The sequence below is a fragment of the Janibacter cremeus genome (assembly GCF_029395675.1).
Taxonomy (GTDB): Bacteria; Actinomycetota; Actinomycetes; order Actinomycetales; family Dermatophilaceae; genus Janibacter; species Janibacter cremeus_A.
Window position 1 is genome coordinate 1,255,585 of sequence record NZ_CP115184.1, and the last position, 112,647, is coordinate 1,368,231.

Below are 112,647 nucleotides of genomic sequence, written 5' to 3' on the forward strand. Positions count from 1 at the left end.
ACAGGTGCGTGGCGCCGGTGATCCGGCCGAGGGCGGACTTGGAGACGTTGTACGCCGAGGCGACCTCGCCCGGCTTGGTGCCCGAGCCGGAGTTGATGTTGATGATCCGCCCTGCCCCGCGGTCGAGCATGTGCGGGAGCACGGCGCGGGTGAGCAGGTAGGGACCGCGGACGTTGACCTCGACCGTGCGCCACCAGTCGTCGGGGTCGGACTCCTCGAGCGCCACCTCGGCGTCCACGACACCGGCGTTGTTGACCAGCAGGTCGATCCGCTCGTGGCGGGCCAGCACGTCGTCGACCCAGCGCCGGACGGACGCGGCATCGGTGACGTCGGCGACGGCACTCGAGCCGCGCTCGACACGCCAGCCGGCCTCCTCGAGGGCGTCGGCGAGGAACCCGCCGATCCCCCGTGAGGCCCCCGTGACCACGGCGACCCCGGTCATCGCTGCTGCGCCCCCGTCGCCGAGGCGGCAGCCGCCACGGCCGTGTCCCGGAGCCTGCTGACCTCCTCGGTCTTCAGGGTGCGGTCGGCGCGGAAGGTCAGCCGGTAGGCGAGCGACTTGCGCCCCTCGCCCACCTGGTCACCGCGGTAGACGTCGAACAGCGTGAGCGTCTCCAGCGCCCCTCCGGCACCCGAGCGCAGGGCGGCCCCGACCGTGCCGGCCGGCACCGCCTCGTCGACGACGAGGGCGACATCGGTGTTGGCCACCGGGTAGGTCGAGAGCTGCTGCGGCCGCACCGGTTGCCCCGATGCCCCGATGAGCATGTCGAGGTCGATCTCCGCCGCGACCGTGCGCTCGGGCAGCTCCAGCCGGCCGACCACCTTGGGGTGCAGCTCGCCGGCGTGCCCGACGACGGTCCCGTCGGGCAGGGACAGTGCGACGCAGCGACCCGGGTGGAAGGGCGCCCGGGTGGTCGCCTCGACCTGGAGGTCCAGGCCGAGGGAGCTCCCGACGACGCGGGCCCAACCCACGACGTCACCGGCGTCGACCGCTCGCGCCGGGCCCCACGGCCCGGCCGGGACGGCGTGGCCGGCCGCGGCGATGGCGACGTGCCGGGGTTGGCGGGGAACCCCCTTCGTGATCCGCTCGAGGTCCTCCGCGGAGGGCAGCGCACCACCCGGGGGCAACGGCAGGGGCGTCACCCCGCTCGCCGTGACGAGGCCGAGCTCGTAGAGGGCGACGTCCCGGTGACCACGCGAGACGTTGCGCCGCAGGGTGTCCAGCAGCGTGTCGAGGATGGAGGTGCGCATCAACGGCGCCTCCTCCTGCAGCGGGTTGGCCAGCCGGACGGTCTCCCGGCGGGGATCCTCGGGCGAGTACCCGAGGTCGTCGTGGCGCTCGGCAGCCGTGAAGGGGTAGGAGAGCACCTCGACGAGGCCGCTGCCGGCGAGCGAGCGCGCGACGACCCGACGGGCACGCTGCTCGTGGGTCAGGCCGCGCCCGGCGCTCGCCCGCGGGACGACGGAGGGGATCTGGTCGTAGCCGCGCACGCGGGCGACCTCCTCGACGAGGTCCGGCCCGTCGACGAGGTCGGGGCGCCAGGTCGGCGGCCGGACGGTGAGAGCGTCCCCCGCATCGGTGATGGTGCAACCGATCGCGGTGAGGGTCGCGACCACCTCCTCGCGGGGGTAGTCCAGACCGATGTAGCGCGTGGGCAGCTGCGGGTCGATGGTGACGGTCGCCGGGACGAGCGGGGCACCGACGTCGGTCACGGTCGTGTCGGCGGTACCGCCGCCGTGCTCGACGAGCAGGTCGACGGCCAGCTGCGCCGCCGCCGCCGTCACCGCGGGGTCGACCCCTCTCTCGAAGCGCTTGGACGCCTCGGTGGCCAGGCGGTGGCGACGGGCCGAGCGCGCGACGGTGACGGGGTCGAAGTGCGCGGACTCGATCAGCACGTCGGTCGTGGCCGCGGAGACCTCGCTCGTCTCCCCACCCATGACCCCGGCGATGGCCAGCGGCGTGCTCCCCCCGTCGGTGATGAGCAGGTCCTCGGGAGTGAGGACGCGATCGACGTCGTCGAGGGTCGTCAGCCTCTCACCGGGCCGTGCCCGGCGGACCTCGATCGCCCCGGAGAGGGTGTCGAGGTCGAAGGCGTGCAGCGGCTGGCCGAGCAGCATCATCACGTAGTTGGTCACGTCGACGGCCAGGGAGATCGGGCGCATGCCGACCTCGATGAGCCGGCGGCGCATCCACTCCGGTGAGGCGGCGGTCGCATCGATGCCGCGGACGGTGCGCGCCACGTACCGGTCGCACCCGTCCCTGCCGTCGATCGGGGCGTCGTCGGCCAGGCGCACCTCGTACCCGGCGCCGCTCCCGTCGGCGACGGCGACGTCCGCCGGGTCGTGGAAGGCCACCCCGGCGGAGAGTGCGTACTCACGGGCGATCCCGCGCATGGAGAAGCAGTAGCCGCGGTCCGGGGTGACATTGACCTCGACGGTCTCGGCGTCCAGGCCCAGGACCGGGATGAGGTCGTCACCGGGGACCAGCCCTGCGACGACGTCCGGGCGGTCGGCCAGGTGCTCGGTGAGGACGATGATGCCGTCGTGGTCCTCCCCGAGACCGAGCTCGAGCAGGGAGCAGATCATGCCGGCACTGACGTGCCCGTAGGTCTTGCGCGCGGAGATCTCGAAGTTCCCGGGCAGGACACCACCGGGCAGGATCACCGCGACGAGGTCGCCGGCGTCGAAGTTGTGCGCGCCGCAGACGATGCCCTGCGGCTCGCCCGTGCCGTTGGCGGACCCCACGTCCACCTGGCACCAGTTGATCGTCTTGCCGTTCTTCTGCTCCTCGGGCACGCGCTCGAGGACGCGGCCGACCACGAGCGGTCCGGTGACCCCGCCGCCGTGGATCTCCTCCTCCTCGAGACCGACGCGCACGAGGGTGGCGGCGACGTCCGCCCCCTTCGCCGCCGGCTCGACCTCGGTCAGCTCACGCAGCCACTCGATGGGGGCCCGCATCAGATCTCCATCCCGAACGCGGCCGAGAAGCGCACGTCACCCTCGATGATGTCCCTCATGTCGGCGACGCCGTGGCGCAGCATGAGCGAGCGCTCGATGCCCAGGCCGAAGGCGAAGCCGGTGTACTCGTCCGGGTCGATGCCACCCGCCGCGAGGACGCGGCGGTTGACCATGCCGGAACCGCCCATCTCGATCCAGCCGGTGCCTCCGCAGGTGCGGCAGCCGGAGTCGCCACCCAGGCACACCCAGCAGCGGCAGTCGATCTCGGCGCTCGGCTCGGTGAAGGGGAAGAAGTTCGGCCGCAGACGGGTCTCGATCCCCTCACCGAAGAGGCCCCGGACGAAGGTGTCGAGCGCACCGCGCAGGTGCGCCATGGTGACGCCCCTGTCGACGACGAGGCCCTCGAACTGGTGGAAGACCGGCGTGTGCGTCGCGTCGAGGTCGTCGGTGCGGAAGACCTTGCCCGGGCACAGCACGTAGATCGGCGGCTCGCGGTCGAGCATGGTGCGGATCTGCACCGGCGAGGTGTGCGTGCGCAGGATGACCCCGGCGTCCGCGGGCTCGACGAAGAAGGTGTCCTGCTCACCGCGTGCCGGGTGGTCCGGGCCGATGTTCAGCGCATCGAAGGTCAGCCACTCGGACTCGACCTCGGGGCCCTCGGCGATCTCCCAGCCCATCCCGACGAAGATGTCCTCGACGCGCTCGGTCACCAGGCTGATCGGGTGCCGCGCGCCCAGTCGCGGGTGCGGCCGCAGGACGGTCAGGTCCTGCGTCTCCTCGACGAGGATCCGCTCCTCGCGCTCCTCCTCCAGCTCGGCCTGCCGTGCCGCGAAGGCCTGCTTGACCTTGCCTCGGGCCTGCCCGACGCGCTTGCCGGCGTCGGCCTTCGCGCTCGGCGGCAGTGCGCCGATCTCACGGTTGGCGAGCGCGAGCGGGGACTTGTCGCCCTGGTGCGCCGCGCGCATCCGCTTCAGCTCGTCGAGGGTCGCGGCGCCCGCAACGGCGTCGAGAGCGGCCTGAACGGCCTCCTCGATCACCTGCGGATCGAGCGCGGCGACCTCGACCGGGTCGTAGTTCGTGTTGGGTCCTGACACGAGGCCCGAGTCTACGGTGAGCCCTGCCCGTGGGGCCCGCGGGTTGGGGCTCGGCCCACGTCGTGGACGGTCAGGCGCTCACGCGGCACCAGCGGACCCTGCAGCAGGGACATGAGCAGGTGTGCTCGCCGGTGGCGCCGGTACGCCACGGCGCCCGACTCGTAGAGCTGGTGGAGGCGCCCGTCGACGACGACCGAGCCCTCCGCCATCGGGGGCAGGGGGGTGTCCCGGCCGTTCTGCGCCGTCCATCCCCGGTCCGCCTCGAGGTCCGCCGCCGCCACCCGCGTGAGGAGCGAGGGCCGCGTCCGCCCCCAGCTGCGGGAGAAGTACGCGCTCCCGTCCTCCGCGAAGGCGACCCCCTGGGTCCGCGGCGGCACCGTGAAGACCGCACCGGTCTCCACCGGCGTCCCGTCCGCGTCGAGGTCGTACCGGTACATCCGCTCGGGTCGCTCGCGCCGGAACGTCGCCACGAAGAGCCCGTCGTGGTGGGAGGTCACCGTGGAGCTGGCGCGGACCGGGACGGTCATCAGCGGCTCGGCGATCCCCCCACGCAGGCGGGCGGTGTCGTGCACCTGCACCTTGCCGGCCCCGCAGACGTAGGTCCGGCCCGCGTGGAGGGTGACCCCGCCGTAGTGGTCGAGACCCGAGAGCGGCGCCCGCGCGGTGACCCCTCCGTCGGCGTCCGCGAAGACGAGCGAGCCGACACCGGGGTCGTCGAGGTCGTAGAAGGTGTAGACGAACAGCTCGTGCTCGGTGTCGTAGCCGAGTCCCTGCGGCACGTCCGTGCTGCCCGGGCGAAGGGGGATGACCGCCCCGGGCTCGTGGGGGGACGTCCCGGGGCGTCGGAGCCCGGGGAGCCGACGGAGCAGGTGCATGGTCGACCAACCTACGTCCCGCCCCGTCACGGTGGCCGTTACGAGCACCTCCTTTTTCTTGACTCATTCAAGTATTGGTGGGATTCTTGTTGGTGATGAGTACCACCATGATCGACCCAGACGTCGCCGCGGACCTCCTCCGGGAGCGCTCCATGCGGGTCACGGCCCCGAGGGTGGCCGTGCTGCGCGAGCTGTCCGCGCACCCGCACGCCGACGTCGACACCATCACCCGGTGCACGCGCGAGCGCCTCGGGTCGGTGAGCACCCAGGCGGTCTACGACATCCTCGGCGCGCTCGCGGGCATCGGTCTGGTGCGCAAGTTCGAGCCGGCGGGTCACCCGGCGCGGTTCGAGATCGAACTCGGGGACAACCACCACCACCTCGTCTGCCGTTCCTGCGGCACGATGATCGATGTGGAGTGCGCCCCCGGTGAGGCCCCGTGCCTCGATGCCGCCGACGACCACGGCTTCGCCATCGACGAGGCCGAGGTCATCTACTGGGGCACCTGTCCCGCCTGCGCGACGGAGGCGGCCATCCGAGCCTGATCCACAACTGCACCCCACCCCACAGAGAAAGAGGAGCAGCACGATGTCATCCACCCCGTCCCACCCCGAGAGCCGCGCCGATGCCAGGGGTGAGCTCGACGCCTCCGGTCCCTCGACCCAGATCAACGGCGCCCCGACGGTCAGCGACCGAAACAGCCTGTCCCTGGGCAGCAACGGCCCGCTGCTCCTCCATGACGTCCACCTCATCGACACGCTGGCGCACTTCAACCGGGAGAACATCCCCGAGCGCAAGCCCCACGCGAAGGGGGCCGGGGCCTTCGGCAACTTCGAGGTCACGGGAGACGTCTCCCGGTACACCAAGGCCGCAGTCTTCCAGCCCGGGGCGACGACCCGGATGATGGCGCGCTTCTCCACGGTCGCCGGCGAGCTCGGTTCACCGGACACCTGGCGCGACGTTCGTGGTTTCGCCCTGCGCTTCTGGACCGAGGAGGGGAACTTCGACCTCGTCGGCAACAACACGCCGGTCTTCTTCCTGCGCGACCCGCTGAAGTTCCCGCACTTCATCCGCAGCCAGAAGCGCCTGCCCACGTCGGGCCTTCGCGACAACACGATGCAGTGGGACTTCTGGACGAACAACCCGGAGTCCGCCCACCAGGTCACCTACCTCATGGGTGACCGCGGTCTGCCGCGCACCTGGCGCAACATGAACGGCTACAGCAGCCACACCTACATGTGGGTCAACAGCGCCGGCGAGAAGTTCTGGGTGCAGTACCACTTCCACACCCAGCAGGGGGTCGAGGGGATCACCAACGACGCCGCGGAACGTATCGCCGGTGAGGACGCCGACTTCCACCGCCGCGACCTCTACGACGCCATCGAGCGCGGCGAGTACCCGCAGTGGAAGCTCTCGGTCCAGGTCATGCCCTACGAGGACGCGAAGACCTACCGCTTCAACCCCTTCGACCTGACGAAGACCTGGTCCCACAAGGACTACCCGCTCATCGAGGTCGGCACGATGACCCTCGACGAGAACCCGGTCAACTTCTTCGCCCAGATCGAGCAGGCCGCCTTCGCGCCGAGCAACACCGTGCCCGGCATCGGGTACTCGCCCGACAAGATGCTGCTCAGCCGCGTCTTCGCCTACGCGGACGCCCACCGTGCCCGCATCGGACCCAACTTCCACCAGCTGCCGGTCAACCGCCCGATCGGCGGGCAGAACCACTACACGTTCGACGGCCCGATGCGCTATGAGCACACCGGCGCCGCACCGACCTACCTCCCGAACAGCTTCGGGCGCCCGCACGCTGACGAGGAGGGCCCGGTCGAGGACGGCTGGGAGGCGGACGGCACGATGGTCCGCTCGGCGTACGAACTGCACGCCGAGGACGACGACTTCGGTCAGCCGGGGACACTGGTGCGCGAGGTCTTCTCCGACGACCAGCGCGACCGCCTCGTCGAGACGGTGGTCGGATCGCTTGACGGGGTCGAGGACCCGGTGCTCTCCCGGGTCTTCGAGTACTGGACGAACATCGACTCGGAGATCGGACGCCGCATCACCGAGGCGAAGAAGGCGGCCGACGACGGCGGCGACGTCGACACCGGTGAGGTGCTGAGGGAGTCCGACACCCACGCACGCACGTAGGGACCCTGCACCTCGACGGCCTCGTGTCGGAGGAGGCGTGCACCACCTTAGAAGGGGCGGGACCGACCGGTCCCGCCCCTTCGACTGCGTCAGGCGTGCATCGCCCGGGCCGAGGCGTAGAGGCAGATCGTCGTGGCCATCGCGAGGTTGAGCGACTCGGCGTGGCCGTGGATCGGGACGCGGACGACCTCGTCGCACGCGTCGCGGGTGCCTGCCTGCAGACCCCACGCCTCGTTGCCCATGACCCAGGCGTGCGGGCCGGACAGGTCGACCTCGTCGATGGTGCGCTCCCCCACCCCGTCGGCAGCCAGCCGGCGCACGCCGGCGTCGTCCAGGGCGGACAGGGTCGCACCGATGTCGAGGCCCGTGACGACCGGCAGGTGGAAGATCGACCCGGCGGTGGAGCGCACGACCTTGGGGCTGGTGACGTCGACCGACCCGTCACTGACGAGGACCGCGTCGGCACCGGCCGCATCCGCGCCACGGATGACGGTGCCGAGGTTGCCGGGGTCGCGCACGTGGCTGAGCAGGACGAGCAACCGCGGCCGAGCGGCGAGCACGGAGGCGAGCGTCGACGGCGCCCAGTCGACGACGGCCGCGGTGCCCTGGGGAGTGTCGGCGTCGCACATGGCGGCGAGGACCTCCTCGCTCGTCTCGTGGACCACGACGCCGTGCTCGCGGGCCGGTTCGACGAACTCGGCGTAGCGCTGCGCACCCTCCGCAGTGACGTAGAGATCGCGGATGCGGTCGGGCGCGAAGCGCACCGCCTCGCGCACCCCCTGCGGGCCCTCGACGAGGACACGGCCGGTGCGCCGACGCACAGAACGCCGGGAGAGCCCACGGACCTGCTTCACCCGCTCGGCGGCGGGGTTGGTCAGGGGTGGGCGCTCCCGGCGTTCGGAGTGGTCGCTCAGACCTGCGCCTTGGCGTCGGTGGCCGGGGTGTTGCTCTTGGCCACCTCGACGAGGGCGGCGAAGGCCGCCTCGTCGTTGACCGCGAGCTCGGCGAGCATCCGACGGTCGACCTCGACCTCGGCGGCGCGCAGACCCTGGATGAACCGGTTGTAGGTCATGCCGTTGGCGCGGGCGCCGGCGTTGATGCGCTGGATCCACAGGCGACGGAAGTCGCCCTTCTTGGCGCGACGGTCACGGTAGCTGTACTCCAGCGAGTGGGTGACCTGCTCCCGGGCCTTGCGGTAGAGGCGGGACCGCTGGCCCCGGTAGCCGCTGGCGCGCTCGAGAACGACCCGGCGCTTCTTGTGGGCGTTGACCGCCCGCTTCACGCGTGCCACGTGAGTACTCCTTCAGGTATGGGGGAAAAGAGGCTCAGGTCAGCGACCGAGCAGCTTCTTGATCTTCTTCTCGTCGGCCTTGGCGACCTGGACGTCGCTCGCGAGGCGCCGCGCGTGCTGCGGGGTCTTCTCGTGGAACTTGTGGACGTGGTTGGCCCGCTCGCGCATGATCTTGCCCGAGCCGGTGACCCGGAAGCGCTTCTTCGCACCGCTGTGCGTCTTGTTCTTCGGCATGTCGCCGATCTCCTTCGTGTTGCTGTGCTGGTCTCTGTGCCGGCTCAGGACTCGGCCGGGGCGTCGCTGTCCTTGCTCTCGGCTGCTGCCTTGGCGGCAGCCTGGTCGTCCTTCTTGCGGCGTGCCTCGGCGCGGGCCTCGGACTTCTTCTTCGTCGGGCCGAGCACCATGACCATGTTGCGTCCGTCCTGCTTCGGCGCGGACTCGACGGTGCCGAGCTCGACGACGTCCTCGGCCAGGCGCTGCAGCAGCCGGAAGCCCAGCTCGGGGCGGGACTGCTCGCGGCCGCGGAACATGATCGTCACCTTGACCTTGTCCCCGGCACTGAGGAAGCGCTCGACGTGGCCCTTCTTGGTGCCGTAGTCGTGGCTGTCGATCTTCGGCCGGAGCTTGATCTCCTTGATGACCGTGTTGACCTGGTTCTTGCGCGCTTCACGCGCCTTCATGGCGGCTTCGTACTTGTACTTGCCGAAGTCCATGAGCTTGGCGACGGGCGGCTTGGCCATCGGAGCGACCTCGACGAGGTCGAGGTCCGCCTCGGCAGCGAGCCGGAGGGCGTCCTCCACGCGGACGATGCCGACCTGCTCCCCGTTGGGGCCGACCAACCGCACCTCTGGGACGCGGATTCGGTCATTGATGCGAGGCTCGCTGATGTGCTGCTCCTTAACTCGGTGTGTCACTCCCGCCACCGACGAAGAAAGGCTCCTCGCCGATTGCGAGGAGCCTCACCAGAGCACGACGCCCACGAGCTGTCGACGGGGACCGCCGGCGGCTCGTACCGCACCGAGACCTGAGACCCGGCAACCATGTGGTCGTCGCGGGTGGGAAGCGAGGCTCCTCTTGCGTCACCGTCACGAGGACGATGACCGGTCACCGCCAACGATAGCAGCGACCTCGCCGGAGCAGGAAATCAGGTGATGGTGAAGCTCAGCCCGTCGACCCGGGCACGCAGCTCGCCATCGGTGGCCAGCTCCTCGGCGATCGACGTGACGAGCTGCTCGATCCCCTCCTGGGTGAGGCCCGGGACGAGCGACAGCTCGACCTGCAGCACGCCCTGGCCGTCCGGGGCCCCCGCGGACAGGGCGTGTCCGCTGACCTCCGCGCGGGTGCTGCACACCCGAGCGACGGCGTCCTCGACGAAGGGGTCCTCGTGGGCCGGCAACCACTCCCGCTGCTGGGCCAGCGCCCAGACCATCGAGGCACGCACCTCGAAGGCCTGCTCGCTCGCGCAGTCGAGCACGATGAGGTCGGCGCGCTCGCTCACCGCGGCCTGCGCCGCCCTGGGGGCCTCGACGGCCACGGGCCGCATCGAGGTGCTGAAGGCCGCGAGGGCCTCCATCGAGGTGAAGACGGGCAGCGCCCTGCGGCCGTCAGGGTGGTCCAGCAGGGCGACGGCCATGTCCGCCTCCTTGTCGGAGACGTGGCCGTCCGCGCCCTCGCCAAGCTCGCCGGCGACGGCGGTGACGGGGACGAGGAGGCGGGCCGTCGCCAACGCGCGCATCACGTCGTCCTCGCCCCCCGTGGTCAGGGCCCGCATCAGCCGGGGGTCGGCGGTACCGGTGTCGCCCGCGAAGCCGCCCGTGGGGAGCTCGCGGCCCTGCCACGGGACTCCGGCCGAGTCGCCGGGCGTCGTCATGGCCGGCCTGCCGCGTCGAGGGCCTCGGTGAGGGTCACCGTGCCCTTGTAGAGCGCCGAGCCGATGATGGCGCCCTCGACCCCGACGGGGACCAGCTCGCGCAGGGCCACGACGTCCTCCCGGGTGGTCACGCCACCGGAGGCGACGACCTTCGCCGACGTGGCCTCGCAGACGCTGCGCAGCAGCTCGAGGTTGGGCCCGGCGAGCATCCCGTCCTTCGCCACATCCGTGACGACGTAGCGGGAGCACCCCTCGGAGTCGAGGCGGGCGAGCGTCTCCCACAGGTCGCCGCCGTCGCGGGTCCAGCCCCGCGCGGCAAGAGTCGTGCCCCGCACGTCCAGACCGACGGCGATCCGGTCGCCGTGCTCGGCGATGGCCCGGGCCGTCCACTCGGGGTTCTCCAGCGCGGCGGTGCCGAGGTTGACCCGGGCGCACCCGGAGTCGAGCGCCGCCGTCAGCGAGTCCTGGTCACGGATGCCGCCGCTCAGCTCGACCTTCAGGTCCAGCCCACCCACGATCCCCGAGAGCAGGTCACGGTTGCTCCCTTCGCCGAAGGCCGCGTCGAGGTCGACGAGGTGGATCCACTCGGCCCCCTGCTCCTGCCAGGCCTGCGCGGCCTGCAGGGGGTCGCCGAAGTCCCAGCCGGAGCCGGAGATGCCCTGCTGCAGCTGCACGGCCCGCCCCCCACGCACGTCGACGGCAGGAAGCAGCTCCAGCCGCGGGGTCTCGGTCGTGGTCACAGTGACATCACCCAGTTCTTCAGAAGGTGCAGTCCCGCGTCCCCGGACTTCTCCGGGTGGAACTGCGTTGCGGACAACGGGCCGTTCTCGACGGCCGCGACGAAGGGGGACCCGTGCTCGCTCCACGTGACGCGGGGGGCGGCTGCGGCCAGCCCTCCGGGCGCGACGCGCAGGACCCAGTCGACCACCGCGTAGGAGTGGACGAAGTAGAAGCGCTCCTCCTCGATCCCCGAGAAGAGCACACTGCCCTCGGCCGCGGTGATCGTGGACCAGCCCATGTGGGGGACGACGGGGGCGCGGAGCCGGCTGACCGTGCCGGGCCACTGCGCCAGGCCGGGCCGGGGTGGCGCGCTCCCGCTCGGCTCGTCCGACCCGTCGAACATCACCTGCATCCCGACGCACACGCCGAGGACCGGTCGCCCGCCCGCGAGTCGGGCGTCGACGAGGGCCGCGCCGTCCACGGCCTCGAGCCCGGCCATGCAGGCATGGAAGTTGCCGACCCCGGGGACGAGGAGACCGTCCGCCGAGACGACGCGCTCGCGGTCGGCCGTCAGCTCGACGTCCGCCCCGACGTGGCCGAGGGCACGCACGACGGAGTGCACGTTGCCGGAGCCGTAGTCGAGCACGGCGACGCGAGGCATGGTCATTGGTGCACATCCTTGACGACGGATTCGAAGCCGGTCACCGATCGGGCGTGGGGCGCGATCACCGGACCGAGGTGGGTGTCGGTGCCGTCGAGGACGCGACCACCGGGCAGCCCCAGGACCGCGGTCACCTCGACGAGCCACTCATCGTGCGACAGATCGCCCCGCCGCCACAAGTCGCGGACCTCGCGCACGGGTACCCGACGGGCGGGGGCGCCGCTGGCCAGGGCGCGGTGCAGGTCGTCGGGCGAGAGCGGCGGCAGGTCCGGACCCCCGACGACCCTGCCGTCGGCATCGCGCAGGGCCCATCGCGTCTGTGCGCGACCGGCGGCGCGTGCGGTCACCACGGCGACGTCGTCGAAGCGGAAGAGGCCGATGGCCGGGCTCAGCCGGGGTCCGACGTGCCGGGAGGCCAACACGGTCAGGGCATCGTCGTACGGCGCCGCAGCGGCGGAGGCCGCCCTCGCCGGGACGACGACCGACCACGACGCGTGCTCGAGGACGTGGCACGGGACGACCCCGCGGCGCACCCAGTCGGCGGCGCTGGCCGCGGTCGCGGAGAGGCAGACCACTCCCCTGCCGGCGGTGCTCATGACGGGCCGATCCTAGAGCGCGCCCTTGGCGCTCGGGATGCCGCTGACGCGCGGGTCGTGGGCCACCGCCGTCCGCAGTGCCCGGGCGAGGGCCTTGAACTGCGCCTCGACGATGTGGTGCGGGTCGCGCCCGTCGAGGACACGCACGTGCAGGGCGATCCCCGCGTTGTACGCGAAGGACTCGAGGACGTGGCGGGTCAGCGACCCGACGAAGTTGCCACCGATGATCACGTGCTCCTGACCGGCGGGCTCTCCGGTGTGCACGACGTAGGGGCGACCGGCGACGTCGACGACGGCGTGGACGAGCGCCTCGTCGAGCGGGACGGTGGCGTCGCCGAACCGACTGATCCCCCTCTTGTCACCGAGGGCCTCACGGACCGCTTGGCCGAGGACGATCGCGACGTCCTCGACGGTGTGGTGCGCGTCGACGTCGACGTCACCGTCGGCGTGCACGGTGAGGTCGATGAGGCTGTGCTTGGCCAGCGACAGCAGCATGTGGTCGTAGAAGCGGACCCCGGTCGAGACGTCGCCCACGCCGGAGCCGTCCAGGTCCACGGTCACCTCGACGCGGGACTCGGACGTACCTCGGCGCACCGTGGCGGTGCGGGACTGGCTGCTCACGGGTTCTCCTTCGTCGACGTGTGGGCGGGGGCCAGCCTGGCCATCGCCGTCAGGAACCGGCTCGTCTCCTCCGGCGTGCCCGCCGTGACGCGCAGGTGGTTCGGGATGCCGACGTCGCGGACGAGGATCCCTTCGTCGAGCAGAGCCTGCCACGTGGCCGGGGCATCGGCGAGCCCACCGAAGAGGACGAAGTTGGCATCGCTCGGTACGGGCGTCAGGCCGAGCCCGGAGAGCTCGGTGACGATGCGGTCGCGCTGTGCCTTGATCGCCTCGACCGTCTCGAGGAGGAGGTCGGCGTGCTCGAGCGCGACGCGGGCGATCGTCTGGGTGGGTGTGGACAGGTGGTATGGCAGGCGCACCAGGCGGAGGGCGTCGACGACGTCGGGGTTCGCTGCGAGGTAGCCGAGACGGCCACCGGCGAGCGTGAAGGCCTTGCTCATGGTGCGGGTGACGACCAGCCGCGGGTGGCCGGCGAGCAGCGACAGCGCGGTCGGCGTGCCCGGGCGCGCGAACTCCGCATAGGCCTCGTCGACGATCACGAGGGCGCGCGGAGCGGCCTCGAGCATCGCCTCGATGACCTCGAAGGGCAGGGCCGTCCCGGTCGGGTTGTTGGGCGAGCAGAGGAAGACCAGGTGCGGGTCGACCTCCGTCGCCTGCTGCACCGCCGACTCGACGGTGAGGTCGAAGGTCTGCGCATCGCGCTGCCCGTCGACCCACCGGGTCCCGAGGGTCTCGGTGATGATCGGGTGCATCGAGTAGGCAGGGGTGAACCCCAGTGCGATGCGCCCGGAACCGCCGAAGGCCTGGACCAGGTGCTGCAGCACCTCGTTGCTGCCGTTACCGGCCCACAGCTGCTCGGGGCGGAAGGTGACGCCCGACTGCCGTGCCAGGTAGTCCCCGAGCGCCTTGCGCAGGGCCGTGAACTCACGGTCGGGGTACCGGTTGAGCCCCGACAGCTCCTCCGCCAGCTCGGCGACGACGGCCCGGACGACCTCGTCGGGGACGGGGTAGGAGGACTCGTTGGTGTTCAGCTGGACGTCGACGTCGAGCTGCGGCGCGCCGTAGGGGGTACGTCCCCTCAGCTCGGGCCGCAGCAGCTGCTCGATCTCGCTCACCGCTGCCCCTCCCTCGTCGTGCGTGCGGACACGGCCTCACCGTGGGCGGGCAGGTCCTCGGCGTCGGCGAGGGCGAGCACGTGCGGGCCGACGTCGGCGAGGGCCTCACGGGTGTACTCCACGACGTGGATGCCCTTGAGGAAGGACTGGACCGACAGGCCGCTGCTGTGCGCCGCGCTGCCCCCGGTCGGCAGGACGTGGTTGGACCCGGCGGCGTAGTCGCCGAGGCTGACCGGGGACCAGGGGCCGACGAAGATCGCACCGGCGTTGCGCACGCGGGCGGCGACCGCTGCGGCGTCGTCGGTGATGACCTCGAGGTGCTCTGCCGCGTACGCGTCGACGACGCGCAGCCCGGCATCGAGGTCGTCGACGAGGACGATGGCGGACTGGCGACCGCCCAGTGCCTCGGCGACCCGCTCGCTGTGCTTGGTCGCGGCAGCACGACGCTCCACGACCGCGGCGACGGCATCGGCGAGCTCGGTCGAGTCGGTGACGAGGACGGACCCGGCCAGCGGGTCGTGCTCGGCCTGGCTGATCAGGTCGGCGGCGACGTACTCGGGGTCGGCACCGGCATCGGCCAGGATCGCGATCTCGGTCGGTCCGGCCTCGGCGTCGATGCCGATGAGACCCTTGAGCAGCCGCTTGGCGGCGGCGACGTAGACGTTGCCGGGACCGGTGACGAGGCTGACCGGCTGGCACTCTCCCCCTTCGCCCTCGTCGACGAAGCCGTGCGCGAAGCCGGCCACGGCCTGCGCCCCGCCCATGGACCAGACCTCGTCGACGCCGAGGAGGGCGCACGCGGCGAGGATCGTCGGGTGCGGATAGCCCGCGAAGACGCCGACGTTCTCCTTCTGCGGCGGACTGGCGACGGCGACGGAGCCGACCTCCGCCAGCTGCGCGGGCACGACGTTCATCACGACCGAGGAGGGGTAGACCGCCCGGCCGCCGGGGACGTAGAGGCCGACCCGCTCGACGGGGACCCACCGCTCGGTGACGACGCCGCCGGGCACGACCTGGGTGGTCGTCTCGGACCGGCGCTGGGCCGCGTGCACGGTGCGGGCCCGGTCGATGGACACCTCGAGGGCGGCCCGCACGTCCGGGTCGAGCGCCTCGACCGCCGCCTCGAGGACGTCCTGCGGGACGCGAAGGGAGGTCGGGCGCACCCCGTCGAAGCGCTCGGCGAAGTCGTAGAGCGCGGCGGCGCCACGGTCATGCACCTCGTCGCAGATGGGCCGGACCGCACTGAGGGCGGCCTCGACGTCGTACTCGGCGCGCGGCAGGGCAGCACGCAGGTCCCGGGCGCCGAGGGGCTGGGAACGCAGGTCGATCGTGGCGAGCATGGGACCAGTCTAGATTCGCCGCGCGGACACTCAGTCCCGCGTCTCACCGGCACCCGGCCCGCGTGTGGCCGGGATCACTCCTCGCCGTAGAAGACGCGGTCGACCACGTGGCGTGCGTGCCGGGCGGTACGACGGTAGGACTCGGCGAGCGCCAGCCCGGACTGCGGCTCCATCCCGACGATCCGCCCGACCCCGTCCGCCTCGAGCAGGTTCGAGGGGACCGAGTCGACCGGACGCCCGCGGAAGAGCATCCCCGCGTTGCGCAGCAGCGAGGCCATCGACCAGGCCTCCCGGAGCACGAGCTCGTCCTCCTCCGAGAGCAGCCCTGCCTCGACCGCGGCGGTCATGGCCGGCAGCGTCCGGGGCGTGCGCAGTCCGGCGTGCTCGTAGGCGTGCTGCAGCTGGATCAGCTGGATCGACCACTCGACGTCCGAGAGGCCGCCCATCCCGAGCTTGAAGTGGGCCCGACGGTCGGCGCCGCGGGGCAGTCGCTCGGCCTCCATACGTGCCTTGAGACGCCGCACCTCGCGGACCTGGCGCTGGTCCAGACCACCCTCCGGCCACCGGATGGGGTCGACGAGGGTGATGAAGCGCTCCCCGAGGGCCACATCCCCGGCCACCACCCGGGCCCGCAGCAGCGCCTGGGCCTCCCACGTGTGCGACCAGCGCTCGTAGTACGCGGCGTACGAGGCCAGGGAGCGGATCATCGGGCCGTTCTTGCCCTCGGGCCGCAGGTCCGCATCCAGCCCGAGCGGCGGATCGGACCCCGCCGCGCCGAGGAGTCGCCGCAGCTCGGTGACGACGGCGAGCGCGGCCTCCTGGGCGGCCTGCTCGTCGACACCCGGGTGCGGCTCGTGGACGTAGAGCACGTCCGCGTCGGAGGAGTAGCCCAGCTCACGACCGCCGAGGCGTCCCATCCCGATGATGACGATGTCGGTCCCGAGGGCCTCGCCGCGCTGCGCGGCCACGTGGGCGGCGGTCACCTCGAGGGAGGCCTCGATCGTCGCCTCGCTGACCTCGGTCAGCGCCTCCCCCACGAGGTCGAGCGCGAGCCGGTCCTCGAGGTCGGCGACGGCGATGCGGAAGATCTCCGCGCGCCGGATCGCCCGGATCGCTGCGACCGCGGAGTCCGTGGAGTCCTTGCGTCCGGCGGCCGAGCGCATCCGCCGCAGCAGCTCCTCGCGGGTGCGGGGTCGCAGGCCGTCCCCCTCCCCGAGCATCTGCACCGCTTCCGGGCTGACGAGCAGCAGGTCCCCGGCGAAGCGGCTGGCGCCCAGCGCGTGGGCGAGGATCTGCGCGGCCTCCCCCTCGTCGCGGAGCAGGCGCAGGTACCAGTGGGTGGCGCCGAGCTCCTCGCTGACCTTGCGGAACGCGAGCAGGCCGGCGTCCGGGTCGGCCATCTCGGCGAACCACTCGAGCATCACCGGCAGCAGCTGGCGCTGGATGGCCGCCCGGCGGCTCATGCCCTCGGTGAGGACCTCGATGTGCCGCAGGGCACCGGCCGGGTCGCGGTAGCCGAGCGCGCTCAGACGCTCCCGGGCCGCGTCCGGGGTGAGCCGAGCCTCGGCCGCGCTCAGTCGCGCGACGGCCGAGAGCAGCGGGCGGTAGAAGAGGCGCTGGTGGAGGCGACGCACCTCGCGCGAGTGCCGCGCGCGCAGGGCCACGATCTTCGTCTGCGGCTCGTCCCACAGCAGGAGCGAGCGTCCGAGGCGGCGCAGGTCGGCCTCCGACGTCGGCATGAGGTGGGTGCGCCGCAGGTGGTGCAGCTGCACCCGGTGCTCGATGGTGCGCAGCACGCGGTAGGCCTCGTCGAGGACGACGGCGTCGTCGCGGCCGACGTACCCACCTGCGGACAGCGCCGCCAGGGCCTCCAGCGTGGTGCGCGAGCGGAGGCCCTCGTCGGTGCGGCCGTGGACGAGCTGGAGGAGCTGGACGGAGAACTCCACGTCGCGCAGCCCACCGGGGCCGAGCTTGAGCTGTCGCTTCGCCTCGGCACGGGGGATGTGCTCCTCGACGCGCCGGCGCATCGCCTGGACGTCGACGACGAAGTCCTCGCGCGATGCCGCCTGCCACACGAGCGGGCCGACCTCGGCGAGGTACTCGGCGCCCAGGCTCGCGTCGCCGGCGAGGTGGCGGGCCTTGAGCAGTGCCTGGAACTCCCACGTCTTGGCCCACCGCTCGTAGTACGTGCGGTGGCTGGCGACGGTCCGCACCAGCGGGCCCTGCTTGCCCTCGGGGCGCAGGGCCGCGTCGACCTGCCACAGCGTGCCGTAGGCGGTCACGTCGCTGCACACGTGCATCACCCGGGTGGCGATGCGAGTTGCGGTCTCCAGCGCGGCGGCCTCGTCGGCGCCGTCGACCGGCTCGGCGACGAAGATGACGTCGACGTCGGAGATGTAGTTCAGCTCCCGGCCCCCGGCCTTGCCCATGCCGATGACGGCGAAGCGGACCAGCTCGCCACGCTCCCCCTGCTCCTCGACGGCGATGCGCACGGCGGCCTCGAGCGCCGACCCGGCCAGGTCGGCGAGCGCGGCCGCCGTGTCCGGCAGGTCCGCGACGGGGTCCTCGCCCGTGACGTCGATCGCCGTGATCCCGAGCAGCTGGCGACGGTAGGCCACCCGCATCGCGTCCTGCGGCTCGAGCTCGCCCGGGTCGGCGATCTCCGCGAGCACGGCCTCGGTGCGTTCCTCCGGGGTCATCGGCTCGGCGTCGACCGCGTCGCGCCACTGCTCGGGATGGGCGACGAGATGGTCCACGAGTGCCGTGGACGCCCCCAGCACGCCGACGACCCGGTCGCGCACCCGCGCGTCCTCGCGCAGTGCCCTGCGCAGCTCCTCGGCCCCCTCGCCGGCGGACTCGAGCACCCGGACCAGCCCCAGCAGGGCACCGTCCGGATCGGCCGCTCGCGTCAGCGCCCGGATCAGCCGGTCCTGCTCGGCCCCCTCGGGGAGGTCGAGCGCGGGGTCGGCGAGCAGGCGCTCGGAGCGGCGGGTGTCGGTGAATCCGCGCCGGGCGAGCGTGGGTTCGGAACGTTGTGTCGGGGTCACGGGGTGCTCACAAACGCGGCAGCAGGCGTTCCAGCTCGAAGGGGGTCACCTGGTGGCGGTAGTCGGCCCACTCCTGGCGCTTGTTGCGCAGGAAGAAGTCGAAGACGTGCTCCCCGAGGGTCTCGGCGACCAGCTCGCTCTCCTCCATCGCCTCGATGGCCTCGGAGAGGCTCCCCGGCAGCGGTCGGATCCCCATCGCGCGGCGCTCGCGGTCGGTCAGCCCCCACACGTCGTCCTCGGTCTCGACGGGCAGCTCGTAGCCCTCCTCGATGCCCTTCAGCCCGGCGGCGAGCATCACGGCGAAGGCGAGGTAGGGGTTGCAGGCCGCGTCCAGGCTGCGCAGCTCGACCCGGCTGGAGTTGCCCTTGTCCGGCTTGTACATCGGCACCCGGACCATGGCCGAGCGGTTGTTGTGGCCCCAGGTCAGGTGGGCGGGTGCCTCGCCGCCGCCCCAGAGCCGCTTGTAGCTGTTGACCCACTGGTTGGTCACGGCGGTGAACTCCCGACCGTGGCGCAGCAGTCCGGCGATGAACTGCCGACCGACCTTGCTCAGCTGGTAGGGCGCTCCCGGCTCGTAGAAGGCATTCGTGTCCCCCTCGAAGAGCGACATGTGGGTGTGCATCCCGCTGCCGGGGTGCTCGGCGAAGACCTTGGGCATGAAGGTCGCGTAGACCCCCTGCTCGAGGGCGACCTCCTTGATGACGGTCCGGAAGGTCATGACGTTGTCCGCGGTGGAGAGCGCGTCGGCGTAGCGCAGGTCGATCTCGTTCTGCCCCGGTGCGCCCTCGTGGTGGCTGAACTCGACGGAGATCCCCACCGACTCGAGCATCGTGATGGCCCGGCGGCGGAAGTCGTGGGCCTCCCCCTTCGGCACGTGGTCGAAGTACCCGGCGTCGTCGACCGGCACCGGCCGGCCGGTGCGCACGCTGTCCAGCTGGAGCAGGAAGAACTCGATCTCGGGGTGGATGTAGAAGGTGAAGCCCATCTCCCCCGCCTTGTCGAGGGTGCGCCGCAGCACGTAGCGCGCATCCGACAGCGAGGGGGTGCCGTCCGGCAGGTGGATGTCGCAGAACATGCGGGCAGTCCCCGGCGACTCACCGCGCCACGGCAGCACCTGGAAGGTCGCCGGATCCGGCTGGGCGAGCATGTCCGCCTCGTAGACCCGCGTGAAGCCCTCGATGGCCGACCCGTCGAAGCCGATGCCCTCGGCGAAGGCCCCCTCGAGCTCCGCGGGCGCGATGGCCACTGACTTCAGGGTGCCGAGGACATCCGTGAACCAGAGCCGGACGAACCGGATGTCGCGTTCCTCGATGGTCCGGAGGACGAACTCCTGCTGACGATCCATGCGCCCATCCTGCCCCACGACGGGGGCGCCCTCACGCGGGACCGCCGGACGGGATTCGCTGCAGCACACGGACAGGCAGCGAGGGACCCCGCCGGGACGTGCTCCGGCGGGGCCCCTCGTGTGCCTGCTGGTCGATCAGTTGGCGGTGGTACCCGCCTTGACGTCGACGACCAGCTGGTCCTTGTGGGACAGCTCGGACATGACCTCGATCGTCGTGCCCGACCCGGCGACCTTCGTCGAGGCCAGCGGGCTGTCCTCGTCCCAGTAGCGCTCCGGGTCCGTGTCGTCGAAGAGCGGGATACCCGCCCTCGAGGAGACCGTCTCCGGGACGCCGTTGTTGTGGAAGGTCACCTCGTCCGTGCGCTGCGTGCCGAACGTCGCGTCGAAGGGCGCACGGCGGTTGCCGAGGGTCGCGCCGTTGTCGAAGACGATCGGTGCCGGACGGGCGTCCACCGGGAGCACCTGGCCGTATCCGGGGTGCTGGCTGGTGTTGTTGTCGCCGTAGGCGTTGTTGACGTACCAGACGAGCATGCCGTCTTGGTACGGGAAGCGCTCCACCCAGTTCGGTCGGGTCGAGCCCCAGCCGAAGTTGTACGGGCCCGTCTTCAGGTACTGGTCGTACCCGGAGTACGTGCGGTTCTCGGCGAGGTAGTAGTTCTGCACCTTCTCGTCGGTGGAGCCGCTCATCCGGGTGAACCCGTCCGCGGTCCAGCCGTTGTCCCCGGACTCCACGTCGTCGGCGAAGACCGTGGTCCCGTCGACCTCGACCTCGATGTCGTCGATGAAGGCACCGTCCATGACAAGGCCACCGTCGGACTGGTAGCGCCAGCGGAACTGCACCGGCTGCCCGACGAACTGGCTCAGGTCGTACTGCACCTGGTTCCAGGAGAGGTCACCGCCGTCGCGGACCGCGATCTCGGTCCAGGACTCACCGCCGTCGGTCGAGACCTCCGTGTAGAGGAAGTCGTAATCGACCTCGATCTCGGAGGCGATGTACGCGGAGACCGTGGCGCTCGAGGCGTCGGTCAGGTCGATCTCGCGGGTGAGCGTGTTGTTGAGGTTGTTGTCCGCACCGGACCACCACTCGTAGCTCCCGGAGCGCGGGGTGTTGTACTCCGTCGTCACGGTCTGCTCGGGCAGCAGCACCGCAAGGGCCTGCGACAGCTTGTTGTGGTCGCGGTCGGCGGGACCGAGCCGCGCGGTCTTCTGCTCGCCGGGCCGGACCACGTCGTAGTCGAGCCAGCCGAGCTGCAGCTTCTCCCAGGCACCCATGTAGCCGGGCTTGGACCCGATGTCGTCGGTGCCGTCGTTGAGCCACGAGCCGGAGGACATCAGCGACCAGAAGGCGACGCTGTTGTCCCCACCGGCGGTGTCGTAGAGGTCCGGCAGACCGAGGTCGTGCGAGAACTCGTGGGTGAAGACACCCAGGCCGCCGTTCTCCGGCTCGGTCGTGTAGTCACCGATCCAGATGCCCGAGTCACCGAGCTGCACACCGCCGAGCGGGTTGCCCTCCGGGCCGGACTTGCCGATCCCGTTGGAGAAGGCGTACCAGCGGTGGCTCCAGATGGCGTCCTCGCCCTGGGCGCCGCCGCCGGCCTCCTCGCCCTCACCGGCGTGGATGGCCTGGAAGTGGTCGATGTACCCGTCGGGCTCGTTGAAGTCGCCGTCACCGTCGTGGTCGTAGCGGTCCCAGACGTCGTACTGTCCCAGGTACTCCTGGATCTCGGCGTCGGTCCTGCCCTGCGCCTTCTGGTCCTCGTACCACGCGTCGGCCGTGTCCTGGATGAAGCTCCAGTAGCCGTCGGCCACGCTGGTGCCGTCGCCCTGCACCGGGTTGTGGCCGTACCTGGCCTCGTTGTACGGCACGGTGACCCAGTTGCTGACGTCCCCGTCGGTCATGAACCGGCCGTTGGACTGCTTGAGGAAGAAGTCGCGGAAGGACTCCTTGCCGTCCGCGAACATCAGGTCCATGTAGTGGTCCCGGTTGAAGTCCTCGGTCCAGATGGTCGAGTTGTCGTCCGTCGTGCCACCGTCCCAGTCGCGGTCCGGCTCGGCGATCTGGTTGTGCTCGGGACCGGCCTCGCCCCCGGTCGCCGGGAGGGTCTGGTCGCCGAACTCGGCGAGGATCGTGAAGACCGAGGCCTCTCGGTCGACGTCGTACTGGACGTACTTCGTGGGGGGCGGCTTGCCCCGGCCGTCCTTCGCGGCCGAGCTGTCGGAGGACTCGCCGGTCAGCGCGATGACGTTCGAGCCGTTCTTCGACACGACCTTCGCCTCGCCCTTGAGCAGCTGGGTGACGGCGTCCTTGCGCAGTGCGCGCTGGGCGTCACCGAGGGGGTTGGGCAGGTCGTCGGCACGGGCCGACGAGGGGTTGTCCTCCTGGGGTGGCACGCCCCCACCGGCCCCCTGCGCGCTCGCCGACAGGGGCATGAGCGCGAGCACGAGAGCGGATGCGGCGAGGCCGGACACGACATGGGTGTGGCGTCTCTTCACGGATCCTCCTGTTTTTGTGTGGCTGGTGGCCACAGCGGTGAGCGCACTCAACCAACATCTGTCGGCCCACGGGAGAGGTCGCCGGAAAATCTGAACAAACTCTTACTGATTCGTGTCGGAACGTCCACATACCGCCGCCAACACCGGACGGCCGCCACGCGGAGGCAGGCCCGCGGACGGGCGGCTTAGGGTGGGGCCATGAGCACGCCCTCGACGCCTTCGCCCGCCCCGACCGCCGAGACCCCCGCCCCGTACGGGGACGCCCCCACCGCCCCCGTCCAGCGCAAGCGCGTTCGCATCCCGCACCTGCAGGCCAAGAAGGAGCGCGGCGAGCGCTGGGCGATGCTCACCGCCTACGACGTGCAGACCGCGCAGATCTTCGACGAGGCCGGCATCCCGGTCCTGCTCGTCGGCGACTCGGCCGGCAACACCGTCTTCGGGTACGACACCACCGTCCCGGTCACGCTCGACGAGATGGTCGCGCTGACCCGGGCCGTCGCCACGGGCGCCTCCAGCGCGCTCGTCGTGGCCGACCTCCCCTTCGGCACCTATCAGGCCTCCCCCGAGCAGGCCTACCTCTCCGCGGCCCGCCTGATGAAGGAGGGGCTGGCCCACGCCGTCAAGCTCGAGGGCGGGGCCGAGATGGCCCCGACGATCGAGCGGCTGACGAAGGGGGGCATCCCCGTCATGGCGCACATCGGCTTCACCCCGCAGAGCGAGCACACGCTGGGCGGCTACCGGGTCCAGGGCCGGGGCAACGCCGCGGCCCGGCTCCTCGAGGACGCCCGCGCCGTCCAGGCGGCGGGCGCCTTCTCGGTGGTGATCGAGATGGTGACGTCGGACTCGGCCGCCGCGGTGACCGAGCAGGTCGACATCCCCACCATCGGCATCGGCGCCGGCGCCGACTGCGACGCGCAGGTCCTCGTCTGGCAGGACATGGCGGGACTGGGAGCCGGCCGCACGCCCCGCTTCGTCAAGCGCTACGCGGACGTGCGCTCCGTGCTCTCCGACGCGGCCCGGGCCTACGCCGCGGACGTCGCCGAGGGCACGTTCCCGGCGGCGGAGCACTCCTTCGAGAGCTGATCGTCCGCCGGGGGGAGAGAGCGGCCCTCAGGCCCTGCCCTCGCGCCACTCGCGCTCGCGACGCTCCTCCTCGTCCCACTTCTCCGTGTTCTCCCGGGCGGTCTGCAGTGCGGCCGCGGCCTCGGCCTCGGTGTCGTAGGGCCCCATGACGTCCGCGTTCTGCGAGCGGTTCTCGTCGGTCTCGACCTGTCGGGTCTCGATGTTGTACCAGTACGCCATCGTCGTGCCGTCCTCTCCCGCGGGTCGCGCACCCGCGCACCGGAGCGCATCCGATCAGCGCCCGTTGCCTAGACTCCACAGCATGTCCGCGTCCACCGCAACCGTCAGCCCCGGCGTGGTGTCCGCCCGCCGCGCCGTCCCCGCAGGCATCCCCCGGCCCGAGTACGTCGGCAGGGCCGCTCCGACCCCCTTCGCCGGGTCGGAGATCAAGGACGCCGAGACCATCGAGCGGATGCGCACCGCAGGCCGGGTCGCCGCGGACGCGCTCGCCGAGGCCGGGCGCGCCGTCGTCCCCGGCGCGACCACCGACGAGGTGGACCGCGTCGGTCACGAGTACCTCCTGGACCACGGCGCCTACCCCTCGACGCTCGGCTACCGGGGCTTCCCGAAGTCGCTGTGCACCTCGGTCAACGAGGTCATCTGCCACGGCATCCCCGACAGCCGGCGGATCGAGGACGGCGACATCGTCAACATCGACATCACCGGCTTCATCGGTGGCGTCCACGGCGACACCAACGCCACCTTCCTCGCCGGTGACGTCGACGAGGAGTCACGCCTGCTCGTCGAGCGCACGCACGAGGCGATGATGCGCGGGATCAAGGCGGCCCTGCCGGGGCGGCAGATCAACGTCATCGGGCGGGTCATCGAGAAGTACGCGAACCGCTTCGGCTACGGGGTGGTGCGCGACTACACCGGGCACGGCATCGGCACCTCCTTCCACTCCGGGCTGGTCATCCCGCACTACGACGCGGCTCCCTCGTACGACACCGTCATCGAGCCGGGGATGACCTTCACGATCGAGCCGATGCTCAACCTCGGGACCCCGGAGTGGACCCTGTGGGACGACGGGTGGACCGTGGTGACGAAGGACCTGTGCCGGTCCGCCCAGTTCGAGCACACCATCCTCATCACCGAGGACGGCAACGAGATCCTCACCCTCCCCGAGACGGTCGGAAGGTAGACATGGCCACGCACCACGCCCTGGGCATCGACATCGGCGGCTCCGGCATCAAGGGGGCCCCGGTCGACCTCGACAAGGGACGCTTCGCCGAGGACCGACTACGGATCGCCACCCCGGAGGAGGCGACCCCCGACGCGGTCTGCGAGGTGGTCGGCCAGATCGCGGAGCACTTCTCGGTCGGCACCGACGTGCCGCTGGGCATCACGCTCCCCGCCGTGGTCGCCCACGGCGTCGTGCGCAGCGCGGCGAACATCGACCGGGCCTGGATCGACCTGGACGCCGACCGGCTCTTCAGCGAGCGACTCGGCCGGCCGGTCCACCTCGTCAACGACGCGGACGCCGCGGGAGTCGCCGAGCTCCACTACGGCGCCGCCAAGGGCCACCGGGGTCTGGTCGTGCTCACCACCCTGGGCACCGGGATCGGCACGGCGCTGATCATGGACGGGGTGCTCGTGCCCAACACCGAGCTCGGGCACCTCGAGATCGACGGCCACGACGCCGAGTCCCGCGCCGCGGAGTCGGTCCGGGACCGCGAGGGGCTGGACTGGGAGCAGTGGGCCGAGCGCCTGCAGGTGTACTACAGCCACCTGGAGTCGCTCCTCCGACCGGACCTCATCGTCGTCGGCGGTGGGGTCAGCAAGCAGGCCGACCGCTTCCTGCCCCTGCTCGACCTGCGCACCGAGATCGTCCCGGCGAAGTTGCGCAACAAGGCCGGAATCATCGGCGCCGCACACCTGGCCACGCGAGGAAACTGACACCGGACCGTGTCCTCGATGTGTGCGGACGGGGCGGGCACCCGGTTCCCCGATGCGGCAGGGTTGGCTGCATGACGAACTCCTCGGGTGCTCCGACTCGGCCCCTGGATCGACGTCTGGGCCTGCGGGACGGCGTCGCCCTGGGCCTCGCGGCGATGATCGGCGCCGGCCTGTTCAGCGCCTTCGCCCCGGCGGCTGCCAGCGCGGGCCGGTGGCTGGTCCTCGCCGTCGTCGTCGCCGCGCTCGTCGCGGCCGCCAATGCCTCCTCCATGGCACGCCTGGCCGCGCGGTACCCCGACTCGGGCGGCGCGTACGTCTACGGCCGCGAGCGGCTGGGCCTGCCGTGGGGCCACCTGGCCGGGTGGGCCTTCGTCGTGGGCAAGGTCGCCTCGTGCGCCGCGATGGCCATGACCCTCGCCGTGCACGTCTGGCCCAACTTCGCCAAGCCGATCGCCGTCGTGGCCGTCCTGGCCGTGCTCGCCCTCAACCTGCAGGGGGTGCACCGCTCGGCCCGGGTGGCCCTCGGCATCGTCGCGTTCGCGGTGGCACTCGTGGTCACCTTCGGCGCCGTCATGCTCATCGCTCCCCCGGTCACGGTCGACACACCACCCCCGGCCGTCCCCGGCTCCGGGACTCCCCTCGGTGTCCTCCAGGGTGCCGGGTTCCTCTTCTTCGCATTCGCCGGCTACGCCCGGGTGGCGACACTCGGCGAGGAGATCACCGACCCGCGTCGCACGATCCCCCGCGCCATCGGCATCGCGCTGGCGATCGTGCTCGCGTTGTACGTGCTCGTCGCGGTGGCGCTGACCAGCTCACTCGGGTCCGGCTGGGTGGCGGCCCGCGAGGCTCCGCTGGCCGAGGCCGCGGAGATCTCGGCCTGGCCGTGGCTGGGCCCCGCCCTGCGCGTCGCGGCCATCCTCGCGGCGGGCGGTGCGCTGCTCGCGCTCGTCCTCGGGGCGTCCCGCACCCTCATGGCGATGGCCCGGGACCGCCACCTGCCACCGGTCCTGGCCACCGTCGACGGTCCGCACCGCACACCACGCCGGGCCGAGGCCGTCATCGCCGGGCTCGTGATCGTGCTCATCGTGCTCGTGGACCTGCGCGGGGCGATCGCCTTCTCCTCCTTCCTCGTCCTGACCTACTACGCGATCGCCAATGCCAGCGCGTGGACCCTCGAGGGTCGCGCGGCCACGAAGGTCGTCCCGACCCTCGGCCTCGTGGCCTGCATCGGCATCGCCTTCCTCCTGCCGTGGCAGCCCGTGGTCGCCGGCGTGGCCGTCCTCGCGTTCGGTGCGTTCATCGGATGGGCGCGCTACACCACGCGTGAGCACCCCGACGCGTAGACTGCTCGACGGATGAGTCGGCCGGACGGCCGCGTCACCGCTGCGGCGGTGTCGAGGAAAGTCCGGGCTCCACAGGGCGTGGTGGTGGCCAACAGCCACCCGGGGCGACCCGCGGGACAGTGCCACAGAAAGCAGACCGCCTCGTCCACCTCGGTGGACGAGGTGAGGGTGAAAGGGTGGTGTAAGAGACCACCAGCGATCCGGGTGACCGGATCGGCTCGGTAAACCCCACCAGGAGCAAGTCCGGACAGTGTGCGTCCGAGGGCGGCCCGCCCGAGCACACGGGTAGGACGCTGGAGGTCGTCGGCAACGGCGACCCGAGATGGATGGCCGTCGCCCCGGCAACCGGTAACGGTGCCGGGGAACAGAACCCGGCTTACAGGCCGACTCATCCACCCACTCCCCGAGGGGCCGCCTGAGCGCGCCGTGAGCACCAGCCCCCAACGGCCCGGGTGAGTGGTGCTCGAGGTGCTCGGTCTGGACCCGCGCGGTCGACTCCGCCAGCGGTACCCGCCGACGCGACCCGGGACGCTTCAACGGTCCCCACACGAGCCTGTCCCGCGTCGAACCCTCGGCCAGCTGCCGGTCCACGACGAGCCCACCGCCCTGGACGCGGTCGAGCGTCAGTGCCCGCAGTTCCCCCGGGCGCAGTCCGGACCCGCGCCGAGCCACACGATCGCCCGCAGCGGCGCCGGCACTGCGTCGGCGATCTGCGCGACCTCATCGACCATCAACGGCGTGACCGCGACGTCGTCGGCACGGGGCATCGCGATCCGCCGGCACGGGGTCACCGGAATCAGCCGGAGCCCGAGCCCTCCTGAAAGCGTGGTTATCGGCTCGTCGCCAATTCTGAGATGACGTGACGTAAATGCGTTGCGCGCGCCACTTCCTCCCCCTCATACGCGGCACCGCCAACCGACGGGTCGTCGGTAGCGACGTGTAGTTCCCCAACCAGAAGCCACAGGGCGAGCAGCGCAACGCGCAGGTCACCGTGCTGATGAGCGCGGATCAGCAGAGCCTCCAGACAAGGCGCAGTGGTGCAAACGATGGCTATGGGGTCGGACGGCGTTCGTTCGTCGCGCTGCTCGACGCGCTGGGCACGCGCTTGGCCAATCGCTCGGCCCAGCTCAGCCAACGGGAGAGCGCCGGCGCGCTCCTGCGACGTCAAGATGGACCACGCCGGCACTGCATACTCGGAGAAGCGGGCTGGCAACGGCAGGGATACGCCTGAGCAGTACTGGCAGGCCCGGTAGTCGTCCAGGATCACCTCTGGGGCTGAGTCGCCGGCACTGACATTCAGCCGGCGGCAGGACGAGCACCACCCGAGAAGCTTGTCGTTCCCCATGGCGGAAATTTACCGGGGACGCAAAGTTTTGCGCAGAGCCGGTTAGTTCCTGAGACAGTCGTTGAGCGTTCCTCTACTCGCCTTGATGCTCACACGACCCCGAGCCATTGTGATCCCAGGGCCGCGAGGCATGCGACAAGGGCGATCACCAGAGGCCAAGTTGAAGATTTGACGTCTTTCATAGCCAGCCACCTTGCACCACATCTCGCCTGCTCGCTCGACGAGGACGGCCAAGGCCTCGATCAGCGCCATCTCTCACGGCCCAGTCACGGCACGACGACGCCTCTATGGGCCTCTATCGGAGCGGGCCATCGGAGTACGGCTTACAGGCCGACTCATCCACCCCCCTTCGCCGCGCGTGTCGTCGGGACGGCCTCAGAGCCAGCCGAGGCCCTCGGCGACGAGGACGAGGCCGAAGAGGGCGAAGGCGGCCGCGGCGCCGTAGGTGATGACCTTCTCGGGGAGCTTGCGTCCGAGGACCGCACCGACCGCGATCGCCAGGGCGTCGGCGGCGACCATGCCGATCGTGGAGCCGATCCAGGTGCCGAACCAGTCCTCGCGCACGGCGAGCGTGATCGTGGCGAGCATCGTCTTGTCGCCGAGCTCGGCGAGGAAGAAGGCCGCGCCGACGGCGAGCAGCGCGGAGCCGGTGGCCTTCCTGGCCTTCTGCTCCTCCTCCTCGGTCAGCTCGTCGCCGCGCAGGGTCCACACCGCGAAGCCGAGGAAGGCGATGCCCGCGCCCACGGCGATCGGCCCCTGGTACTTCTCGAAGCTCGCGCCGATGAAGTACCCGATGCCCACCGACGCGAGGTGCACGAGCAGCGTCGCGACCGTGATGCCGAGGATGACGTCGCGGGCCCGGTACCGGGTGGCGAAGGTCATCGCCATCAGCTGGCTCTTGTCGCCGAGCTCGGCGACGAAGATGACCACGGTGCTGAGCACCAGTGCTTCGAACATGAAAAAACTCCTCGTCTGCCCGGACGAGGAGCCGTGTCACGACGAGCCTCGACCGGGTCGTCGCATGACTGACCGGTCGAAAGTCTCGTCCGCCAGCCGGGCTGGCCCGATGTGCCGGACCCATGACCTGTCGGTCCGGGGTCAGTGTGTCGACACACCTGTTGGGGACTACTCCCTTTCGAGCGCTCACCCTAACCCATGGCGAAGGGGGTGGGCTCACACGACCGCGAAGCTCGCCTTGCCCCGCGCGTGGTCGACCGCGGTCAGGCGCACCGTGACCTTGTCGCCGAGATCGGCCCTCCCGCTCGCCCTGCCCATGACGGGCGGGTCGATCACCTGGATCTCCATCTCGCCCTCCCCCTGCGGGACGTCGATGACGACGGCCGTGAAGGTCTGGTCCACCCGGTCGGCGAGCGTGGCCGCCTCGATCGCGTCCATGGCTCCCCGCTCCACGCCACCGACGAGCCGCTCGGAGGACTCCATCAGCTCCGGCAGGCTCGGCAGCGCCTGACGCACCCAGGTCGGCACCTCCTCACCGGCGCTCACGGCGGCGCACAGGGCCAGGCCGAACCGGTCGACGAGGCGGCGCAGTGGCGCCGTGACGTGGGCGTACGGGGCGGCGATCGCGGCCTGCTCGACCAGCTCGGGCACGCCCCCGTCGAAGACGGTGTACCCGGCCCCGCGGAAGGGCACGGTCGACTCGTGGATCAGCGCGAGGTGGCGCGCGTTGCTCCCGTCGAGCGAGCGCAGCAGGTCCCCGTGGGTCTGCTCCGCCGGCCACGGCACCTGCAGGGCGGAGGCGATCTGGCGCAGCTGACGCAGCGCGTCGTCGCCGGGCTCGGGCATCGTGCGCAGGATGCCGACGTCCGCGTGCAGCATCATCTCGGCGGCGACCATGCCGGTGAGCAGCGAGATCTGGGCGTTCCAGTCCTCGGCGCGCAGCAACGGGCGCAGTCGCAGCCGGAAGCCGCCGTCGACCTGCTCGACCTCCTGGTCGGGCATCGGCAGCGAGGCGCCGCCCCGCTCCTGCTCGAGCGCGATGCGCTTGTCACCGATCTCCTGCAGGAGGGCGAGCCGCTCGTCGTCGGTACCCGCGTCGATGCTCGCCTGCACCTCGGCGTACTCGAGCCGCTCGACGCTGCGCACCATCGCGGGGTAGACCTCGGCGGCGGTGTGCTCGCCCAGGGCATCGAGGCGGATGTCCCACACGTACGCCGGGCGGACCTCATCGGGCAGCAGGCTCGCGGCGCCCTCGCTGAGCACCGGTGGGTGCAGCGGCGTGCGCCTGTCGGGCGCGTAGATGGTCTGGCCGCGGCGGCGGGCCTCGGCGTCGATGGCCCCACCCGGCTCGACGAAGGACTCCAGGTGGGCGATCGCGTAGCGCACGCGGTACCCGTCGCCGTCGCGGGAGAGGTGCATCGCCTGGTCGAGGTCCATGGACCCGGGTGGGTCGATGGTGAGGAAGGGGAGGGCGGTCTCGTCCCGCTCCGGCAGCGAGAGTGGTTGCGCCGCAACGCGCTCGGCCTCGGCGAGCACCTCGGCCGGGAAGTCCTCCGGCACCTCGAGCTCGGCCCGGATCTCGTCGAGCCGCGAGCGCAGCCCGGCGGCGTCGACGACCTCTCCGGTCGCGGGGTCCGTGGGTCGGAGGAGGCCGATGCGCTGTCCCATGCTGGACACCCTAGGCGTACCCCGTAGGGTTCCGGCGTGCTCGTGCTGCTGCCACCTTCGGAGTCCAAGACCGGTCGTGCGCGGGGGAAGACCCTCGACCTCGGCTCGCTGTCCTTCCCCGCCCTGACGCCGGCCAGGGAGCGTGTGCTCGCGGCCCTCGCGGAGGTCAGCGCCCGCGCGGACGCCCACGAGGTGCTCGGCGTCAGCACCAACCTCGTCACGGAGGTGGCCCGCAACACCGCCCTCATGACCACACCGGCGCCACCGGCGTCGCACGTCTACAGCGGCGTCCTCTACGACGCCCTCGACCTCGCGAGCCTCTCCCCCGGCGCCAAGCGCCGGGCCGGCCGGTGGCTCGTCATCGTCTCGGCGCTCTTCGGTGCGGTCCGTCCGGGCGACCGCATCCCGCCCTACCGGCTCTCGATGGCGGTGAACCTCCCCGGTGTCGGGCCGCTGGCCGCGCACTGGCGCGAGGTCCTCGACGCGGAGCTGACCGCCGCGGCCGGGACCGGCCTGGTCGTCGACTGCCGCTCCAGCACCTACGCCGCGGCGTGGCAGCCCTCCGGTGGGACGGCGACGCGGTGGGTCCACGTCACCGTCCCGGGAGCGACGCACATGGCCAAGCACACGCGCGGCCTCGTCGCCCGCCACCTGCTCGGGGTCGACCGCGAGCCGAGGACCCCGCAGGCGCTCGTGGCGGCGCTCGAGCCGGCCTTCGAGGTCGAGCTGTCCGGCCCGGCGAAGGGGGCCGGCCCCCTTCGCCTCGCCGTCACCGCGCGGTAGCTCCCGGGCTCAGCCCAACCCGTCGAGGGCCGCGGTGAGGTCGGCGACGAGGTCGTCGACCCCCTCGAGCCCCACGGAGACGCGCAGGGTCGCGTCGGTGATGCCGATCGCGGCGCGCGCGTCCGCGCCCATGCGGCGGTGCGTCGTCGTCGCCGGGTGGGTGACGAGCGACTTCGAGTCGCCGAGGTTGTTGGAGATGTCGACGAGGCGCAGCGCGTTCACGACCGCGAAGGCCTCGGCCTTGCCCCCGTCGATCGCGAAGGTGATGACGGTGCCGCCACCGCTCATCTGCCGCCGGGCGAGGTCGTGCTGCGGGTGGTCCGGCAGCCAGGGGTGGACGACCTGCGTGACCCGGGGGTGCTGCTGCAGCTCCCGGGCCAGGACGAGCGAGGACTCGGCCATGCGACGCACGCGCAGGTCCATCGTCTCCAGGCCCTTGAGCAGCACCCAGGCGTTGAAGGGCGACAGGGACGGTCCGGTGTGCCGGATCAGGTTGCGCACGGGGCCGTCGATGTAGTCGGCGGGACCGAGGATCGCCCCACCGAGGACGCGGCCCTGTCCGTCGATGTGCTTGGTGGCGGAGTACACGACGATGTCGGCGCCGTGGTCGAGCGGCCGGGAGAACACGGGGGTGCCGAAGACGTTGTCGACGACGACCTGCGCGCCTGCCGCGTGGGCCAGCTCGCTCACGGCGGCGATGTCGACGAGCTCCTGCATCGGGTTGCTCGGCGTCTCGAAGAAGACCGCCGCCGTCGGCTCGGACAGCGCCTCGCGCCACTGGTCGAGGTCCGTCCCGTCGACGAGGACCGTCTCGACGCCCCACCGCGGCAGGATCTCGTCGACGATGACGAAGCAGCTGCCGAAGAGCGAGCGCGAGGAGACGAGTCGGTCTCCCTCACCGAGCAGCGCCGCCAGCGCGGTGAAGACCGCGGACATCCCCGAGGACGTGGCAAAGGCCGCCTCGGCGCCCTCGAGCACGCGCAGCCGCTCCTCGAGCATGCCGACGGTCGGGTTGCCGTAGCGCGAGTAGACGTACTTCTCCACGTCCCCCGAGAAGGCGGCCTCGGCCTCCTCGGCAGTGCCGTAGATGAAGCCGGAGGTGAGGAAGAGCGCCTCGGACGTCTCGTCGAAGGTGGTGCGGGCCTGACCTCCCCGCACGGCCAGGGTCTGCGGGGAGAGACCGCTCGGGTCCAGGTACGGGGCGGGGTTGCCCGGCCCGTACGGGAGCTCGCTCACCCCTGCCTCCACGGCAGGCCGGCCTGCTTCCACCCGGCGACGGCGCGGTGCCCGTGCTCGTCGACCGGCCCCTCGAAGCCGTCGACGATGTTGTACGCGCTCCTCCAGCCGGCAGCGGTGGCGGCCTCGGCAGCGGCCGCGGACCGCCCACCGGAGCGGCAGAGGAAGTACACGGAGGAGTCCTGGGGCACGACCTCCTGCAGCTGCTGCAGGAAGGCGTCGTTGGGGGTCCCTGCCGGGAAGGAGTTCCACTCGATGGGGACCATCTGCTTGTCGATCGAGGACAGGTCCGGGACCCCGACGAAGGTCCACTCCGCCTGGGTGCGCACATCGACGAGGACGGCCTCCGGATCGGATGCGAGGGCATCCCACGCGTACTGGGGGCTGAGGTCTGCGGCGTACGTCATGCGCACAGGGTATGCGCGAGGGGTGGGCCCGCTGCACGCCCGGTCGGCACCCGAGACGGTCAGAAGCTCAGCTCGATGCCCTGGACCACGAGCCACGCGGTGATGAGGAAACGGGCCAGGCACCCGAGCGTCGTCACCACGACGAAGAGCGCGAGGGAGATGTGCTTGATCCCCGCGGCGACCGTGACGACGGCGAGCGGGGGGAAGCCGACACCGGCGCTGGCGAGCAGGACCAGCGGTCCCAGGTGCGGACGGTCGAGCAGGTCGATCATCGCCTTGCTCCACCGCTCAAGACGCCTCCTGAAGGCGCTGCGGCTCCTGCGTGCCTTGTCCGCGGCCCGCAGCTCCTTCTGCTCGCGGCGCTTCATGAAGGCCTCGGCACCCTTCTCCGCGGCGACGAAGTGGGTCACCTTGCCGATGACCAGTCCGCCCGTCATCGCGGAGACGTGCACGACCCACAGGTCGGGGAAGATGACGGGTGCCGCGACCGCGTAGATCTCGGCGTTCAGGGGCGGGAAGTACGCGGAGAGCAGGCCGAAGACGACCGCGCCGATCACGCCGGACGCGGTCAGCCAGGTGGGCAGGTCCTCGATGTCGCCGCTCCTCAGGTCCGGTTGGTGAAGGCGACGAGCACCTCGCCGTCGGGTCGGACCTCGAGCGCGGTGAGCGAGCCCGGGTCGACGGCCAGGCGCCGCATCCGCTCACGCGGCAGGCCGAGGACGTGCGCGAGGACGACGAGGATCGGCGTGCGGTGGCAGGCGATGACGGCGGTGCGTCCGTCGGCGACAACTCGCTCCCACGCCGTGACGACCCGCGTGGTCAGCTCCTCGTGCGTCTCCCCCTCGGACGGCTCGTCCCAGTCCGCATCGGCCCGGGGAGTCACTGCGAGCCGCTCGGCGACGGTCTCGCCGGTCCCGGCGTCCCGGGTCGGGTCGGCGGTGACGACGCGCACGTCCGCGTCGTCGACGAGCGCGGCCACCCGCTCGGCTGCGCGCTCGGACTGCTCGGTGCCGCCACGGCACACGAGGACGATGCGGGTGGCCTCCTCGCGACCCGCTCGGGGCCGCGTCGGGGCCTGCTCGGTGTCGCGGCGGGGGGCGTGGTCGGCACCCGACTGCTCGCGCCACTCCTCGAGCTCCTCGCCGTCCATCCCGCGGTTGGACAGGGCATCGGCGTGCGCGTTCGCGTCGCGGGGCATCCAGACGAACTCGACGGAGCCGCCCGCGGCAGTGATCTCGGCGACGAGATCACGTCCCTGTCGGGCGAGCTCCCGCATGTCGGGGTGCTTGATCTTCCACCGTCCCGACATCTGCTCGACGACGAGCTTGGAGTCCATCCCGACCTCCACGTCCGCCGAGGGGTCGATGGTGCGGGCGGCACGCAGGCCGGCGAGCATGCCGCGGTACTCGGCGACGTTGTTGCTCGCCGTCCCCAGCGGGGCCGCGAGCTCGACGAGCACCTCACCGGACCCGGGGTCCCGGACGAGGGCCCCGTACCCGGCCACACCGGGGTTGCCCCGGGAGCCACCATCTGCCTCGACGCGGAGGGAGCGCCCCATCAGCTCTGCGAAGCCGGGATGCGCACGAGGATGCGGTCGCACTCCTCGCAGCGCACCACCTCGTCGACGGGTGCCTTCTCGATCGCGGCGAGGTCGACGGGGTTGAGCTCGAGGCGGCACCCGCCGCAACGGCCGTGCTTCAGCTCCGCGGCGGCCAGACCGCCGGACTTGTCACGGATCCGGTCGTACAGCGAGATGAGGGCGTCGTCGATGCTCGCGACGAGCTCCGAGCGGGGGGCGGTGACCTGTCTCTCCTCGGCGTCGAGCTCGGCCAACGCATCGTCGCGCTCGCGGGTCAGCCGGTCGACCTCGGCCTGCAGCTCGGCCTGCTTGGCCGTCCCCGAGGAGACCCGCTCCTCTGCGGCCTCCTGGCGCTCCATGGCCTCGATCTCGACCTCCTCGAGGTCGCCCTGCCGACGCGCGAGCGACTCGATCTCGCTCTGCAGGGCGGTCAGGTCGCGCGAGGTCATGCCGGCCCCCGTGTCCAGACGCTGCTGGTCCCGCGCGGCTCGGTCGCGCACCTGCTGCACGTCGGCCTCGGCCCGGGCGACCTCGCGTCGGATGTCCCCCAGCGTCGTCTCGGCACGCACGACGTCGTCCTGGGCGCGCTGCAGCTGCGCGCGGGCCTGCTCGAGGGCCGCGATCTGGGGCAGCCTCGTGCGGGCATGGGCGATCTGCTGCAGCCGGATGTCGAGGGCCTGCAGCTGGAGCAGCCGTGCCTGGACGAAGGGGTCTGCCTTCACTGGGGATCTCCTTGGGCTGTCTGTGCGCCGACGGTGAAGGTCCACGGGTCGGTGCAGATCGTGCTCACGTGGGTCTCCCATCCCACCACGTCGGCTCCGGCGTCGGCGAGGGAGTTCTCCAGCCGGGCGAGCATGTGCTCCAGCCAGAGGGACTCGCTCGTCCAGTGGCCGGCGTCGACGAGGAAGGGGGTGCCGGCGGCGGACCGTGCCTCCTCCCGGGCCTCGAGTGCCGGGTGGTGGCGCAGGTCGGCGGTGACGTAGACGTCCGCGCCCGCCGCGCGGGCGGCGTCGATGAGACCGTCCCCGGCCCCTCCGAGCAGCGCGACGCGTCGCACCCGGCCGTCGGGCGGCCCGGAGACACGGATGCCGCCCGGCGCGGACGGCAGGGCCTCCGCGAGCCGCTCGGCGAAGTCGGCGAGGGTGATCTCCTCGGCCAGGTACCCGACCCGGCCCATGGGGGTGCCCTCCTCGAGGGAGAGCGGCTCCGTCGCGGCCAGCCCGCAGGCCTGCGCGAGGGCGGTGTTGACGCCGGGCTCGGCGACGTCGGCGTTGGTATGGGCGACGTACAGGGCGATGTCGGAGACGACGAGGCAGGTGACGCTGGCTCCCTTCGCGCTCGTCGTGGCGACCGAGTGCACACCGCGCAGCAGCAGGGGGTGGTGGGTGATGAGCAGGTCCGCGCCCGCCTCGCGGGCCTCCTCGATGACCTCGAGGGTGGGGTCGACCGCGGCGTGCACCCGGCGCACGGGCTGGTCCGGGTCGCCGGTGACGAGACCCACCTGGTCCCAGGACTGGGCGGAGTCGCCGGGGTACATCTCCTCGAGGACGGTCAGGACGTCACGCAGACGGATGGTGCTCATGTGGGCCCGGCCGGGCTCGAACCGACGACACCCGCGGTGTAAACGCGGTGCTCTACCAACTGAGCTACAGGCCCCGGGCGCGCGGTGCGCCGCGGTCATTGTGACAGGACGACGCGCCGGGGTCAGGACCGGCGCGCGTCCTCGATGAGGTTGATCTCGTAGAGCACCAGGTCCAGCGCGTCGGCGGCGGTGATCGGCGAGAAGCGCTGGGGCGCCTCGGCGGTCACCGTGCTCACCAGCGGGCTGAGCACCGTCCACGGCGTCGGGTGGCTGAACTGCACGACCGAGTAGCGGTCGCCCTCCTGCCCCGGGGCCGCGACGACGCGGTGGATGCCCGGCTCGATGAGCCCGTTGGTCACGGTCTCCAGCATGAGGCCGGTGTTGATGATGGCACCGCCCTCGGGTGCGACGGCGTCGATCCACTCGCCGCTGTCCTTCAGCCGCACCTGCAGACCGGCAGCGGTCGCCCGCGGCAGGGCGGTGATGAGGTTGATGTCGGCGTGCTCGGCCGCCCACACGTGCGGGGCGTCCGGCGCGGACCGCATGGGCGGGTAGTGGATCGCCCGCGAGAGGGTCGGTCCGTCCACGAGCATCGTCTCGAAGTAGTCGGGGTGGGCACCGACGCCGGTGGCGATGATGCGCAGCACCCGGCGCTGGAGGTCGGCGACGGCCTCGTGGAAGGTCGTCAGCGTCTCGGTGATGCCCGGTACCGCCGACTCGGGCAGGACCGGGTCGTGGTAGCGGTGCGGGTAGCGGGTGCGAAGGGGGTGCCCCGCCGGGATCGCCGGCCCCCAGTTGAGCATCTCCTTCCAGTCCGCGACGTCGGAGGTGGCCGCGGTCTCGACGAGCAGATCGGTGTAGCCGGTCTGGCCGTGGGTCCCGGGGGCGACGAACTGCTGCTTGACCTCGCGCTCGGCGGTGAAGAACTCCTCGAGCATCCCGTAGGCGGTGTCGATGAGGTCGTCGGCCACGTCGTGCCGCACGTAGACGAAGCCGGTGTCCAGGGAGGTCATCAGTCCGTCGACGACGGCCCGTGCGCGCTCACCGTCCCCCGACTCGAAGGCCAGCAGGTCCACCTCGAGGATGTCGTCACTCATGGTGGCGGAGACTACCGGGCGCCACCCGCGGCTGCGGCATCCTGCAGCGTCTCCAGGGCCCGCTCGTAGCCGCTGAACTCACGTCGCTCCCCCGCAGGGTTGACCAGCCGCCAGGCGACCCGTCCGTCACGGCCGACGAGGAAGGTTCCCCGCCCGGCCATGCCCGCGCCCGGGTCGAAAACGCCGTAGGCGGAGGCGACGGCACCGTGCGGCCAGAAGTCGGAGAGCAGGGGGAAGAAGTACCCCTCGCGGTCCGCCCACGCCCGCAGGCTGAACATCGGGTCGCAGGAGATGGCCACCGTGGTCACCGCCGGCGACTCGAAGCGCCCGAGGTCGTCGCGGATCTCGCGAAGCTCACTCGTGCAGACGCCGGAGAAGGCGAAGGGGTAGAACACCAGCAGGACCGCGCGGTCGCGGGTCAGCTCGGCGAGCGTGACGTCCGCGCCGTTCTGGTCGCGCAGGGTGAAGTCGGGGGCGATGTCCCCGACGGAGAGGGGCTGCTGACTCATGTCGGCAGTGTGCCACTCGCGGTCAGGCGACACCCTTGCGGGCGGCCAGCCGGGTCGCGACCCAGTGGTCGGAGCACATCACCGAGCCGGAGGTGTGCAGCCCGGCCGTCGTCGCGGCCTCGTCGACCTCGCTCGGGTCGACCTCGCCGTTCCGGCCCGGACGCGGCGTGAGCAGTACGATGGACGACCCCTCGGCGAGTGTGCCGAGGGTGTCGACGAGGGCGTCGGTGAGGTCGCCGTCGTCGTCGCGCCACCACATGATCACCGCGTCGACGACACCGGTGTAGTCCTCGTCCTCGAGCTCGGCACCGACCACGTCCTCGATCGCGGCACGCAGCGCCTCGTCGACGTCGTCGTCCCAGTTGTACTCCTGCACGATCTGGTCGTGGGCGAAGCCCAGCTTGTCCACGGCACCGCGGGTCATCTCGTCCTCCCGGGCCGTCGCGTCCCCCGTCAAGGTGGTCGTCCTTCCTTCGCTTCGGTGATTAGTCATCAGGGCCAGTCCACAGTGTCCGGCGTCGGATCGCAACCAACGGGTCCGCTCGGACGTCGTCTGGCGTGGCTCGCACGGGCCGCCGCGAGGTGCGCGAGACGTTGCGCGTCGTCGGTCGAGAGGTGCTCCACACGGGGGCGAACCGGCCCCACGGTGCTGAGGAACTGGACGCTGGCGAGGTCGAGCCGGCGGTCCAGCGGTCCCTGCTGCAGGGTCATCGACTGGATCCGTCCCCAGGGCACGACCTGCAGGACCCGGTCGAGCCACCCCGAGCGGGTGAGCACGGCCCGCCGCCCGGGCAGGTAGCCGATGCGTCGGCGGGCGAAGGGGTGGAACCACCTGGCCGCGGACGGCACCCCGACGAAGCCCTCGGGCGTGTCGGCGACGAGCGAGGCGACCTCGGCCGTGGTCACCGGATCGGCGGTCACCGCCTCGAGGAGGCGCAGCACCTCCTCGGTCGTGGCGACGGGCACGAGGACGCTCTCGCCCGAGTCCCCGTCGGCGGAGGCGATCCGGGCCCCGGCGACGTTGACCTTGAGGGTCCACCACCCGGCACGGCGCCACAGGACCGGCTGCGTGACCTCGAGTGCCTGCACACGGTGCAGCGGCACGGAGGAGTGGCGGGTGTCGGTCAGACCGCGCTGGCTCGTGAGCGTCTGCCCCCGCAGGGCGACCGTCAGCCCGTACCACCGGGTGAGCCTGATGATGCTGCGCATGCCGGTGATGAGGACGACGGGCAGGAAGCCGCCGATGACCACGCCGAGGTCGACGAAGGTCAGCACGAGCGCGAGGACGAGCAGGACGACGAAGAAGATCGTGTCCCAGGAGAGCAGCACCGAGGCGATCAGCCGCTCGACGGGCACCCGCAGCAAGGGCACAGCCGGCTCCACGGCACCACGCCGCGGCCACGGTCCCGCCCCCTCCGGCCCGGCGGGAGGCACGGGTCCGCCCTTGGGCCTCGCAAGCTCGGCCCTTGAGTCGGGCGGACCCATCCCTCCCTCTGGGCCCTGTGATGGTGTCGGCTGCTGCGCCTCCGCCGCCAGGCCGAGCAGCCGGGAGCGGACCGCCTCGGCGTCGGTGTGCCTGAGGTAGGCGATGGACACGTGGGAGTCGCCGCCGCCGGCGGACTCGACGCGCACCTCGGACAGGCCGGTCATCCGCGCCAGGAGCGGACGGACGAGGTCGACGGCCTGGATGCGGTCGTAGCGCACCTGGCGGTGCTGGCGCATGATCGCGCCCGAGTGCATCTCCAGCCCCGTCTCCCCGAGCCGGTAACGGGTGAACCACCACGACAGCAGCCCGAGGAGCACCGCCCCGACGACGGTCAGCAGCACGAGCACGGCCGGCACGAGGAGGGAGGTCTCGCCCTCGCCGGGTGCCGGGGGGCCGGCGGCACCGACGATCCGGTCGATCTGCTGGGACAGGACGTAGCCGAAGACGGCGATGACCACGAGGCCACCGCGGATGAAGGGCGAGAGCGGGTGGACGCGCGAGAAGCCGTCCCCACCCCCTTCGCCCCCGGGGGGCCCGCCGAGCGTCACAGGCCCGCTCGCTGCGCCTCGCCGTGGGCCGCGAGGCGCACGCGCAGCTCCTCGGCGACGTCGACGGGCAGGCCGGGGATGTCCCCGCTGCTGGCCGGGGACGCGGTGTTGACCGTGATGTCGGCGAGTCCCTTGGCGCGCTTGTAGGGACCGGAGGAGATGTCGACGTACTGGATGCGGCCGTAGGGGATCGTCACCAGCGAGCGCCACATGCGGCCCTTGCGGATGGCCAGCTCCTCGGGCAGCTCCACCCAGCTGATCGCCGCGACCTGGCGCGGGATGAGCCACATCAGCCACAGCCACAGAGCGGTCAGCAGCACGGTCACGAGGACCAGCCACGGGGTGATGAACGCCGCCGCCAGGGCCGCGGCGACGGCGGGCGGCAGGAGGGTCGCCGTCGTGCTCACCTGTCGCACCCCGGCCAGCAGTGGTGAGACCGGACGCCACTGCGCGCCGTGGTCCCCCGTCAGCGGGAGCACCGACGGGGCCGGCGAAGGGGGTTGGGTCTCGTTGTCGTCCACGGCACCATCACACCAGACCTCGTCCGTAGGCTGGCCACATGGTCAGGCGAGCGAAGGCGGGTCCATGGGACGGATGACGCAGCGGCTGCGCGCGCAGCGCATGGGCGACCGCTCGGTCGGCAGGATCGAGTCGCTCGCCGTCGAGGAGCCCCTGGAGATCCGGGTGGCCTCCCTCCCGGCCACGGGTCTGGCCGCGGGTGGTGCACCGAGCGAGCTGCGGCCTCCGTCGACGACCGTGACCACGACGATGCGCCTGCCGGGTGACGACTTCGACCTCGCGCTGGGGCACCTGGTGGCCGAGGGGCTCATCGGGGACGCCGAGGACGTCGCCGCGATGATGCACTGCACCGACACCGGTCCGGACGGCTCGCCGACCTTCAACGTCGTCGAGGTCACCCTCGCGGCAGGGGTCTCGCTGCGGCGCCCCGTGACGGCCCGCACGGAGGTCGCGACCAGCGCGTGCGGGGTGTGCGGGTCGACCTCCGTCGACGACCTGCTCGAGGCCCTCCCCCACTCCCCCTCCGACGACCCGGCCCGCCACTCGCTGGAGCACATCCACGCCGGGATGGCGGCCATGCGCGAGCGCCAGAAGGTCTTCGAGGCCACCGGTGGCGTCCACGCCGCCGCTCTGCTCGACCCGGACGGCCGCCTCCTGGTGGTCCGGGAGGACATCGGTCGGCACAACGCCGTCGACAAGGTCATCGGGTGGGCCGCGCGCGAAGGGGGTCTCCCCCTTCGGGGGCACGTCCTGCTGGTCTCCTCCCGGGCCGGCTTCGAGATCGCGCAGAAGGCGGCCGTGGCCGGCGCCCCGGTGCTCGCCTGCGTCTCGGCCGCGACCACCCTGGCCGTGGAGGTCGCCGAGCGCAGCGGGTTGACCCTGCTCGGGTTCGTCCGGGAGCCGAGGGCCACCGCGTACGCCCATCCCGAGCGCGTCACCGGCTGACCGGGACGTCGCTCCCGTCCGTTCCCCGACCCCGGCTTGTGACGCGCGACACGGGGGAGGGAAGATGACTGTGTCTCCCGACACCCCCCGGGAGTGTTCTTCGGAAAGGACGACGACGTGCCCGGATCTGCCGATCACCTCAGCGACGGCCCCATCCTCAACGGCATCCCCACCCACCTGCCGGACATCGACCCCGACGAGACGGCGGAGTGGCTGGAGTCGATCGATGCCGTCATCGACGAGGCGGGGCGTGAGCGCGCCCGGTACGTGATGCTGCGGCTGCTCGAGCGGGCCCGGATGAAGAGCGTCGGCGTCCCGTCGTTGACCACGACCGACTACGTCAACACCATCTCCCCGACGAACGAGCCGTGGTACCCCGGCGACCAGGAGGTCGAGCGCCGCTACCGCGCCTGGATCCGGTGGAACGCCGCGATCCAGGTCCACCGTGCCCAGCGCCCGGGAGTGGGCGTCGGCGGCCACATCTCCTCCTACGCCTCCGCGGCGACGATGTACGAGGTGGGCTTCAACCACTTCTGGCGGGGCAAGGACCACCCCGGCGGCGGCGACCAGATCTTCTTCCAGGGGCACGCCTCCCCCGGCATGTACGCGCGCGCCTTCCTCGAGGGCCGTCTCAGCGAGGAGCAGATGGACGGCTTCCGGCAGGAGGCCGCGACGCTGGCCGGCGACTCCGAGACCGGCATGCCCTCCTACCCGCACCCGCGCCTGATGCCGGACTTCTGGGAGTTCCCCACGGTCTCCATGGGCATCGGCCCGATGAACGCGATCTACCAGGCGCAGTTCAACAAGTACCTGCACAACCGCGGGATCAAGGACACCTCCGAGCAGCACGTGTGGGCCTTCCTCGGTGACGGCGAGATGGACGAGCCGGAGAGCCGCGGCCTGCTGCAGACGGCGGCCTTCGAGGAGCTGGACAACCTCACCTTCGTCGTCAACTGCAACCTGCAGCGGCTCGACGGCCCCGTGCGCGGCAACGGCAAGATCATCCAGGAGCTCGAGGCGCAGTTCCGCGGCGCGGGCTGGAACGTCATCAAGGTGATCTGGGGCCGCGGTTGGGACCCGCTGCTGGCCGCCGACCACGACGGCGCCCTGGTCAACCTGATGAACCAGACGCCCGACGGCGACTACCAGACCTTCCGGGCCAACGACGGCGCGTACGTGCGCGAGCACTTCTTCGACCGCGACCCGCGCACGCGCAAGCTGATCGAGAACTGGTCCGACGCGGACGTGTGGTGGAAGCTCAAGCGCGGCGGCCACGACTACAACAAGGTCTACGCCGCCTACCGCGCCGCGATGGAGCACTCCGGCCAGCCGACGGTCATCCTCGCGAAGACGATCAAGGGCTACGGCCTGGGCTCGAGCTTCGCCGGTCGCAACGCCACCCACCAGATGAAGAAGCTGACGATCGAGGACCTCAAGGGCCTGCGCGACGGCCTGCAGATCCCGATCTCCGACGAGGAGCTGGAGAAGGACCCGTACCTGCCGCCCTACTACCACCCGGGCGAGGACGACGAGGGCATCCAGTACATGAAGGAGCGCCGCGAGAAGCTCGGCGGAGGCCTGCCGGAGCGCCGGGTCGACTACGAGCCCCCGACGCTGCCCGCGAAGGAGAAGTACGGGCAGCTGGCCAAGGGGTCGGGCAAGCAGGAGATCGCGACGACGATGGCCTGGGTGCGCCTGCTCAAGGACCTCATGCGGGAGAAGGGGTTCGGCGAGCGGATCGTGCCGATCATCCCGGACGAGGCCCGCACCTTCGGCATGGACTCCTTCTTCCCGACGAAGAAGATCTACAACCCGCACGGGCAGAACTACACCTCGGTCGACGCCGACCTCATGCTCGCCTACCGCGAGTCCGAGACGGGGCAGCTGCTCCACACCGGCATCAACGAGGCCGGCTCGGTGGCGGCGTTCACCGCTGCGGCGACGAGCTACGCCACGCACGGCGAGCCGATGGTGCCGGTCTACATCTTCTACTCGATGTTCGGCTTCCAGCGCACCGGTGACTTCATCTGGGCCGCGACCGACCAGATGTCGCGCGGCTTCATGCTCGGCGCCACGGCCGGCCGCACGACGCTGACCGGTGAGGGGCTGCAGCACGCCGACGGGCACTCCCCGCTGCTGGCCGCGACGAACCCGGCCGTCGTGTCCTGGGACCCGGCCTACGGCTTCGAGATCGCGCACATCATGCGCCAGGGCCTGGAGCGGATGTACGGCGGCGACGCGCCCCAGACCGACATGGCGCGCAACGTCGTCTACTACCTCACCCTCTACAACGAGCCGATCGTGCAGCCGCCCGAGCCCGAGGGCCTGGACGTCGACGGGCTGCTCCGGGGCATGTACCGCTACGCGGCCGGGGACGACTCCGGACTCGGGGACACCCCACCGCGCTGCCAGCTGCTCGCCAGCGGTGTCGGCATGCCGTGGGCCCTGGATGCGCAGGAGCTGCTGCGCGAGGACTGGGGCGTGGTCGCGGACGTGTGGTCGGTGACCAGCTGGACGGAGCTGCGCCGCGAAGCGATGCGGTGCGACGAGGAGCGCTACCTCCACCCGGAGAACGAGCGTCGCACGCCGTACGTCACCCGTGCGCTGGAGAACTCCGTCGGCCCGATCGTCGCCGTCTCGGACTACATGAAGCAGGTCCAGGACCAGATCCGGCCGTGGGTGCCGGAGGAGTTCTCCGCCCTGGGCACCGACGGCTTCGGCTTCTCGGACACGCGTGCCGCCGCTCGCCGGTACTTCCACGTCGACGGCCCGTCGATGGCGGTCCGGGCGCTGCAGATGCTCGCCGACCGCGGCTGGGTCGCCGAGGACGTCCCGGGCAAGGCCGCCGAGAAGTACCGCCTGCTCGACGTCAACGCCGGCACCTCCGGCAACGCCGGCGGCGACGCCTGAGGTCGCGCAGCAACCACCTCGAAGGGGGTGCCCTCCGCCGATCACGGCGCGGGCACCCCCTTCGCACGAGTGCGGGGACTAGCGGGTGACCGCGAGCATCCCCGTCAGCGCCTGCACCGCCTGGCAGCCGCACCGGACCACGTGCGGGAAGTGGACCCTGATGTCGCGGTCCCCCGCGTCGGGCGTGCTCTCGCGCGCGACGAGCCCGGTCTCGTCCGCCAGGACCGGCCGCACGACGCCGGACTCGTGGAGCGGGACGACGCCGGCGACGAGCCGGCGCAGGTCCTGACGATGGTGGCTGTCGAGGTGGACCATCCACTCGTCCTGCCACCCTGCGAGGGCGTCCACGTCGGCGGCGGTGTAGTCCTCGGCCTCCACGTGCACCACCTCGCGCAGACCCTCGACCTCCACGCGCCAGTCGAGAGTGATCGAGGTGGGAACCAGCCGGGCGACCAGACCGTCCTCGGTGACCCCCAGGTGTGACCGCAGCTGCTCGTCGACCGGGCGCTGCAGCACCTCGGCACGGCCACCGAGACGGACCAGCCCGCGCACCCGGCCGGGATGGCTCACGCCGGAGACGTCGGCTGCGGTTGCGAGGATGTCCGGCCCGGACGTCCCGGCCACGACGAGATGGGCGCACGCCGGCGCGGCCTCCCCGAGGGAGAAGAGCAGCGCCCCGGTGGGGGTCACGGCGTGCCTGCCGAGCGGGCGACCCTGCCCGGCGACGCCGACCTCCACCGATCCGGCGCTCGCCACGATCGTCCTGGCCCGTCGTGCCCATGTGCTCATGTGCCCTCCTCTTCAATGAGATTAGGTAAGCCTAACCATAATTGTTCGAGGAGTGGGTGGCCGCGACGACTCGCGGCGCGGCCTCAGCGAGCGGTGACGAACTGCGAGCGCGCCTGCACGCAGAGGTCTGGCTGGTCGCAGAAGACACCGTCCACGCCAGCCCGGAGGTAGGACTCGACCTCGTCGACCATGCGACTTCGTTCGGTGGAATCGGCAGCTGTGCGCGGGTCCCCGGGAAGGGATGAGTCACTTGCGCGAAATCCCCACGGCGTGACCTCGAGGCCCGCAGCATGAGCATTGGCCACCAACGCCGTCGCCTCCCCGAGTGTCCCGTCTGCTTCCCATGGAATGATCTGCTTCTTATCGGGACTGATGCCGTCGATCCATCGAGCCAGGCCGCGCATGGACTCGAAGGTCGTCAACTCGGCATACGTGGTGCCCTGCCGTCTCAGGTCGTAGGGACCACCACGTCTGGATGTCAGGAAGGTGGACTTTCCGCGATAGCCCTGCGCCCGCAAGTCCTTCAGGGCGGTCAACTCGAAGGACTGGACCCATATGGGCGCATCGTCGCTGTTGAGCGAGTACTTGTCGACGAGCCGAGTCAGCTCCGCCTCCGGGTCGAAACCGTTGTCGTGGAGATAGGTTGAGTGTTTGATCTCCGGGATGATGCCGATCTGACGGCCGCTCTCGCGCGCCAGCACTTCCCGTTGCACGAGCACCTCCTCGAAGGCCGGGATCGTGAAATGGCCGTCGAACCTTGCCGACGTCGGTCTCTCCTGCCCGAGCCGCTCCGTCGCCCGCAGCGTCTTCAACTCCTCGAGAGTGAAGTCGTCGACGAACCACCCGGTGACCGGCTTGCCGTGAACCTTCTTGGTCGTTCTTCGGTCCGCAAACTCCGGGTGCTCGGCGACATCCGTGGTCGCAGTGATCTCCGGCTCGTGACGGACAACGAGAACACTGTCCTTGGTCATGACGAGGTCGGGCTCGATGTAGTCGGCGCCCATCTCCACCGCCAACTCGTAGGCCGCCAGGGTGTGCTCCGGTCGGTAGCCAGAGGCGCCCCGGTGGGCGATGACGAGCGGTCTGACGGGAGCTGTTCGGCTTCCCCGGTCGATCGGGCTCGAAGCCGAGTCCGACCTGGTGGTCGCCTCGGGTGCGGCCTGCCCTTCACAGGCGGATAGCCCGCCGACGGCCAAAACGGCCCCGGTAAATGGCACGACCAGACGTCGAGGGATTCGCATTGTCTCTGGTCCTTCCTGGGCTCCGTACCGGAACACCAGCCAGCGACCATAGCGGCGCAAGGCCGCTCTCCTGTCGAGCGACTCTCGGCACCTGCAAAACCGTCACCCACTGACGAGGAAGTTTGTCCGGGCTTCGACGCCCACGTCGGGGTGGTCGCAGAAGATGCCGTCGACGCCCGCCTCCAGGTGGGCGAGGACCTCGTCACCCATGCGCCCGTGGGCGGCGGGACCGGCGCCGATGCGGTGGTCGGCGGGCAGGAAGGCGTTCTCCGCGCGGAAGGTCCACGGGAAGACCTCGAGACCGGCCTCGTGGGCATCGTCGACGAGGCGGGTCGGCTCCCCCAGGGCGCCCTCGGGGGTCCACGGGATGACCTGCTCCTTCGCCGGCGCGAACGCGTCCACCCACGGGGCGAGCCGCTCCATGGCCGGGGGCGTGGTCAGCTCCGCCCAGGTGGTGCCCTGCTCGCGCAGGTCGAAGGGGGCTCCCTGCGCCTCGGTCAGGAGCATGGACCGACCGCGGTAGCCCCGAGTGCGCAGGGACCGCAGGGCGGTCGGCTCGAAGGACTGGAGCCACACCGGGGCCGTGGCCGAGTTGAGGTCGTGCTTCTCGAGCAGGCGGATGACCTCGTGCTCGGGGTCGAAACCGTGCCCACGCAGGTAGGTGGAGTGCTTGATCTCGGGCACGATCCCGATGGTGCGGCCGCTGGTGCGGGTCAGGTGCGCGCGCTGCTGCAGCACCTCGTCGAAGGTCAGCACCCTCAGGCAGCCCTCGTGCGTGACGGACTCCGGCCGCAGCCGCGCGAGGCGCTCCGTGGCGCGCAGGCCCTGCAGCTCCTCGAGGGTGAAGTCCTCGGCGAACCACCCGGTGACGACGACTCCGTCGACCTCCTTCGCGGTCATCCGGTCGGCGTACCGGGGGTGCTCGGCGACGTCCGTGCTCTGGGCGATCTCCGGCTCGTGCCGGTCGACGAGGACACCGTCCCGGGTCATGACCAGATCGGGCTCGATGTAGTCGGCGCCCATCTCCACGGCCAGCTGGTAGGCCGCGTGCGTGTGCTCCGGCCGGTAGCCGGAGGCGCCACGATGGGCGAGGACGAGTATGTCCGTGCTCACCACGCCGAGCGTAGGCAGTACGGACGGCCACGGTGGGACGTCAGCGTGTCCACTGGATGACCGGTGGGTGACGGCAGGTCGTCGGCTGCGGCACGGAGGTCCTAGGGTGGGGCGCGTGTCCAAGGTACTCACATCCCTCCCTGTTGGTGAACGTGTCGGCATCGCCTTCTCCGGCGGTCTCGACACCTCGGTGGCCGTCGCGTGGATGCGCGAGAAGGGGGCGGTGCCGTGCACGTACACCGCTGACCTCGGCCAGTACGACGAGGACGACATCGAGTCGATCCCGGGTCGCGCGGGCCAGTACGGCTCCGAGCTCTCCCGGCTCGTCGACTGCAAGGGCCCCCTGGTCGAGGAGGGGCTGTCCGCCATCGCCTGCGGCGCCTTCCACATCCGCAGCGGTGGTCGCACCTACTTCAACACCACCCCCTTGGGCCGCGCCGTGACCGGCACCCTCCTCGTGCGCGCCATGAAGGAGGACGACGTCTCCATCTGGGGTGACGGGTCGACCTTCAAGGGCAACGACATCGAGCGCTTCTACCGCTACGGCCTCATGGCCAACCCGGGGCTGCGGATCTACAAGCCGTGGCTCGACGCCGACTTCGTCACCGAGCTCGGCGGACGCCAGGAGATGTCCGAGTGGCTCACCGAGCGCGGTCTGCCCTACCGCGACAGCGCCGAGAAGGCCTACTCCACCGACGCGAACATCTGGGGTGCGACCCACGAGGCCAAGACCCTCGAGCACCTCGATGCCTCGATGGAGATCGTCACCCCGATCATGGGGGTCCCCTTCTGGGACCAGTCCGTGGCCATCGAGCCCGAGGACGTCACCGTCAGGTTCGAGCGCGGCCGTCCGGTCGCCATCAACGGCGACGACTTCGGCGGTGACGCCGTGGCGCTGGTGCGCGCGGCCAACGACATCGGCGGCCGCCACGGCCTGGGCATGTCCGACCAGATCGAGAACCGGATCATCGAGGCGAAGTCCCGCGGCATCTACGAGGGCCCGGCGATGGCGCTGCTGCACATCACCTACGAGCGCCTCGTCAACGCGATCCACAACGAGGACACGATCGCGAGCTACCACGCCGAGGGCCGGCGCCTGGGCCGCCTGCTCTACGAGGGCCGGTGGTTCGACCCGCAGGCACTGATGCTGCGCGAGTCCCTGCAGCGCTGGGTCGCCTCCGTCGTCACGGGTGAGGTGACCATCCGGCTGCGTCGCGGTGAGGACTGGACCATCGTCGACACGTCCGGCGAGCACTTCAGCTACCACCCGGACAAGCTCTCGATGGAGCGCACCGAGCACGCCGCCTTCGGACCCGTCGATCGCATCGGGCAGCTGACGATGCGCAACCTCGACATCGCCGACAGCCGCAGCAAGCTCGAGGTCTACGCCGCCCAGGACCAGCTCAGCGGTGGCTACCTCGAGATCATGGGCGACCTCGAGGCCGGCGGCGGGGACCAGATCGCCGCCAATCCTGCGGCCGCAGGCGTCGACGACGAGGACGACGCGCTCGACCGCGCGGCCATGGAGTTCGGCACCGACTGATAACGGTCTTGTGTTGTTCACACATAGACTGCGCGCATGTCGCGTCGTGGCCTCGTCTCCCTGACCACCCGCCGCTCGGTGCGGCGCAAGGGCGGGGAGCTCGCGACCGCCGCGACGCGGCGGCTCGAGGACCAGCACGAGTGGTACGCCAGGCTCGGCGCCAAGGAGCGATCGTGGGTGGGTCTGGTCGCACAGGCCGGCATCGCCAACTTCATCGACTGGCTCAACGGCACCAGGCACGCCGACACCCGCACCATCTTCGGCGCGGCACCGGCAGAGCTGACCCGCACCATCAGCCTCGCCCAGACCCTCGAGCTCGCCCGGACCGTCGTCGAGGCGGTCGAGGAGCGCGTGGAGGACCTGGCCCGCCCCGGTGACGTCACGGACCTGCGGGTCGCGGTGCTGCGCTACTCCAGCGAGATCGCCTTCGGCGCGGCAATGGTCTACGCGCAGGCCGCGGAGCAGCGCGGGGCGTGGGACGCGCGGCTGGAGTCGCTGATCATCGACGCGGTGATGCGCAGTGAGGTCGACGAGTCGATCCGTACGCGCGCCGCCGCCCTCGGCTGGGACGCGGTCACCAACATCGTTGTGCTGGTGGGCAATTCGCCACACTCTCCCGAGGGTGACGACCCCGCCGGGGCCGTCGGCGCCGTGCACCGGGTGGCCCAGCGCCTCGACGTCCCGGTCCTCGCCGGGGTCCAGGGCGCCCGACTCGTGGTCGTGGTCGGCGACGTCAGCGACCCGAGGGTGCGGGCGTGCGAGCTCGCCGAGTGCTTCGCCGACGGTGATCTCGTCCACGGACCGCTCGTCGGGGATCTCGCCGAGGGCGCGGTCTCCGCCCACGCCGCGGTGGCGGCCCACGTGGTCGCGCACGGCTGGCCGGGCCGGCCACGACCGGTCGCGGCCGACGACCTGATGGCCGAGCGCGCCGTCGCCGGCGACCCCCTCGCCCGCACGGCACTCGTCGAGACCGTCGCCACACCGCTGGCCGCGCACCCCAGCCTGCTCGAGACCGCCCGGGCGCACCTCGACTCCCCCGGCCTGGAGGCGACCGCCCGCGCCCTGTACGTGCACGTGAACACCGTGCGCTACCGGCTGGGGCGGATCACTGACATCATCGGGTACGACCTGACGACCCCGCACGAGGCCTTCACCGTGCGGGTGGCGCTCAGCCTCGGCGCAATCTTGGAGGATTCCTCCAAAGTCTTGCGGTGAATGTCTGGCGGGGTCGACCTCGCGCGGCACCCCCTTCGCCATGGAGTCTTGAGACGTGCTCGCCATCACCTGTCCCGGCCAGGGCTCACAGACGCCCGGCTTCCTCGCCCCGTGGCTCGAACTCCCCGGAGTCTCCGACCGCCTCCACTGGCTCTCCGCCGTCGCCGGCATGGACCTCGAGGCCCACGGCACGACCTCCGACGAGGAGACCATCAAGGACACGGCCGTCGCCCAGCCGCTGATCGTCGCCTCCGGCCTCCTCGCGCTGCTCTCGCTCTTCGAGCACCCGGCCGACGGCTTCCGCGTCGTCGGCGCCGGTGCCGGCCACAGCGTCGGCGAGATCACCGCGGCCGCGGCCGCAGGGGTGATCAGCGCCGAGCAGGCCATGGTCCTGGTCCGTGAGCGCGGCCGCTCCATGGCCGCGGCGGCGACGACCACCCCGACCGGCATGAGCGCCGTCCTCGGCGGCGACCCGGACGAGGTCACCCGCAGCCTCGAGTCCCACGGCCTCACCCCGGCCAACGTCAACGGTGCCGGCCAGATCGTCGCCGCGGGCACCCTCGAGCAGCTGGCGGCGCTCTCGGACAACCCTCCGGCCAAGGCCCGGGTCATGCCCCTGAAGGTCGCCGGAGCCTTCCACACCGAGCACATGGCCCCCGCCGTCGACGAGATGGCCCGGCTCGCCCGCGCCGTCTCCACCCACGACGCCCGGGTCCCGCTCGTCTCCAACGTCGACGGGGAGATGCTCCACTCGGGCCAGGAGGTCCTGCGCCGCATCGTGCGCCAGGTGAGCAACCCGGTGCGCTGGGACCTGTGCATGGAGACCCTCCGCGACCTCGGCGTGACCGGCATCATCGAGATCCCGCCGGCCGGCGCCCTGACCGGGCTGGCCAAGCGCGGGCTCAAGGGCGTCGAGCTCCTCGCGCTGAAGACCCCCGACGACCTCGAGGCCGCCCACCGCATGGTGCGGGAGCACGGCACGGAGCGCGACGCCTCGCAGCCCACGTGGCGCCTGGTCACCGCCCCCGTCAAGGGCACCGTCCAGATCACCGCGAACGAGCCGGGGGCCACCGTGCCGGCCGGTGACGTCGTCGCCCGCATCTCCTCCCTCCGCGACACCCGCGAGGTGCTCGCCGACCACACCGGCACGGTCGTGGAGTGGCTCGTCGAGGACGGCGACCCCGTCTCCCCCGGTCAGCCGCTCGTGCGCCTGCACCCCGAGGGATCGGTCGCATGAGCGCCATCACCGTCCCGACCGAGCTGCGCCACGCGCGGATCACCGGTACCGGTAGCTACCGCCCCGAGCGGGTCGTGCCCAACAGCGAGATCATCGAGGCGATCGACTCCTCCGACGAGTGGATCCGCGAGCGGTCCGGCATCGAGTCGCGCCACCGCGCGGCAGCGGACGAGAGCGTCGTCGACATGTCGGAGCACGCGTCCCGGGCCGCCCTGGAGTACGCCGGCATCGACGCCGACCAGATCGACGTCGTCATCGTCGCGACCGTGACCCACCCGTACCAGACCCCGGCAGCCGCACCGGAGCTCGCCGCCCGGTTCGGCTCGCGGGCCGCGGCCTTCGACCTCTCGGCCGCGTGCGCCGGCTTCTGCCACGCGCTCTCCGTCGCCAACGACATGGTCCGTGTCGGCTCGGCCGAGCACGTGCTCGTCGTCGGCGTGGAGAAGATGCTCGACTTCACCGACCCGGAGGACCGCGGGTCCGCCTTCATCTTCGGCGACGGCGCCGGTGCGGCGATCGTCTCCCCCAGCGAGACCCCCGGGATCGGCCCGACGGTGTGGGGCAGCGACGGCGACAAGAAGGCCCTGATCACCTCGCGCAGCTCGTGGATGGAGCTGCGCGAAGACCGCGACCTGCCCTGGCCGGCGATCATCATGGAGGGTCCGAGCGTCTTCCGCTGGGCCGTGTGGTCGATGGCCAAGGAGGCCCAGCGCGCCCTCGACGCCGCCGGCGTGCGCGCCGAGGACCTCGCCGCCTTCATCCCCCACCAGGCCAACGTGCGCATCATCGACCAGATGGCCAAGGAGCTCGGTCTGCCGAAGGACCTGCCCGTCGCCCGCGACATCCGCACCACCGCCAACACCTCGGGCGCGTCCGTGCCCCTGGCCATGGACCGGATGCTGCGTGACGGCGAGGTCGCGTCCGGCGGCCTGGCCCTGCTCATCGGTTTCGGCGCCGGCCTCGTCTGGGCCGCGCAGGTCGTCACCCTCCCCTAATTCACCCGTTGGTCCGACGGGACCTCGGACCCCCACGATCCCCGCAACACCCACACACAAGGAGAACCGACATGGCTCACACCGAGCAGGACATCCTCGCCGGCCTCGCCGAGATCGTCTCGGAGGAGACGGGCGTCGACACGTCCGAGGTCACCGCTGACAAGACCTTCACCGATGACCTCGACGTCGACTCGCTGTCGATGATGACCATCGCCGTCACCGCCGAGGAGAAGTTCGGGGCCAAGATCCCCGACGAGGAGGTCAAGAACCTCAAGACCGTCGGCGACGCCGTCAACTACATCAAGGCCAACCAGGCCGCCTGAGTCCGGTGACCTCCCCCCTTCGCCACGAGCGAAGGGGGGAACCACCCCCTCTCCCCATCCCGCTGCTACAGGAGCCCACATGACCTCTCCCCGGCCCACCGTCGTCGTCACCGGCCTCGGTGCGACGACCCCGCTCGGCGGCACCGCCGAGGAGACTTGGCAGGCCGCGCTCGCCGGGCGCTCCGGCGCCGGCCCCCTCGACGCCTCGTGGGTCGAGGACTACGAGCTCCCGGTGTCCTTCGCCGCGCATCTCGCCACACCCGTGACCGAGGTGCTGAAGAAGGTCGAGACCAAGCGCCTCGACCCCTTCGCCCAGTACGCGCTCGTCGCCGCCCGTGAGGCCTGGGCCGACGCCGGCTCCCCCGAGGTGGACCCCGAGCGCCTCGCCAGCGCCGTCGGCACCGGCATCGGCGGCGTCCAGACGCTGCTGTCCGCCTGGGAGTCCCTGCGGACCAAGGGGGCCCGCCGCGTCTACCCGCTGTCGATCCCCATGCTCATGCCCAACAGCGCCGCCGGGACGGTCTCGCTGGAGTTCGGCGCCCGCGCCGGGGCGCACACCCTCGTCTCCGCCTGCTCCTCCGGTGCGGAGTCGATCGCCTACGGGCTGCACCTGATCCGTGAGGGCCTGGTGGACGTCGTCATCGCGGGCGGTTCCGAGGCCTCCATCCACCCGCTGCCGATCGCCGGGTTCACCCAGATGCAGGCCCTGTCCACGCGCAACGACTCCCCGGAGACCGCCTCGCGGCCCTATGACGTCGACCGGGACGGCTTCCTCCTCGGCGAGGGCGGTGCGATCCTCGTCCTGGAGTCCGAGGAGCACGCGAAGGCCCGCGGCGCGAACATCATCTGCACCCTCGCCGGAGCGGGTGTCAGCGCCGACTCGTACCACATCGCCGCCCCCGAGCCCGAGGGCGCCGGCGCCTCCCGCGCCATGGCCGACGCGGTCACGGACGCCGGCGCCACCGCCGCGGACGTCTGCCACATCAACGCGCACGCGACCTCGACTCCTGTCGGTGACGTCGCCGAGGTCGCTGCCATCCGGCGGGCCTTCGGCGCGGAGGCGGACCACATGGCCATCAGCGGCACGAAGTCGATGACCGGGCACCTGCTCGGCGCCGCCGGCGCCCTCGAGGCGGTCTTCGCCGCGCAGGCGGTCCGGGACCGCACGGCACCGCCGACGATCAACATCGAGAACCTGGACCCGGCCGTCGACCTCGACATCGTGCGCGACGCACCTCGCGACCTGCCCAGCGGCGACCTGCTCGTCCTGGACAATTCCTTCGGTTTCGGCGGGCACAACGTCGCGCTCGCCTTCGGGAGCTACTGATGAGCACGCGCCAGCCCAACGCCGCCTCCGCCTCCGTCGGCAAGCGGGTGAAGGTCCCCCGCGAAGAGGACCCCCGCAACCCGAACCACCGTCTCGCCGACTTCCTCGACGACGGCTCGCTCGAGCTGATCACCGCCGACGACGACTCCGGGATGCTCGCCGCGACCGGCACCGTCAACGGCCGGGCCGTCGTCGTCTTCTCCTCCGATGCCACCATCATGGGCGGTGCCATGGGCGTCGCCGGCTGCAGGGTCGTCGTCACCGCCTATGAGCGCGCGCTGGCCGACGGCGTGCCCGTCGTCGGTCTGTGGCACTCGGGTGGCGCCCGGCTGCCGGAGGGCGTCGTCTCACTGCACGCCGTCGGTGAGGTCTTCGCGATCATGACGCGGGCCTCGGGGAAGATCCCCCAGATCTCCGTCGTCATCGGTGCCGCCGCCGGCGGCGCCGCCTACGGGCCGGCGCTGACCGACATCGTCATCCTCGCCCCGGAGGGGCGGATCTTCGTCACCGGTCCGGACGTCGTCCGGTCGGTCACCGGAGAGGACGTCGACGCCCTTCGCCTCGGCGGACCCGAGCCCCACGGCCGGCGCTCCGGTGTCGTCCACGTGCTCGCCGAGTCCATCGACGACGCCTATGCCCGCGCCGGGGGCCTGTGCGAGCTGCTCTCCGATCAGGGCACGTTCAATGTCGGCGACGTCGCCGATGTTGATCTGGCCGAGCAGCTGCCGGAGTCGACCAAGCGCGCCTACGACGTGCACCCGCTCATCGAGATGCTGCTCGACGCGGGCCCCGTCCAGGAGCTGCACGCACGGTGGGCGCCCAACATCGTCACCTCGCTCGGCCGGCTCGGCGGTCGCACCGTCGGTGTCGTCGCCAACAACCCCATGCGCCTCGGAGGCTGCCTGGACTCCTCCTCCGCGGAGAAGGCAGCACGCTTCGTGCGGATGTGCGATGCCTTCGGCGTGCCGCTCATCGTCCTCGTCGACGTGCCCGGCTACCTGCCCGGTGTCGGCCAGGAGTGGGACGGCGTCGTGCGCCGCGGCGCCAAGCTGCTGCACGCCTTCGCCGAGGCCGTCGTGCCGCGCGTGACGGTCGTGACGCGCAAGACCTACGGCGGTGCCTACATCGCGATGAACGCCCGCTCGTTGGGCGCCACGAAGGTCTTCGCCTGGCCGGACGCGCAGGTGGCGGTCATGGGTTCCGTGGCTGCCATCCGCATCCTCCACCGCCGGCGACTGGCGGAGGTCGACGAGTCGGAGCGCGCCGCCGTCGAGCAGGAGCTCGCGGACGAGCACGACCGTCTCTCCGGAGGCCTGCCGCGCGCCGTCGAGATCGGGGTGGTCGACGAGATCATCGAGCCGACCCGGACCCGCTCGGCCGTCGCCGCGGCCCTGGCCGAGGCGCCCGCACGACGTGGTGATCACGGCAACATCCCGTTGTGATCCATCGCGGTAGCCTCGCCGTACCCGGCCCATCGGCCCCGTCCCAGTGGAGGTTGCTGTGAACGACACCCCGCCCAGCACGATGACAGTCGAGGAGTGCTGGCAGACGCTTCGTGAGCACGAGTTCGGGCGGCTGGCATATCACCTGCTCGGCGAGGTGCACATCACGCCGATCAACTATGCCGTCGACGGCCAGGCGCTGCTCTTCCGCACCACGCAGGGCAACAAGTTGCTGAGCGTCGTCATGCACGGACCGGTGGCGCTGGAGATCGACGAGCTGGGCTCCGAGGAGGCGTGGTCGGTCCTCGCGCGGGGTCACGCCCGCGTCCTCGAGGGGGACGAGGCCGAGTGGACGGACACGCTGCCGCTGCGCCCCTGGGTTGCCGGTGAGAAGGAGATGGTGGTGCAGATCGACCCGGAAGAGGTCACCGGCCGCCGTTTCCGGCTCTCCAAGCCGTGGGAGCACTACATCCCGCACGTGTGATCCCGCTCGACTGAAGGCCGTCACCGCTGCGTGCGGGCACGACCAAGGGGGCTGCGCCAAGGAGGGTGCGCAGGCCCCTTCGTCATGGGGCGGTGGTCCTCAGCCCACCTTGTGCAACCAACGCACGGGTGCACCGTCACCGGCGTGCCGGAAGGGTTCGAGCTCTGCGTCCCAGGGCTCGCCGAGGAGCTCGCCGATCATGTCCTCGACCGCTTCACCAGCGCCCTGGGCGAGGGTGATGACCTCACGCAGGCGGTTCTCGTGGAGGACGACGTCACCGGAGGCGGAGATCGTCGCGTGGTGGATGCCCAGAGTCGGGGTGTGGCTCCAGCGGGAGCCGTCGAGGCCCGGGGTGGGCTCCTCGGTCACCTCGTAGCGGACGCCCTCCCAGCCGCGCAGGGCGGAGGCAAGGGTGGCGCCGGTGCCGGGGTCCCCCGTCCAGGAGAACTCGGCACGCTTGAGGGACCGGCCGAGCGGCTGCTCGGTCCAGTCGAGGGAGACAGACTGATCCAGCACGGACTCGAGCGCCCACGTGATGTGGGGGCACAGGGCCGTGGGGGTGCTGTGGATGAACACCACCCCGCGGGTACTGATGCGCTTTCCTGCAGACATCCTGATCCTCCTTGAGTGCGATGGACGTCTTCCCCAACGCCAGACACTCGGGATCGAACGGCTGCTGCGCGTATCGCGGCGTGCTGCTCGAGCAATATGTGCACAGAAGTGCTTGTGATGGACATTGTGCCCCACGGATCACAGGAGCACCAGCCCCCACGGGGGTCCCACCCGCATCACGGGCCGCAGCCGGCTCGGGGTACCCTCACGCCGTCGCCTCATCGCGACGCCGGGGCGGTAGCTCAGTTGGTCAGAGCACCGGACTCATAATCCGTCGGTCCTGGGTTCAAGCCCCAGTCGCCCCACCGCTCAGGCGGCCCGGCCGGTCATCGAGGCGAGCTCCTTCTCCTCGGGGAGGTCGAACACGGCCTCCTCGCGGACCTTCCTCAGGTGCTCCTTGGTGCATCCGGTCGCCCAGGCGCCGATGGACAGCGACGCCCAGCCGATGAGCATGCCACCCAGGTTGTCCAGCACGTAGTGCCAGCCGAAGTAGAGCGTCGACAGGAAGGTCAGTGCGAAGAAGGTCCACAGGGCCGTGCGCACCATGGAACTCTGGGCGGTGCGCTGCACGAAGAGGGCGGCGGCGAAGGTCACGGACACGTGGAGCGAGGCGAAGGCCGCGACACCGTGGATGGCGTCGCTGGTGAGCGGGCTCGTCAGGAACTCGAGACGGTTGTCCAGCAGGGCCTGCTGCAGCTGGCTCACGCCCGTGACGGACAAGTCCGCGTACAGGTCGGGGCGGGAGTAGATCGGCCCGACGGCCGGGATGATGTAGTAGCTGACGACCCCGAAGACCCAGTTCAGGCAGAGGGTGGTCGCGTACCAGGCCCCCACGCGCACATCACGACTGAGGACGAGGAAGACGCCCAGGCTGATCGGCACGAGCGGCATGTACGCCAGGTAGACGACGGACAGCAGCGTCGCCGTGACATCGGTGCCAAGGACCCCGTGCAGCACCGTGGCGGGGTCGTGGCCCGCGAAGAGCCACCGGTCGGTCTGGAGCAGACCGCGGTCGTAGAGCGTGTCGTCGCGGTAGAGGGGCAGGATGTTCTTGAGGTTCCGGTAGCCGACGTAGCTGATGTAGAACGTGATCAGGCCGGTCATGATGTACAGGGTGCGGCGCAGGGTCCACTCGTGCTTGATGACCTCGGCGACCCCCAGCCGGAGGCTGCGCAGACCTCGTCTGCGCGTGGCGGCGATGAGCACGCCGACCCCGGAGAGCAGCAGACCCAGCAGGGGCAGCCGCACGTAGGCAGGACCGAGGAAGCCCTCGGGGTCCTTCAACGGGATCCCCAGGACCTGACTGCCGATGATCGCGGCGAGCCCGACGAGGAGCGAGACGCTCACGGCCACCGTGTAGGGCCACGTGCGGACGAGTTGCATCCTCCGATTATGACGGACTGGTGACCAAACTGTGAACTGACAGGATCGGCGCGGGCCGCCCTCCCCGGGGCGTCGGCCACGATCCGGCTCCGGCCTAGACCCTCAGGCGGGGAACACGCCGCTGGAGAGGTACCGGTCGCCACGGTCGCAGACCACGAAGACGATCGTCGCCCCCTCGACATCTTCGGCCACCTGCAGGGCGGACCAGCAAGCGCCGCCCGCGGAGACACCGCCGAAGATGCCCTCCTCGCGGGCCAGACGGCGGGCCGTCTCCTCGGCGTCGGTCTGGGCGACTTCCACGGTGCGGTCCACCGCCGAGGGATCGAAGATCTTCGGCACGTACTCCGGTGGCCAGGCGCGGATCCCGGGGATGCTCGCACCCTCCGCGGGCTGTGCCCCGACGATCTGGACACCGGCGTTGCGCGACCTCAGGAACCGCGAGACCCCGGTGATCGTGCCGGTGGTGCCCATCGCGGACACGAAGTGCGTGATTCGTCCGTCGGTCTGGCGCCACAGCTCCGGGCCCGTGCCGTTCTCGTGGGCACGCGGGTTGTCCGGGTTACCGAACTGATCCAGGACCCGGCCCCTCCCCTCCCGCTCCATCCGTGTCACGACGTCGCGGGCCTCTTCCATGCCGCCGTCCGCCGAGGTGAGAACCAGGTCGGCTCCGTACGCCTTCATCGTCTGGATCCGCTCGGTGGAGGCGCTCTCGGGCATCACGATGACGAGTGGGTAGCCGCTGATCGCCGCCGCCATCGCCAAGCCGATCCCGGTGTTGCCGGACGTGGCCTCCAGCAGGGTGTCGCCGGGGGAGATCTCCCCTCGCTCCTCGGCGCCCCGGATCATGGCGATCGCCGGCCGGTCCTTCACCGAGCCGGCCGGGTTGTTCCCCTCGAGCTTGGCCAGCAGCACGTTGCCACGACGTTCGTTCTCCGGCCCCGCAAGGCGCTGCAGACGCACCAGCGGGGTACCGCCGATCACGTCCTCCATCGTCAGGTACGGCCCAGGGTTGCTCATCCACCGGAGTCTACGGTCGAGGTGGCCGGGGACGGACAATGCGTGGTCGCTGCAGGCAGATACAGAAAACGCCCCTGACCTGCGTTTCCGCTGGTCAGGGGCCTTTCGCTGCGCTCCCCCGGTTGGACTCGAACCAACAACCCTCCGGTTAACAGCCGAATGCTCTGCCAATTGAGCTACAGGGGATCGCGCCGAAGCGCTGCGCCACCATAGCAAGAAGAGGTGGGGAGTCGAAAACCGGGGAGCTCCCCGCAGCGTCCCGGGCTCCGGGGCGTCGGTCAGGGCGTGCCCACGGGCTGACGCACCTCCTCGAAGAACCCGGTCAGCTCGTGCGTCAGGCGCTCGGGCGCCACCACCGGGGCGAAGTGACCGAGACCCTCGACGTGCCTCATCCGACCCCGCGGGACGCTCGACGCCAGGAGTGCCGCTGCCGTCGGGAACGCACGGTCGAGAAGGGTGCTCGACCCCGTCAGGAACAGCGTGGGCGCCGACACCCTCGCCAGTGCTTCGGGCGTCAGCGCCTCGAGCCGCTCCCCGGCTGCCATGTGCTGGAAGAAGCTCAGCAGCTCCGGGATGCCCACCGACCAGACCTCGCAGAAGTCGGTGTCCTCGATCACGGCCAGCTCCTCGTCGGTGCAGATCCCGATGAGGAAGGCGCGGACGGCATCAGCGGGTCTGCCACCGGCAGCCGCGATCGCGGCCTGCTCCACAGCGGCTCCGAGCCGAGCGAAGTCGTCGGTCACCTCGGGTGGGGCGCCGGCCAGGTCGACGCCTCCCTCCCACACGGCCACTGCGGTCACCGTGTCGAGCTTCTCGGCTGCGTCGAGGACCCACGGACCTCCTCCCGACCAACCGAGGAGACCGACGGGCTCGTCGATGCTCGCGACGAACGCGGTGATGTTCTTCGACACGGGTGATGTCGCTCGGTGGAGATCCTGTGTGGTGGCCATGGTGTCCTCCAGACACCGGCACCGTGGATCGGTGCGTCTCGTCCCATGGTCGGCCCGACCCGGGAGCCTGCGCGTCGGTCCGATTGACCATTGCCCGTCCCGGGCACTACGCGGTTGCGCCCATCTCAGCCGGTGGGGGTCGTCAACCCGTGGTCGTGGGCGTACCGCGCGGCCTGCGTGCGCGACGTGACCTCGATCTTGAGGAAGATGTTGGTCAGGTGCCGGGCGACCGTGCGGTGGCTGATGAACAGCACCTCACCGATCCGGCGGTTGGAGTGCCCCTCGGCCACGAGCCGCAGCACCTCGCACTCCCGTCCCGTCAGCCCGTCCGGGGCAAGGGTCGCCCGGGGTGCCCCGAGTCGCCCATAGCTCGCCTCGTCCAGGGCTCGCTCCGCGGCCGCGGAGTCGCCGTCCCCCAGCAGGTCGTATGCCTCGGCGAGGCTGGTGCGCAGACGAGCGCTCTCGTGGACGGCCCCGATCGCCTGCCACCGGCGTTGGCCATCACTGAGCGTGGCCAGTGCCTCCTCCGGGAGCGACCGGGCAAGGAGGACGGCACCCGATGCGCTCGTTGCCATCGCCTGCAGGCCCGAGGTGCCGAACCGCGACGCAGTCTCCTGCAGCTCACGGGCAGCGGCGCCGGCCTCCTCGATGCGACCGGCCGCAATGGCGGTCTCGACCGCGGCAAGGCACAACGGAGACCGCCACAGCCGGTCCTCTCCGGCGGCGGCCAGGGCTGAACGCACAGAGCGGGCTGCACCCTCCGCGTCCCCCTCGGCCAGACGCAGGAGGGCGCGTCCCGGTTGCGGGTTCCGGCCGCCGGCATGCGCGCGGTCGTACGCGTCCGACGCACCCGGGGCGCCGCGGAGACGACGAGCCTCCGCGATGACGTACCACGCCTCCGCGGCGTACCCGACCGGCACCGACTGAAGACGGGCGGCAGGCATCGCGGCGTGCTCGGCCTCCTCCCACGCACCATGGAGCAGGTGGAGCTGCGCTCGGTGGACGGCGCACACGGCATCGAAGCTCGGGCCCGGGCAGTGCCGCGACACCAGCCACGCCTCGGCCCGTCGCGTCCAGTGCCCCATCCGACCGAAGTCACCGACCTCGTGGCACGCTTCGAGCGTGAAGCACAAGAGGGTCCACTGGGTGAACGGCGCCCCCGGACCGTCCATGACGTCGACCATCGCCTCGTCGATGAGCGCCAATCCATCAGCCACCTGACCGACCCGCAGCAGCGCCCGCCCCTCACCGTGGAGTCCGAGGACCGTGACGTCCGGGTCGCCGATTCGCTCCCCCAGCTCCTGCATTCCGCGTGCAGCCGTCACCGCTGCCCCCGGTCGTCCGAGGGCCAGGTTCGTCTGTACCTGTGTCATCAGCTCCAGGTACCCGTGGGCCGCGCACTCGGGCAGGTCCTTCAGCAGGCGCCCGGCACGGCCGATCCACCCCATCGCCTCCGGCTCGTCTCCGACGGCGGCACGGAAGATGCCCATCATCACCGCCGACAGGGCAGCCTCCGCCGGCCGCGACTCCGCAAGGAACGCGGCGTAGGAGGCGGTCGTCCCGCTCATGGTCTCGTCCAGGTGTCCGAGCCAGAACTCGGCATCGGACAGGGTGATCGGGCGGCGAGGGGCGGTCTCCTACGGCTCCTGCCCGACCTGCTCCGCGAGGCGCGCAGCGACCTGCTCGGTCGTCGCGACGAGCTCCGGGTCGTCCGGATCGCAACCGCGCGCGACGATCGTCTGGGCGAGCACCGCATCGGTGCCGAGGTCCTTGCGCAGGACCACCCGGGCTCGGCGGGTCCGGTCCAGGCGCACGTGCTCGACGAGCAGCACCGAGGCGTTGACCCGCTCGTGGAAGGCGTCGGGGACACCGCCCGGTGCGGTGAGGTGCCACCGCCCGGAAGAGCTCCCGTCCACCCACGAGACCGTGAGCACGGACTCCTCCGGGTCCCACCGCCCACTGTCGACGAGGTGCCACGGCTTGCCCTCCGCAGCCCCTCCCGCGGGCGCGACGAGCCGACGCGAGGTGATCACGAGCGCCCCGTCGTCCGTGGCGGCCGTGGCGAGCACCCGCTCCCCCGCCTCGAGCACGAGCCCTGCGGGGACATCGACCGCCTTGTTCTTCAGGACCTTCAGCCAACCCATCAGAGGACCTCCTCGCGCAGCGCGGCTCGTTGGCGCTGCAGATCGTAGAGCGACTGGCCCAGGCGCCGGCGCTCGTCCGGGTCGGCATGCGGATCCGAGTCCAGCTGGCGCATGCGCGAGGTGGCTTCGAAGACCTGGCGGGCCAGAGCGGTGTCCCGCACGCGCACGAGCAGGGAGCGGGTGTATCCCTCCGGAGGCAGGCCGGTGGCCTGGTCGTGGACCACGGGAAGGGGTGCGACGGACAACTCCGCGACGAGGGAGGCGACGGCCAGTGGGGTCGCCTCGTCGATGCGCACGTGCCAGGCGCCGAGTGTCTCCCCCTGCTGCAGGGGACCGACCGTACGGACGGCGGTGAAGACCGCCCGGTGCGCCGGCGCTGCCAGTCCCTCCGGCTCGATCGCGTCGAGGTCGTCGGAGGTGAAGAGCGAGGGGTGCTGGAGCATCGCCTGGAGCAGCTGCCGCTCGGCCCGCACGACCGGATCACGCAGGTCGGGCCTGGGCATACCGCTCCCGGCCTCGGCCGTGGTGGGCTCCGGCGTCTCGGGGTTGGCGCGGGCCTCCCCCTTCGCCTCCTCCTTGGCCTGGATCCGACCGGCGCGGGCCACCTGGTCCCGCATCTGCTCGACCTCCACACCCACCCAGCCGGCGACCGTGCGCACGTACTCCGGGCGCAGCGAGGAGTCACGGATGCTGTTGATGATCGGCGCGACCGCGGCCATCCCGCGCACGCGCCCCTCGGCGGTGGACAGGTCGAAGCGCGCGAGCGTCGTGCGGACCGCGAACTCGAACATGGGCACGGCGTCGGCCACGAGCTCGCGCACCGCCGAGTCCCCCTCGCGCAGCCGCAGGTCGCACGGGTCCATGCCGTCCTTGGCGACGGCGACGAAGCTCTGGCTCGCCCAACGCTGGTCCTCTGCGTAGGCCTTCATCGCCGCCTTCTGCCCGGCGGCGTCACCGTCGAAGGTGAACACGACCCGAGCGGGCGCGAGGTCGGCCTCGTCGCGCATGATGCGACGCAGGACCTTGATGTGGTCGACCCCGAAGGCCGTGCCGCACGTGGCCACCGCGCCCTCGACACCGGACAGGTGCGCGGCCATCACATCGGTGTAGCCCTCGACGACGACGGCCAGCCGGTCCCTGGTGATCGACTTCTTCGCCAGGTCGAGGCCGTAGAGCACGCTCGACTTCTTGTAGATCGGTGTCTCGGTCGTGTTGAGGTACTTCGCGGCGATCCGGTCGTTGTCGTAGAGCCGCCGGGCACCGAAACCGACCGTCTCACCGGTGATGTCGCGGATCGGCCACACGAGGCGGCCCCGGAAGCGGTCGTAGAGTCCGCGCGACCCGCTCCCGCACAGGCCGCCGATCGTCAGCTCCTCGGCCGTGAAGCCCTTGCCGCGCAGGTGGCGGGCGAGCTCCTCACCTCCGCGGGGTGCGTACCCGATCCCGAAGAGCTTGGCCTCGGGGCTGGCGAAACCGCGCTCACGCAGGAAGTCCCGGCCGATCCGGGCCTCCGGGGACTCCAGCAACCGCTCGTGGTAGAACTCCGCGGCCGCGCGGTGGGCCTCCAGCAGGCGGGTGCGCTTGCCGAGCCCGACCCCGTCGCGGGGGCCACCCCCTTCCTCGTAGCGAAGCTCCATCCCCAGCTTGGCGGCGAGGCGCTCGACCGCCTCCGCGAAGGTGAGGTGGTCCAGCTTCTGCACGAAGGAGATGACGTCCCCGCCCTCGCCGCAGCCGAAGCAGTGGTAGACGCCGACGGCCTCGCGCACGGTGAAGCTCGGGGTCTTCTCGTCGTGGAAGGGGCACAGGCCCTTCATCGACCCGACGCCCGCCGGACGCAATGAGACGTGGTCGCGGACGATGTCGGTGATCGAGGAGCGCTCCTTGACGGCCTGCACGTCCTCGGCGCGGATCCGGCCGGCCACCATCCACCTCGTTCCCACACGTCGACTCGCTCGTGCCCCGAGTCTAGGTCCAGCAGTCGGGACCGGTCCGTCCGCCCGTCCACATCCCGCGCCCCTCAGCGGCAGTGAGCGGTGTGCAGCTCCAGTGCCCGCAGGTCGGTCAGGCCGGCGACCTGGTCGACGACCACCCGCAGCCGGGCGTCCTCGCCCTCGGCGCCCGCGAGGTCGTGCCGCAGGTCGGGGTCGAGTCGCTGCTCGGGGTCGTCCGCGAACCACTCGGCCAGGTCGGCCACGACCTGCCGCTGGTGGGCGTACTCCTCGTCCCGCTCCCCCGAGAACATGACGAAGTGCGCTGCGACCGCCTTGAGCACCGCGACCTCCGCCAGGGAGTCGTCCGGCACGACGAGGCGGGCCTCGTAACGGCCGAGGTCCCCCGGCCCGTGCACCGACCGGGTCGCCGTCTCCGCCGCGTGCACGAAGCGCCCGATGATCCGTGAGGTCATGTCCTTCAGCCCGGCGAGGGCCTGGCGGGAGCCGTCGTAGCACTCCGGGATGGCACCGGTCGCGAGCAGCCGCTCCAGCGCCTCCCCGACCGCGTCACGGCCCAGGTCGGCGGCGAAGTGGCTGACGGCGACGTCGAGCACGGCGTCGGTGTCGTGGGCGTCGCGCAGCTGCCGCAGGTCGAGCCGGCCCGAGGCGATCGCGTCCTCGACGTCGTGGACGCTGTAGGCCACGTCGTCTGACCAGTCCATGACGTCGGCCTCGAGGCAGCGCACGAAGCTGTCCGTCCCGGGGCCACCCGAACGCATCCACGTGAAGACGAGGAGGTCGTCCTCGTACACGCCGAACTTCGCGGTGGGAGCCGGGCCCATCCCCCGGCGCCACGGGTACTTGGTCACCGCGTCGAGGCTGGCCCGGGTGAGGTTGAGTCCGGCCGGCTGCCCGTCGGCGTGGACGCGCTTGGGCTCCAGGCGGGTGAGGATCCGCAGCGTCTGCGCATTGCCCTCGAAACCACCGATGTCGCCGGCGATCGAGTTGAGCGCGCTCTCCCCGTTGTGGCCGAAGGGGGGATGCCCCAGGTCGTGCGCCAGGCAGGCGACGTCCACGACGTCGGCGGCGCACCCGAGCGCCCCGCCGAACTCGCGGCCGATCTGCGCCACCTCGAGGCTGTGGGTCAGTCGGTTGCGCACGAAGTCGTCGCTGCCGGGGCCGAGCACCTGGGTCTTGGCCGAGAGGCGCCGCAGGGCGGCGGAGTGGATCAGGCGGCCGCGGTCGCGCGCGAAGTCGTCGCGGTCGGCACGCTTGTGCACTGGGTCCTCGGAGACCCACCGCTCACGGTCACTCTGGCTGCTCACGAGCGTGAGCCTACGGCGCCCGGATCGGGCCGGTCGTCGGTGATCATCTCCCTGTGCGGAACCGGCCCGCACGCGCACCCCTACCGCCAGTAGCCTCGCGGGTGACGACCGCCACACCCCGGAGGTATCCCCGTGTTCCGCAAGATCCTCGTCGCCAACCGAGGCGAGATCGCCATCCGCGCCTTCCGCGCCGCCACCGAGCTCGAGGCGACCACCGTCGCCGTCTACCCGACGGAGGACCGCACCTCCGAGCACCGGATGAAGGCCGACGAGGCGTACCTCATCGGCGAGGAGGGCCACCCCGTCCGCGCCTACCTCGACCACGAGGACATCGTGCGGGTCGCCCGTGAGGCCGAGGTCGACGCGATCTACCCCGGGTACGGCTTCCTCTCCGAGAACCCGCAGCTGGCCGAGGAGTGCGCCCGGCACGGCATCACCTTCATCGGTCCCCCGGCCAAGGTGCTCGAGCTGACCGGCAACAAGGCCCGTGCGATCGCCGCGGCGAAGGCGGCCGGGCTCCCGACCCTGGAGGGGGCCGAGGCGACGACCGACCTCGACGCGCTCGAGGCCGCCGCCGAGCGCATCGGCTTCCCCGTCTTCGTCAAGGCCGTGAGCGGGGGCGGTGGTCGGGGCATGCGACGGGTCGAGCGGCAGAAGGACCTGCGCGACGCCCTCGAGGCCGCCCAGCGCGAGGCCGACGCTGCCTTCGGGGACCCGACCCTCTACCTCGAGGAGGCCGTTGTCGACCCGCGGCACATCGAGGTGCAGGTCCTCGGCGACGCGACCGGCGAGGTCCTCCACTTCTACGAGCGCGACTGCTCGGTGCAGCGACGCCACCAGAAGGTCGTCGAGATCGCCCCGGCACCGAACCTGGACCCCGAGCTGCGCGAGCGGATGTGCGCCGACGCGGTCCGCTTCGCCAAGTCCATCGACTACGTCAACGCCGGCACCGTCGAGTTCCTCCTCGGCGAGGACGGACGGTACGTCTTCATCGAGATGAACCCGCGCATCCAGGTCGAGCACACCGTGACCGAGGAGGTCACCGAGCGCGACCTCGTCGTCGCCCAGATGCAGATCGCCGCCGGCGCGACCTTCGCCGACCTCGGGATGCGGCAGGAGGACATCCGCACCCGCGGTTTCGCGCTGCAGTGCCGGATCACGACCGAGGACCCCGCCAACGGCTTCCGACCCGACTCCGGGACGATCTCGGCCTACCGCTCGGCCGGCGGGTCCGGGGTGCGCCTGGACGGCGGCACGACCTTCGTCGGCGCGGAGATCAGCGCGCACTTCGACTCGATGCTCGTCAAGCTCACCTGCCGGGCAGCGACCTTCCCGCTCGCCGTCCGGCGGGCCCGCCGGGCGCTCGCGGAGTTCCGCGTCCGCGGCGTGGCGACGAACCTGCCCTTCCTCGAGGCCGTGCTCTCGGACCCGACCTTCCAGGCGGGTGAGGCCACGACGAGCTTCATCGACGAGCGTCCTCACCTGCTCGACGCCCCCAGCGGCAAGGACCGCGCCACCAAGCTGCTGACCTACCTCGCGGATGTCACCGTCAACCAGCCGAACGGCCCGCGCACGACCGACATCCGGCCACGGGAGAAGCTGCCCGCCCTCCCCGGGGGCGACCTGCCCGAGGGCAGCGCCGACCGCCTCCGCCGGCTGGGCCCCGCCGGCTTCGCCAGGGACCTGCGTGAACGCACGGACGTGCCGGTGACGGAGACGACCTTCCGCGACGCGCACCAGTCCCTGCTGGCGACCCGGGTGCGCACCCGTGACCTCGTCCAGGCCGCCGAGCACGTCTCCCGCCTGACCCCGCAGCTGCTCTCGGTCGAGGCGTGGGGCGGGGCCACCTACGACGTCGCCCTGCGGTTCCTGCAGGAGGACCCGTGGGACCGTCTGGACGCCCTGCACGAGGCGATGCCGAATGTCGCCCTCCAGATGCTCCTGCGCGGGCGCAACACCGTCGGCTACACCCCGTACCCGACGACCGTCACCGATGCCTTCGTCGCCGAGGCCGCCCGCAGCGGGCTGTCGATCTTCCGGATCTTCGACGCACTCAACGACGTCAGCCAGATGCGCCCGGCGGTCGAGTCCGTGCTGGCCACCGACACGGCCGTGGCCGAGGTCGCCCTGTGCTACACCGGCGACCTGCTCGACCCGAACGAGTCGATCTACACCCTCGACTACTACCTGCGCCTCGCCGAGCAGATCGTCGAGACCGGCGCCCACGTGCTGGCCATCAAGGACATGGCCGGTCTGCTGCGGGCGCCCGCAGCGGCGACGCTCGTGCGCGCCCTGCGGGAGCGCTTCGACCTGCCGGTGCACCTGCACACCCACGACACGGCCGGCGGACAGATCGGCACCCTGCTCGCGGCGATCAACGCCGGCGTGGATGCCGTCGACGCCGCCAGCGCGACCCTGGCGGGCACCACATCCCAGCCCTCGCTCTCGGCCCTCGTCGCCGCCACCGACGGCACGGACCGTCCCACGGGTCTGGACATCGCCGACGTCTTCGCCCTCGAGCCGTACTGGGAGGCGGTGCGCAAGCTGTACGCCCCCTTCGAGTCGGGGCTGAGCTCGCCGACCGGCCGCGTCTACCGGCACGAGATCCCGGGCGGTCAGCTGTCCAACCTGCGTACCCAGGCCAAGGCCCTCGGCCTCGGTGACCGCTTCGAGCAGATCGAGGACATGTACGCGGCGGCCAACGCGATGCTCGGCAACATCGTCAAGGTGACCCCGAGCAGCAAGGTCGTCGGCGACCTCGCGCTGGCCCTCGTCGGGGCGGACGCCGACCCGGCCGACTTCGAGGCCAACCCCTCCCGCTACGACATCCCCGACTCGGTCATCGGCTTCCTCGCCGGTGACCTCGGGGACCCGCCCGGCGGCTGGCCGGAGCCCTTCCGCAGCCGTGCCCTCGAGGGGCGCACCGTCCGTCCCCCGAGCGGTGACCTCACCGAGGAGGACGAGGCGGCCCTGCGGGAGGAGCCCCGCTCCGCGCTGAACCGCCTGCTCTTCCCCGGACCGACCGAGGACTTCGAGTCCGCCCGTGCCGAGTTCGGGGACACCTCCGTGATCAGCACGACCCCCTTCCTCCACGGCCTGGAGCAGGGCTCGGACTGCGAGGTGGAGATCGAGGCCGGCAAGGTGCTCAACTTCGGTCTGGCCTCGATCAGCGACCCGGACGAGCACGGGAAGCGCACGGTCATGGGCACGGTCAACGGACAGCTGCGCCCCGTGCAGGTGCGTGACCGGTCCGTCGAGGCCGAGGTCGTCGCCGCCGAGAAGGCCGACCCGGACGACGAGGGTCAGGTGGCCGCCCCCTTCGCCGGGGTGGTGACCCTCCAGGTCGAGGAGGGCGCCGAGGTCGCGGCCGGGGAGACGGTCGCGACGATCGAGGCGATGAAGATGGAGGCCTCGATCACGACCCAGCGGGCCGGCACCGTCGGCCGGCTGGCGATCGGTCCCCGCACGCAGGTCGAAGGGGGCGACCTCCTGGTCGTCGTGGAGTGACCCCCGGGTGGCTCAGCCGCGCCCGGGACCGCCCGGAGGGGGTCCCCCCGGAGGTGGGGGCGGCGGAGGAGTGGACCCGCCACCAGCAGGTCCTCCCCCAGCCGCCCCGCCCTGCTCACCGAGCTTGTCGACGCCGCTCTTGGCCGCGCCCTTGGCCTTGTCGATCTGACCCTCGAAGCGGCCCTTGGTGGCCTTGTTGGCCGCCTGTCCCGCCTTGTCGAGGCGCTGCCCGATCGCGTCACCGTGCTCCGAGGCGTACTTGCCGGCCTTGTCCTTGAGCTGTCCGCTCCTGCCGAGGAGCTGATCGAAGAATCCCATGGGTGCCCTCCAGATGAGTGCGGGTTCCGTCCGTCGACTCTAGTCCTCCGTGACCGGTCCCGGCAGGGTTCGTGCCGGGTTCGGGCCGGCGGTGGCCTCAGCCGCCGTCGACGACGGACTGCTCCGCCTGGGCGATCCGGGCCTGCTGGTCGGCGTCGAGCTCGCGGCTGGCGAGCCAGCCCTCCGGGAGGGCGACGACGCGGGAGGACCCGGCGCGACCGCGCTGGCCCTCGGCGGCCTCCCCCGGCCACGGGGTGTCCGGGTCGAGGGTCGCGATGAGGTCGTCGAGCGCCGCGAGGGAGTCGACGAGGGCGAGCCGGTTGCGCACCGTCGACCCGGCCGGGAAGCCCTTGAGGTACCAGGCGATGTGCTTGCGGATGTCGCGGCAAGCGCGCAGCTCGTCGCCGTCGTAGAACTCGGTGAGCAGCTCGGCGTGCCGGCGCAGCGTCGCGGACACCTCGCCGAGCGAGGGACGGATGCGCACCTGCGTGCCGTTGAGGGCGGCCGCGAGGTCGGCGAAGAGCCAGGGGCGGCCCAGGCAGCCACGTCCGACGACGACACCGTCGCAGCCGGTCTCCTCGACCATGCGCACCGCGTCCTCGGCCGACCAGATGTCGCCGTTGCCCAGGACCGGGACGCTCGTGATCGTCTCCTTCAGCAGGCGGATGTGCGACCAGTCGGCGGTGCCGGAGTAGGCCTGGCTGGCGGTGCGGGCGTGCAGCGCGACGGCGGCGACGCCCTCCTCGACCGCGGCGGTGGCGGCGTCGAGGTAGGTGTGGTGCTCCTCGTCGACGCCGACCCGCATCTTGATGGTGACGGGGACGTCCCCCTTCGCCCCCTCGGTGACGGCCGCGGAGACGATCGCGCGGAAGAGGTCGCGCTTCCACGGCAGCGCGGCTCCCCCACCCTTGCGGGTGACCTTCGGGACCGGGCAGCCGAAGTTGAGGTCGATGTGGTCGGCGCGGTCCTCGGCGACGAGCATCCGCACCGCCCGGGCGGTGGTCGCCGGGTCGACGCTGTAGAGCTGCACGCTGCGCGGCGTCTCGTCCTCGTCGTGCTCGATGAGGCGCATCGACTCCGGCTTGCGCTCGACGAGCGCCCGGGAGGTGACCATCTCGTTGACGTAGAGGCTGTTGGCCCCCGTGGCCCCGCTCGCGGCCAGGCCGGCGTCGCCCGCCTCGCGGCACAGCCGCCGGAAGGCCCGGTTGGTGATCCCGGCCATCGGGGCGAGGACGACGGGCGCGTCGATGACGTGCCGACCGATGCGAAGGGGAGGCAGCACCCGCTCGCCGGAGGCCGGGGCGGTGCTCTGGGTCGGGCTCGTGGACTGGGTCAGGGTGGTCATGGCGCCGCCCAGTGTCCCATCCGGACGCGGGGCAGGGACAATCATGGACATGAGCAGGGAGATGACGCAGGAGGCGCACCGGGATGCCGGCGAGCGCCTCGCCCTTCCCTCGGGGGTGACGGCGTGGAGATGACGGCCGCGACGGGAACCCGTTCGCACCTGGAGAAGTTCGCTTGGCTGTCCATCGCGGCGGCCCTGGCCACGATCGCACTGAAGACCGGCGCGTGGTGGATCACCGACTCGGTCGGTCTGCTCGCCGACGCGGCCGAGTCGATCGTCAACCTCGTCGCCGCCGTCGCCGCGCTGATCGCCCTGCGGGTCGCGGGCCGCGTCGCCGACGACGACCACCACTTCGGCCACTCGAAGGCCGAGTACTTCTCCGCGGCGATCGAGGGCGGGATGATCTTCGTCGCCGCCGCCTTCATCATCTGGCAGGCGATCAGTCGGCTGCTCGAGCCGCGGCCCATCGACCAGGTCGGCCTCGGTCTGGCGATCTCCGTGGTGGCATCGGTGATCAACGGCGCCGTGGCCTACCTGCTCATCAGGGCCGGCCGTCGGCACCGCTCGATCACCCTGCGCGCCGACGGCCAGCACCTGCTGACCGACGTGTGGACGTCCGTCGGCGTCCTCGTCGGCGTGGGGCTCGTCGTCGTCACCGGTCTCGAGGTGCTCGACCCGATCGTCGCCCTGCTCGTCGGCGCCAACATCCTGTGGACCGGGTGGCGGCTGCTCAACGAGTCGGGCACCGGTCTGATGGATGCCGCCCTCACCCCGCAGGAGAACGCCGACATCGCCGACACCATCGCCGCCCAGTGCACCGACGAGGTCACGGTCCACGGGCTGCGCACCCGCGTGGCCGGCCACGTCTCCTTCGCCGAGTTCCACGTGCTCGTCCCCGGCGCGTGGTCGGTCCGGCGGGCGCACGACGTCGTCGAGGACATCGAGGCGGTCATCGCGGAGGAGCACCCGGACCTGCGCGTGACCGTCCACATCGAGCCCAGCGAGGACCCGCGCTCGTACGACGACTTCGGCGGCTACGAGATCCCCATCGAGCCGTTGCCGGACACCGACGCCGCCACCCGCAAGGAGACCCCGTGAGTGCCCTCGTCGCCCCCTCGTCGCTGCTGGACGAGCTCGCCGACCACACCCGGCCCGGACCGCTCGTCCTCGACGTCCAGTTCACCCTCACCGGGGAGGGACCGGACCTCTACGCCGCGGGCCACCTCCCGGGAGCCCCCTTCGTCGACCTGGACGCCGTCCTCGCCGGCGAGCCGGGAGACGGGGGCCGTCACCCCCTTCCCGATCCCGGCGTGCTGCAGGCGGGACTGCGCGCCGCCGGCGTCGACGACGACGCGCGCGTCGTCGTCTACGACCAGGCGCCCTCCCTCGCCGCCGCCCGCGCCTGGTGGGTGCTGCGGTGGGCAGGGCTGGCCGACGTCCGCGTCCTCGACGGCGGTCTCGCCGCGTGGCGGGCCGCAGGCGGCGACGTGGTCACGGGAGCCGTCTGCCCCACCGAGGGGTCGGTGACGGTGCGGCCGGGGTCCGTGCCCGTCCTCGGGGCCGACGACGCGGCACGCCTCACGGGCACCGGTGTCCTCGTCGACGCCCGGACCCCCGAGCGGTACCGCGGGGAGACCGAGCCGATCGACCCGGTCGCCGGGCACGTCCCCGGCGCGGTCAACGTGCCCATGGGCGACCTCACGACCGACGAAGGGAGGCTGCGTTCCCCCGACGAGCTGCGGGCACGGTTCGCGGCCGAGGGCGTCGACGGGAGCGCCCCGGTCGGCAGCTACTGCGGGTCGGGAGTCACCGCCGCGCACACCGCCCTGGCGCTGCACGAGATCGGCCTCGAGGCCGCCGTCTACGTCGGCAGCTGGAGCCACTGGGTCACCGACCCCGGCCGCCCGGTCGCCACCGGCGCCTGAACGAAGGCCTCAGGCGGGCAACGTGTCGACGAAGGCCCGGATGGCCGTGGCGACCGGGTCGGCGTGGGTCATCGGCGCGAAGTGCGTGGCCCCGGGGACGCGCACGATCTCGATGTCGTGGCGCAGCGCCCGTGCCGTGCCCTCCCCGACCCGGAACTGGTCGAACTCGCCGTTGATCGCGAGCACCGGGACGTCGACCTCCGCGAGCGAGCGGAGGTCCACCCCGTCGATGACCGCGTCCCAAGCGTCGGGGATCGCATGGAGCCCGGGCCCTCGCTTCAGGACCTCCGCCGCGGTCCGGGACCCGATGATCCGTCGCAGCGAGGCCGCGTCGGTCTCCAGGAGGGACTCGGCCCGGCGCACGTCCTCCAGACCCGCCCGGAGGGCGCTGCCGAAGGCGCGGTAGATACCGGCCAGCCGTGACGAGGGCTGCGCGGTGGCTCCCATGAGAACGAGGCCGGCCAGCCTGCCGTGGTGGTGCGCCGCCCACTCCATCGCCACGTACCCGCCGAGGCTGTGCCCGCCGAGCACGATGCGGTGCCGACCCGGGTCGAGGGCCTCGACCGCCTCGCCCACCGCAGCGATGGCGCCCTCCATCGTGAAGGGGACGTGCTGCTGCAGACCGTGACCGGGCAGATCGATGTGGTCGCAGACGATCCGCCCGAGCAGGGCCTCCTCCAGTGGGATCCACGCGGCGGCGTTGAGTCGGCTGCCGTGGATCAGCAGCAGCCGGATCGGCGCCCCCGTGTCCGCCATGGGCCCTAGGAGCCGAGGAGGCGAGGCGCCAGCCAGGCCTCTACCTGGTCGATCGAGATGCGCTCCTGGCGCATCGAGTCACGCTCCCGGATGGTCACGGCGTTGTCCTCGAGGGTGTCGAAGTCGACCGTGATGCAGTAGGGCGTCCCGATCTCGTCCTGGCGGCGGTACCGCTTGCCGATCGCCTGGGCGTCGTCGAAGTCGACGTTCCAGTTCCTGCGCAGCTGCGCGGCGAGGTCGCGTGCCTTCGGCGAGAGGTCGGCATTGCGCGAGAGAGGCAGCACGGCCGCCTTGACGGGAGCCAACCGGTGGTCGAGGCGCAGCACGGTGCGCTTGTCCACGCCCCCCTTCGCATTGGGGGCCTCGTCCTCGGCGTAGGCGTCCACGAGGAAGGTCATGATCGAGCGGGAGAGACCGGCCGCCGGCTCGATGACGTAGGGGGTGTACTTCTCGTTGTTGGCCTGGTCGAAGAAGGACAGGTCCGTGCCGGAGTGCTTGCTGTGCGAGCTGAGGTCGTAGTCGGTGCGGTTGGCGATGCCCTCGAGCTCACCCCACTCGTTGCCGGCGAAGTTGAAGCGGTACTCGATGTCGACGGTGCGCTTCGCGTAGTGGCTCAGCTTCTCCTGCGGGTGCTCGAAGTGGCGCAGGTTGTCCGGGTCGATCCCGAGGTCGGTGTACCAGCGGGTGCGCTCCTGGATCCAGTACTCGTGCCACTCCTCGTCCTCGCCCGGCTTGACGAAGAACTCCATCTCCATCTGCTCGAACTCACGGGTGCGGAAGATGAAGTTGCCCGGCGTGATCTCGTTGCGGAACGACTTGCCGGTCTGCGCGATGCCGAAGGGCGGCTTCTTGCGCGAGGTCTGCAGGACGTTGTTGAAGTTGATGAAGATGCCCTGGGCTGTCTCCGGGCGCAGGTAGTGCAGTCCCGACTCGTCCTCGATGACCCCGAGGTAGGTCTTGAGCATCATGTTGAACTCGCGCGGCTCGGTCCACTCCCCGCGGGTGCCGCAGTCGGGGCAGACGATCTCCGACAAAGGCACCTGATCGGGATCGACCGCGGCGCCCTCCCTGCCCTTCTTCGCTGCCTTGTCCGCCACGGCCTCCTGCAGGTGGTCCTGCCGATGGCGCTTGTGGCAGTTGAGGCACTCGATGAGCGGGTCGCTGAAGGTGCCGACGTGACCGGAGGCCACCCACGTCTCGCGCGGCAGGATGATCGAGGAGTCCAGACCGACGACATCGTCGCGGCCGGTGACCATCGAGCGCCACCACTGGCGCTTGATGTTCTCCTTCAGCTCCACGCCCAGGGGGCCGTAGTCCCAGGCGGAGCGGGTCCCGCCGTAGATCTCTCCGCAGGGGAAGACGAAGCCTCGGCGCTTGCAGAGGTTGACGACGGTGTCCACGGTGGAGGTCGGCTTGGCCATGGGAGAGAGGCTATCCGGGACCCCCTCCGACGGCCGCATCGGGCCACATATCCTGTGGGCGTGCCCACCTCCGACACGCCCCGCCCAGATCCCGTCGCGACCAACGCGTTCGAGCGCGTGAGTCTCCCGGCCACACGCTTCCTCGCCGGGCTGCCGCCCTGGGTGCCGGTGGCCACCGTCTTCGCCCTCGTGCTCCTCGGAGGCTTCCTGGGCCCCTGGGGAGCACTCCCCCTCGGCATCGTGGTGCTCTTCCTGCTGTGGATGCTCGCGCTCAGCTGGCCACGGCTGCGCCCGAGCGAGCGACTGATGCGCATCGCCGTCGTCGTCCTCGTGATCGGCCTGACGATCATCTCGGCCGTCCCCCGCTGATGACCGGCTGACTTCGCACGTGCACGGCACTTCGGGGGTGCACGGGGGCGCAGGTCGCCCCGCGACCGCGAGCCACCGTGTGTTTTGACAATCGTTCTCACCTTGAGTGAGAATCATTCTCATGTATCGGACCCCGGCCGCCGTGGCCGCCTCTGCCCTGCTCCTGACCGTCGCCGCCTGCGGGTCCACCGACACGACCGGCGGGGACGAGGGCACGGTGTCGGTCACCACGTCGTTCTACCCGCTCGAGTACGCCACCGAGCGGGTCGGCGGCGAGCACGTCTCCGTCACCAACCTCACCCCTGCCGGCGCCGAGCCGCACGACCTCGAGCTCAGTCCCAAGCAGGTACTCGAGGCCAGCCGCGCCGATCACCTGGTCTACCTCGAAGGTTTCCAGCCGTCGGTCGACGAAGCGGCAACGCAGGCGGAGGACACCGCCTTCGACGTCTCCACCGCCGCGCGTCTGGACATCTCCACCTCGGCCGACGACGAACACGAGGATCATGACGCCGAGGGAGGGAACGGCGAGGGAGGGCAGGACCCGCACTTCTGGCTCGACCCGACCCGGTACGCCGACGTGGCTGACGCGATCGCCGAGCGTCTCGCCGAGGACGACCCCGAGCACGCCGAGGACTACCGGGCCAACGCCGAGGCCTTCACGGCCGAGCTGACCGAGCTCGACCGAGAGCTGCAGCAGGACCTGTCCGACTGTGACCAGCGCGACCTCGTCACCGGGCACGCGGCGTTCGCGTACTTCGCCGACCGCTACGGCTTCCACCAGGTACCGGTCAGCGGTCTGACCCCGGACGCCCAGCCGAGCTCCGCCGCGATGGCCGACCTGATCGCCCACATCAAGGACGAGGACATCTCCACCGTGTACACCGAGCCCCTCGTCCCCCGCGACCTCGCCGACACGGTCGCGCGCGACTCCGGGGCCGACGTGGCCGTCCTGGACCCGATCGCAGGGGTGACGGAGGAGTCCGCAGGATCCGACTACTTCGAGATCATGCGCAGCAACCGCGACGCCGTCGTCGAGGGGCAGGGGTGCCGAGCATGAGCCACGACCCCGTCGTCGAGCTGCACGGGGCGGCCTTCGGCTACGAGGACCGCACCGTGGTCGGGGACATCGACCTGACCGTCCGACGCGGTGAGGTCGTCGCCGTGCTCGGAGCCAACGGCTCAGGCAAGTCCACCCTCGTCAAGGGCCTCCTCGGGCTCGCCGACCAGCACGCCGGCAGCGCCCGCGTGCTCGGGTCCCCGATCGGGTCGCGCGCCGCCCAGCACGGCATCGGCTACGTCCCGCAGCGCCACACCCTCGCCTCCGCGGTCACGGCGACGGCCTCCGAGATCGTCACGATGGGTCGCACGGTGCGCACGCCCTGGTGGGCACCGTGGCGGATCCGCTCCGCGAGCAACCGGGCCGTCGTGCGGGAGGCCATGGCCGTCGTCGGTCTGGGCGCCCTGGCCGACCACGACGTCGCCACGCTCTCCGGCGGGCAGCAGCGTCGCGTGCTCATCGCCCGCGCCCTGGCCAGCCAGCCGCAGGTCTTCCTCATGGACGAGCCGACGGCCGGCGTCGACCGCGGGCACCAGCAGGTGCTGGTCGCGGTGATGCGCCGTCTCGTCGAGCGCGGCGCCACCCTCGTCGTCGTCACCCACGAGCTGGACGCGCTGGCCGACCTGGTCACCCGGGCGGTCGTCGTCAGCGGTGGTCGGATCAGCCACGACGGGCCGCCGGAGGAGGTCGTCCCGCACGAGGTGGTGCACACCCACCACGAGGGCGAGGACGACCCGGCCCCCTCGCCGGTCCCCACGACATTCCTCCCGACGAAGGGGGGACCCCGGTGATCGACCTCCTCAGCCTGGAGTTCATGCGCAACTCCCTCATCGCGGCCATGCTCGTCGGGGCGTCCGCACCACTTGTCGGTGTCTTCCTCGTCCAGCGCGGCATGTCCCTCATCGGTGACGGCATGGGGCACGTCGCCCTCGCGGGCGTGGGCATCGGCGTGCTCATGCAGGGCTCCCCCGTCCTGACCGCGCTGGTCGTCGTCATCGTGGCCGCGGTCTCGATCGAGCTGTTGCGGCACTTCGGCCGTACCAGCGGCGACCTCGCGCTGGCCGTCATGTTCTACGGCGGCATCGCGGCCGGCGTCGTCATCATCGCCAAGGCGCCGCAGGGGTCCTCGACCAACCTGCAGGGGTATCTCTTCGGCGCGCTCAACACCGTCTCCCGCAGCGACCTCGTCGCCTTCGCGGTCCTCGCCGCGGTCGTGCTCGTGACCGTGCTCGTGCTGCGCGAGCGACTCTTCGCCGTCGCCCAGGACGAGGAGTACGCCCGCGCCTCCGGCCTGCCCGTGCTCGCCACGAACGTCCTGCTCGCGGTGCTCACCGGCGTCACGGTCGTCATCTCCATGCGGGTCATCGGTCTGCTGCTCATCAGTGCACTGATGATCCTGCCCAACGCCACCGGCCAGCGCCTCGGGCGCTCCTTCCGCACCAGTCTGGTGTGGGCCGTGGTGGTCGGGCTGGCCACGAGCACCGGCGGAGTGGTCGTCAGCTTCTATGGCGACACCCCCTCGGGCGCCACGATCGTGCTGCTGGCCATCGCGGCCTTCATCGCCTCCGCGGTCGGCGCCTGGCTCGTCCACCTGGTCGTCCGGCGGCGGCACACGGCCGCCGAGGGCCACGAGCACACGCACTGGGAGGACTGCGGTCACGAGGCGGTCCTCCACGGGGACCACGTCGACTACCTCCACGACGGCCACCGGCACGCCGAGCACGGTGACCACTGGGACGAGCACGCGCCCGACCACCCCGACCCGTCCCCCTTCGAAGGGAGCCACCGATGACCGACCTCCGCAGCCGCCGCCCGACGAAGCAGCGCATCGCCATCGAGTCCGACCTCGACCGCGTCGAGGAGTTCCGCACCGCGCAGGAGATCCACGCCAGCCTCCACGCCGCCGGCGACAAAATCGGATTGGCGACCGTCTACCGCACCCTGCAGGCCATGGTCGACGAGGACATCGTCGACCAGCTGCGCACGGACGACGGCGAGCAGATCTTCCGTCGCTGCAGCACCGGTCACCACCACCACCTGGTGTGCCGTGACTGCGGTCGCACCGTCGAGGTGGAGGGCCCGGCCGTGGAGCGCTGGACCGACCGGGTGGCGGCGGAGCACGGCTTCACGGAGGTGGCCCACACGCTGGAGCTCTTCGGGCGCTGCGGCCCGTGCACCTCCCGCCGCTGACCTGCGGGACCACGGGACGGACACCTACGGTGGTGCGGCCGCGTTCGCCATGGTAGTTCTGAGGGGTCCCACGCCCCCCGACCGACGGACCCACCCGAGACCATGAGCGCCGACGCCAGCCCCACGCCCCTGCTCAACGACATCCCCCCGCCACCGAACTCCTTCGTCCTCCCGGACCACAAGATGGTCTACATGTCCGTGACGAAGGCGGCGTGCACGAGCCTTCGGTGGATGGTCGCCGACCTGGCCGGCGAGGACCCGGAGTCCTTCATCGGCGCCATGGGGGGGCAGCAGAGCCGACTCCTGGGCATCCACGGCCAGCGCTCGCGATGGCGCAGGACCCCGCAGCTCAGCACGCTCGACAGCGAGCAGCTGGCCGAGATCTCACCGGACAACGGCTGGTTCGTCTTCGCCGCCGTCCGCGATCCACGCAGCCGGCTGTGGTCCGCCTGGCAGTCGAAGTTCCTCGTGCGCCACGTGCGGTACGTCGAGCGCTACGCCGATCGTCCGTGGTTCCCGCGCGTGCCGGAGAGCCCCGAGCAGGTCCTGGAGGACTGGCGCGCCTTCGTGCACGCCCGTCCCTGGGAGAGCGATCCTGATCTGCGCACGGATGTGCACTTCCAGAGCCAGGTGCGTTCGGTGCGTCCGGACGGGGTCAACTACACCCGGATCTACGACCTCCGCGAGCTGTCCACGCTCTTCGCCGACGTCCACGAGCACCTGCGGCCGCTCGGCCTCGACCAGCCCCTGTACACACCACGGGCCAACGAGACCCCCCTGCCCATGGTCCCCGAGGCCCTCGAGGACGGCATCGCGGAGATCATCGAGGACTCCTTCGCCGACGACTTCCGGGCCTTCGGGGACCGGTGGAGCATCGACCGCCTCCGCATGTCCGACGGGTGGTCGGCGGATGCCATCGAGCACGCTGCCTACCACACGGTCGCCAACGAGCGCATCGGTGACCTGCGCACCGAAGGACGACGACTGCAGCAGGAGCTGAAGCAGGCGCAGCGGGAGCTCGAGCGCACCCAGCGGCAGCTCGAGCGTGCGCAGCGGGCTCCCCGACCACAGGGGACCGCGACCTCTGCTCCGGGACCGAGCACACGGGCGCTCGGACGGGTCCTCGACAGCGGGCCGGCGCACCGGCTCGCCCGCAGCTCCTGGGTCCGGCGCGTCGTCCCGGACCGGGTGCAGGCCGCGGCTCGATCGACGGTCCGCCGCTCCACCTAGCACGTCCGGCCGTTTCGACGCACCGGTCACGGGTAGGTCCTCCTCATCCGATCAGAGGAGGACGGACCCATGGCCCAGTGCGAAGTCTGCGGCAACGACTACGACAAGAGCTTCGAGGTGGTGGCGGCGGGTTCGCGGCACACCTTCGACTGCTTCGAGTGCGCCATCCACGCGGTCGCACCCGAGTGCGAGCACTGCGGGTGCAAGGTGATCGGCCACGGGACCGAGGTCGACGGCCACTTCTACTGCTGCGCCCACTGCGCCCGGCAGTCGACGGAGGCGTCCGTCAGCGACCGCGCGTAGCCGGGTCGTCCGTCGGCGCGTCCACGGCCCCGCCGTACCGCCGTTCCCGTCCCGCATAGGTCTCGATCGCCTCCCACAGGTGACGGCGGTCGTAGTCCGGCCACAGGGTGTCCTGGAAGACCATCTCGGCGTAGGCCGACTGCCACAGCAGGAAGTTGCTCGTGCGCTGCTCCCCCGAGCTGCGCAGGAAGAGATCGACGTCCGGCATGTCCGGCTCGGAGAGGTAGCGCGCGATCGTCCGCTCGTCGATCCGCGAGCCCTTCAGCCGCCCTGCGGCGACGTCCGCGGCGATCCCCCGCACGGCGTCGGCGATCTCGGCACGCCCGCCGTAGTTGACGCAGAAGTACAACGTCATCGCGTCGTTGTGCTTGGTCATCTCCTGGGCGATCTCGAGCTCCTTGATCACCGAGCCCCACAGCTTCGGCCGTCGCCCGACCCAGCGCATCCGCACGCCCCACGCATGCAGCTGGTCGCGCCGGCGGCGGATGACGTCGCGGTTGAAGCCCATCAGGAAGCGCACCTCGTCGGGCGAGCGCCGCCAGTTCTCGGTGGAGAAGGCGTAGGTCGACAGGTGCTGCACGCCGATCTCCAGAGCGCCGGCGACGACATCGAGGAGCGCCCCCTCCCCCGCCTCGTGGCCCTTCGTGCGCGGGAGCCCGCGCTGGTTGGCCCAACGTCCGTTGCCGTCCATGACGACGGCGACGTGGCCGGGCACCAGGTCCGCGGGCACCGGCGGTGCGGTGGCTCCGCTCGGGTGGGCGAAGGGGGTGGCGTAGCGACTCATCCGGTCCTCTGCGGTGGGGTGCGGTCGACCTGGGCGCGGTCGACGTGCGTGCGGTCGACGTGGCGGAGGGAGAGCACCCCGCGCTCGAGGTGCCACTGGAGGAAGGCGGCCGTCAGGCCCGACCCCTCGCGGCGGTGCCGCTCCTGGGAGTCGTCCGCGATGACCCAGTCCCCGGTGAGCAGCCCTGCGAGCAGGTCGAGGGTCTCGGGTGCGGGCGCCGACGAGCCGGGCACGCGGCAGCTGCGGCACAGGACCCCGCCCGAGGCGACGTGGAAGGCGCGGTGCGGGCCCCCTTCGCCGCAGCGGGCGCAGTCGTGGAAGCTCGGCGCCCACCCGGCGACCGCGAGGGCCCGCAGCAGGTAGGCGTCGAGCACGAGCTCGGGGGCGTGCTCGTCGTGGGCCAGGGAGCGCAGCGCCCCGGCGAGGAGCAGGTACTGCTGCACGGCCGGCTCGTGCTCCTCGGTGAGGCGGTCGGCGGTCTCGAGGATCGCGGCGGCGCTGGTCCAGCGTCGGTAGTCCCGCGCGAGGACGTCGCCCCAGGCGTCGAGCGACTCGGTCTGGGTCACGGTGTCGAGGTTGCGTCCCTCGTAGCACTGCAGGTCGACGTGCATCCCCGGCTCGAGACGGGCGCCGAACTTCGACCTGGTGCGGCGCACCCCCTTCGCCACGGTCCGGATCTTGCCGCGCCCGCGGGTGAGCACGGTGATGATCCGGTCGGCCTCACCCAGCTTGTGGGTGCGCAGCACGACCCCGGAGTCGCGGTAGAGGGGCATCGGTCCATTCTCAGCCATTGTCGCCGCGATTCCCAGCGACACGCACCCCCACACCCGCTGCGGTTCTCGAACAGGCGTTCGAGCAACTGCTACGCTGGCCTCATGCAGGCGCTCCAGTCCTCGCTCTTCGACACCGCCGACGCCCCGACGCTCGGCGACCTGCAGGCGCGTCACCGGCGCCACCTCGACGGCAGCGCGTGGGTGGACCTGTTGCCCGGGTGGGCGTGCGGCGCCGACGACGTCCTCGCGACGCTGCTGCACGAGGTGCCGTGGCGAGCGGAGCGACGCACCATGTACGACTCGGTGGTCGACGTGCCGCGGCTGACCCGCTTCTACTCCGCGGGCGAGACGCTCCCCCACCCGCTGCTCACGCAGATGCGCGAGCGGCTCACCGCGCACTACGCCCCCGAGCTCGGGGAGCCCTTCGTCACCGCCGGCCTGTGCCTCTACCGCGACGGCAGCGACTCCGTCGCCTGGCACGGCGACCGGATCGGCCGCAGTCGCACCGACGACACGATGGTCGCGATCGTCTCCCTCGGCTCCGCCCGCCACCTGGCCCTCCGGCCACGGGACGGCGGTGCTTCCCAGCGCCTCTCCCTCGGGCACGGCGACCTGGCCGTCATGGGCGGTGCCTGCCAACGCACCTGGGAGCACGCGGTGCCCAAGACGAGCGCCGCGGTCGGTCCCCGGATCTCCATCCAGTACCGGGTGGCGGGGGTGCGCTGAGGCCTGTCGACCACCGACGACCTACCGCGACCGGTTCAGGTCATGCCCTACCGGCCCGACCCGGGGACGACGAAGGGGGGCCGGGTGTGACCCGGCCCCCTTCGAGGCTCCTCCGTCGCACCTCAGGGCAGCGCCTTCGAGGCTCCTCCGTCGCACCTCAGGGCAGCGCCCTCGACGCTCCCCTCAGACCTGGGCGACCTCGGCATCGCGCTCGGCTCGGTTGACCGCGGAGAGGATGGCGCGCAGCGAGGCCTTGACGATCGAGTCGTGCAGGCCGACGCCCCAGAGGACACGTTCGCCGACGGCGCACTCGACGTAGGACGCCGCGCGGGCGTCGCCACCGGCGGAGAGGGCGTGCTCGGCGTAGTCGAGGACACGCACGTCGATGCCCAGCGGCTCGATGGCATCGAGGAAGGCCGCGATCGGGCCGTTCCCGCTGCCGGAGATCGCGACCTCCTGGCCACGGTCGAGGATGTGGCCCTCGATGCGGTCGAGGCCGTCGTCCTCACCGATGAGCGTGGTGCGCACCGGCTGGTAACGGCCCCAGCCGTCCTTGTCCTCACCGTGCAGGTACTCGTCGTTGAAGACCTCCCACAGGGCCAGACCGCTCATCTCGCCGCCGTCGGAGTCCGTCTTGCGCTGGACGACCGCGGAGAACTCCATCTGCAGGCGCCGCGGCAGCTCCAGGCCGACCTCGGAGTGCAGCAGGTAGGCGACACCACCCTTGCCGGACTGGCTGTTGACGCGCACGACCGCCTCGTAGTCGCGGCCGATGTCGTGCGGGTCGATCGGCAGGTAGGGCACGCCCCAGTCGATGCCGTCGATGCTGGTCCCGGCCTCCTTGGCCCGACGCTGCATGTCGTCGAAGCCCTTCTTGATCGCGTCCTGGTGCGACCCGGAGAAGGCCGTGTAGACGAGGTCGCCACCCCACGCGTGGCGCGGGTGAACCGGCAGCTGCGTGCAGTGCTCGACGGTGCGCCGGATCTCGTCCATCTGGGAGAAGTCGATCTGCGGGTCGATGCCCTGGCTGAAGAGGTTCATGCCCAGGGTGACCAGGTCGACGTTGCCGGTGCGCTCGCCGTTGCCGAAGAGGCAGCCCTCGATGCGGTCGGCGCCGGCCAGGTACCCGAGTTCCGCTGCGGCGACGCCCTCGCCGCGGTCGTTGTGCGGGTGCAGGGAGAGCATGATCGACTCGCGCCGGTCGAGGTTGCGGCTCATCCACTCGATGGAGTCGGCGTAGACGTTGGGCGTGGCCATCTCGACGGTCGCCGGGAGGTTGATGATCATCTTGTGGTCCGGCGTCGGGTCGATGATGTCGATGACCGCGTTGCAGATGCGGGCGGCGAAGTCCAGCTCGGTACCGGTGTAGGACTCCGGCGAGTACTGGTAGTAGACGTTGGTGTCCGGGACCGTCTCCTCGAGCTTCTTGCACAGCCGCGCGCCCTGCAGGGCGATGTCGATGATGCCGTCCTGGTCGGTGTTGAAGACCACCCGGCGCTGGACGATCGACGTCGAGTTGTAGAAGTGCACGATCGCCTGCTTGCTCCCGGCGATCGCGTCGAAGGTCTTCTCGATCAGGTGGTCACGGCACTGGGTGAGCACCTGGATCGTCACGTCGTCGGGGATGTGTCCCCCGTCGATCAGCTGGCGGCAGAAGTTGAAGTCGGTCTCGCTCGCACTCGGGAAGCCGACCTCGATCTCCTTGTAGCCCATCCGGACCAACAGCTGGAACATCGCCATCTTGCGGTCGGCGTCCATCGGGTCGATGAGGGCCTGGTTGCCATCACGCAGGTCGACCGCGCACCAGCGCGGCGCCTGGGTCATGACCTTGTCCGGCCAGGTGCGGTCGGGCAGCTCGACGGCGATCTGGTCCTGGAAGGGGATGTACTTCTGGATCGGCATCCGGGTGGACTGCTGGGGGTGGATCATGCGTTGTCCTTCGTCACGTCAGTGGGTGGGGCGGCACCACGAACTCCGCGACGAGGTGGCCGTCTGTCAGGCCTCGCCGCGGCAGAGAAGGAGGAGATCCGTCCGCATGACCACCAACAATACTCCTCGCCCCCGCCCGGGGAGACGCTGGTCACGATCCGGACGACGAAGGACCCGCACCCCCCGGTGGGAGATGCGGGTCCTTCGGCGCGTGACGCGGGGTGTCAGCCCTTGCGGGCGACCAGCTCCTCGGCGATCTGCACGGCGTTGAGCGCGGCGCCCTTGCGCAGGTTGTCACCGGCGACGAAGAAGGTGAGGCCCTTGCCCTCGGGGGCGGCCTGGTCGACGCGGATGCGACCGACGAAGACGTCGTCCTTGCCGGCCGACTGCAGGGGGTTGGGCACCTCGGTGACCACGACGTTCTGCGCGCCCTCGAGGATCGTGGTGGCCTGCTCCGGGGTGATCTCCCGGTCGAACTCGGCGTGGACCGCAAGGGCGTGACCGGTGAAGACCGGGACCCGGACGCACGTGCCGGAGACCCGCAGCTGCGGGATGTGCAGGATGCGGCGCGACTCGTTGCGCAGCTTCTGCTCCTCGTCGGTCTCGAGGCTGCCGTCGTCGACGACCGCGCCCGCGACCGGCACGACGTTGAAGCCGATGTGCGCGTCGTAGACCTGCGGCTCGGGCAGCGTGAGCGCGTCGCCGTCGGTGGCGAGGTCCTTGGGGTCGCCCGAGGCGTAGCCGGCGCGCAGCTGGCTGTCCAGCTCCTCCAGGCCCTTGCCACCGGAGCCGGAGACGGCCTGGTAGGTGGCCACGCGAAGGGAGACCAGCCCCGCCTCGTCGTGGAGCGGCTTCAGGACCGGCATCGCGGCCATGGTCGTGCAGTTCGGGTTGGCGACGATCCCCTTGGGGGTGTCGGCCAGGTCGTCGGCGTTGACCTCGGAGACGACGAGCGGGACCTCGGGGTCCTTGCGCCAGGCGCTGGAGTTGTCGACGACGATCGCGCCGGCGGCCGCGACCTGCGGCGCGTACTCCTTGCTGGAGGAGCCGCCGTTGGAGAAGAGGGCGATGTCCAGACCGGAGAAGTCGGCGGTGGCGGTGTCCTCGACCGTCACCTCCTGGTCCTTCCACGGGAGGGTCGACCCGGCGGACCGCGCGGAGGCGAAGTAGCGGATCGAGGTCACGGGGAAGTCCCGCTCCTCGAGCAGCTCACGCATGACGGATCCGACCTGGCCGGTGGCACCAAAGAGTCCAATGTGCATGGCCGCAAGGATACTGTCCGGGGCCCGAACCCCCAATTGGGCTCGGGCCCCGGACGGGCCTGTCCGCGATGCGGACGGTGGGCGGTGGCGCCCGCCTACTTCTCCCGCGGCGGCGCCGACGTCTGGCCCTCGCGTGGCGGCCGGCGCGTGATGACGCGGACGAGATCGTCCATCTCCTCCTTGACCTCCTGCTTGATCGACCTGCGGAAGCGGCGCTCCCGACCGTGGACGACCCGGCCGTACTCCTCCATGAGGGCCTTGGCCGTCCCCCAGGCCATGAAGACCATGACGACGCTGAACGGAGCGGCGACGAGGATGGCCATCGTCTGCAGGGCCGACAACCCGGTGCCTGCGGCACCGCCGACGATGATGAGCGCCGCGGCGACCGTGCCCTCGAAGACCGCCCACATGACGCGGCTCCACACCGGCGGGTTCGCCTGGCCGCCCGAGGCCAACATGTCGACGACGAAGGAGCCGGAGTCCGAGCTCGTGACGAAGAAGACGACGACGAGGAGCATGGCGACCCAGCTGAGCAGGGCCGATGCGGGCAGCCCGTCGAGCAGCTGGAAGAGGGCCAGGTCCGTCGAGACCGTCCCGTCATCGGCGATGATGCCGCCCTTGCCGAAGATCTCCCGGTGGATGCCGGACCCACCGAGCACGGAGAACCAGAGCATCCCGACGAGGGTCGGCACGAGGAGGACTCCGGTGATGAACTCCCGCACGGTCCGGCCCCGGGAGATGCGTGCGATGAAGACGCCGACGAAGGGCGACCAGCTGATCCACCAGCCCCAGTAGAAGGTCGTCCACCCCGAGAGCCAGCTCTGGCCGTCGCTCCCCTCGAAGGCGAGGGTCCGGAAGGCCAGACCGAAGAAGTTCCGCAGGTACGAGCCGATCTGCTGGACGAAGTCCCCCAGCAGGAAGCTGGTCGGACCCAGGAAGAGCACGACGAGCAGGAACAGCGCCGCGATGACCATGTTGGCGTTGGACAGGAAACGGATGCCCTTGTCCACGCCGCTGGCGACCGAGACGACCGCGACCGCCGTGATGCCGGTGATGAGGATGACGAGCAGGGACGTGGAGACGCTGCCGGTCTCCTCGGAGACCTCTGCCACGCCGAGGTGGCCCAGACCGGCGCCGACCTGGGAGACACCGAATCCGAGCGATGTGGCGACACCGAAGAGGGTCCCGATGATGGCCAGGACGTCGATGACGTCACCGAGGACACCCTTGACCTTGTTGCCGAAGATCGGCTCGAGTGCCCACCGGATCGAGACCGGTCGCTTCTTGCGGTGCACCGCGTAGGCGACGGACAGGCCGACGACCACGTAGATCGCCCACGCGTGCAGACCCCAGTGCAGGAAGGTGGTGTCCATCGCCTCGCGGGCGCGTGCGGCCGCGTCCTCGGACGTGCCGGGCGGCGGGCTGGCGAAGTGGTTCAGCGGCTCGGCCACCCCCCAGAACATCAGGCCGATGCCCATGCCGGCGGCGAAGAGCATCGCGAACCAGGACGGGAGGGAGTACTCGGGGTCCTCCTCCGGGTCACCGAGGACGATGCTTCCCATCGGGGAGGCCGCCATCCAGATCGACCAGAAGACGAATCCGGACACGACGAGGACGTAGAACCAGCCGAGCTCGCCGATGATCGTGCCGTTCAACGAGCTGAGGACCGAGTCCATCTGCTCCGGCCAGATCATCGCGATCCCCACGAAGACGCCCAGCAGGACGGCCGAGGGCCAGAAGACCCGTGGGGCGAGGATGGCCTTCTTCGACTGCGGGGGCGGGGAGCCGTCGGGCGTGCCCGGCGGCTCGGCCCCCTCGTGGACTGACGTGTCTGTCGTCATTGTGAATCGGCCGCGCCTCGGCCTCTCCTTACGTTTGACGGTGGCGACGATCGGGCACACGCACGTGCGCCCAACCAAACACTCTGACCCACAACCGCTCCTGCGCCAAACGCAGGAGAGCGGCGCAGGGGGCTCAGAACCCCAGTCGCTGCATCTGCTTCGGGTCCCGTTGCCAGTCCTTGGCCACCTTGACGTGCAGGTCCAGGAAGACCCGCTGCCCGAGGATCTTCTCGATCCCCTGGCGGGCCGTCGTCCCCACCTCCCGCAGGCGGGAGCCGCCCCGGCCGATGATGATCGCCTTCTGGCTGTCGCGCTCGACGAAGACGTGCACGCGGACGTCGAGCATCGGCGAGTCGTCCGGGCGCCCCTCCCGCGGCACGATCTCCTCCACGACGACCGCGAGGCTGTGAGGCAGCTCGTCGCGCACGCCCTCGAGCGCGGCCTCGCGCACGAGCTCGGCGATCATCCGCTCCTCGGGCTCGTCGCTGATGGCATCCTCGGGGTAGAGCGGCGCGGGCGAGGGTGGCAGGTGCTGCGACAGCACAGCCAGGACGTCGTCGACCTGGTCGCCGCGCACGGCCGAGCAGGGCACGATCGCCGCCCAGTCCCCGAGCTGGTCGATGGCGATGAGGTGCTCGGCCAGGCGCTGCTTGTCCACGGCGTCGCTCTTGGTCGCGATGGCGACGACCGGTACATTCTTGGCCCGCTGCAGCTCGCGCAGGTCGGAGGCGATGAAGCCGTCACCCGGGCCGATCTTCTGGTCCGCCGGCAGGCAGAAGCCGATCACGTCGACCTCGAGCAGCGTCTCGCGGACGAGGTCGTTGAGCCGCTCCCCCAGCAGCGTGCGCGGCTTGTGCAGCCCCGGGGTGTCGACGAGGATCAGCTGCTCGTGCGCCTCCGGGCGCGTGACGATCCCGCGGATGATGTGCCGAGTCGTCTGGGGCTTGCTCGAGGTGATCGCCACCTTGTCCCCGACGAGGGCGTTGGTCAGTGTCGACTTGCCGGCGTTGGGCCGTCCGACGAGACAGGCGAAGCCCGCCCTCCACTGCGCACCGTCCACGCTCATGCCCCGATCTCCTGGTCCATCTCGTCCGCGTCCTGCGTCACCGCACGCTCGACGATGACGGTCGCGATGCGGTGCCGTCGTCCGGACATCTTCTCAGCCGTGAGCGACAACCCTGCCACCTCGCAGTGCGAGCCGCTGATCGGCACCCGGCCGGTCACCTTGCCGAGGAGCCCCCCGACGGTGTCGACCTCCTCGTCCTCGAGGTCCACGTCGTAGAGCTCGGCGAGGTCGTCCACGCCGAAGGCGGCCGGGACGCGGTGGCGCCCGCCACCGAGGTCCTCCACACCGGGCCCCTCCCGGTCGTACTCGTCGGCGATCTCACCGACGATCTCCTCGAGGATGTCCTCGATCGTCACGAGGCCCGCGGTGCCGCCGTACTCGTCGACGACGATCGCGGCGTGCGTCTGGTTGACCTGCATCTCGCGCAGCAGCTCGTCGACGGGCTTGCTCTCGGGGACGAAGGGGGCCGGTCGCATGAACGTCGAGACCGGCCTGTCCGCCGTCCCCTCGTCCGCCAGCAGGGAGCGCACGACGTCCTTGAGGTAGAGCAGCCCGACGATGTCGTCGCTGGACTCGCCGACGACGGGCACCCGGGAGAAGCCCGAGCGGATGAAGAGGTTGAGTCCCTTGCGCGCCGGCTTGTCCGACTCGATGGTGATCATGTCGGTGCGCGGGACCATCACCTCGTGGGCGAGGGTGTCACCGAGCTCGAAGACCGAGTGGAGCATATCGCGCTCCTCGTCCTCGATGAGGGCGTTCTCCCCCGCGAGGTCGAGCAGGTCGCGCAGCTCGGCCTCCGAGCGGAAGGGCCCGTCCCGGTAGCCGCCGCCGGGCGTGAAGGCATTGCTGAGGGTGACCAGCAGCCGTGCGAAGGGGCCGAGGATGCGCCGCAGCCAGATGACGAAGGGGGCGGCGGCCAGGGCGATCGGGGTGCTGTGCTGCTGTCCCAGGGTGCGCGGGGAGACCCCGACGAGCATGAAGGTGACGACGACCATGATCGCCACGGAGATGATGAGCGCGAGCCAGGTGCGCTCGACCTGGTCGACGACGACGAGGGCGATGAGCACGGCCGCCGACGCCTCGGCGATGGCCCGCAGGAAGGCGATGACCGAGATGGGGCCGGCGCTCTCGGCGAGGATGGCGCGCAGCTCCGTGGCACCGCGTCTCCCTTCGCTGTCGGCCTCCTCGGCGGCGACGCGGGAGGCGGAGCCGATCGCGGCGTCGATCAGCGTGAGGACGAACGCGGCGACGATCGCGATGACCGCGCCGACGATGAAACCGGTCACGCCCGGGTCTCCCTCCCGCGACCCGCGAGGAAGGTGAGGAGCAGCTGCCGCTGCAGCTCGAACATCTCCTTCTCGTCCTCGGGCTCCGCGTGGTCGAAGCCCAGGAGGTGCAGGATGCCGTGCGTGGTCAGCAGGAGCATCTCCTCGATCGTCGCGTGGCCGGCCTCGACGGCCTGCTTCGCGGCCACGGAGGGGCACAGGACGATGTCACCGAGGATCCCCTCCTGGGGCTCCTCACCCTCACGGCCGGGCTCGAGCTCGTCCATCGGGAAGCTCATGACGTCGGTCGGGCCGGGCAGGTCCATCCACTGCTCGTGCAGGACGGTCATGGTGTCCTCGTCGACCATGCGGATGCACAGCTCGGCCTGCGGGTGGACCCGCATCTCTCCCAGGACGTAGCGGGAGATCTCGACGAACTCGCGTTCGTCGACCTCCTGGTCGGTCTCGTTGAGGACCTCGATGCTCACTGCTGCTGACCCTTCGTCGCGTCGTACCGGTCGTAGGCGCCCACGATCTCCCCGACGAGGCGGTGGCGCACGACGTCGCTCGCGTCGAGGAAGGCGAAGTGGACCCCCTCGATGTCGGACAGGATGCGCTGGACGACCTTCAGGCCGGACTTGACGCCACCCGGCAGGTCGACCTGGCTGGTGTCGCCGGTGATGACCATCTTGGAGCCGAAGCCCAGCCGGGTGAGGAACATCTTCATCTGCTCCGGCGAGGTGTTCTGCGCCTCGTCGAGGATGATGAAGGAGTCGTTGAGCGTGCGCCCGCGCATGAAGGCCAGCGGCGCGACCTCGATGGTCCCGGCGGCCATGAGCCGGGGGATCGACTCCGGGTCGAGCATGTCGTGCAGGGCGTCGTAGAGCGGGCGCAGGTAGGGGTCGATCTTGTCGCCCAACGTGCCGGGGAGGAAGCCGAGCTTCTCCCCCGCCTCCACGGCCGGCCGGGTGAGGATGATGCGGTTGACCTCCTTGGCCTGCAGGGCCGCGACCGCCTTGGCCATCGCCAGGTAGGTCTTGCCGGTGCCGGCCGGGCCGATGCCGAAGATCACCGTGTTGTCACCGATGGCGTCCACGTAGTGCTTCTGCCCGAGGGTCTTGGGACGGATCGTGCGACCGCGGTTGGAGACGATGTTGGTCGTCAGCACGTCGGCGGGACGCTCGCGGGTGCGGCCCCGCAGCATCGTGATCGAGCGTTCGACCGCGTCGCGGCCCAGCGGCTGGCCGGCCTCGAGGACCTCCATGAGCTCCTCGAGGAGCCGGTCGATGACGTCGAGGTCGTCCTCCGGCCCGCGCAGGCGGAACTCGTTGCCGCGCACGAGGATCTCGGTCTTGGGGAAGGACCGCTCCATCGTCCGCAGCAGCTCGTCGGTCGGCCCCAGGAGGCTCACCATGGGCACGTTCTCGGGCAGGACGATCGTCTGCTGCACCGTGGGCGAACGGCTGTCGTCACGTCGCGGGTCGTCGCGGATCGAGTCGAGGGCGCGCAGGTCGGGTTGGTCTGGTCGAGGCATCGTGCGTCCCAGTCTACGCGGGACGGCGGATCGACCACGAGCGCCGGACCCGGTCGCCGGCGTCAGTCACCGTCCGGCGTGGCCCCGACGACGGGGTCGGCCAGGGCCCGGTCGAGCTCGGTGGCCGCGTCGCGCCCCATCGCCCGCAGGGTCGTCTCGCGAAAGAGCGCCCTGCTGGCCATGCCTGCGGCGGGGTAGCCCTCGGCCACCATCGCCGACTCCATGGCCACGAGCACGGACACGGGGTCGGCGACCCCGATCTGCCACCAGCCGAAGGGGCCGTCGCCGGTGCCCGGGCGGTGGCGCAGCACGGCGTTCGTCCCATCCGGGTCGTCGGACCCGCCGGGCCCGCGGACCGACCCGTTGATGACGGCCGCCGCGGGTCGGACAGCGCGCTGCACGCGGGCCGCGAGCCAGCGCGTGGCCGTGGCCGTGGTGGGGGCGACGAAGACCCGGCCGGGGTCGACGCTCGACCACGGCACGACCGCGGCCGGTGCGTCGGCGGTGGCCCGCAGCACGACCCCACCGCGGTGGACGTCGTGCCGGCGGCGGCGCGCGGCCAGCAGGAGGGAGAGCAGCGCACCCCCGACGAGCACGGCGGCGCCGACGAAGATGGCGACGACGTCACGTGTCAGGTCCTCGCCGGGACCGACCATGGCCCGCAGGAGCCCCAGGGCCAGGCCCAGGTCGAGGGCGAGCAGTGCTCCCTTCGCCCACAACCGCGCGTGGACACCACCGCGGAATCGGGCCAGCACCGGGCCCATGTCCTCAGGTGTGGCCGCAGCCCAGCCCGCGAGCACCGCGTGGTCCTCGTCGGTACCGCCGTGCCACTCGAAGAACTGGTTCTTCATGGCGGGGCGTCTGGCCGTCATCGGGTCCGCTGCTCCATTCGCTACCGGGGCGTTTGCAGTGACCCTAGCCATGTACCCCACCTACCTCCACCGGGTGCGGGTGCTGATGACGGCGACCGCCGCCGGACCGGCGCTCGAGGCGCGCAGGACCGTGCTGCCGAGCCGGACGGGCACCGCCCCCGCCTCGACGAGGCGGTCGACCTCCTGCGGCGAGATGCCCCCTTCGGGCCCGACGACGAGGAGGACCTCCCCGGCGTCGGGCAGCTCCACGGTCGCCAGCGGGGTGCTCGCCTCCTCGTGCAGGACGAAGGGGGTGACCCCCTCCTGCGCGCACCGCTCGGCGAGCGAGGGGGTGGTGACGAGGTCACCGAGGTCGGGCCAGCGCCCGCGCCGGGACTGCTTGGCGGCGCGCTCGATGACGTTGGCCCACTTGCGCAGGCCCTTGTCGACCTTCGGGCCCTTCCACCGCACGATCGAGCGATCCGCCTGCCAGGGCACGACCCCGTCGATCCCGAGCTCGGTCACGGCCTCGACGGCGTCCTCGTCACGGCCGTCCTTGGCGAGGGCCTGCACGAGCGTGAGGCGAAGGGAGGGGGCCGGCTCGTCGGCCCGTCCCGTCACGCGCAGCGAGACGAGACCGGCGGCCACCGACGCGGCGACGCAGTGCACACGCGCTCCGCCGCGGTCGGCGACGAGGACCTCCTCGCCGGCCCGCAACCGCACGACCGTCGCGGCGTGGTGCGCCTCGGCCCCGGTGAGCTCGACGACGTCGTCGGGCCCGAGCCCGTCGAGGGTCCCGGGGTCGACGAGGAAGAGGGGTGCGGTCACCGGTCGGTGGGCGTGCGGGTCAGCGCTTGAAGGCCGAGCGCAACCGGCCGACGAAGCCGGCGTCCACGTCGTCGAGCTGGCCGTCGGGCTGCTCCTCGTCGCGCACGCTCGCGAGCCGACGCAGCAGGTCCTCCTGGTCGGCGTCCAGCCGCGTCGGTGTCCGCACGTCGACGTGGATGATCAGGTCACCCCGGCCCTCGTGACGCAGGTGGGTCACGCCCAGACCGGGCAGGATGATGGTGTCACCCGGCTGCGTGCCCCGCTTGATGGTGATCTCCTGCTCCCCGTCGAAGGTCATGAAGCTCATGTCGACGCCGAGCGCGGCAGCCGTCATCGGCACCGGCACGGACGCGTGCAGGTCGTCGCCGCGGCGGGTGAAGGTGTCGTGGTCGGCGACCCGCAGCTCGACGAAGAGATCGCCGGCCGGCCCACCCCCGGGACCGACCTCCCCTTCGCCGGAGAGGTGGATGCGGGTGCCGGAGTCGACGCCGGCGGGGATCTTGACCGTCATCGTGCGGCGGCTGCGCACGCGGCCCTGGCCGGAGCACTCGTGGCACGGGCTGGGGATGACCTCGCCGAAGCCCTGGCAGGTGGGGCACGGACGGCTGGTCATGACCTGGCCGAGGAAGGAGCGCTGCACCTGCTGGATCTCGCCGCGACCGGCGCAGGTGTCACAGGTGCGCCGACCGGTGCCCGGCTGGGCGCCGTCGCCGTCGCACGCCGCGCACGCGGTGGCGGTGTCGATGGTCAGGTCCTCCTGGCCGCCGAAGACGGCGGTCGCCAGGTCGACCTCCAGCCCGACGAGGCCGTCCTGGCCGCGCGAGCGCCGGGAGCGCGGCCCCCGGCCGCCGCCGCCGGCCTGGGCGCCGAAGAACTGCTCCATGATGTCGCTGAAGCTGAAGCCCGCGCCGAAGCCGTCGTGCGCCCCGCCGTAGGGGTCCCCGCCCATGTCGTACTGGCGGCGCTTGGTCTCGTCGGAGAGCACGTCGTACGCCTGGGAGACGCGCTTGAACCTCTCCTCGGCGTCCTCCCCCGGGTTCACGTCCGGGTGCAGGGTGCGGGCGAGCTTGCGGTAGGCCCGCTTGATCTCCTCTGGGCTGGCCTCGCGGCTGACGCCGAGGTCCTCGTAGTAGTCGTTCACGCGTGACGTCCTCGTAGGTCGTGGGTCTGGTCTGTCGGTGCGGACGGACGCCGGTCAGGTGTCCATGATCCGCGAGAGGTAGGTGGCGACAGCGCGCACCTGCGCCATCGTCGCCGGGTAGTCCATGCGCGTCGGGCCGAGCACCCCGACGGTACCGACCTGCTCGTCGCCCGAGCCATAGCCCGAGGTGACCAGCGAGGTCGTGTGCAGGCCGCTCACGGGGTTCTCCGAGCCGATGCGCACGGAGACACCCGCCTCGTCCTGGCCGGCCTCGACGCTGAGCAGCTTCAGCAGCACGACGTGCTGCTCCAGGGCGTCCAGGACGGGCTCCAGCGTCATCGGGAAGTCGCTGGAGCTGCGGGCGAGGTTGGCCGTCCCCGCGAGGGCGACCTTGGTCTCGCGCTCCTCGGCGAGGGCATCGCCGAGCGCCGCCAGCACACCGGCGGTGAGCGCGTCCTCGGTGTCGGTGTCCTCGTCGTGGAGGGTGCCGAGCGCCTCGAGCGCCTCGGTGAGGCGCCGGTCGCGGGTCGCGGCGTTGATCCGGGCACGCGCCCGGGACAACGCATCGAGGCCGGGGCCGTCGGTGTAGTCGACCCCGGTCGGCACGACCCGCTGCTCGACCCGGCCGGTGCCCATGATGACGACCACCATCAGCCGGGTGTCGTTCATCGGCACCAGCTCGATGTGCTTGACGGTGCTGCGGGTCAGGGACGGGTACTGCACGACGGCGACCTGGCGGGTCAACGTCGACAGCAGGCGCACCGTGCGGTCCAGGACGGCGTCGAGCTCGTCGGCGCCCTCGAGGTAGTCGGTGATGGCAGCCCGCTCGCCCCGCGACATCGGCCGGATGGCCTGCAGCCGGTCGACGAAGAGGCGGTACCCGGCATCCGTGGGGATCCGGCCGGCGGACGTGTGCGGGGCGACGATGAGGCCCGCGTCCTCGAGTGCGGCCATGTCGTTGCGCACGGTCGCCGCCGACACGTTGAGCCGGTGCCGGTCGAGCAGCGCCCGCGAGCCGACGGGCTCCGACGTCTGCACGTAGTCCTCCACGATGGCGCTGAGCACGGCCATCCGCCGCTCGTCACTCATGGAGTCCTCCTTCACGACACATCATGACCGCACCGCCTTGGCACTCGGTCCACCTGAGTGCCAAGTCTACGACTGATCGGCGCATTCCCCGGAATCCGGCGTGCCCTGCCGTCGCGGAGGCCCCGCGCGGCCTAGCGTCGGTCCTCGTGAACGACCGATACGGCAATGACGTGCTCTCCGGTGACTGGCGCTCCCACGGCCGCCTCGCCCGCCCCACCTCGCGCCCCATCGAGGCGACCCACGGCACCGTCGTGGAGGACGTCGAGACCGGCTGGGTCGGCGCGGTGGTCGCGGTGGAGAAGGCCGGGGGCGTCCACGTCGTCCACCTCGAGGACCGCCGCGGCAAGGTGCGTGCCTTCCCGCTGGGTGCGGGCTTCCTGCAGGACGGCCGGCCCGTGGCGCTCACCGCGCCCCGGGCGGCGCAGCGTGCGGCCCTGGCCCAGGCCGAGCAGGCCGCCTCGCGCACGGCCAGCGGGTCCGTCGCCGTACGTGACGCGAAGGCGCGGGTCGCCCGCGGGTCGCGGATCTTCGTCGAGGGCCGCCACGACGCCGAGCTCGTCGAGAAGGTGTGGGGCCACGACCTGCGCATCGAGGGGGTCGTCGTGGAGATGCTCGACGGTGTCGACGACCTCGCCGCGGTCATCAGGGACTTCTCCCCCGGTCCCGGGCGCCGGATGGGCGTGCTCGTCGACCACCTCGTGCCCGGCACGAAGGAGTCCCGGATCGTCGAGAAGGCCAACGCGGTGGCTCCCGAGCACGTCCTCGTCGTCGGCCACCCCTACGTCGACGTCTGGCAGTCGGTGCGCCCGCAGCGCCTCGGCATGACGACCTGGCCGCAGATCCCGCGCTCCGTGGAGTGGAAGCGCGGGATCTGCGCGCACCTGGGCTGGGCGCACGACTCCCAGGCCGACATCGCCCGCGCCTGGAAGCAGATCCTGGGCACCGTGCGCAGCTACGCCGACCTCGAACCGGCCCTGCTCGGCCGGGTCGAGGAGCTGATCGACTTCGTCACCGCCGAGTAACCGCAGGAGCCCAAGCAGTTGCGAAGAGCGAGGCCCGGACTTCGCAGGCGCCCAAGCAGTTGCGAGCCCAGGGCCGCAGGAGCCTGAGCAGCTGCGGTTCGTGGTCAGTCGCGCGGGCCACCCGCGACGTAGATGACCTGGCCGGAGACGAAGCCGGCCTCCTCGGACAGCAGGAAGGACGCCGTCGCGGCGATGTCCTCCGGCTGCCCGACCCGCTGGACCGGGGTCTCCTTGGCGGCGTGCGCGAGGAAGTCCTCGAAGGGCACCCCGATGCGCTCCGCGGTGGCAGCGGTCATGTCGGTCTGGATGAACCCGGGGGCGATGGCGTTGGCCGTGACGCCGAACTTGCCCAGCTCGATGGCCAGGGTCTTGGTGAAGCCCTGCATGCCGGCCTTTGCCGCCGAGTAGTTGACCTGGCCGCGGTTGCCGAGTGCCGACGTCGAGGAGAGGTTGACGATGCGGCCGTACTTCTCCTGCGTCATGTGCGCCTGGCAGGCCTTGGTCATGAGGAAGGCTCCGCGCAGGTGCACCGCCATCACGGCGTCCCAGTCCTCGACGGGCATCTTGAAGAGCATGTTGTCCCGGATGATGCCGGCGTTGTTGACCAGGAGCGTCGGCGCGCCGAGCTCCTCGGCGACCCGGGCCACGCCGGCCTCGACCTGCTCGGGGTCCGACACGTCGACGCCCACGGCGAGGGCGGTGCCACCACCCTCGGTGATCTCGTCGGCGACGACCTGGCAGGCGGACTCGTCGAGGTCGAGCACGGCGACGTGGTGACCGTCGGTGGCCAGTCGGTGGGCGACGGCGCGACCGATGCCGCGGGCGGCTCCGGTGACGACGGCGGTGCGGGTGGCGCTCATGAGCAGCTCCTGGGGATGGGGGAAGGGGGTCCCACCCATCGTCGTCCATCGTCCCGGCGCGAGGACACCCCGGTCGTCCGGGCGCTCACTCCTTGGGACGCACCGCGATCCACCGGGGCTCGGTCGGCAGCCGCCAGCCCCGCTTGCGTGCGAGCAGGCAGATGCCGCCACCCACGGCGACGGCGATGAGCGAGGCGCCCGTGCCGGGGACGACGACCTCGAGCAGGACGAAGACCGCGCCCGCGACGAAGGCGGCGCTCGCGTAGAGCTCGGACTGCTGCAGGATCACCGGCACGCGCCCGAGCATCATGTCGCGCACGGCACCGCCACCGCAGGCGGTGAGCACGCCCAGCAGGATCGCCGGCAGCCAGTGGATGTCGTACAGCATCGCCTTCTGCGTGCCGACGACGGCCCAGGTGCCCAGAGCGATCGCGTCGACCCAGGGGAAGAGCTGGCGCCAGCGTCGCCCCTCGAGGGGGACGAGGAAGGCGATGCCGGCGGCGACGAGGGCGACCGTGAGGTAGTCCAGGTCGGTCAGGGCGATGGGCTGGAGGCTGAGCAGCACGTCGCGGATCGCGCCGCCGCCGAGGGCGGAGACAATCGCCAGGACGGCGAATCCGACCGGGTCGAGGTTGAACCGGCGGGCGACGGCGCCCCCGAGCAGGCCGTTGGCGAGCACACCGAGCAGGTCGAGCAGCCGGATGATCTCCGGCACCGCGGCAGGCGACTCAGTCATGGATCGCCTCCACCGCCACCGGGTCGGGGCTCCCGGCGATGAGGTGGTGCACCACGGTGTCGGTGAGCAGTCGGCCCCGTCGGGTGAGCACGACTCGGCCCCCGATCGCCGCCCGACCGTCGACGAGGCCGTCGGCGACCAGGCCGGCCACCGCCCTTCGCCCCTCCGGCGCCAGCCGCTCGGTCGGCAGGCCCTCGCGCAGCCGGACCCACAGCAGGATCTCCTCGTCGCTGCGCTGCTCCGCGGTGAGGACCTCCCGCGCGGCGGCCGGGGACCCCTCGGCGAGGCGCTGCGCCCAGGCGGCGGGGTGCTTGACGTTCCACCACCGCACCCCGCCGACGTGGCTGTGTGCGCCGGGGCCGATCCCCCACCAGTCGTCGCTGCGCCAGTAGGCCTCGTTGTGCCGGCACCGGCCCTGCGGTGTGCGCGACCAGTTGCTGATCTCGTACCAGTCGAACCCCGCGTCGGCGAGCAGCTCGTCGGCGAGCTCGTACTTGTCCGCCTCGTCGTCGTCCGTGGGCCGGGGCAGCTCGCCCCGACGGACGCGGGCCGCGAGCTTCGTCCCCTCCTCGACGGTGAGGGCGTACGCGGACAGGTGGTCGGGCTCGAGCGCGATCGCCGTCTCGAGCGACGTGCGCCACTGCTCGAGGGTCTCCCCCGGCGTGCCGTAGATGAGGTCCAGGCTCACCGCGAGGCCCACCTCACGGGCGGCCGCGACGGCCCTGGCGACGTTCGCGGGGTCGTGGGTGCGGTCCAGCGTGGCCAGGACGCCGGGCACGGCCGACTGCATCCCCAGGCTGACCCGGGTGAACCCGCCGTCGGCGAGGACACGAAGGGAGTCGACGTCCACCGAGTCGGGGTTGGCCTCGGTGGTCACCTCGACGTCGTCGGCCAGCCCCCAGCGCTCGCGGACGGCGGCGAGGAAGCGCACGAGGTCCTGCGCGGGCAGGAGCGTCGGGGTGCCACCACCGACGAAGACGGTGGACACGGCAGGCGCCTCCCCCAGGACACGCTGGGCGAGGTCGAGCTCGGTGATCGCCGCGTCGACGAACGTGGCGACGCTCGCCCCCTTCGCCCCGCCGACCGGACCGAGCTCGGTCGCCGTATACGTGTTGAAGTCGCAGTAGCCGCACCGCACCATCCAGAAGGGAACGTGCAGGTAGATCCCGAATGGCCGCTGCCCGACTGCGTCACGGGCGGCGGCGGGCAGGGCACCGTCGCGCGGCGCCTCGTCTCCATCGGGCGGGGCAGGCACCGCTCCATCCTCGCACCCGCCGGACACCGCTCGCCCACTGCCGGGGCGGCTGGCTACCGTGAGCACCATGACCCGCTGGATCGAGCTCGATGGTGTCGTCAACATGCGCGACCTCGGAGGGCTGCCCACCCTCCACGGCGGCCGGACACGCGAGGGCCGGCTCGTGCGCAGCGACAACCTCCAGGACCTCACCCCCCAGGACGTGGCTCGGCTCGTCGACGAGGTGGGCGTCACCGACATCATCGACCTGCGCACCGACGTCGAGCGCGACCTCACCGGGCCCGGGCCCCTGACCGAGACGTCGTTGGCGCACCACCACCTCAGCTTCATCGACGAGGGGCGCCATCCGGGCGCGGCCCCGAGCGACGCCGACACCGGCAGGGACGCCCTGGTGCTCTCGCACGGCGACCCGGACCGCGGCACCCCTGGGTTCTGGACGCGGCACTACCTGGGCTACCTCCACCAGCGGCCGGACTCCGTCTCGGGGGCGCTCGGCATCATCGCGGGAAGCCGAGGGGGCGCCGTCGTGCACTGCGCCGCGGGCAAGGACCGCACCGGGACGGTCACGGCGATGGCGCTGTCGGTCGCCGGCGTACCCGACGAGGAGATCATCGCCGACTACGCGGCCAGCGGCGAGCGGATCCGCCAGATCATCGACCGGCTCATCGACGTCGAGCCGTACAAGTGGGGCCTGCAGGGGCGCTCGCTCGACGAGCAGACCCCGCGCCCGGAGACGATGGAGATGATCCTGCGCACGCTCGAGGACGAGCACGGTGGCGCGACCGGGTGGCTGCGGCAGCAGGGGTGGGACGAGGACCGGCTGGACCTGCTGCGCGCGCGACTCCTCGGCTGACCGATCAGTCCGTCGTCGGCTTCATCGACACGTAGACCGGGATGACGCCCCGGACGGCGACCACGCCGTCGGTGCGCACCGCCTTGACGCGGATGTCGATGTCGCCGGGGGTGGCGGCCCAGTCGGCCGGGTCGGTCTCGGCGATGCACAGCAGGTCGGTGGTCGACTTCGCGAGATACTCCACCCGCAGGCCACGCGGCAGCCACCGCTGGTCGGAGGGACAGGTGGCCTCGGCGAGCAGCCCCATCGCGGCCTCGAGACCGTTGCACACGGCGATCGCGTGCAGGGTGCCGATGTGGTTGTGCACCGCCTTGCGGTTGGCGATGGACAGCTCGGCGTAGTTCTCCCGGACCTCACGCACCTTCGGGCGCACGGTCGCGAAGTAGGGCGCCTTCCTGCTGTAGAGCAGCGAGAAGATCGCCTTGCCTCGCGGGAGCCGGGAGATGAGCCTGTACAGGGTGAATGTCTGCTGTGCCACGTGGGCACCCTAGGCCCGCAAGGAGGCACCGGGGTCGTACCGCCGGCGTCGCGTCGATCACGTCGCACGACGTCGCCCGCTCCGGACCGGCGACGGTCAGGACCGCAGGCGCGCCGACTGCCCCTCGACGATGCGCTTGATCGCCGCGAGCGTCTGCGGGATGCCCGTGTGGGCCTGCTCCGTCCGCGTCGCGATCTCCGTCTCGGCACGCTCGCCGTACTTGTCGCGGAACATCGCCAGCCCGCGCGGCAGGAACTCCCAGGTCTCGGTCAGCTCGGTGTCCTCGCCCAGCGGTGCCATGAGGAAGCCCCACCTGACGAACCCGTCGCCGATGACCCAGGCGAACTCGCGGCCCCGATCGGCTGCCACCACCCGGGAGCGGGTCTCCCAGGTGCGCCCCGGCTGCTCGTTGTGCCCGGTGAACCACGCACCGACCTGCCCTGCCTGCTGGGGGTCGTCCCACCAGCAGGCGGTGCAGATCGGACTCCACTCGCCCGTGCGGGTGACGTCGGAGACCACGTCGTAGACCACCTCCGGCCGCTCGGCGACCCTGATGGACTCGCGGTGGCTGAACCCTCGCGTGCTCTCGCTCATGTCCGGCTCCTCACTTGTGCTGGCGTCGGCTGCCACCGTGCCAGTCCTCCTCCACACCGACCGCACCGGGTTCGACGCCGAAGCCGACCAGCTGCGGTCGTTCCCGCAGGCTGCGCTTGAGCTCGGCGAACCCGGGGAAGCCGGCCAGCCCGACGACGTGGTCCCACAGCTCGAGGGCGGACTCCTCGTCCGGGAGCCGGCTGATCACCGGCCCGAAGAAGGCGGTGCCGTCCGGGGGCCGGAAGTGCAGGATCGGTGTGCCGACGTCCTTGCCGGTGAGGGAGAGCGCCTCGTCGGTCTCGGCCCGGATCTGCGTGTCCCAGGAGTCCTCCTCCAGCGCTCGAGCGAGCTGCGTGGGCAGACCCGCTGCCTCGAGGACGGGCTCGACGAAGGCAGCAGTCCCCCGCTGCTCCCCACTGGAGTCGTCCGCCGTGGCGGTGGGCTCGGTGTCGAAGATGTGGTGGCCCAGCGCGGCGTACAGGGCATCCACGGCCTCGGGCCCGTGCTCTGCCCGGGTCCGGGCGGCCACCCGCAGGAGCCGCAGTCCGGCGGTGTGGCCCGCCTCGTACTCGGGCGGGAACTGTGCGTCGTAGTCGACCCCGGCATTGAGCAGGCGCAGCGAGATGAACCGCCAGTCCACGGTCAGGTCACGCTGGTCGCGCACCATCCGCACCCACTTGCTGGTCAGCCAGCAGAAGGGACAGACGGGGTCGAAGTAGAAGTGGATGTCGGCGTCCATCCGGCCACCCTACGGAGACCGTCGTCCACCGCGACACCCCCGGGGACTACTTCTTGGCCTTCTCCACGGCGCCGGCGTCGGAGGAGAGCGCGGCGATGAAGGCTTCCTGCGGGACCTCGACGGTGCCGATGTTCTTCATCCGCTTCTTGCCCTCCTTCTGCTTCTCGAGCAGCTTGCGCTTGCGGGAGATGTCACCGCCGTAGCACTTGGCGAGCACGTCCTTGCGGATGGCGCGGATGGTCTCGCGCGCGATGATCCGCGAGCCGATGGCGGCCTGGATCGGCACCTCGAACTGCTGCCGCGGGATGAGCTCCCTGAGCTTGCCGGCCATCATCGTGCCGTAGGCGTAGGCCTTGTCCTTGTGGACGACGGCGCTGAAGGCGTCGACGCCGTCGCCTTGGAGGAGGATGTCGACCTTGACCAGGTCGGCCGACTGCTCGCCGGCCTCCTGGTACTCCAGCGAGGCGTAGCCACGGGTGCGGGACTTCAGCTGGTCGAAGAAGTCGAAGACGATCTCGGCGAGCGGCAGCGTGTAGCGCATCTCGACGCGCTCCTCGGACAGGTAGTCCATGCCGCCGAGCTGGCCGCGCTTGCCCTGGCACAGCTCCATGATCGGGCCGATGAACTCGCTCGGGGCGAGGATCGTGGCCTTGACGATCGGCTCGCGCACCTCGGCGACCTTGCCGTAGGGGAACTCGCTCGGGTTGGTCACCTCGACCTCGGTCCCGTCGTCCATCGTCACCTGGTAGACGACGTTGGGCTGGGTGGAGATGAGGTCGAGGTTGAACTCGCGCTCGAGGCGCTCGCGCACGATCTCGAGGTGCAGCAGCCCGAGGAAGCCGCAGCGGAAGCCGAAGCCGAGCGCGGCGGACGTCTCCGGCTCGTAGACCAGGGCGGCGTCGTTGAGCTTGAGCTTGTCCAGCGCGTCGCGCAGCGTCGGGTAGTCGCTGCCGTCCATCGGGTAGAGACCGGAGAAGACCATCGGCCGGGGCTCGCGGTAGCCGCCGATGGCGTGCTCGGCCGGTGCCGCCGCGGCCGTGACCGTGTCACCGACCTTGGACTGGCGCACGTCCTTCACGCCGGTGATGAGGTAGCCGACCTCACCGACGCCCAGCCCCTTGCTCGCGACCATGTCGGGCGAGATGACCCCGATCTCGAGGAGGTCGTGCGTCGCCCGGGTCGACATCATGACGATCTTCTCGCGCGGGTTGAGGTCACCGTCGACGACGCGCACGTAGGTGACGACGCCGCGGTAATTGTCGTAGACGGAGTCGAAGATCATCGCCCGGGCCGGGGCGTCGGCGTCGCCCTCGGGCGGCGGGAGCAGGGTGACGATCTCGTCGAGGAGCTCCTCCACCCCTTCGCCGGTCTTGCCGCTGACCTTGAGCACCTCCTCCGGCTCGCACCCGATGAGCCCGGCGAGCTCCGCCGCGTACTTCTCCGGCTGCGCCGCCGGCAGGTCGATCTTGTTCAGCACCGGGATGATCGTCAGGTCGTTCTCCATGGCCAGGTACAGGTTGGCCAGGGTCTGCGCCTCGATGCCCTGCGCGGCGTCGACGAGGAGGATCGCGCCCTCGCACGCGGCGAGCGAGCGGGAGACCTCGTAGGTGAAGTCGACGTGCCCCGGGGTGTCGATCATGTTGAGGCAGTAAACGGACTCAGCCTCGTCGACCGTTGCCGCCCACGGCATCCGCACGGCCTGCGACTTGATGGTGATGCCGCGCTCGCGCTCGATGTCCATCCGGTCCAGGAACTGCGCCCGCATCTGCCGCTCCTCGACGACCCCGGTGATCTGGAGCATCCGGTCGGCGAGCGTGGACTTGCCGTGGTCGATGTGGGCGATGATGCAGAAGTTGCGGATCTGCGCCGGCGGGGTCGCGTTCGGCGGGAGAGCCTCGCTGGCCTTGGGTGACACGGGTGGCGGACCTCGGGTTCGTCGGGACAGGGATCGTCAGTCATCCTCCCACGGACGGCGCAGCGAGCCGAACGACACAGGCCGGAGCGGACTACGGTGGTGCCATGGACGGCTACCCCGGTGACTACGTCGGAGACCCACCCCTGGAGTGGGCCCCCACGCCGGCGGACCCGATGCCCTCCCCCGGTGAGGTCGTGTGGGCCCACGTGCCCTACGAGGAGGACCACACGCAGGGCAAGGACCGTCCGGTCCTGCTCATCGGCCGTGACGGCCCGTGGCTGCTCGCGCTCCAGCTGACGAGCGTCGACCACGACCTCGACGAGGCCCAGGAGGCCGCTGCGGGCCGGCGCTGGATCGACATCGGGCACGGCCGGTGGGACCACCGCGGTCGGCGCAGCGAGGTGCGCGTCAACCGGGTCATCCGCGTCGACCCCGCCGCGGTCCGCCGCGAGGGAGCGGTCCTGGGCGAGGAGCTCTTCGTCGCCGTCGCCGAGGCCGTGCGGGCGGTCGCCCACGGTCGGCAGTACGACGACGACCCCGTCTGACCCCCCGGCATGACGAAGGGCGCCGGTCACCATCGCGGTGACCGGCGCCCTTCGTCAGGGTCGCGGTGCTCGACTCAGAGCGCGTTGACCTTCTTCGCCAGGGCCGACTTCTTGTTGGCGGCCTGGTTGGCGTGCAGTGCGCCCTTGCTCACGGCCTTGTCGAGCTTCTTGCTCGCGGTGGCGAGCGTCGACTTGGCGGTCTCGGCGTCGCCGGCCTCGACGGCCTTGCGGACCTTGCGGATCCAGGTGCGCAGCTCGGACTTGATCGCACGGTTGCGCTCGGTGCGCTCATTGTTCGTCTTCACGCGCTTGATCTGGGACTTGATGTTTGCCACAGGTGTACTTTCTTCGTCGGTCGATGGTTGCCGTTAGAGGGCGGCAAGACGTCTCGGGACCGGCGTGGGGACACCGTGGGAGAGACGCCCTGGGTGGTGCTCGCTGTACGCACACGACCATGCGCGCACGCAAAGACCAAATCTAGCAGCGCCGCCGACCGCCGCCAAACCGCCGGTCAGGAGCCGTTGCGCTCCCGCGAGATCGTCAGGATGGCCCTCTCGACCGAGTACACGGGGTCACGACCACCCCCCTTGACCTCGACATCAGCGGCGGCGATCGCCTGGATGCTGCGCCCGAGCGCGTCCCCGCTCCAGCCCTGCAGCGCACGCCTGGCCTTGTCGATCTGCCACGGCGCCATGCCGAGGTCGCGGGCGAGATCGGCGCTGCGGCCGCGCCCCGCTCCCCCGACCTTGGCCAGCTGCCGCAGCTGCATGGCGATGACGGCGACGATCGGCACCGGATCCACCCCGACGTCGACCGCGTGGCGCAGCAGCCTCAGGGCCTCGCCGGTGCGCCCGGCGACGGTGGCGTCGGCGACCTTGAAGCCGGTCGCCTCGACCCGGCCACCGTGGTAGCGCTCGACGACGTCGGCATCGATCGTGCCGGTGGTGTCGTCGACGAGCTGCTTGCAGGCCGACGCGAGCTCACGCACGTCCTTGCCGACCGCTTCGACGAGGGCCTGGACGGCCTCCGGCGTGGCCTTGCGTCGGGAGGTGCGGAACTCGTTGGTCACGAACTCGGCCTTGTCGCGGTCGCTCTTGATCGCCGGGGCCTGGATGACGTGCGCCTTGGCCTTCTTCAGCGTGTCGAGGACCTTCTTGCCCTTGTTGCCCGAGGCGTGGGTGACGACGAGGGTGACCGAGTCCGCCGGGTCGGCGAGGTAGTTGAGCAGGTCGATCTGCAGCGCGTCGGGCGCCTGGTGCAGGTCGCGCACGATGATCAGCTTGTCCTCGCCGAAGAGGGAGGGGCTGGCCTGCACGGTCAGCTCACCCTCGGTGTAGTCCTCCGCGGTGAGAGTGACGACGTCGACCTCGGGCGTGCCCACGCGCACGTCGGCGATGACCTGCTCGACCGCCCGGTCCGCGAGGACTTCCTCCGGCCCGGAGACAAGCACGAAGGGGGCCACCCGGCTGCTCAAAAGAGGGCCACCTTGTCGACCGGCGGGAAGATCTGGTCGAGCGCGGCCTCGTCCTCGGAGGTGGGTACCCAGCTGCTCGCCTGGGCGTTCTGCCGGACCTGCTCGGGCCGGGTCGCCCCGGCGATGACACTCGTGACGGTCGGTCGGGAGGCCAGCCAGGAGAAGGCCACCTCCAGCTCGGTCAGGCCCCGCTCGCGGGCGAAGTCGCCGAAGGCGCGCAGCTGGTCGAGGTCGGCGCTCTCGATGATCTCGGGGCGGGAGGCCAGTCGGCTGCCCTCGGGCGCGGTCCCCGAGGAGTACTTGCCGGTGAGCAGCCCCCGGGCGAGCGGGAAGTAGGGCAGCACGCCCAGCCCGTAGGCCTGCGCTGCCGGGGTCACCTCGAGCTCGGCGCGGCGATCGAGCAGGTTGTAGTGGCTCTGGCTGGAGATGAACCGTGAGCCGCCGCGGGCCCGGGCGACGTGCTCGGCGTCGGCGATCTGCCAGATGGCGCGGTTGGAGTGGCCGATGTAGCGCACCTTGCCCGCACGCACGAGGTCGTCGAGGGCGTCGAGCGTCTCCTCGATCGGGGTCAGTGGGTCGGGGGTGTGGAACTGGTAGAGGTCGATGTGGTCGGTGCCGAGGCGACGCAGGGACGCCTCGACGGCGGTCATGATGTAGCGCCGCGCTCCGCGGGCGCCGAAGTCGGGGCCGTTGGCGCCACCCAGGTCCATGCCGAACTTGGTCGCGAGGACGACCTCGTCACGGCGGCCGCCCAGGGACCTGCCGAGCATCGTCTCGGACAGGCCCGGCTCGGCGCCGTACGTGTCTGCCGTGTCGAAGAGGGTCACCCCGGCGTCGAGGGCGGCCTGCACGACGGCGTCGCTGCCCTCCTGGGTCTGGGTGGCGGCACCGCGACGACCGAGGTTGTTGCAGCCCAGACCGACGGCGGAGACGGTGAGGCCGGAGCGGCCGAGGCGGCGAAGTTCCATGGGCGACAGGCTATCCCCGGGTCGGGACAGCCAGCCCGAGCGTCGCGGCCCGGGCGGCCACCACGGACTCGTCCTTGGCCAGGGACGCCGCGAGCTCGTCGAGCGGCAGGCCGAGGTCGACGCCATCGCGCAGCTCGTCGTCGTCCTGCACCGACCACCCCTCGCCCTGAGTGACGGCCGTGCGCACCCCGTCCGCGGGGCCGGGGTCCGCGGCGACCGGCTGCCCGGTCATCCCCCGTTTCGCCGGGTCGGCCACGGCCTGCACCTCGGGTGCGATCTGGTCCAGCCGGCGCAGCGCGCCGAGGACGAGCTCGCGGTCGGTCGTCGGCCAGAAGGGCGGCAGCGAGCGCTGCAGGAAGCCGGCGTAGCGCGCCTTGATCATCCGGTTGTCGAGGAAGGCGACGACGCCACGGTCGTCACCCTTGCGGATGAGGCGTCCGGCGCCCTGCGCGAGCCGCAGGGCGGCATGCGTGGCCGAGACCGCCATGAAGCCGTTGCCACCGCGGCGGGCGATCTCCTGGGTGCGCGCGGACGACAGCGGGTCGTCGGGACGGGGGAAGGGGATGCGGTCGATGAGCACCAGCTGGCAGGCGCTGCCGGGCACGTCGACGCCCTGCCAGAGGGTGAGCGTGCCGAAGAGGATCGTCCTGGGGTCGCGGGCGAAGTTGCGCACCAGCGTGCCGATCATCTCCTCGCCCTGGCAGAGGACCGTGAACTCGCTGCCGAGGCGCTCGCGCATCGCCTCGCTCGCCTCCTTGGCGGCGCGCATGGAGGAGAAGAGGCCCAGGGTGCGCCCACCGGCCGCGCGCACGAGTGCCTCGATCTCGTCGAGGGTCTGCGTGGCCAGTCCGTCCCGGCCGGGGGCGGGGAGGTGCTCGGCGACGTAGGCGATGCCCTGCTGGGCGTAGTCGAAGGGCGAACCCACGTCGAGTCCGGTCCACTCCGGCGCACCCGGGCCGCGCAGGCCCAGGGTGCCCGCGACCGCGTCGAAGGTGCCACCGAGCTCGAGCGTGGCCGAGGTGAGGATCACCGTGCGGTCGCGGACCGACTCGTCGTCGTCGGTGGCGCCCGTGCCGAAGATCCGCTCGCGCACGCGCATGGCCACGCTCATCGGCGCCACCCGCAGCACCGGTCCGCGGCGCGGGTCGCGACTGACCCAGATGACGTCGAGCTCGTGCTCCTGGAGCATCCGCACCGCGGTCTCGTGCAGCTCGTCGACCGCGGCGAGCGCGATCTGGCGGCTCCCGTCGACGCTCTCGCCCTTGGGCGGCTTCATCTCCGTGAGCAGGGTGCGGCCGACGTCACGGCACCGGCCGAGGATGCTCGCCAGGGAGTCGGGGATGCCGGCTGCGAGCCGTCCCTCGGGTGCCTGCTCCAGCACGGCCTCGAGGTCGCCGGCCAGGTCCTCGAGCTCGTCGTCGGACTCGGCGAACTTGCGCGCCCGCTTGGCAGCGGCCCGGATCGCCCCGGGGGTCAGCTCGTCGGTGACCGTGGAGGTGACCCGGTCGACGAGCTCGTGTGCCTCGTCGATAACCAGGACGTCGTGCTCGGGCAGCATCGGCCGGCCCTCGAAGGCGTCGATGGCCATGAAGGAGTGGTTCGTGACGACGACGTCGACCTCCTTCGCCGCCTCGCGGGAGCGCTCGACGAAGCACTCGGCGACCATCGGGCACTTCTGGCCGAGGCACTCCTGCGCGGAGACCGAGACCTGCCGCCAGGCCTTCTCGGAGACGCCGGGCACGAGCTCGTCACGGTCGCCGGACTCGGTCTCGGCCGCCCACTCGCGGACCCGCACGACCTCCTTGCCCAGTCGCCCGGCAGCGGCGTCGACCTCGCCGACGTCGAACATGCCCTCGTCCTCGTCGGGGAAGCCGCCCTCGACCTTGTGCTTGCACACGTAGTTGCGCCGGCCCTTGACGATCGCGTACGTCGGGCGGCGCTTGAGGTGACCCTCGAGCGAGTCGGCGAGCCGGGGCATGTCCCGGTCGACGATCTGGGCCTGCAGCGCCAGGGTCGCGGTGGCGACGACCGCGGGCCGGCCGGTGCGCTGGGCGTGCTCGACGGCCGGCACGAGGTAGGCCAGGGACTTGCCCGTCCCGGTGCCGGCCTGGACGAGCAGGTGCTCCTCGGTGTCGATGGCGCGGGCGACCGCGGTCGCCATCTCGACCTGCCCCGGGCGGGTGGTGCCGCCCACTCCCCCGACGGCGGCGGCGAGCAACGACTCAACTGACGAGGACACCGCCCCACCCTAGGACGCCGCCGCGACAGCGCGCACGCGCCATCCACAACCCCGCGCACGACCCTTGGAGATGTCGACCAGTCCATCGAAAGGTTGATCCCGGAACCAACCTCCGGCGCGATGTGCCGGCACCCCCGCCACGGCTGGAATCGATGGCATGACAACCACCCTGCACCCGCACCGCCCCGACGCGACGCCACAGCGGCGCGGGGCGGGCCTCGCCCACCGGCTCACCAGCCGCCGCGGCGCGGCCCTCGTCCTCGTCCTCGCCCTCCTCGTCGTGGGGCCGGCCAGCACGCTCCTCGGCTCGAGCCAGGCTCCGCCCCGTGGCGACAGCTACCCCGCGAGCGCCGAGTCGGCGGTGGTGGCGCAGGAGCTGGAGGGCTTCCCCGACAGCGACGAGGCACCGGTCCTCCTCGTCGCGACGAAGGGGGGAGCTCCCCTCTCCCCGTCCGACCTGTCCGCCGTCGACGAGATGGCCTCGGGTCTGGACGCAGCAGGAGACCCGACGCCGGCGCGACCGTCCGAGGACGGCGAGGCGGCGGTGGTCACATTGCCGATGCGGTCCCACGAGGCCTCGGACGCGACCGTGCGGATGGTCGAGGACCTCCGCGGCGAGGTCGCCGCGACCACCCCCGACGGGATGACCGTCGAGGTGACCGGCGGGCCCGCGTTCGGCGCCGACACCACGTCCTCCTTCGACGGAGCGAACGTCACGCTGCTCGCCGTGACCATCGGCGTCGTCGCCCTCCTGCTCCTGCTCACCTACCGCTCCCCTGTGCTCTGGCTCGTCCCGCTGACCGTCGTCGCCATCGCCGACCAGCTCGCCGGCACCGTCACCGCGGCCGTCGGTGACTGGAGCGGCCTGCCCTTCGATGCGGGGATCGTCTCGGTGCTCGTCTTCGGCGCCGGCACCAACTACGCCCTGCTGCTCATCTCCCGCTACCGCGAGGAGCTGCACTTCCACGAGGACCACCACGCCGCTCTCGCCTCGGCTTGGCGCGCCACCGTGCCCGCGATCCTCGCGAGCAACGTCACCGTCGTCCTCGCCCTGGGCACCCTGCTGCTTGCCTCGGTCCCCGGCACCCGCGGCCTCGGCCTCGCCTCGGCCATCGGCCTCGTCATCGCGCTGCCGGCCATCACGCTCGTCCTGCCGGCAGCCCTCGCGGTGGCGGGTCGCAAGGTCTTCTGGCCCTTCGTCCCGCGGCCGGGGCACTCCCCGGAGCACGACGGAATCTGGGCGAAGCTCGCCCGTCGCGTCGTCGCCCGCCCGGCCGCCCACCTCGTCGGCGGCCTCGCCCTGCTCGTCGTCCTCGCCTCCGGTCTCTCCGGGGCGAGCGTCGGCCTGGGCCAGGCGGACTCCTTCCGCACCTCCTCGGAGTCCGTCGACGGTCTCACCACCGTCGGTGAGCACTTCCCCGCCGGGGTGGCCGCCCCCTTCGTCGTCATGACGGACAGCCCGAGCACGCTGGCGACCGTCGCCGCGCTCGAGGACGTCGACGGCGTGACCACGGCCGCCCCGGCCGGTGATGACGGGCAGGGACGCACCCGGATCACCGTCACCGGCGAGCCCGCACCCGGTTCCCCCGCCGGCCTCGACCTCGCAGCGGACCTGCGTGGGGTCGCCCACGACGTCCCGGGCGCCGACGCCCGGGTCGGTGGCGGGTCCGCGGAGCTGCTCGACGCCCGCTCCGCGGCGGAGAGCGACCTGAGGACGGTCGTCTCGCTCGTGCTGGTCGTCAGCCTCGTCGTGCTCGTGGTCCTGCTGCGCGCCGTCATCGGCCCGCTGGTGCTGCTCGCGCTCAACGCCCTCAGCGCACTGGCAGCGCTCGGCATGGGCGCGTGGCTCGACGAGCACCTCCTGGGCCACCCGGCCCTGGACGTGCAGGTCCCGCTGATCGCCTTCCTCTTCCTCGTGGCCCTGGGGATCGACTACACGATCTTCCTCATGCACCGGGCCCGGTCGGAGGCAGCCGAGCACGGCACCCGCGAGGGCGTCTCCCGGGCGGTGGCCCGCACGGGCGCGGTGATCACGAGTGCGGGTGTCGTCCTCGCCGCGGTCTTCGCCGCCCTCGGGGTGCTGCCCCTGGTCGTCCTGGGGCAGCTCGGCCTCATCGTCGGGCTCGGGGTCCTGCTCGACACCCTCCTCGTGCGCACGGTCGTCGTTCCTGCGGCCACGGCCCTCCTCGGGGACCGCTTCTGGTGGCCGTCGCACGCCGGCCGGGTAGCGTCCCGTCCGTGAGCACTCCCGCCGTCCCGGGACCGGCCGCCCGCCAGACCCAGCACACCCGGCCGGCCGGTCCCGTCGGTGTCCCCGGCGAGGAGACCGTGGCCGGCGGCACGGCCCGGTGGCTGCGGTGGGGCCAGCACGCCCTGCTCGCCGCCCTCGCGGTGGTCTGCCTGACCCGGGCGGTGGCCGCCGGGGTCCACCCGGCCGCGGAGGTCGGGGCCCTGCTCGCCTTCGTGGCCTGGTACCTCGCCGGCATCCCGGTGGCCCGGCGCGGGGTGAGCGGTCCGGTGTGGTTCGTCGTCCTCACGCTCCTGTGGGGCGTCCTCGTCCTCGTCTCCCCGGAGAACGTCTGGCTCGCCTTCCCCCTCTGGCTGCTGGCCGGCCACCTGCTGCCCTTGGCCCACGGCGTGCTCATCTCGACGGCCGTCCTCGTGGTCGTCGTCGCCGAGCCGGTCCGGCAGGCCGGGAGCACCACCTTCGCCGCGGTCATCGGCCCGTTCATCGGGATGGTGGTCGCGCTCGGCATCTCGCGGGCCCAGATGGCCCTCGTCCGGGACGGCATCGAGCGCCAGCGGCTCATCGCCTCGCTCTACGCCGCCCAGGAGGAGACGGCCGCACTCACCGACGAGCTCGCCCGGGTGCAGCGCGCGGCGGGCGCCACGAGCGAGCGCACCCGCCTCTCCCGGGACATCCACGACGGCATCGCCCAGGGCTTCTCCTCGATCCTGCTGCTCGCCCGCGCGGCGCGCACCGAGCAGGACCCGGCCCGGGTGCGCGAGCTGCTCGCGCACCTCGCGAGCAGCGCTGCCGAGGGCTTGGAGGAGTCCCGCCGCGTCGTGGGCGCGCTCGCCCCCGCCGACCTGGACGAAGGGGGTCTGCTCGCCGCGCTCCACCGCGTCACCGACCGCTTCGCGGCGGAGAGCGGCGTGGCCGCCCGGGTCGTCACCACCGGCGCCGTCCCACCGGTCCCGACCACGACGGAAGTGGCCCTCGTGCGGTGCGTGCAGGGCGCCCTGGCCAATGTCCGGGCGCATGCGCGTGCCGGGTCGGTCGTCGTGAGCCTCGACGGGTCCGCCGAGATGGTCCGCGTGGACGTCGTCGACGACGGGCAGGGCTTCGACGCCACCGACTGGACGACCCGGGCGCCGCGCTCCGCGGGCGACGGCGGCTACGGCCTGCGCGCCACGCGGGCCCGCCTGCGCGAGCTCGGCGGCGGGCTGGCGCTCGAGTCGGCACCCGGGGAGGGGACCGCCCTCTCCGCGTGGCTGCCGGTCCACGACCACGCCACCGACGGGGGTGTCCGGTGAGCGCCCGCGTCGTCGTCGTCGAGGACCACCCGGTCACCCGGATGGGGCTCATCGCCCTGCTCGGTCAGGAGGATCGGATCACCGTCGTCGGCGAGGCCGCGACCGGTGAGGAGGCGATCGCGCTCGTCGAGCGGGAGCGCCCGGACGTCGTCGTCACCGACCTGCGCCTCGGCGAGGGTCCCGACGGGGTCGCGGTGACCGCCTCCCTTCGCTCGCGGGTGGCCGCCCCCGCGGTGCTCGTGCTCACGACCTACGACACCGACCGTGACATCGTCCGCGCGGTGGAGGCCGGGGCCGCCGGCTACCTGCTCAAGGACACCGACCCGGCGGAGATCACCTCCGCCGTCCTGCGCGCCGCTGCCGGCGAGACCGTCCTCTCCGCCGCGCTCGCGCAGCGGGTCGTCGCCCGCATCTCCCGCCCGCAGGCACAGCTGTCCGCGCGGGAGGTCGAGATCCTGGCCGCGGTGGCGCGGGGGTTGTCCAACAAGCAGATCGCCCGCGAGCTGGTCATCTCCGAGGCGACGGTCAAGACGCACCTCGTGCACGTCTTCACCAAGCTCGACGTCGACTCGCGCACCGCCGCGGTCGCCCGCGCCCGCGAGGACGGTCTGCTGCCCTGACACTCCCTCGGCCGCACGCGTGGATCAACCCGCCACCGGTTTGAGCCGGTAACCCACTCCCCGCACCGTGAGGATGCGCTCGGCGCCGATCTTGGAGCGGAGCGAGCGCACGAAGACGTCGACGA

108 protein-coding genes, 3 tRNA genes and 1 other RNA gene (2 of these 112 cut by a window edge) are annotated in these 112,647 nt (G+C 71.4%); 36 read left to right on the forward strand and 76 right to left on the reverse strand.

Annotated features, from left to right (window positions below):
- The 4 genes in view from O9K63_RS05775 to O9K63_RS05790 are tightly spaced (at most 11 nt apart) and all read right to left on the reverse strand, a layout consistent with a single transcriptional unit that may run on beyond the window.
- Positions 1 to 442, reverse strand: partial view of an SDR family oxidoreductase gene (locus O9K63_RS05775; protein ID WP_277241382.1) — the 5' portion only. 290 nt of this gene lie to the left of the window's left edge; 442 of the gene's 732 nt are visible here — the first part of the coding sequence; the start codon lies at positions 440 to 442; its stop codon lies beyond the left edge, outside the window.
- Entirely contained in the window at positions 439 to 2,958 is a 2,520-nt protein-coding gene (pheT, locus tag O9K63_RS05780; RefSeq protein ID WP_277241384.1) for a phenylalanine--tRNA ligase subunit beta, read from the reverse strand. Before pheT ends, O9K63_RS05775 begins: the two co-directional genes overlap by 4 nt.
- Complete coding sequence (gene pheS / locus O9K63_RS05785) at positions 2,958 to 4,052, reverse strand: phenylalanine--tRNA ligase subunit alpha (RefSeq protein ID WP_277241386.1); 1,095 nt, start codon at positions 4,050 to 4,052, stop codon at positions 2,958 to 2,960. The genes pheT and pheS overlap by 1 nt, the downstream gene beginning before the upstream one ends.
- Positions 4,053 to 4,063: 11 nt before the next feature.
- A complete protein-coding gene (locus O9K63_RS05790; RefSeq protein WP_277241388.1) occupies positions 4,064 to 4,927 on the reverse strand; it encodes a hypothetical protein in 864 nt (287 codons plus the stop codon).
- A gap of 107 nt (positions 4,928 to 5,034) precedes the next feature.
- Here O9K63_RS05790 and O9K63_RS05795 point away from each other — a divergent pair, with 107 nt between their 5' ends.
- Entirely contained in the window at positions 5,035 to 5,472 is a 438-nt protein-coding gene (locus tag O9K63_RS05795; protein ID WP_277241390.1) for a Fur family transcriptional regulator, read from the forward strand.
- 43 nt (positions 5,473 to 5,515) lie between these two features.
- Positions 5,516 to 7,075: a catalase gene (locus O9K63_RS05800; RefSeq protein ID WP_277241392.1), complete on the forward strand. Its 1,560-nt coding sequence runs from the start codon at positions 5,516 to 5,518 to the stop codon at positions 7,073 to 7,075.
- An 89-nt stretch (positions 7,076 to 7,164) separates the two neighbouring features.
- Here O9K63_RS05800 and O9K63_RS05805 read toward each other — a convergent pair whose 3' ends face one another.
- The 14 genes from O9K63_RS05805 to O9K63_RS05870 all read right to left on the reverse strand — a co-directional run bounded on the left by O9K63_RS05805 (position 7,165) and on the right by O9K63_RS05870 (position 22,174).
- Entirely contained in the window at positions 7,165 to 7,929 is a 765-nt protein-coding gene (locus O9K63_RS05805; protein WP_277241394.1) for a TrmH family RNA methyltransferase, read from the reverse strand.
- Positions 7,930 to 7,985: 56 nt separating this feature from the next.
- Complete coding sequence (rplT, locus tag O9K63_RS05810; RefSeq protein ID WP_277241396.1) at positions 7,986 to 8,366, reverse strand: 50S ribosomal protein L20; 381 nt, start codon at positions 8,364 to 8,366, stop codon at positions 7,986 to 7,988.
- 39 nt (positions 8,367 to 8,405) lie between these two features.
- Entirely contained in the window at positions 8,406 to 8,600 is a 195-nt protein-coding gene (gene rpmI / locus O9K63_RS05815) for a 50S ribosomal protein L35 (RefSeq protein WP_277241398.1), read from the reverse strand.
- Positions 8,601 to 8,644: 44 nt separating this feature from the next.
- Positions 8,645 to 9,253: a translation initiation factor IF-3 gene (gene infC, locus O9K63_RS05820; RefSeq protein WP_277242273.1), complete on the reverse strand. Its 609-nt coding sequence runs from the start codon at positions 9,251 to 9,253 to the stop codon at positions 8,645 to 8,647.
- Positions 9,254 to 9,510: 257 nt separating this feature from the next.
- Entirely contained in the window at positions 9,511 to 10,236 is a 726-nt protein-coding gene (locus O9K63_RS05825) for an SseB family protein (RefSeq protein WP_277241400.1), read from the reverse strand.
- A complete protein-coding gene (gene priA, locus O9K63_RS05830; RefSeq protein WP_277241402.1) occupies positions 10,233 to 10,976 on the reverse strand; it encodes a bifunctional 1-(5-phosphoribosyl)-5-((5-phosphoribosylamino)methylideneamino)imidazole-4-carboxamide isomerase/phosphoribosylanthranilate isomerase PriA in 744 nt (247 codons plus the stop codon). The genes O9K63_RS05825 and priA overlap by 4 nt, the downstream gene beginning before the upstream one ends.
- Positions 10,973 to 11,623, reverse strand: a complete 651-nt coding sequence (hisH, locus tag O9K63_RS05835; protein ID WP_277241404.1) for an imidazole glycerol phosphate synthase subunit HisH — start codon at positions 11,621 to 11,623, stop codon at positions 10,973 to 10,975. The genes priA and hisH overlap by 4 nt, the downstream gene beginning before the upstream one ends.
- The gene (locus O9K63_RS05840) at positions 11,620 to 12,213 is read right to left on the reverse strand and encodes a hypothetical protein (protein WP_277241406.1); all 594 of its coding nucleotides are present in this window, start codon (positions 12,211 to 12,213) and stop codon (positions 11,620 to 11,622) included. The genes hisH and O9K63_RS05840 overlap by 4 nt, the downstream gene beginning before the upstream one ends.
- A gap of 12 nt (positions 12,214 to 12,225) precedes the next feature.
- Entirely contained in the window at positions 12,226 to 12,834 is a 609-nt protein-coding gene (hisB, locus tag O9K63_RS05845) for an imidazoleglycerol-phosphate dehydratase HisB (RefSeq protein ID WP_277241408.1), read from the reverse strand.
- Positions 12,831 to 13,949 carry a histidinol-phosphate transaminase gene (locus O9K63_RS05850; RefSeq protein WP_277241410.1) on the reverse strand — a complete coding sequence of 373 codons (1,119 nt, stop codon included), beginning with the start codon at positions 13,947 to 13,949 and terminating at the stop codon, positions 12,831 to 12,833. Before O9K63_RS05850 ends, hisB begins: the two co-directional genes overlap by 4 nt.
- Positions 13,946 to 15,289, reverse strand: coding sequence for a histidinol dehydrogenase (gene hisD, locus O9K63_RS05855; RefSeq protein WP_277241412.1), 1,344 nt, complete (start codon positions 15,287 to 15,289; stop codon positions 13,946 to 13,948). Before hisD ends, O9K63_RS05850 begins: the two co-directional genes overlap by 4 nt.
- A gap of 74 nt (positions 15,290 to 15,363) precedes the next feature.
- Positions 15,364 to 18,336, reverse strand: coding sequence for a bifunctional [glutamine synthetase] adenylyltransferase/[glutamine synthetase]-adenylyl-L-tyrosine phosphorylase (locus tag O9K63_RS05860; RefSeq protein WP_277241414.1), 2,973 nt, complete (start codon positions 18,334 to 18,336; stop codon positions 15,364 to 15,366).
- A gap of 7 nt (positions 18,337 to 18,343) precedes the next feature.
- Entirely contained in the window at positions 18,344 to 19,681 is a 1,338-nt protein-coding gene (locus O9K63_RS05865; RefSeq protein ID WP_277241416.1) for a glutamine synthetase family protein, read from the reverse strand.
- Positions 19,682 to 19,816: 135 nt separating this feature from the next.
- On the reverse strand, positions 19,817 to 22,174 hold the full coding sequence (locus O9K63_RS05870; protein WP_277241418.1) for an immune inhibitor A domain-containing protein: 2,358 nt from the start codon (positions 22,172 to 22,174) through the stop codon (positions 19,817 to 19,819).
- 198 nt (positions 22,175 to 22,372) lie between these two features.
- On the opposite strand from O9K63_RS05870, the gene panB reads away from it, so the two are divergent.
- Complete coding sequence (gene panB, locus O9K63_RS05875) at positions 22,373 to 23,257, forward strand: 3-methyl-2-oxobutanoate hydroxymethyltransferase (RefSeq protein ID WP_277241420.1); 885 nt, start codon at positions 22,373 to 22,375, stop codon at positions 23,255 to 23,257.
- Between the two features lie 27 nt (positions 23,258 to 23,284).
- Here panB and O9K63_RS05880 read toward each other — a convergent pair whose 3' ends face one another.
- Positions 23,285 to 23,476: a methionine aminopeptidase gene (locus tag O9K63_RS05880; RefSeq protein WP_277241422.1), complete on the reverse strand. Its 192-nt coding sequence runs from the start codon at positions 23,474 to 23,476 to the stop codon at positions 23,285 to 23,287.
- A 64-nt stretch (positions 23,477 to 23,540) separates the two neighbouring features.
- Between O9K63_RS05880 and map the strand changes: the two genes are divergently transcribed.
- The 4 genes from map (at position 23,541) to rnpB (ending at position 26,930) form a co-directional block, all read left to right on the forward strand.
- Positions 23,541 to 24,437 (forward strand): type I methionyl aminopeptidase, encoded by an 897-nt coding sequence (gene map / locus O9K63_RS05885; protein WP_431190362.1) that lies wholly within the window; start codon positions 23,541 to 23,543, stop codon positions 24,435 to 24,437.
- A gap of 2 nt (positions 24,438 to 24,439) precedes the next feature.
- A complete protein-coding gene (gene ppgK, locus O9K63_RS05890; protein WP_277241426.1) occupies positions 24,440 to 25,192 on the forward strand; it encodes a polyphosphate--glucose phosphotransferase in 753 nt (250 codons plus the stop codon).
- A gap of 71 nt (positions 25,193 to 25,263) precedes the next feature.
- Entirely contained in the window at positions 25,264 to 26,535 is a 1,272-nt protein-coding gene (locus tag O9K63_RS05895) for an APC family permease (protein WP_277241428.1), read from the forward strand.
- Positions 26,536 to 26,548: 13 nt separating this feature from the next.
- Positions 26,549 to 26,930, forward strand: an RNA gene (gene rnpB / locus O9K63_RS05900) — RNase P RNA component class A.
- 228 nt (positions 26,931 to 27,158) lie between these two features.
- Here the strand turns inward: rnpB and O9K63_RS05905 are convergent.
- The 4 genes from O9K63_RS05905 to O9K63_RS05920 all read right to left on the reverse strand — a co-directional run bounded on the left by O9K63_RS05905 (position 27,159) and on the right by O9K63_RS05920 (position 30,505).
- Positions 27,159 to 27,302, reverse strand: a complete 144-nt coding sequence (locus O9K63_RS05905) for a hypothetical protein (RefSeq protein ID WP_277241430.1) — start codon at positions 27,300 to 27,302, stop codon at positions 27,159 to 27,161.
- Between the two features lie 62 nt (positions 27,303 to 27,364).
- Complete coding sequence (locus O9K63_RS05910; RefSeq protein WP_277241432.1) at positions 27,365 to 27,880, reverse strand: hypothetical protein; 516 nt, start codon at positions 27,878 to 27,880, stop codon at positions 27,365 to 27,367.
- 375 nt (positions 27,881 to 28,255) lie between these two features.
- Entirely contained in the window at positions 28,256 to 28,837 is a 582-nt protein-coding gene (locus tag O9K63_RS05915; protein ID WP_277241434.1) for a TMEM165/GDT1 family protein, read from the reverse strand.
- A gap of 216 nt (positions 28,838 to 29,053) precedes the next feature.
- Positions 29,054 to 30,505 (reverse strand): RNB domain-containing ribonuclease, encoded by a 1,452-nt coding sequence (locus tag O9K63_RS05920; protein WP_277241435.1) that lies wholly within the window; start codon positions 30,503 to 30,505, stop codon positions 29,054 to 29,056.
- Positions 30,506 to 30,541: 36 nt separating this feature from the next.
- On the opposite strand from O9K63_RS05920, the gene O9K63_RS05925 reads away from it, so the two are divergent.
- The gene (locus O9K63_RS05925; RefSeq protein WP_277241437.1) at positions 30,542 to 31,288 is read left to right on the forward strand and encodes a YaaA family protein; all 747 of its coding nucleotides are present in this window, start codon (positions 30,542 to 30,544) and stop codon (positions 31,286 to 31,288) included.
- A 9-nt stretch (positions 31,289 to 31,297) separates the two neighbouring features.
- Here the strand turns inward: O9K63_RS05925 and O9K63_RS05930 are convergent, their stop codons facing one another.
- The 12 genes from O9K63_RS05930 to O9K63_RS05985 form a co-directional block, all read right to left on the reverse strand.
- The gene (locus tag O9K63_RS05930) at positions 31,298 to 32,524 is read right to left on the reverse strand and encodes an O-succinylhomoserine sulfhydrylase (protein WP_431190363.1); all 1,227 of its coding nucleotides are present in this window, start codon (positions 32,522 to 32,524) and stop codon (positions 31,298 to 31,300) included.
- Positions 32,521 to 32,931, reverse strand: a complete 411-nt coding sequence (locus tag O9K63_RS05935; RefSeq protein ID WP_277241438.1) for a rhodanese-like domain-containing protein — start codon at positions 32,929 to 32,931, stop codon at positions 32,521 to 32,523. Before O9K63_RS05935 ends, O9K63_RS05930 begins: the two co-directional genes overlap by 4 nt.
- A 59-nt stretch (positions 32,932 to 32,990) precedes the next feature.
- Complete coding sequence (locus O9K63_RS05940) at positions 32,991 to 33,488, reverse strand: hypothetical protein (RefSeq protein WP_277241440.1); 498 nt, start codon at positions 33,486 to 33,488, stop codon at positions 32,991 to 32,993.
- 47 nt (positions 33,489 to 33,535) lie between these two features.
- Entirely contained in the window at positions 33,536 to 34,489 is a 954-nt protein-coding gene (locus O9K63_RS05945; RefSeq protein WP_277241442.1) for a reverse transcriptase-like protein, read from the reverse strand.
- Positions 34,489 to 35,232 (reverse strand): zinc ribbon domain-containing protein, encoded by a 744-nt coding sequence (locus O9K63_RS05950; RefSeq protein WP_277241444.1) that lies wholly within the window; start codon positions 35,230 to 35,232, stop codon positions 34,489 to 34,491. Before O9K63_RS05950 ends, O9K63_RS05945 begins: the two co-directional genes overlap by 1 nt.
- Positions 35,229 to 36,092, reverse strand: a complete 864-nt coding sequence (locus tag O9K63_RS05955) for a Nif3-like dinuclear metal center hexameric protein (RefSeq protein ID WP_277241446.1) — start codon at positions 36,090 to 36,092, stop codon at positions 35,229 to 35,231. The genes O9K63_RS05950 and O9K63_RS05955 overlap by 4 nt, the downstream gene beginning before the upstream one ends.
- Position 36,093: 1 nt before the next feature.
- A tRNA-Val gene (locus O9K63_RS05960) sits at positions 36,094 to 36,166 on the reverse strand.
- Positions 36,167 to 36,214: 48 nt separating this feature from the next.
- Positions 36,215 to 37,189: an isopenicillin N synthase family dioxygenase gene (locus tag O9K63_RS05965; protein WP_277241448.1), complete on the reverse strand. Its 975-nt coding sequence runs from the start codon at positions 37,187 to 37,189 to the stop codon at positions 36,215 to 36,217.
- Positions 37,190 to 37,200: 11 nt separating this feature from the next.
- Complete coding sequence (locus O9K63_RS05970) at positions 37,201 to 37,698, reverse strand: peroxiredoxin (RefSeq protein WP_277241450.1); 498 nt, start codon at positions 37,696 to 37,698, stop codon at positions 37,201 to 37,203.
- 22 nt (positions 37,699 to 37,720) lie between these two features.
- Positions 37,721 to 38,122: a DUF3052 domain-containing protein gene (locus O9K63_RS05975; RefSeq protein WP_277242275.1), complete on the reverse strand. Its 402-nt coding sequence runs from the start codon at positions 38,120 to 38,122 to the stop codon at positions 37,721 to 37,723.
- A 68-nt stretch (positions 38,123 to 38,190) separates the two neighbouring features.
- Positions 38,191 to 39,732, reverse strand: coding sequence for a PH domain-containing protein (locus O9K63_RS05980; RefSeq protein WP_277241452.1), 1,542 nt, complete (start codon positions 39,730 to 39,732; stop codon positions 38,191 to 38,193).
- On the reverse strand, positions 39,729 to 40,253 hold the full coding sequence (locus tag O9K63_RS05985; protein ID WP_277241454.1) for a PH domain-containing protein: 525 nt from the start codon (positions 40,251 to 40,253) through the stop codon (positions 39,729 to 39,731). The genes O9K63_RS05980 and O9K63_RS05985 overlap by 4 nt, the downstream gene beginning before the upstream one ends.
- A 64-nt stretch (positions 40,254 to 40,317) precedes the next feature.
- Between O9K63_RS05985 and fdhD the strand changes: the two genes are divergently transcribed.
- Both fdhD and aceE read left to right on the forward strand, forming a co-directional pair.
- A complete protein-coding gene (gene fdhD, locus O9K63_RS05990; RefSeq protein ID WP_277241456.1) occupies positions 40,318 to 41,196 on the forward strand; it encodes a formate dehydrogenase accessory sulfurtransferase FdhD in 879 nt (292 codons plus the stop codon).
- A gap of 117 nt (positions 41,197 to 41,313) precedes the next feature.
- Complete coding sequence (gene aceE, locus O9K63_RS05995) at positions 41,314 to 44,106, forward strand: pyruvate dehydrogenase (acetyl-transferring), homodimeric type (RefSeq protein ID WP_277241458.1); 2,793 nt, start codon at positions 41,314 to 41,316, stop codon at positions 44,104 to 44,106.
- Between the two features lie 78 nt (positions 44,107 to 44,184).
- On the opposite strand, the gene O9K63_RS06000 is transcribed toward aceE, so the two are convergent.
- The 3 genes from O9K63_RS06000 to O9K63_RS06010 form a co-directional block, all read right to left on the reverse strand.
- A complete protein-coding gene (locus O9K63_RS06000; protein ID WP_277241460.1) occupies positions 44,185 to 44,895 on the reverse strand; it encodes a hypothetical protein in 711 nt (236 codons plus the stop codon).
- 83 nt (positions 44,896 to 44,978) lie between these two features.
- Positions 44,979 to 46,136 carry a glycerophosphodiester phosphodiesterase family protein gene (locus O9K63_RS06005; protein ID WP_431190364.1) on the reverse strand — a complete coding sequence of 386 codons (1,158 nt, stop codon included), beginning with the start codon at positions 46,134 to 46,136 and terminating at the stop codon, positions 44,979 to 44,981.
- A 102-nt stretch (positions 46,137 to 46,238) separates the two neighbouring features.
- Entirely contained in the window at positions 46,239 to 47,249 is a 1,011-nt protein-coding gene (locus tag O9K63_RS06010; RefSeq protein WP_277241463.1) for a glycerophosphodiester phosphodiesterase family protein, read from the reverse strand.
- 115 nt (positions 47,250 to 47,364) lie between these two features.
- On the opposite strand from O9K63_RS06010, the gene argG reads away from it, so the two are divergent.
- From argG to O9K63_RS06050, 8 genes are all read left to right on the forward strand, one after another.
- Entirely contained in the window at positions 47,365 to 48,792 is a 1,428-nt protein-coding gene (gene argG, locus O9K63_RS06015; RefSeq protein ID WP_277241465.1) for an argininosuccinate synthase, read from the forward strand.
- Positions 48,793 to 48,828: 36 nt separating this feature from the next.
- On the forward strand, positions 48,829 to 50,007 hold the full coding sequence (locus O9K63_RS06020) for a PucR family transcriptional regulator (protein ID WP_277241468.1): 1,179 nt from the start codon (positions 48,829 to 48,831) through the stop codon (positions 50,005 to 50,007).
- A 55-nt stretch (positions 50,008 to 50,062) separates the two neighbouring features.
- Positions 50,063 to 51,244 (forward strand): acyltransferase domain-containing protein, encoded by a 1,182-nt coding sequence (locus O9K63_RS06025; protein WP_277241470.1) that lies wholly within the window; start codon positions 50,063 to 50,065, stop codon positions 51,242 to 51,244.
- A complete protein-coding gene (locus O9K63_RS06030; protein ID WP_277241472.1) occupies positions 51,241 to 52,239 on the forward strand; it encodes a beta-ketoacyl-ACP synthase III in 999 nt (332 codons plus the stop codon). Before O9K63_RS06025 ends, O9K63_RS06030 begins: the two co-directional genes overlap by 4 nt.
- Before the next feature lie 71 nt (positions 52,240 to 52,310).
- Positions 52,311 to 52,562, forward strand: a complete 252-nt coding sequence (locus O9K63_RS06035) for an acyl carrier protein (RefSeq protein ID WP_277241474.1) — start codon at positions 52,311 to 52,313, stop codon at positions 52,560 to 52,562.
- A 79-nt stretch (positions 52,563 to 52,641) separates the two neighbouring features.
- Entirely contained in the window at positions 52,642 to 53,889 is a 1,248-nt protein-coding gene (locus O9K63_RS06040) for a beta-ketoacyl-[acyl-carrier-protein] synthase family protein (RefSeq protein WP_277241476.1), read from the forward strand.
- Positions 53,889 to 55,331, forward strand: a complete 1,443-nt coding sequence (locus O9K63_RS06045; RefSeq protein ID WP_277241478.1) for an acyl-CoA carboxylase subunit beta — start codon at positions 53,889 to 53,891, stop codon at positions 55,329 to 55,331. Before O9K63_RS06040 ends, O9K63_RS06045 begins: the two co-directional genes overlap by 1 nt.
- A 58-nt stretch (positions 55,332 to 55,389) precedes the next feature.
- A complete protein-coding gene (locus O9K63_RS06050; RefSeq protein WP_277241480.1) occupies positions 55,390 to 55,815 on the forward strand; it encodes a pyridoxamine 5'-phosphate oxidase family protein in 426 nt (141 codons plus the stop codon).
- A 99-nt stretch (positions 55,816 to 55,914) separates the two neighbouring features.
- Here O9K63_RS06050 and O9K63_RS06055 read toward each other — a convergent pair whose 3' ends face one another.
- Positions 55,915 to 56,427, reverse strand: a complete 513-nt coding sequence (locus tag O9K63_RS06055; RefSeq protein WP_277241482.1) for a DUF3145 domain-containing protein — start codon at positions 56,425 to 56,427, stop codon at positions 55,915 to 55,917.
- A gap of 231 nt (positions 56,428 to 56,658) precedes the next feature.
- Between O9K63_RS06055 and O9K63_RS06060 the strand changes: the two genes are divergently transcribed.
- Positions 56,659 to 56,732, forward strand: a tRNA-Ile gene (locus O9K63_RS06060).
- A gap of 4 nt (positions 56,733 to 56,736) precedes the next feature.
- Here the strand turns inward: O9K63_RS06060 and O9K63_RS06065 are convergent.
- From O9K63_RS06065 to O9K63_RS06100, 8 genes are all read right to left on the reverse strand, one after another.
- Complete coding sequence (locus O9K63_RS06065) at positions 56,737 to 57,810, reverse strand: phosphatase PAP2 family protein (protein ID WP_277241484.1); 1,074 nt, start codon at positions 57,808 to 57,810, stop codon at positions 56,737 to 56,739.
- Positions 57,811 to 57,912: 102 nt separating this feature from the next.
- Complete coding sequence (gene cysM / locus O9K63_RS06070; RefSeq protein ID WP_277241486.1) at positions 57,913 to 58,827, reverse strand: cysteine synthase CysM; 915 nt, start codon at positions 58,825 to 58,827, stop codon at positions 57,913 to 57,915.
- A gap of 113 nt (positions 58,828 to 58,940) precedes the next feature.
- Positions 58,941 to 59,013 (reverse strand) — tRNA-Asn (locus O9K63_RS06075).
- Positions 59,014 to 59,105: 92 nt separating this feature from the next.
- A complete protein-coding gene (locus tag O9K63_RS06080; protein WP_277241487.1) occupies positions 59,106 to 59,777 on the reverse strand; it encodes an alpha/beta fold hydrolase in 672 nt (223 codons plus the stop codon).
- Between the two features lie 125 nt (positions 59,778 to 59,902).
- Positions 59,903 to 61,345: a helix-turn-helix transcriptional regulator gene (locus tag O9K63_RS06085; RefSeq protein ID WP_277241489.1), complete on the reverse strand. Its 1,443-nt coding sequence runs from the start codon at positions 61,343 to 61,345 to the stop codon at positions 59,903 to 59,905.
- A gap of 69 nt (positions 61,346 to 61,414) precedes the next feature.
- Positions 61,415 to 61,921, reverse strand: a complete 507-nt coding sequence (locus tag O9K63_RS06090; RefSeq protein WP_277241491.1) for a hypothetical protein — start codon at positions 61,919 to 61,921, stop codon at positions 61,415 to 61,417.
- A complete protein-coding gene (gene dnaG / locus O9K63_RS06095) occupies positions 61,921 to 63,843 on the reverse strand; it encodes a DNA primase (protein WP_277241493.1) in 1,923 nt (640 codons plus the stop codon). The genes O9K63_RS06090 and dnaG overlap by 1 nt, the downstream gene beginning before the upstream one ends.
- A gap of 95 nt (positions 63,844 to 63,938) precedes the next feature.
- Positions 63,939 to 65,177, reverse strand: a complete 1,239-nt coding sequence (locus O9K63_RS06100; RefSeq protein ID WP_277241495.1) for a deoxyguanosinetriphosphate triphosphohydrolase — start codon at positions 65,175 to 65,177, stop codon at positions 63,939 to 63,941.
- A 132-nt stretch (positions 65,178 to 65,309) separates the two neighbouring features.
- Between O9K63_RS06100 and O9K63_RS06105 the strand changes: the two genes are divergently transcribed.
- Positions 65,310 to 68,684: a pyruvate carboxylase gene (locus O9K63_RS06105; RefSeq protein ID WP_277241497.1), complete on the forward strand. Its 3,375-nt coding sequence runs from the start codon at positions 65,310 to 65,312 to the stop codon at positions 68,682 to 68,684.
- 12 nt (positions 68,685 to 68,696) lie between these two features.
- Here O9K63_RS06105 and O9K63_RS06110 read toward each other — a convergent pair whose 3' ends face one another.
- Complete coding sequence (locus O9K63_RS06110) at positions 68,697 to 69,002, reverse strand: antitoxin (RefSeq protein WP_277241499.1); 306 nt, start codon at positions 69,000 to 69,002, stop codon at positions 68,697 to 68,699.
- Between the two features lie 97 nt (positions 69,003 to 69,099).
- Positions 69,100 to 70,347: a tRNA dihydrouridine synthase DusB gene (gene dusB, locus O9K63_RS06115; RefSeq protein WP_277241501.1), complete on the reverse strand. Its 1,248-nt coding sequence runs from the start codon at positions 70,345 to 70,347 to the stop codon at positions 69,100 to 69,102.
- 129 nt (positions 70,348 to 70,476) lie between these two features.
- Between dusB and O9K63_RS06120 the strand changes: the two genes are divergently transcribed.
- Both O9K63_RS06120 and O9K63_RS06125 read left to right on the forward strand, forming a co-directional pair.
- On the forward strand, positions 70,477 to 71,445 hold the full coding sequence (locus O9K63_RS06120) for a cation diffusion facilitator family transporter (RefSeq protein WP_277242276.1): 969 nt from the start codon (positions 70,477 to 70,479) through the stop codon (positions 71,443 to 71,445).
- The gene (locus O9K63_RS06125; RefSeq protein WP_277241503.1) at positions 71,442 to 72,272 is read left to right on the forward strand and encodes a sulfurtransferase; all 831 of its coding nucleotides are present in this window, start codon (positions 71,442 to 71,444) and stop codon (positions 72,270 to 72,272) included. The genes O9K63_RS06120 and O9K63_RS06125 overlap by 4 nt, the downstream gene beginning before the upstream one ends.
- Before the next feature lie 9 nt (positions 72,273 to 72,281).
- On the opposite strand, the gene O9K63_RS06130 is transcribed toward O9K63_RS06125, so the two are convergent.
- Both O9K63_RS06130 and O9K63_RS06135 read right to left on the reverse strand, forming a co-directional pair.
- Positions 72,282 to 73,028: an alpha/beta fold hydrolase gene (locus O9K63_RS06130; protein ID WP_277241505.1), complete on the reverse strand. Its 747-nt coding sequence runs from the start codon at positions 73,026 to 73,028 to the stop codon at positions 72,282 to 72,284.
- 5 nt (positions 73,029 to 73,033) lie between these two features.
- On the reverse strand, positions 73,034 to 74,449 hold the full coding sequence (locus tag O9K63_RS06135) for a glycine--tRNA ligase (RefSeq protein WP_277241507.1): 1,416 nt from the start codon (positions 74,447 to 74,449) through the stop codon (positions 73,034 to 73,036).
- A 60-nt stretch (positions 74,450 to 74,509) separates the two neighbouring features.
- Here O9K63_RS06135 and O9K63_RS06140 point away from each other — a divergent pair, with 60 nt between their 5' ends.
- The 7 genes from O9K63_RS06140 to O9K63_RS06170 all read left to right on the forward strand — a co-directional run bounded on the left by O9K63_RS06140 (position 74,510) and on the right by O9K63_RS06170 (position 79,598).
- Positions 74,510 to 74,818, forward strand: a complete 309-nt coding sequence (locus O9K63_RS06140) for a DUF6703 family protein (RefSeq protein ID WP_277241508.1) — start codon at positions 74,510 to 74,512, stop codon at positions 74,816 to 74,818.
- Positions 74,819 to 74,939: 121 nt separating this feature from the next.
- Positions 74,940 to 75,875: a metal ABC transporter substrate-binding protein gene (locus O9K63_RS06145; protein WP_277241510.1), complete on the forward strand. Its 936-nt coding sequence runs from the start codon at positions 74,940 to 74,942 to the stop codon at positions 75,873 to 75,875.
- Entirely contained in the window at positions 75,872 to 76,666 is a 795-nt protein-coding gene (locus O9K63_RS06150; RefSeq protein ID WP_277241512.1) for a metal ABC transporter ATP-binding protein, read from the forward strand. Before O9K63_RS06145 ends, O9K63_RS06150 begins: the two co-directional genes overlap by 4 nt.
- Positions 76,663 to 77,667, forward strand: a complete 1,005-nt coding sequence (locus O9K63_RS06155; protein WP_277241514.1) for a metal ABC transporter permease — start codon at positions 76,663 to 76,665, stop codon at positions 77,665 to 77,667. The genes O9K63_RS06150 and O9K63_RS06155 overlap by 4 nt, the downstream gene beginning before the upstream one ends.
- Positions 77,664 to 78,065, forward strand: coding sequence for a Fur family transcriptional regulator (locus tag O9K63_RS06160; protein ID WP_277241516.1), 402 nt, complete (start codon positions 77,664 to 77,666; stop codon positions 78,063 to 78,065). Before O9K63_RS06155 ends, O9K63_RS06160 begins: the two co-directional genes overlap by 4 nt.
- A gap of 102 nt (positions 78,066 to 78,167) precedes the next feature.
- Positions 78,168 to 79,295: a sulfotransferase family 2 domain-containing protein gene (locus tag O9K63_RS06165; RefSeq protein WP_277241518.1), complete on the forward strand. Its 1,128-nt coding sequence runs from the start codon at positions 78,168 to 78,170 to the stop codon at positions 79,293 to 79,295.
- Between the two features lie 69 nt (positions 79,296 to 79,364).
- A complete protein-coding gene (locus tag O9K63_RS06170; protein WP_277241519.1) occupies positions 79,365 to 79,598 on the forward strand; it encodes a hypothetical protein in 234 nt (77 codons plus the stop codon).
- Here O9K63_RS06170 and O9K63_RS06175 read toward each other — a convergent pair.
- Together O9K63_RS06175 and recO are read right to left on the reverse strand one after the other, a co-directional pair.
- Positions 79,582 to 80,382, reverse strand: a complete 801-nt coding sequence (locus tag O9K63_RS06175; protein WP_277241522.1) for an isoprenyl transferase — start codon at positions 80,380 to 80,382, stop codon at positions 79,582 to 79,584. The genes O9K63_RS06170 and O9K63_RS06175 overlap by 17 nt on opposite strands.
- On the reverse strand, positions 80,379 to 81,155 hold the full coding sequence (recO, locus tag O9K63_RS06180; RefSeq protein ID WP_277241524.1) for a DNA repair protein RecO: 777 nt from the start codon (positions 81,153 to 81,155) through the stop codon (positions 80,379 to 80,381). Before recO ends, O9K63_RS06175 begins: the two co-directional genes overlap by 4 nt.
- Positions 81,156 to 81,257: 102 nt before the next feature.
- Here recO and O9K63_RS06185 point away from each other — a divergent pair, with 102 nt between their 5' ends.
- The gene (locus O9K63_RS06185) at positions 81,258 to 81,881 is read left to right on the forward strand and encodes an alpha-ketoglutarate-dependent dioxygenase AlkB (protein ID WP_277241526.1); all 624 of its coding nucleotides are present in this window, start codon (positions 81,258 to 81,260) and stop codon (positions 81,879 to 81,881) included.
- Between the two features lie 183 nt (positions 81,882 to 82,064).
- Here O9K63_RS06185 and leuA read toward each other — a convergent pair whose 3' ends face one another.
- From leuA to hrcA, 11 genes are all read right to left on the reverse strand, one after another.
- Entirely contained in the window at positions 82,065 to 83,810 is a 1,746-nt protein-coding gene (gene leuA, locus O9K63_RS06190) for a 2-isopropylmalate synthase (protein WP_277241528.1), read from the reverse strand.
- Between the two features lie 224 nt (positions 83,811 to 84,034).
- Positions 84,035 to 85,072, reverse strand: a complete 1,038-nt coding sequence (locus tag O9K63_RS06195; RefSeq protein WP_277241530.1) for an aspartate-semialdehyde dehydrogenase — start codon at positions 85,070 to 85,072, stop codon at positions 84,035 to 84,037.
- A 95-nt stretch (positions 85,073 to 85,167) separates the two neighbouring features.
- Positions 85,168 to 86,913 carry a BCCT family transporter gene (locus tag O9K63_RS06200; RefSeq protein ID WP_277241532.1) on the reverse strand — a complete coding sequence of 582 codons (1,746 nt, stop codon included), beginning with the start codon at positions 86,911 to 86,913 and terminating at the stop codon, positions 85,168 to 85,170.
- A gap of 133 nt (positions 86,914 to 87,046) precedes the next feature.
- Positions 87,047 to 87,979 carry a GTPase Era gene (era, locus tag O9K63_RS06205; protein ID WP_277241534.1) on the reverse strand — a complete coding sequence of 311 codons (933 nt, stop codon included), beginning with the start codon at positions 87,977 to 87,979 and terminating at the stop codon, positions 87,047 to 87,049.
- On the reverse strand, positions 87,976 to 89,265 hold the full coding sequence (locus O9K63_RS06210; RefSeq protein WP_277241536.1) for a hemolysin family protein: 1,290 nt from the start codon (positions 89,263 to 89,265) through the stop codon (positions 87,976 to 87,978). The genes era and O9K63_RS06210 overlap by 4 nt, the downstream gene beginning before the upstream one ends.
- On the reverse strand, positions 89,262 to 89,732 hold the full coding sequence (gene ybeY, locus O9K63_RS06215; protein WP_277241538.1) for an rRNA maturation RNase YbeY: 471 nt from the start codon (positions 89,730 to 89,732) through the stop codon (positions 89,262 to 89,264). Before ybeY ends, O9K63_RS06210 begins: the two co-directional genes overlap by 4 nt.
- Positions 89,729 to 90,778 carry a PhoH family protein gene (locus O9K63_RS06220; protein ID WP_277241540.1) on the reverse strand — a complete coding sequence of 350 codons (1,050 nt, stop codon included), beginning with the start codon at positions 90,776 to 90,778 and terminating at the stop codon, positions 89,729 to 89,731. Before O9K63_RS06220 ends, ybeY begins: the two co-directional genes overlap by 4 nt.
- 62 nt (positions 90,779 to 90,840) lie before the next feature.
- Positions 90,841 to 91,650, reverse strand: a complete 810-nt coding sequence (locus O9K63_RS06225) for a hypothetical protein (RefSeq protein ID WP_277241542.1) — start codon at positions 91,648 to 91,650, stop codon at positions 90,841 to 90,843.
- 60 nt (positions 91,651 to 91,710) lie between these two features.
- The gene (locus O9K63_RS06230) at positions 91,711 to 92,457 is read right to left on the reverse strand and encodes a 16S rRNA (uracil(1498)-N(3))-methyltransferase (protein ID WP_277241544.1); all 747 of its coding nucleotides are present in this window, start codon (positions 92,455 to 92,457) and stop codon (positions 91,711 to 91,713) included.
- A 19-nt stretch (positions 92,458 to 92,476) separates the two neighbouring features.
- Entirely contained in the window at positions 92,477 to 93,598 is a 1,122-nt protein-coding gene (dnaJ, locus tag O9K63_RS06235) for a molecular chaperone DnaJ (protein ID WP_277241547.1), read from the reverse strand.
- A gap of 54 nt (positions 93,599 to 93,652) precedes the next feature.
- Positions 93,653 to 94,687 carry a heat-inducible transcriptional repressor HrcA gene (gene hrcA / locus O9K63_RS06240; protein WP_277241549.1) on the reverse strand — a complete coding sequence of 345 codons (1,035 nt, stop codon included), beginning with the start codon at positions 94,685 to 94,687 and terminating at the stop codon, positions 93,653 to 93,655.
- A 146-nt stretch (positions 94,688 to 94,833) separates the two neighbouring features.
- Here hrcA and O9K63_RS06245 point away from each other — a divergent pair, with 146 nt between their 5' ends.
- The gene (locus O9K63_RS06245) at positions 94,834 to 95,709 is read left to right on the forward strand and encodes a DUF3097 domain-containing protein (protein ID WP_277241551.1); all 876 of its coding nucleotides are present in this window, start codon (positions 94,834 to 94,836) and stop codon (positions 95,707 to 95,709) included.
- A 104-nt stretch (positions 95,710 to 95,813) separates the two neighbouring features.
- Here the strand turns inward: O9K63_RS06245 and fabG are convergent, their stop codons facing one another.
- The 3 genes from fabG to hemW all read right to left on the reverse strand — a co-directional run bounded on the left by fabG (position 95,814) and on the right by hemW (position 98,560).
- Entirely contained in the window at positions 95,814 to 96,569 is a 756-nt protein-coding gene (gene fabG / locus O9K63_RS06250) for a 3-oxoacyl-ACP reductase FabG (RefSeq protein ID WP_277241553.1), read from the reverse strand.
- A gap of 85 nt (positions 96,570 to 96,654) precedes the next feature.
- On the reverse strand, positions 96,655 to 97,305 hold the full coding sequence (locus tag O9K63_RS06255; protein WP_277241555.1) for a trimeric intracellular cation channel family protein: 651 nt from the start codon (positions 97,303 to 97,305) through the stop codon (positions 96,655 to 96,657).
- On the reverse strand, positions 97,298 to 98,560 hold the full coding sequence (gene hemW, locus O9K63_RS06260) for a radical SAM family heme chaperone HemW (protein WP_277241557.1): 1,263 nt from the start codon (positions 98,558 to 98,560) through the stop codon (positions 97,298 to 97,300). Before hemW ends, O9K63_RS06255 begins: the two co-directional genes overlap by 8 nt.
- 67 nt (positions 98,561 to 98,627) lie before the next feature.
- On the opposite strand from hemW, the gene O9K63_RS06265 reads away from it, so the two are divergent.
- Positions 98,628 to 99,413: a tyrosine-protein phosphatase gene (locus O9K63_RS06265; RefSeq protein ID WP_277241559.1), complete on the forward strand. Its 786-nt coding sequence runs from the start codon at positions 98,628 to 98,630 to the stop codon at positions 99,411 to 99,413.
- Positions 99,414 to 99,417: 4 nt separating this feature from the next.
- Here O9K63_RS06265 and O9K63_RS06270 read toward each other — a convergent pair whose 3' ends face one another.
- From O9K63_RS06270 to lepA, 4 genes are all read right to left on the reverse strand, one after another.
- Positions 99,418 to 99,891, reverse strand: coding sequence for a hotdog fold domain-containing protein (locus O9K63_RS06270; protein ID WP_277241561.1), 474 nt, complete (start codon positions 99,889 to 99,891; stop codon positions 99,418 to 99,420).
- 96 nt (positions 99,892 to 99,987) lie between these two features.
- Positions 99,988 to 100,485 carry an SRPBCC family protein gene (locus O9K63_RS06275; RefSeq protein WP_277241563.1) on the reverse strand — a complete coding sequence of 166 codons (498 nt, stop codon included), beginning with the start codon at positions 100,483 to 100,485 and terminating at the stop codon, positions 99,988 to 99,990.
- Positions 100,486 to 100,495: 10 nt separating this feature from the next.
- Positions 100,496 to 101,224, reverse strand: a complete 729-nt coding sequence (locus tag O9K63_RS06280) for a DsbA family protein (protein WP_277241565.1) — start codon at positions 101,222 to 101,224, stop codon at positions 100,496 to 100,498.
- Positions 101,225 to 101,270: 46 nt separating this feature from the next.
- A complete protein-coding gene (lepA, locus tag O9K63_RS06285; protein ID WP_277241567.1) occupies positions 101,271 to 103,139 on the reverse strand; it encodes a translation elongation factor 4 in 1,869 nt (622 codons plus the stop codon).
- Between the two features lie 104 nt (positions 103,140 to 103,243).
- Here lepA and O9K63_RS06290 point away from each other — a divergent pair, with 104 nt between their 5' ends.
- Complete coding sequence (locus O9K63_RS06290; RefSeq protein WP_431190365.1) at positions 103,244 to 103,684, forward strand: type II toxin-antitoxin system PemK/MazF family toxin; 441 nt, start codon at positions 103,244 to 103,246, stop codon at positions 103,682 to 103,684.
- A gap of 74 nt (positions 103,685 to 103,758) precedes the next feature.
- Here the strand turns inward: O9K63_RS06290 and rpsT are convergent, their stop codons facing one another.
- The 4 genes from rpsT to O9K63_RS06310 all read right to left on the reverse strand — a co-directional run bounded on the left by rpsT (position 103,759) and on the right by O9K63_RS06310 (position 108,365).
- Entirely contained in the window at positions 103,759 to 104,019 is a 261-nt protein-coding gene (rpsT, locus tag O9K63_RS06295) for a 30S ribosomal protein S20 (RefSeq protein WP_277241569.1), read from the reverse strand.
- 176 nt (positions 104,020 to 104,195) lie between these two features.
- Complete coding sequence (gene holA, locus O9K63_RS06300) at positions 104,196 to 105,158, reverse strand: DNA polymerase III subunit delta (RefSeq protein ID WP_277241570.1); 963 nt, start codon at positions 105,156 to 105,158, stop codon at positions 104,196 to 104,198.
- Positions 105,155 to 106,126: an aldo/keto reductase gene (locus O9K63_RS06305; RefSeq protein ID WP_277241572.1), complete on the reverse strand. Its 972-nt coding sequence runs from the start codon at positions 106,124 to 106,126 to the stop codon at positions 105,155 to 105,157. Before O9K63_RS06305 ends, holA begins: the two co-directional genes overlap by 4 nt.
- Before the next feature lie 10 nt (positions 106,127 to 106,136).
- Positions 106,137 to 108,365, reverse strand: a complete 2,229-nt coding sequence (locus O9K63_RS06310; RefSeq protein WP_277241573.1) for an ATP-dependent DNA helicase — start codon at positions 108,363 to 108,365, stop codon at positions 106,137 to 106,139.
- A gap of 157 nt (positions 108,366 to 108,522) precedes the next feature.
- Here O9K63_RS06310 and O9K63_RS06315 point away from each other — a divergent pair, with 157 nt between their 5' ends.
- The 3 genes from O9K63_RS06315 to O9K63_RS06325 are packed head-to-tail and all read left to right on the forward strand — an operon-like array spanning position 108,523 to position 112,522.
- Positions 108,523 to 110,607, forward strand: a complete 2,085-nt coding sequence (locus O9K63_RS06315) for an MMPL family transporter (protein WP_277241575.1) — start codon at positions 108,523 to 108,525, stop codon at positions 110,605 to 110,607.
- Complete coding sequence (locus tag O9K63_RS06320; protein WP_277241577.1) at positions 110,604 to 111,902, forward strand: sensor histidine kinase; 1,299 nt, start codon at positions 110,604 to 110,606, stop codon at positions 111,900 to 111,902. Before O9K63_RS06315 ends, O9K63_RS06320 begins: the two co-directional genes overlap by 4 nt.
- Positions 111,899 to 112,522, forward strand: a complete 624-nt coding sequence (locus tag O9K63_RS06325; protein WP_277241579.1) for a response regulator — start codon at positions 111,899 to 111,901, stop codon at positions 112,520 to 112,522. Before O9K63_RS06320 ends, O9K63_RS06325 begins: the two co-directional genes overlap by 4 nt.
- 24 nt (positions 112,523 to 112,546) lie before the next feature.
- Here the strand turns inward: O9K63_RS06325 and O9K63_RS06330 are convergent, their stop codons facing one another.
- Positions 112,547 to 112,647: the 3' portion of a response regulator transcription factor gene (locus O9K63_RS06330; protein ID WP_277241580.1), read on the reverse strand. 574 nt of this gene lie beyond the right edge of the window; only the last 101 of its 675 coding nucleotides appear in the window; its start codon lies off the right edge, out of view; the stop codon is at positions 112,547 to 112,549.

Excerpts from the sequence above, each read along its gene's own strand:
- pheT (WP_277241384.1), bottom strand. The coding sequence starts at position 2,958 with ATGCGGGCCCCCATCGAGTGGCTGCGTGAGCTGACCGAGGTCGAGCCG.
- O9K63_RS05790 (WP_277241388.1), bottom strand. The coding sequence starts at position 4,927 with ATGCACCTGCTCCGTCGGCTCCCCGGGCTCCGACGCCCCGGGACGTCC.
- O9K63_RS05795 (WP_277241390.1), top strand. The coding sequence starts at position 5,035 with ATGATCGACCCAGACGTCGCCGCGGACCTCCTCCGGGAGCGCTCCATG.
- O9K63_RS05800 (WP_277241392.1), top strand. The coding sequence starts at position 5,516 with ATGTCATCCACCCCGTCCCACCCCGAGAGCCGCGCCGATGCCAGGGGT.
- rpmI (WP_277241398.1), bottom strand. The coding sequence starts at position 8,600 with ATGCCGAAGAACAAGACGCACAGCGGTGCGAAGAAGCGCTTCCGGGTC.
- O9K63_RS05825 (WP_277241400.1), bottom strand. The coding sequence starts at position 10,236 with ATGACGACGCCCGGCGACTCGGCCGGAGTCCCGTGGCAGGGCCGCGAG.
- hisH (WP_277241404.1), bottom strand. The coding sequence starts at position 11,623 with ATGACCATGCCTCGCGTCGCCGTGCTCGACTACGGCTCCGGCAACGTG.
- O9K63_RS05840 (WP_277241406.1), bottom strand. The coding sequence starts at position 12,213 with ATGAGCACCGCCGGCAGGGGAGTGGTCTGCCTCTCCGCGACCGCGGCC.
- hisD (WP_277241412.1), bottom strand. The coding sequence starts at position 15,289 with ATGCTCGCCACGATCGACCTGCGTTCCCAGCCCCTCGGCGCCCGGGAC.
- O9K63_RS05865 (WP_277241416.1), bottom strand. The coding sequence starts at position 19,681 with ATGGATCGTCAGCAGGAGTTCGTCCTCCGGACCATCGAGGAACGCGAC.
- panB (WP_277241420.1), top strand. The coding sequence starts at position 22,373 with ATGAGCACGCCCTCGACGCCTTCGCCCGCCCCGACCGCCGAGACCCCC.
- O9K63_RS05880 (WP_277241422.1), bottom strand. The coding sequence starts at position 23,476 with ATGGCGTACTGGTACAACATCGAGACCCGACAGGTCGAGACCGACGAG.
- ppgK (WP_277241426.1), top strand. The coding sequence starts at position 24,440 with ATGGCCACGCACCACGCCCTGGGCATCGACATCGGCGGCTCCGGCATC.
- O9K63_RS05895 (WP_277241428.1), top strand. The coding sequence starts at position 25,264 with ATGACGAACTCCTCGGGTGCTCCGACTCGGCCCCTGGATCGACGTCTG.
- O9K63_RS05905 (WP_277241430.1), bottom strand. The coding sequence starts at position 27,302 with ATGCCCCGTGCCGACGACGTCGCGGTCACGCCGTTGATGGTCGATGAG.
- O9K63_RS05910 (WP_277241432.1), bottom strand. The coding sequence starts at position 27,880 with ATGGGGAACGACAAGCTTCTCGGGTGGTGCTCGTCCTGCCGCCGGCTG.
- O9K63_RS05915 (WP_277241434.1), bottom strand. The coding sequence starts at position 28,837 with ATGTTCGAAGCACTGGTGCTCAGCACCGTGGTCATCTTCGTCGCCGAG.
- O9K63_RS05920 (WP_277241435.1), bottom strand. The coding sequence starts at position 30,505 with ATGGGACAGCGCATCGGCCTCCTCCGACCCACGGACCCCGCGACCGGA.
- O9K63_RS05935 (WP_277241438.1), bottom strand. The coding sequence starts at position 32,931 with ATGACGTACGCCGCAGACCTCAGCCCCCAGTACGCGTGGGATGCCCTC.
- O9K63_RS05945 (WP_277241442.1), bottom strand. The coding sequence starts at position 34,489 with ATGGGGCGCTCCCTCCGCGTCGAGGCAGATGGTGGCTCCCGGGGCAAC.
- O9K63_RS05955 (WP_277241446.1), bottom strand. The coding sequence starts at position 36,092 with ATGAGCACCATCCGTCTGCGTGACGTCCTGACCGTCCTCGAGGAGATG.
- O9K63_RS05965 (WP_277241448.1), bottom strand. The coding sequence starts at position 37,189 with ATGAGTGACGACATCCTCGAGGTGGACCTGCTGGCCTTCGAGTCGGGG.
- O9K63_RS05970 (WP_277241450.1), bottom strand. The coding sequence starts at position 37,698 with ATGAGTCAGCAGCCCCTCTCCGTCGGGGACATCGCCCCCGACTTCACC.
- O9K63_RS05975 (WP_277242275.1), bottom strand. The coding sequence starts at position 38,122 with ATGACCCGCGGTGCCGTGGACAAGCTGGGCTTCGCCCACGACCAGATC.
- fdhD (WP_277241456.1), top strand. The coding sequence starts at position 40,318 with ATGGGACGGATGACGCAGCGGCTGCGCGCGCAGCGCATGGGCGACCGC.
- O9K63_RS06000 (WP_277241460.1), bottom strand. The coding sequence starts at position 44,895 with ATGAGCACATGGGCACGACGGGCCAGGACGATCGTGGCGAGCGCCGGA.
- O9K63_RS06005 (WP_431190364.1), bottom strand. The coding sequence starts at position 46,136 with ATGCGAATCCCTCGACGTCTGGTCGTGCCATTTACCGGGGCCGTTTTG.
- O9K63_RS06020 (WP_277241468.1), top strand. The coding sequence starts at position 48,829 with ATGTCGCGTCGTGGCCTCGTCTCCCTGACCACCCGCCGCTCGGTGCGG.
- O9K63_RS06030 (WP_277241472.1), top strand. The coding sequence starts at position 51,241 with ATGAGCGCCATCACCGTCCCGACCGAGCTGCGCCACGCGCGGATCACC.
- O9K63_RS06035 (WP_277241474.1), top strand. The coding sequence starts at position 52,311 with ATGGCTCACACCGAGCAGGACATCCTCGCCGGCCTCGCCGAGATCGTC.
- O9K63_RS06040 (WP_277241476.1), top strand. The coding sequence starts at position 52,642 with ATGACCTCTCCCCGGCCCACCGTCGTCGTCACCGGCCTCGGTGCGACG.
- O9K63_RS06045 (WP_277241478.1), top strand. The coding sequence starts at position 53,889 with ATGAGCACGCGCCAGCCCAACGCCGCCTCCGCCTCCGTCGGCAAGCGG.
- O9K63_RS06055 (WP_277241482.1), bottom strand. The coding sequence starts at position 56,427 with ATGTCTGCAGGAAAGCGCATCAGTACCCGCGGGGTGGTGTTCATCCAC.
- O9K63_RS06065 (WP_277241484.1), bottom strand. The coding sequence starts at position 57,810 with ATGCAACTCGTCCGCACGTGGCCCTACACGGTGGCCGTGAGCGTCTCG.
- cysM (WP_277241486.1), bottom strand. The coding sequence starts at position 58,827 with ATGAGCAACCCTGGGCCGTACCTGACGATGGAGGACGTGATCGGCGGT.
- O9K63_RS06080 (WP_277241487.1), bottom strand. The coding sequence starts at position 59,777 with ATGGCCACCACACAGGATCTCCACCGAGCGACATCACCCGTGTCGAAG.
- O9K63_RS06085 (WP_277241489.1), bottom strand. The coding sequence starts at position 61,345 with ATGAGCGGGACGACCGCCTCCTACGCCGCGTTCCTTGCGGAGTCGCGG.
- O9K63_RS06090 (WP_277241491.1), bottom strand. The coding sequence starts at position 61,921 with ATGGGTTGGCTGAAGGTCCTGAAGAACAAGGCGGTCGATGTCCCCGCA.
- O9K63_RS06110 (WP_277241499.1), bottom strand. The coding sequence starts at position 69,002 with ATGGGATTCTTCGATCAGCTCCTCGGCAGGAGCGGACAGCTCAAGGAC.
- dusB (WP_277241501.1), bottom strand. The coding sequence starts at position 70,347 with ATGACCACCCTGACCCAGTCCACGAGCCCGACCCAGAGCACCGCCCCG.
- O9K63_RS06120 (WP_277242276.1), top strand. The coding sequence starts at position 70,477 with ATGACGGCCGCGACGGGAACCCGTTCGCACCTGGAGAAGTTCGCTTGG.
- O9K63_RS06130 (WP_277241505.1), bottom strand. The coding sequence starts at position 73,028 with ATGGCGGACACGGGGGCGCCGATCCGGCTGCTGCTGATCCACGGCAGC.
- O9K63_RS06135 (WP_277241507.1), bottom strand. The coding sequence starts at position 74,449 with ATGGCCAAGCCGACCTCCACCGTGGACACCGTCGTCAACCTCTGCAAG.
- O9K63_RS06145 (WP_277241510.1), top strand. The coding sequence starts at position 74,940 with ATGTATCGGACCCCGGCCGCCGTGGCCGCCTCTGCCCTGCTCCTGACC.
- O9K63_RS06150 (WP_277241512.1), top strand. The coding sequence starts at position 75,872 with ATGAGCCACGACCCCGTCGTCGAGCTGCACGGGGCGGCCTTCGGCTAC.
- O9K63_RS06160 (WP_277241516.1), top strand. The coding sequence starts at position 77,664 with ATGACCGACCTCCGCAGCCGCCGCCCGACGAAGCAGCGCATCGCCATC.
- O9K63_RS06165 (WP_277241518.1), top strand. The coding sequence starts at position 78,168 with ATGAGCGCCGACGCCAGCCCCACGCCCCTGCTCAACGACATCCCCCCG.
- O9K63_RS06170 (WP_277241519.1), top strand. The coding sequence starts at position 79,365 with ATGGCCCAGTGCGAAGTCTGCGGCAACGACTACGACAAGAGCTTCGAG.
- O9K63_RS06175 (WP_277241522.1), bottom strand. The coding sequence starts at position 80,382 with ATGAGTCGCTACGCCACCCCCTTCGCCCACCCGAGCGGAGCCACCGCA.
- recO (WP_277241524.1), bottom strand. The coding sequence starts at position 81,155 with ATGCCCCTCTACCGCGACTCCGGGGTCGTGCTGCGCACCCACAAGCTG.
- O9K63_RS06185 (WP_277241526.1), top strand. The coding sequence starts at position 81,258 with ATGCAGGCGCTCCAGTCCTCGCTCTTCGACACCGCCGACGCCCCGACG.
- leuA (WP_277241528.1), bottom strand. The coding sequence starts at position 83,810 with ATGATCCACCCCCAGCAGTCCACCCGGATGCCGATCCAGAAGTACATC.
- O9K63_RS06195 (WP_277241530.1), bottom strand. The coding sequence starts at position 85,072 with ATGCACATTGGACTCTTTGGTGCCACCGGCCAGGTCGGATCCGTCATG.
- O9K63_RS06200 (WP_277241532.1), bottom strand. The coding sequence starts at position 86,913 with ATGACGACAGACACGTCAGTCCACGAGGGGGCCGAGCCGCCGGGCACG.
- era (WP_277241534.1), bottom strand. The coding sequence starts at position 87,979 with ATGAGCGTGGACGGTGCGCAGTGGAGGGCGGGCTTCGCCTGTCTCGTC.
- O9K63_RS06220 (WP_277241540.1), bottom strand. The coding sequence starts at position 90,778 with ATGCCTCGACCAGACCAACCCGACCTGCGCGCCCTCGACTCGATCCGC.
- O9K63_RS06225 (WP_277241542.1), bottom strand. The coding sequence starts at position 91,650 with ATGACGGCCAGACGCCCCGCCATGAAGAACCAGTTCTTCGAGTGGCAC.
- hrcA (WP_277241549.1), bottom strand. The coding sequence starts at position 94,687 with ATGAGTGACGAGCGGCGGATGGCCGTGCTCAGCGCCATCGTGGAGGAC.
- fabG (WP_277241553.1), bottom strand. The coding sequence starts at position 96,569 with ATGAGCGCCACCCGCACCGCCGTCGTCACCGGAGCCGCCCGCGGCATC.
- O9K63_RS06255 (WP_277241555.1), bottom strand. The coding sequence starts at position 97,305 with ATGACTGAGTCGCCTGCCGCGGTGCCGGAGATCATCCGGCTGCTCGAC.
- O9K63_RS06265 (WP_277241559.1), top strand. The coding sequence starts at position 98,628 with ATGACCCGCTGGATCGAGCTCGATGGTGTCGTCAACATGCGCGACCTC.
- O9K63_RS06275 (WP_277241563.1), bottom strand. The coding sequence starts at position 100,485 with ATGAGCGAGAGCACGCGAGGGTTCAGCCACCGCGAGTCCATCAGGGTC.
- O9K63_RS06280 (WP_277241565.1), bottom strand. The coding sequence starts at position 101,224 with ATGGACGCCGACATCCACTTCTACTTCGACCCCGTCTGTCCCTTCTGC.
- O9K63_RS06290 (WP_431190365.1), top strand. The coding sequence starts at position 103,244 with ATGGACGGCTACCCCGGTGACTACGTCGGAGACCCACCCCTGGAGTGG.
- O9K63_RS06305 (WP_277241572.1), bottom strand. The coding sequence starts at position 106,126 with ATGGAACTTCGCCGCCTCGGCCGCTCCGGCCTCACCGTCTCCGCCGTC.
- O9K63_RS06315 (WP_277241575.1), top strand. The coding sequence starts at position 108,523 with ATGACAACCACCCTGCACCCGCACCGCCCCGACGCGACGCCACAGCGG.